Origin of the sequence: Microbacterium sp. HD4P20 (genome assembly GCF_019449275.2) — a bacterium.
Classification (GTDB): domain Bacteria; phylum Actinomycetota; class Actinomycetes; order Actinomycetales; family Microbacteriaceae; genus Microbacterium.
Map to the genome: position 1 here is coordinate 1 of NZ_JAHZQZ020000016.1, position 85,308 is coordinate 85,308.

Consider the following 85,308-nt stretch of genomic DNA (forward strand, 5'->3'; position numbering starts at 1 on the left):
TTGTGCAATATTCCCCACTGCTGCCTCCCGTAGGAGTCTGGGCCGTGTCTCAGTCCCAGTGTGGCCGGTCACCCTCTCAGGCCGGCTACCCGTCGACGCCTTGGTGAGCCATTACCTCACCAACAAGCTGATAGGCCGCGAGCCCATCCCCAACCAAAAAATCTTTCCAACCCCCCACATGCGTGGAAGGCTCATATCCAGTATTAGACGCCGTTTCCAGCGCTTATCCCAGAGTCAGGGGCAGGTTGCTCACGTGTTACTCACCCGTTCGCCACTAATCCACCCAGCAAGCTAGGCTTCATCGTTCGACTTGCATGTGTTAAGCACGCCGCCAGCGTTCATCCTGAGCCAGGATCAAACTCTCCATAAAGAAAAAATGCATACACAACCAGAAAAATGATCATGCAGCGAGTTCGAAACTGACCAAAAACAAATGTCACTGACATCCATTAAATTGATCCAAAGGAATCCCAACCAGACAAAAGCCTGGACGAGGATATTTGGCATTTGACAAGTGCACGCTGTTGAGTTCTCAAGGATCAGACACACCAACCAAACCAACCACCACAACGATGACCAGCCCAGAAGGGCAACTTCACTATCTTACCCCAGTCGGTCCGTCTGTCAAACCGTGAGCAGACGACCTAAATCATCTGCGCGGCGGCGACCGCGGTTCCCGGAGGGGACTCCCCATCATAGACCCGGAGGCCGTCTCGCTCAATGCGAGACACTGATGGGGATCGGTTCTCCTCTTGAGGGGGCGGGGCCTCTTGGCCTCTCCGCTCTACCCTTTGGGGCGAACGAGTAAAACTCTACGTGAGGCGCGCTGATCGGTCGAATCGGCGCCGCACCCCGGGCGTGTCGCACGTCATGGAGCGGTCGATCGACACGATCCAGCTCCACATCGAGCCACGGACGGCATGCCTCGACGTGACCGGCATCCGGTCGGCGGTGGATCCGCCGCTTACTCGCTCCTCGAACCGGAGGTGCGTGACGGCATTGGTGACGCAGACCTCGTCGCAGCGTTATCGTCCGGCTCCCGTGGGCCGCACGGTCGCTGACGCCGGCCTGCCTAGTGCTCCGTGCTCGAGGGCGCGACCCTGCGCCCCCGCAGCACGACCTGGACCGAGACGCAGAGGCCCAGGGTGAGCACGCCCCACACGGCGCACGCCGACGGCAGCACCCGATATGCCAGATGCGCCACCGTGAATTCCGCGTCGAGCGGCCCCATCACCGTCAGGCCCCACGACCACGCGACGACCAGCAGGAGCGGCAGCGACAGCCACCAGGCCCAGCGCACCGCCGAGGGCACCGAACGGGTGATGGATGCCGCGGGCCGGCGACCGAGCAGCCACAGCAGGAAGAACAGCCCGATGGCCGCGAGCCCGAGCGCCGTCGACCCGTGCTGCAGCCACTTGTAGCCCGCGAGTGGACCCCACCGCTCCTCGAGGACGGGGAGGGCGCTCACGCCCCATCGACCCTCGTGCGTGAAGAGGTCCCACACGATGTGGCTCACCACGCCGATCACGAGCGAGAGCAGGAGGATCAGCATCCCCCGCCACGACGTCCGCCATCGGGAGCCGTCCCCCGCACCGGCGCGCGAGATCGCGAGCGTCTCACGGAGTGCGGCCGCGGCGCCGCCGTTCCATGCCTCGGGCAGTCGCCTGGCCAGCCACGCCGGCGCCAGCTCGCCGGCCGCTGGGCGCAGGACGCACCGCCACACGAGCAGCAGCACCAGCGCCACGAGCACGGTGACGGGTATCCACTCGAACGCGTGAGAGCGCCCGTAGTGCAGCGGAAGACCGCGCACGAACAGCGGCAGGTCGGGTGTCATCGCGCCCACCGCGATCGCCGCCGGGACGAGCGGCGTCCGCACGAACGGCAGCGCGACGACGGCGTGGCTGGGTGTGAACGGCATGCGCGCCTCTCGGCAGGCTGGGATCAGCCCTCGACGAAGACTCCGGCGAGGGTCTTCTTGCCTCGCCGCAGCACCGATACCCCGCCGGGGAGGCTGCCGGTCACCTCGACCGACTCGTCCGAGACGCGGTCGCCGTCCAGCGAGACACCGCCCTGAGCGATCGCGCGACGCGCCTCGGAGAGACTGGACACCAGCCCGGTGTCGACGAGCGCGCGCGCAACGGGGGTTCCCGTCGGCACGGATGCGTTCGGGAGCTCCTCCAGCGCCTCACGCAGCGTCGCCTCGTCGAGCGTGGCGAGGTCGCCCTGACCGAAAAGCGCGTCGGATGCCGCGATGACGGCGGACGCCGCATCCGTTCCGTGCACGAACGTGGTCACCTCCCGCGCGAGCCGCCGCTGCGCCTCGCGCCGGAACGGCTCTGCGGCGACGAGACGCTCGTACTCCTCGATCTCGTCGCGAGTGAGGAACGTGAAGATCTTCATCCGCGTGATCACGTCGGCGTCGTCAGTGTTGAGCCAGAACTGGTACATCCGGTACGGGCTGCACATCGCCGGGTCGAGCCAGATCGCGTTGCCCTCGCTCTTGCCGAACTTGGTGCCGTCGCTGTTCGTGATCAGCGGTGTGCCGATCGCGTGTACCGATTCGTGCTCGACGTAGTGGATGAGATCGACGCCGCTCGTGAGATTTCCCCACTGGTCGCTGCCGCCGGTCTGCAGGACGCAGCCGTACTGGCGGTAGAGCTCGAGGTAGTCCAGTCCCTGCAGGATCTGGTAGCTGAACTCGGTGTAGCTGATGCCGGCCTCGGAGTTGAGGCGCGCGGCGACCGCGTCCTTCTTGAGCATCGTGCCGACCCGGTAGTGCTTGCCGATCTCACGGAGGAAGTCGATCGCACTCAGTGGCGCGGTCCAGTCGAGGTTGTTGACGATGCGCGCAGCGTTGTCGCCTTCGAAGCTCAGGAAGCGCTCGACCTGGGAACGCAGGTAGCCCACCCACTCCGACACGGTCTCCTTGGTGTTGAGCGTGCGCTCCGCCGAAGGTCGTGGGTCGCCGATGAGTCCGGTCGAGCCGCCGACGAGCCCGAGGGGCTTGTGCCCCGCGAGCTGCAGACGGCGCATCGTGAGCAACTGCACGAGGTTGCCCAGATGCAGGCTCGGTGCAGTCGGGTCGAACCCGCAGTAGTACGTGATCGGGTCCCCGCCGAGCAGCGCACGCAGCGCTTCCTGATCGGTGGACACATGCACGAGCCCGCGCCACACCAGTTCGTCCCAGACGTTCTCGAACGTCGGGTCGTTGGCGGGCGCCAGCGCGCGCAGTGATGGATCCTGCGCGCTCACGACGGTTTCAGACACGCGGTTCAGGCTATCAGCGACGGATGCCGCAGCCCGGCGCCGACGGCGGGGCTGCGGCATCCGCTCGTCACGCCGGCTCGTCCAGACGCGCCAGCTGCTCTGCCGTCAGGCTGAGCCGGACGGCGTCCATCGCGGCATCGAGCTGGGGCAGCTTGCTGCCACCCAGCATCGGCCGCACGCCGTGGGCGACATGCCATGCGAGCACCGTCTGACCGCGGGTGGCGCCCAGCTCGCCGGCCACGGCATTCAGCTCCGCGAGACGACGAGATGTGCCGGGGTGGTCGTAGATCTCCGCGATCTGCTTTTCGGGGTTGTCGTACGCGCCCGAGAGCAGGGGCGTGTAGGCCCAGACTTCCAGGCCGTGGGTCTGCGCGTAGTCGCGCTGCTCGGCGCTCAGCACTCCGAACGGATGGTTGGTCGGGTTGGTACCCGGTCGCGGGGTGAGGTAAGTGGCATTCAGCTGGAGGGCGTCGATCGGGATGGCACCGAGGTGTCGCGCATGGGTCCGAGCGCGCTCCACGCGCCATGCGGGATGGTTGGATGCCCCGACTCGGGTCGCCCGCCCGGCGCCGGTGAGCTCGGCCAGCGCCTCGACGGTCTCTTCGATCGGCGTCGTGCGATCCTCCTGGTGCACCCAGAGCAGATCGACGGATTCGAGTCCGAGCCGCTCGAGGCTTCCTGCGAACGCTTCGAGGACTGCGCGCCGCGACAGCCCGGCTCGGTAGGCGGGCCATGAGCCGGCCCATAGGGGTTCCGCACCGAGCTTCGTGGCGATGCGCACACGGTCGCGCACACCGGGACGGGCAGCCAGCCAGCGTCCGATCACCCGTTCGCTGTCGCCGCCCTGGCCTGTCTCGCTCGCCCAGAAGCTGTAGCAGTCGGCGGTGTCGATCCACACGCCGCCCCGCTCCACGAATCGATCGAGCAGGGCATACGAGGTGTCTTCGTCGATCGTGGTGCCGAACATCATGGCGCCGAGGACGAGCGGGGATGTGGGGAGTGTCGAAGTGGTCATGAACTCACTGTGCAACCTGGAGTTCGCTCCAGGTCAAGCTCTATGGTTGAAGACATGGCGACATACACCCCGGCCGAGGCGGCGGCGATCTCCGGCTTTTCTCTCGACACCCTCCGGTACTACGAGCGGGAGGGCATCCTTCCGCCGGTGGCACGCACAGCTGGAGGCCATCGAGCGTTCTCCGATGCCGATCTCGGAACGCTGGGTTTTCTGAAATGCCTGCGTGAGACCGGGATGCCGATCGAGCGGCTGCGTCGATACGGCGAGCTCTGCAGGGACGATCGCACGATCCCGGATCGCATCGCGCTGCTCGAGGAGCATGCGGCGGCTGTGCGCCGCGAGCTCAACGACCTGCTCGCCCAGCAGGCGAAGCTCGACGGGAAGCTCGAGTGGTATCGGGGCGAGCTGGAGCGCCGTGGCAGCGAGGCGGGGGGCCCTCAGACGTTGCCGGCGTGATGATGCTTGGCAACTAAACATGCGCTCTCTTTAGCCCCAAAACCTATCTTAAGTGAAGCGTGTAAGCTTAACCAGGAAGCGCTTTAACTTTCAGACTAAAGGAAACGCTGATGTACGTGATCACCGCGGACCAACGCGACAGTCGCGCCAATGCCGATCTCGTGCCCGACGCCCTTGCGAGCGTCAGCCGTCATGGCGATGCGCGACTCGTCCTCGCACCCGAGCGGACCGCCGGCGATGAACTGCAGGTCGCCGTCGCCGATGCGACCACCGTGCTGGCCATCGTGCTCGATCTGACCCGCTCGCAAGCGTGGAGCGTCGGCGTCGGCGTCGGCGCGGTCGAAACGCCACTCCCCCCGACCGTACGGGCCGCCCGTGGCGAAGCCTTTCTGAACGCGCGCGACGCCGTTGACCGCGCCAAGAAGGCAACGACGCGTATGGCGATCACCGGGCCGCAGAACGGCGCCGACGCCGAGGCTCTGGTGCGCCTCCTGGTCGAACTGCGCGATCGTCGCACCCCCGAAGGCTGGGAGGTCCACGACCTGCTGGCAGAGGGCCTCACCCAGAAGGAATCCGCGTCGCGGCTGGGCATCTCGGAGGGCGCAGTGAGCCTGCGCGCCAAGGCTGCCGCCCTGCGCGCGGAGGAGGCGGCGGTGCCGGCCCTCGAACGCGTGCTCGAGCGCTTGGACCGGCAGGTCACCGAGCCAGCCTGAGGCGGACGCCTGAGATCCCCCGCGGCCAGGCGACGGACGCTCGATCCGGGGGCGGACGATGGGTTGACAGGAACCGGATGCCGCAGCCGGGCGACGTCGACGGCCCGTGTCAGACTGAGCGCCATGGTCTCCCCCGACGTCGTGCTGACCGCCGCGCTCTCGATCTTCCTGTCCCTCGCGCTGTGCGGTGCACTCGTGCTCGTGCTCGTGAGCCTGCGCAAGCCCACCGACGTCCCGCTCATCATCGCCGGAGTGCTCGTGGTGCTGTGCGTGCTCGTCGTGGCGGTGTCTCCACTGAACGTGCCGCTGTTCGTCGCGCTCGGCATCGCGTTGCTCGGCACCGCCCTGGCCGTGCTCGGCGGCAATCCGGTCACGCGACGCGTGCTCGAGATCGCGACACACGGCCGGGTTCCCGAGGGCGACAACGGGGGCATCCTGCTGCGAGCTCCCTCGATCGCCGGCGGGGCCGAGGGCGCAGTGCGAGAAGTGCTGCGCGGCGGCACGACCATCGGCTACCTCGAGCGAATCGCTGTCGCGCTGGGATTGATCGCAGGATTTCCCGAGTCGATTGCCGTGGTCGTGGCGCTCAAGGGCATCGGGCGGTTCTCAGAGCTCGCGGCCGCGGAGGCCAGGGAGAGGTTCATCATCGGCACGCTTGCGAGCCTCGTCTGGGCATGCGCCGTGGCCGCGCTGGTGCGCCTGGCCATCTGGTGAGCCGCGCCGCGGAGGAACGCCCGCCCACGAACCGCGGCTGACAAGCGCGCTCTCCCGGGAGCCGCCCAGGCGGGCCGCCGGTCCCGTGGCCGTACGACTCAGATTCCCAGAGCGTGCGCGGCCGACTGGACGCGCCCGACGAGCTCGACGCGCTGCTCGCCGACCCGCACCGGCGCTGTGCCGCCGATTCCGTCACGGCTGGCCACCGAGCCCGCGGCGCTCAGCACTGTACGGACGTCGGGCGTCAGATCCGCCGAGACTCCCGCCAGCTGCTCATCGGTGACCTCGTGCAGCTCGATGCCGTTGTCTTCGCATACCCGCACCAGACGGCCCGAGATCTCGTGGGCATCGCGGAAGGGCACGCCTCGCTTGACGAGCCACTCGGCGACGTCCGTCGCGAGTGAGAAGCCCTGTGGCGCGAGCGCCGCCATGCGACCGGTGTCGAATCGCAGCGTCGCGATCATCCCGGCGAACGCCGGCAGGACCGTCTCGAGCGTGCGCACCGAATCGAACACCGGCTCCTTGTCTTCCTGCAGGTCGCGGTTGTACGCCAGCGGCAGGGCCTTCAGCGTCGCAAGCAGGCCGGTGAGGTTGCCGATGAGGCGCCCGGCCTTGCCGCGGGCGAGCTCTGCGATATCGGGATTCTTCTTCTGCGGCATGATGCTCGAGCCTGTCGAGTACCCGTCGTCGAGCGTGACGAAGCCGAACTCGCGCGTGTTCCAGAGGATGATCTCTTCGGCGAACCGCGATACGTCGATGCCGATCATCGCAGTGATGAACGCGAACTCCGCCACCACATCACGTGCGGAGGTGCCGTCGAGCGAGTTCTCGGCGGGACGGTCAAGGCCCAGTTCGCGGGCGACGAGCTGCGGATCGAGTCCGAGCGTGGAACCGGCGAGCGCACCGCCCCCGTAGGGCGATACCGCCGCGCGCGCGGACCAGTCCCGAAGTCGCTCAAGGTCGCGAACGAGAGGCCATGCGTGGGCTTGGAGGTGGTGCGCCAGCAGAACCGGCTGCGCGTGCTGCAGGTGCGTGCGCCCCGGCATGATCGCTTCCGGGTGGGCCTCGGCCTGCGCAACCAGGGCGTCCACGACGCGCAGAATGTCGCGCGCGATCGTGCGCGAGTGGTCGAGAAGGTACATCCGCACGAGCGTGGCGATCTGGTCATTGCGGCTGCGACCGGCGCGCAGCTTGCCCCCGAGCTCAGCGCCGACGACCTCGATGAGCGCCTGCTCCAACGCGCCGTGAACGTCTTCGTCCGACTCCCGCGGCCGCAGCGTGCCGTCGCCGATCCCGTGCGAGAGGGTGTCGAGACCCTCGTGCATCGCCCGCTCCTCGTCGGCGGTGAGATACCCCGCCGCGGCGAGCGCCTTCGCGTGCGCGTGCGACCCGGCGATGTCGTAGAGCGCGAGATCCCAGTCGAAATGCGTCGAGCGGCTGAGCTCGGCGAGTTCGGGTGAGGGCCCCGTGGCGAAACGGGCTCCCCACAGTGCGCCCTCGTTGGTGCCGTCGGCCTTGGATTCGCTCACCGGTCCAGCCTAGCGACGGGTGGCGCCAGCTCGCGCCGGGGCGCCCCGCACTGTCCACCGCGCAACGCGGTCGACGGCCGCTTCGAGCGGCCCGCGGCCCACCAGCAGCGCCCACGCGGTGCAGAACACGATCGTCCCCATGGTCAGCGGCCAGAACGGCTCGAGGTCGCGGAACCCCTGCAGGTCGCCGGTGTCGCCCAGCACCGCGGATGCGACGATCGCCCACACGACCAGCTGCAGTGTGTATGCGGTCAGCGGCATGGCGCCGACCGCGCGGAGCGGGAGCACCGCCCACCGGATGACGCTGCGGCACACCAGCAGGCTCGCGCCGAGAACGGCCAGTGCGAAGCCGCCTGAGCCGATCACCTCGAGCAGTCCGCTCGAATGCGGCCGGGCGGTCCACACCGCACCGAGGTAGGACAGGAGCTCGGCCTGTTCGTCCACGCCGGCGGCGGCATCCGCTCCATACCCCACGGCCGCGAGTGCACTCCCGGCGCCCAGCAGCCACCATTGCACGCGACGCCGCGTGACGCCGGCGCGCGCGGCACCCAGGCCGGCCGCGACGAACGCGATCCACGTCGTGAACGGGTAGTGCCACCCGATCGCGAGCGACAGGTCGTAGCCGCCCTCCATGCCCCAGACAGGAAGCGCGTCCAGCACGACCTGCACGAAGGGCATGACCAGGGCGAGGGCCGCAGCAAGGATCATCAACGGGCGTGCGGTCAGTCCGGTCAGCGGCACCGAGAGGAGGAAGAGAAAGGCATAGGCGGGGAGGATCACGTAGACCGGCACGCCGGTGAGGATGAGCACGATGCCGAGCAGCCAGAGCACGAGCGCGCGCACCACCAGCCGCAGTCGTGCCGTCGTCGCGTCCTGGCCTGACAAAGGCGTGCGGCCCCCGGTCACGAGCCCGACCGACACGCCGGCGAGCACGGCGAAGAGGATCGACGAGCGTCCCTGCACGATCGCCAGCCACGACGCCGGCTCGGCCAGGTCGACCGGCGTCCGGATCCACAGCAGATGCGCGGCGAACATCCCGAGCACCGCCAGCCCGCGCGCCAGGTCGACGCCGAGAATGCGCGGCGGCGCGTTCAGCCGGTCCCAGCGTGTGGCGAGGTACCCGCGGGACATGCGTCAGTCCTGGCGCAGCAGCCAGACCAGCAGTGCCTTCTGGGCATGCAGCCGGTTCTCGGCCTCGTCCCACACGACGCTCTGCGGGCCGTCGATGACCTCGGCTTCCACTTCGTATCCGCGGTCTGCGGGAAGGCAGTGGATGAAGATCGCGTCGTCCTTGGCAAGCCTCATCAGATCCCGCGTCACCTTGTACCCGCCGAGATCGCGCAGCCGCTCGAGCTTCTCCTCCTCTTTGCCCATCGACACCCAGGTGTCGGTGACGACCACGTCCGCACCGGCCGCAGCCTCGTTCGGATCGGTGTAGAGGGTGACGGAGCCGCCGGTCTGCTCGGCGCGGCGATCCGCGTCGGAGATGACGTCGTCGCGCGGCGCGTACGTCTCGGGCGACGCGACACGCACGTGCATGCCCGCCGTGACACACGCGAGGACGTACGAATGCGCCATGTTCGACTTTCCGTCGCCGAAGAACGCCAGCGTGAGACCGGCCAGGTCTCCCTTGTGCTCCTTGATCGTGAGGAGGTCGGCCAGCAGCTGGCACGGGTGGAAGTCGTCGCTGAGGGCATTGATCACCGGGACCCGCGTCCCCTCGGCCATCTGCTCCAGTCCTGCCTGGGCGTACGTGCGCCACACGATCGCGGCAACCTGGCGCTCGAGAACGCGGGCGGTGTCCGCGGGCGTCTCCTTGCCGCCGAGCTGGCTGTTGGCGGTCGAGATGATCAGCGGCGTGCCGCCCAGGTCGGCGATGCCCACGGCGAACGACACGCGCGTGCGGGTGGACGACTTGTCGAAGATGACCGCGACGGTCTGCGGCCCCTCGAGGGGCTTCAGCTTCCAGCGATCCTTCTTCAGGGCGACCGCGAGGTCGAGGATCTCGTCCTGTTCGGACTGGCTCAGGTCGTCGTCGCGCAGCAGATGGCGGGTCATGCGCGCACCTCCGTCGGGGCTTCCAGGAGCAGGGCGTCCTCGACGGTGCGCACGGCCGCGGTGAACAGCGCGATGAACTCGTCGATCTCGATATCGCCGATGGTCAGGGGCGGCACCAACCGGATCGTCTCGTCGTTGGGCGCGTTGATCACCAGACCGTGCTCCTGTGCGGCCGAGACGACGGCCTTGGCGACCGGGTGCCGCAGCGCCACACCCACCAGCAGGCCCCGGCCGCGGCATCCGCCGATGAGTTCCGAGTCGATGCCGAGGATCGCCGCGCGCAGCTGCTCGCCTCGCTCAGCGGCATTCCGGACCAGATCGGCCCGCTCGATCTCGCCGAGAACAGCCTCCGCGACGGCCGTGCCGAGGGCATTTCCGCCGAACGTCGACCCGTGGGTTCCGGGATAGAACAGCTCGCTCGCCTCGCCGAAGGTGATGAGCGCGCCGATGGGGAAGCCGCCGCCGATCCCCTTGGCGACGGTGATCGCGTCGGGGGTGATGCCGGCGTGCTGGAACGCGAACCATTCGCCGGTGCGGCCCGCGCCGGTCTGGATCTCGTCGATGACCAGCAGCGCGCCGTGGCGTTCGGTGATCTCGCGCGCCGCCTCGAGGTAACCCTCGGGCAGATCGACCACCCCGGCCTCGCCCTTCACGGGTTCGACGAACAGTGCCGCGACGCGATCGTCGATCGCAGCCTCCAGCGCCTCGACGGTGGAATCGATGAACTCGACGCCCGGTGTCATGGGGAGGAAGGGTTCCTGCATCCACGGCTTGCCGGTGAGGGCGAGCGTGCCCATGGTGCGACCATGGAACGCGTCTTTGAGAGCGAGGATGCGGGGCCGATCCGCGCCGGCTTCACGACTCTTGGCGCCATGCAGGCGGGCGAGCTTGAAGGCGGCTTCGTTGGCCTCGGCGCCGGAGTTGCCGAAATACACCCGACCGGACTCGCCCGTACCGGCGAGTCGCTTGAGAGTCGCGGCAAGCGCCAGCTGCGGCGGCGTGGCGAAGTAGTTGGACACGTGCGCGAGTGTCGCCGCCTGCGTCGAGATCGCCTCGACGAACGCCGGGTGGGCGTGGCCGAGCGAGTCGACCGCGATCCCCGCGAGGAAGTCGAGGTATCGCCTGCCGTCGGCGTCCCACAGGTACGAGCCCTCACCTCGCACGAACAGCGCCATCCGTTCACCGAAGCTGCGTACGAGGTCTCGCCCCGCGTCATCCTGCCACGTCATCCGAGCACCACCTCTGTTCCGATTCCCTTGCTGGTGAAGATCTCCACGAGCACCGAATGAGGCACCCGCCCGTCGATGATCGCCGCGGTCTCGACGCCGCCCTCGACGGCTTCAAGGCACGCCGACATCTTCGGGATCATGCCCGACTCCAGCCGCGGCAGCATCGCGCGCAGCTCCGTCGAGGTCAGGTGCGACACGAGCGAGTCGCGGTTCGGCCAGTCGGCATACAGGCCCGCGACATCGGTGAGCACGACGAGCTTGGCCGCGCCCAGCGCCACTGCGAGGGCGGATGCTGCGGCGTCCGCATTCACGTTCAACGAGTGCCCGGGGTGGTCGAGGTCGGGCGCGATGCTCGACACGACCGGAATCCGGCCGGCCGCGATCTGGTCCAGCACCGGCTGCGGGTCGACCTCGACGACATCGCCCACGCGTCCGAGGTCGTGCTCGACGCCCTCGATGACGACGCCGCGGCGGCGACCGCCGAACAGGCCCGCGTCCTCACCGCTGAGTCCCGTGGCCACCGGGCCGTGAGCGTTGATCTTCGACACGAGCTGCGGGTTGATCTGGCCGGTCAGCACCATGCGGACCACAGAGATCGCCTCGGTCGAGGTCACGCGGTAGCCGCCCTTGAACTCGCTCGGGATCTCGAGCCGATCGAGCATCGACGAGATCTGCGGGCCACCGCCGTGCACGACGACGGGCTTGACCCCGACGTAGCGGAGGTAGGCGATGTCGGCGGCGAAAGCATCCTGAAGCTCTTCAGAGACCATCGCGTTGCCGCCGTACTTCACGACCACGATCTGCTCGCGAAAGCGCTTGAGCCACGGCAGCGACTCGATGAGCGTGACCGCGCGGGCGCTGGCCTCGCCGGGATCGGTGTCTTGCAGGTCTGTCATGAGGAGTACGCGCTGTTCTCGTGGACGTAGTCGTGCGTGAGGTCGTTGGTGAGGATCCGGGCGGACGCGGAGCCGACCTTGAGATCGATCATCACCGCGGTCGCACGAGGAGTCAGGTCGACCTCTTCCCGCGGCCGATCGGGGCCACCGGCCGCGCACACGCGCACGCCGTTCATCCACACGTCGACGTCGTACGGGTCGAAGGCGGCCTGCGTCGTTCCGATCGCAGCGAGCACGCGGCCCCAGTTGGGGTCGTTGCCGAAGATCGCGGCCTTGAAGAGGTTGTTGCGCGCGACGGAGCGACCCACCTCGAGGGCGTCGTCTTCGGACGCGGCGTTCTGCACGAAGATCGTGATGTCGTGGCTCGCGCCCTCTGCGTCGCCCTGGAGCTGCTCCGCGAGGATGGTGCAGATCTCGGCGAGCGCCTCACGGAAGCTGTCGGGGTCGGGCGTGATGCCGGAGGCGCCGCTGGCCATGAGCGTGACCTGGTCGTTCGTCGACATGCAGCCGTCCGAGTCGAGCCGGTCGAAGCTCAGCCGGGTGGCGTGACGCAGGTGGGCGTCGGCCTCCTCGGCGGTGAGCACGGCGTCGGTCGTGATCACCACGAGCATGGTCGCAAGCCCTGGCGCCAGCATCCCGGCGCCTTTCGCCATGCCACCGATCGTCCAGCCGTCTTGGGTATGCACCGCGCGCTTGGGTCGCGAGTCCGTCGTCATGATGGCGAGGGATGCCGCTTCCCCACCGTCCGCGGACAGCTCGGCGATGCCCTGCTCGGTGCCGGCGAGCACCTTGGCCCGGAACTCTTCGTCGCCCGTGCCGATGAGGCCGGTGGAGCAGACCAGCACGTCGCCGGCGCTGACCCCGAGCAGCTCAGCCGCTCGCTCGGCGGTCTGGTGCGTGGTCTGGAAGCCGAACGACCCGGTGAAGCAGTTCGCACCGCCGGAGTTGAGCACGATCGCCTCGACGACGCCATCCTGTATGGCCTGCTCCGACCAGATGATGGGGTTCGCCTTCGCGCGGTTGCTCGTGAAGACGGCGGCCCCGACTTTCAGCGGGCCGCGGTTGACGACGACGGCGACGTCGGACTTGCCGGTCGACTTGAGGCCTGCCGCCACACCGGCGGCTTCGAAACCCTGGGGCGCGGTGACGCTCACGGGGCAACTCCGTTCACAGACAGCGCGGTGCCTTCAGCAAGGCCCAGCGCGATGTTCATGGACTGCACGGCGGCGCCGGCGGTGCCCTTGGTGAGGTTGTCGACCGCGGTCACCACGACGATGCGATTGGCCGCACGGTCGATCGCCAGCCCCATGAGAGCTGTATTGGCGCCCAGCACGTCGGCGGTGCGCGGGAACTGGCCCGCCGGCAGCAGCTGCACGAACGTCTCGTCGCCGTACGCCGCCTCCCATGCGTCCCGGATCTGGTCGTCAGAGACGCCCGGCGCGATCGGCGCCGAGGAGGTCGCGAGGATGCCGCGGCTCATCGGCACCAAGACGGGAGTGAACGAGATCCGGATGCCGCGATCCGGGGCATCCGTCGACACCGTCGCTGCCTCCCCCGAAGTGCGGGCCGCGACGAGCGCCTGCCGGATCTCGGGGATGTGCCGATGGGTGCCGCCGACGGCATAGGGATTGGCGCTGCCGAGGATCTCACTGGCAAGCAGGTTCGTCTTGAGGCTCTTGCCGGCACCCGAGGGGCCGACCGCCAGCACCGTGACGATGTCGCCAGGATCGATCACGCCCGCGGCGACGCCGGGCGCGAGGCTGAGGCTCACCGTCGAGGCGTTGCAGCCGGGCGCCGCAATGCGTTTCGCGCCGACCAGCCGCTCGCGCTGCTTCGCACCCGCGACCGGGAGCTCGGGAACCCCGTACACCCATGGCTCGTGGAAGGCGCCGCCGTAGAACCGGTCCCAGTCGGCCACCGATTCGAGTCGGTGGTCGGCGCCGGCGTCGATGACGAGCGGCGTGTCGCCGAGCGCATCGGTGTACTGCCCCGACTGCCCGTGAGGCAGAGCAAGGAAGACGATGTCGTGGCCCGCGAGGACCTCGGGCGTCGTGTCTTGCAGGGTGAGGTGCGCCAGCGACCGCAGGTGCGGCTGGTGCTGGATGAGCGGCTGTCCCGCGTTGGAGTGTGCGGTGACGGTGCGGATCTCGACGTCGGGATGCGCGGCGAGGATCCGCAGGATCTCGCCGCCCGCATAGCCGGATGCGCCGGATACGGCGACCGAATATGTCATGGATTCCACCTTAGAGTCTGGGTGCGGGGGCCGGAGACGGCGACGCCCGCTCGCAGACGTCCAAGATGGACGGCGTGCAGGGTCGCCTAGATTCGGCGCTCGCCCAGGTGCTGGGGAAGGCGGCGTCGGCGCGCAGGTGCGGCGCTCGGAACGAGCGCTGCGAGGACCTGGGCAGCCGAAGGCATGGGCCGACGATAGCGCCTGTCGTGGAGCGTTGCCAAATCGCCCGTGCCGACGCGACGCCCGATGCCGTCGAGACCGTGCGTCGTCGCCGAGACAGCACCCTGTCGGCGTCGACCACATGCGTCTTCGGCGAGACCGTGCGTTGTCGACGTCGTGGGCACCGCCCTGTCGTCGTGGGCACCGCCCTGTCGACGTCGCGGGCCGCGTTCGGTCGCCGCCTCAGGCTCGCAGGTCTGCGAGGAGGGCGAGCTCGTCCGGACGCGACAGTCCGGCCTGTCGGTCTCGGTCGAGTCCGCGCACCCGTTCGTCCTCGAGCGTGCGCCGCAGCGTCTCGGCGAGGGGACGAAGCCGTCCGCCGAGAAGCCGGTACACGGCGTTGGAGCGGGTCCAGAAACCGCGCATGTCACGTGGCAGCCACAGCGGAAGCGACCGCGGGCCGGACCAGTGGGCCACCGCGTGATCTCCGAGCCACTCGTCCGGGGCGGCGACGGTCGCACCCGCATGAACGGCGACTCTCTGCGCCTCGCCGAGCAGTGCGTCGAGCGGCACTGGATCGCCGACGGCGTTGGCCACGCCGGTCCACCGCTCCCTGCCGAGGGCTTGCGCGAAGTCCGCGAGGTCGTCGACGTCGATCACCTGCGCGCCCCGGTCGGCGGCATCCGGTACGAGCACGTCGCCGTCCGCGGCGAGCGCGAAGCGTCCGACCCAGTACCCGAAGCGGTCGGTCGGGTCCCCCGGCCCGACGATGAGTCCCGGACGCACGATCGCCGCGCGCCGCCCGAGAGCGGAGTGGACGGATGCCTCGGCCTTCGCCTTCGCGCGGCCGTAGTCCTCGTCTTCGCCAGGGCCGGCAGGTGTCAGCACCGTGGCCGATTCGTCGGCGCCGGGCTGGTCGTTCGCGGCGTACACCGACACGGTCGAGATGTACGTCCAGTGCTTTGCGCGGCCCTCGAGCGCCTCGATCGCCTCGGCCACGTGAACGGGGTTCGAGGAGATGTCGACGACCTCGTCCCACTCGCGCCCCGTGACACCGTCGTACGCGCCGGCCTCGTCGCGGTCGCCGACCACGAGCGTGGTCCCGTACGGAGCGGGTCGTCCGCCGCGGGCGAGGCACGTGACGGATGCCCCTGCATCTGCCCACCGCTCGGCGATGCGCCCGCTCACCCAGCCGGTGCCACCCAGCACCAAGACATCAGTCATGCCTTCAGCCAATCAGACGCGAGAGCGGCTGCCATCCGGATCCGCCCTCGGCGGAAGTCGCCAACCCGCGAGCTACTCGCGGAGCGTGGCCCCGAAGCGCTCGGTCGCGACGGCCACGCCCCCGAGCTTCGCCTCGGTCGCCTCCGCCGCGGTGAGTGTGCGGTCGGACGCGCGGAAGCGCAGCGCGAACGTCAGGCTCTTCGCGCCTTCGGGCACGCCCTGACCGCGGTAGTCGTCGACGAGTCGCAACGACTCGAGCAGCTCGCCAGCGCCGTCCGCGAGCGCCGACCGCACGTCCGAGGCCGGCACGTCGGCCGGCACCACGAGCGAGACGTCCTGCGTGGCGGCCGGGAAGCCCGACAGCGACGCCGCGACGACCTTCTCACTCGCCAGCGAGAGCACGAGGTCGAGGTCGACTTCGGCGACGACCACGCGACCGGGAAGATCGGAGGCCTCGGCGACAGCCGGCAGCAGCTCTCCGATGTAGCCGACCTCGGTACCGCCGACCGACAGCACGCCGGTTCTGCCCGGGTGCAGCGCGGCGCGCTGCCCCTGTGCCACCTCGATCATGACGCCTGCTGCGCCCGCGATCGTGCGCACCGCGTCGAGGGCGTCCGAGAGCTCGGCGGCGACGGGCGCGATCCCCGGCTGTTTGGTCACCAGGTTGCCTGCCAGCAGCACCGCGACGTGGCGATGCTGCGGCGGGATGGAGGCGTCGAGCTCGGCCAGGGTCGCGGCATCCGGCCTCACCGCCAGCGGCGGCACGTGCGGCGTGCCGTACGCCACACCGGGCTTCGGCAGGAACACCGTGCCCGTCTCGAAGAGGGCGAGGTCGGTGAAACCGCGCGACACGTTGCGGTGGGCCACCTGCAGCAGCCCGGGGATCAGCGAGCGGCGCAGGAAAGGCGCCTGGCCGTCGAGCGGGTTGGCCAGCTTGATGCTCGGCAGGTGGGCACCCGAGGGCGAACCGTGGAGGTCGTTCTGCTCCTCGGTGGTGAACCCGAACGAGGGTGTCTCGACGTAGCCGGCGGCAGCCAGTGCGTTCGCGACACGGCGACGCCCCTGCTGGGCGGCCGTCAGCCCACGGCCCGACGGCGGAAGCGGCAGCACCGACGGGATGCGGTCGTAGCCCTCGATGCGGGCGACCTCCTCGGCGAGCGTCCACTTGTCGGTCAGGTCCGGGCGCCACGACGGCGGGATGACGTGCCAGCCGGCGGCGTCGTCTTCGGCTTCGACGACCTCGCAGCCGATGAGGCGCAGCGCGCTCTCGATCTCGCCGGCGGTGTAGTCGACCCCGATCAGGTGCGGCACGAACAGCGGCGGCAGCTCGATCCCCGCGACGAAGACCTCGGCGAAGACCGCGCCGCCGAACTCGTCGTCGCTGGTCCCGCCGGCGTACTCGACCATGAGGTCGGCGACGCGGCGAGCGGCGACGAACGGCACGAGCGGGTCGACCCCGCGCTCGAAGCGGCGGGATGCCTCGGACGGCAGCTTGTGCCGGCGCGCGGTGCGCGCGATCGATACGGTGTCGAAAGTCGCCGCCTCGATCAGCACGTTGCGGGTGGTTCCGCTCATCTCGGTGGTGCCGCCGCCCATGACGCCGGCCAAGCCGATCGGGCCGGAGTCGTCGGTGATGAGCAGGTCCTCGGGGTCGAGCCGACGTTCCTTGCCGTCGAGCGTCTCGAGCTTCTCGCCCGGTTGCGCGCGGCGGACGATGATGCCCCCCTGCAGCTTGTCGAGGTCGTACCCGTGGATCGGCTGGCCGAGCTCGAGCATCACGTAGTTGGTGATGTCGATCAGGATGCCGAGCGGGCGGATGCCCGCCAGCGTCAGGCGCGCGATCATCCATGCCGGGGTCGGCTTGGTCGGGTCGACGCCGCGAACGACGCGGGCGACGAATTCCGAGGCACCCGCCCGCCCGCGGATCGGAGCCTGGTCGTCGATCGAGATGGGGAATCCCGATCCGGGCGCGACCTCGTCCCACGGTCGGTCGGCGGGATCACGAAATGCCGCGCCCGTCGAGTGGGAATACTCGCGCGCCACGCCGCGAATCGACAGCGCGTATCCGCGGTCGGGCGTGACGTTGATCTCGACCGCCGCATCGTCCAGGCCGAGCAGCGCGATCGCGTCTGCGCCGACCGGTGCGTCGATGCCGAGCTCGACCATGCGGAGGATGCCGTCGTGCTCCTCGCCGAGGCCGACTTCGCGGGCCGACGCGATCATGCCGTCGGAGACATGCCCGTAGGTCTTGCGAGCAGCGATCGGGAAGGGGCCCGGAAGCACGGCCCCGGGAAGGGTCACCGGCACCTTGTCGCCGACGAAGAAGTTGCGTGCGCCGCATACGATGCCGCGCACTCCCCCGTGCGCCTCACCGACGTCGACCTGGCACCAGCGGATCGTCTTGCCGTTGGACTGCGGCTCCTCGACGAACTCGATCACTTCGCCGACGACGATCGGACCCTGCAGTTCGAACCGGTGCACGTCCTCTTCTTCGAAGCCCACGCGCACGAGCGCCGCGAGGACATCCTCGGGCGTCGCTTCGGCGGGAACGTCGACGTACTCACGCAACCATGAGAGCGGGACGCGCATCAGACCACCATTCCGAACTGCTCGCTGAAGCGGACATCACCCTCGGCCATGTCGCGCATGTCCTTCACATCGCTGCGGAACATGAGCGTGCGCTCGATGCCCATGCCGAATGCGAAACCCGAGTACTCCTCCGGATCGATTCCCGCCGCGCGCAGCACGTTCGGGTTGATCATGCCGCAGCCGCCCCACTCGATCCAGCGCGCGCCGCCCTTGAAGGTCGGGTGCCACAGATCGAGCTCGGCGGACGGTTCGGTGAAGGGGAAGAAGTTGGCGCGGAACCGCGTCTTGGCCTCGGCGCCGAACAGCACCTTGGCGGCATGGTCGAGCGTGCCCTTGAGATGGGCCATCGTGATGCCCTTGTCGACGACGATGCCTTCGAACTGCGTGAAGACCGGCAGATGCGTCGCATCGAACTCGTCGGTGCGGTAGACCCTGCCCGGGCACAGCACGTACAGCGGCAGATCGCGCTCGAGCATCGAGCGCACCTGCACGGGGCTGGTGTGCGTGCGCATCACGAGGTGGCGCTCGACGGGGTCCACGAAGAACGTGTCCTGCATCTGTCGCGCGGGGTGGTCGACGTCGAAGTTCAGGGCGTCGAAGTTGAACCACTCATGCTCGAGCTCGGGTCCCTCGGCGATCTCCCACCCCATGCCGACGAAGATGTCGCCGATCTGCTCTTGAAGGAGGGAGATCGGATGCCGCGCCCCCACGCGGGCGCGGGTGGCCAACGCTGTGACGTCGACGCGCTCCGCCTCGAGTCGGGCGGCTGTCTCGGCCGCGGTCAGGTCGTCCTCCCGAGCGGCGAACGCCTGGTTCACGCGGGCACGGGCCTGGCCGACGAGCTTGCCGAACTCGGCCTTCTTCTCGTTCGGGACCTCGCGCAGGCGGGAGTTGAGCTTCGCCAGCGGCGACCCCTCCCCGGCGTGAGCGGAGCGTGCGGCCTTGAGTGCCGCGGTGTCGTCGGCAGCGGCAATGGCGGCGAGGGCCTCATCGACGGCGGCGGTCACCGCCTCGGGCGTGATCTCGGCCGAAGTCGATGGGCGCGGTTCAGGAGCGTCGGACACGAGAGACGAGTCTACCGACGGCGCGCGGCCGCTCCGGCCGCGAGCATACGCCGACGATCTGCTTAGCGAGGCGCTTGCGACTCCGACCGACGTGCCGCAGCATTCGCTTCCGCGACGAGCAGCGCCTGGTCGGGATCGAACTGGTCGCCCTTCCTCCGACGCTCCGCCTTTCCGCCGCTCGCCGTCCGTCGCGCGAGCCAGCGCGCGAACCACGACAGCGTCAGGTTGATCGCGAGATAGACCAAGAGGGTGACGAGGAAGAGCGAGAACAGGTATCGATTGCCGTAGAACGACCCGAGGTTGTTGATCATCGTCCGGACGATCTCGTTGTACGCGACGATGAAACCGAGCGACGTGTCCTTGAGCAGCACGACGAGCTGGGCGACGATGATCGGCAGCATCTGGCGGAACGCCTGCGGAAACTCCACGAGCATCTTCGACTGGAACTCGCGCATTCCGACCGACAGCGCCGCCTCATGCTGGCCGCGAGGGAGTGAGGCGAGTCCGGCGCGGAGGATCTCGCCGATGAGGGCGCCGTTGTAGAGCACCAGCGCGATCACCACAGCCCAGAACGCGCCGGTCGACGCGACGAGCAGGATGAACAGCATCATCAGCAGCACGGGCATGCCGCGGAGGAACTCCAGCACCCACGCCGTGGGCACGCGAATCCACGCGATGAGCGAGCTCCGAAGCAGGGACAACACGATCCCGAGTGCGATGGCGCCGACTGCGGCGACGGCGGCCGCCTGGAGCGTGGCCACGACGCCGCGACCGAGCGCACCCCAGACCTCGGGATCGGCGAAGATGTTCCACCGGCTCGGATCGAACATGCCGGGCAGGGTGATCCCACCCGAATCGCGCGGAGCTGCGAGGGTCAGGATCACCCAGGTTAGGCCGGCGAGGATCAGCACACCCGAGACGATCGAGACGGTCAGCGATAGCCTTCGCGCCCGCGGGCCGGGGGCGTCGAACAGCACGCTCGCGCCGGTCATCGCTTCACCACGAACTTCCTCTCGAGCGCCCCGGCTATCAGCCCGAGCGGAATGGTGATGACGAGATAGAGGGCGGCAGCGGTCAGAAGGATCGGCATCACCATGTTCCCGTTGTCGTTGGCGAGCTGGCGGGTGACGCCGAACAGCTCGAGGACGAAGAATCCGCCGGCGACCGAGGTGTTCTTGGTCAGCGCGATGAACACGTTGATGAGCGGCGGAATGGTCATCCGGAAAGCCTGCGGCAGCACGACCAGCGAGACCGTCTGTCCGAAAGCGAGCCCGATCGACCGCGCCGCTTCGGCTTGTCCGACGGGCACGCCGTTGATGCCGGATCTCAGCGCCTCGGCGACGAAGGGCGCGGTGTAGTACGACAGCGCAATGAACGCGAGAAGGATGAAGGGCATGCGGACGCCGAGCATCGGCATCACGAACGTCGTGAAGATGAAGACCAGCGTCAGTGGCGTGTTGCGCGCGATCTCGGTCCAGAACGCCGCGAACGTGCGGAGGGCGCCGACCGGCGAGATCCGCATGGCTGCGATGAGCGTCCCGAGCAAGAGAGCCAGCACGCCCGACACGGCGAGCAGCAGCAGCGTCACCCGGAATCCCTCCAGGAACGTCGGCCAGAGCGATAGATACTGCTCCACCGGGCCTCCTCCCATTCTCACGAGATGCCCCGGATCCGGCTGTCACCGGACCCGGGGCGATCAGTCACTTCAGTAGCGGTCGGGTGCCGGGGGCTCGACGTAGGGCAGCACCGTGCCGGCCGTCGAATTCCACGCTTCTTCGTAGCGGCCGTCCTCGTAGGACTCTTCCAGCACGTCGTTGATCCACATGCGGAAGTCGGTGTCGTCCAGTGCCAGCCCGATGCCGTACGGCTCGTCCGTGAACGGCTCGCCCACGACCTTGAACTCGCCCTCGGTCTGCGCGGCGAGACCCGCGAGGATGACGTTGTCGGTCGAGACGGCGACGACGGCGCCGCTGCGCAGCGGCTCGAGGCAGTTCGAGTAGGTGTCGGTGAGAACCGGCTCGGCACCGATCTCGGCGAGCTTGGCCGCGGGGGTGGAGCCGGTCACCGAGCAGACGGGCTGCCCGACGAGGTCTTCCTCGCTCTGGATGTCCTCGTTGTCGGCGAGCACGAGGATCGACTGGCCCGCCATGTAGTACGGACCGGCGAAGGAGACGACCTCCTTGCGCTTGTCGTTGATCGTGTAGGTGGCGATGACGAGGTCGACCTCGCCGTTCTCGATGAACGGCTCGCGGTTGGCCGAGACCGCCTCTTTCCACTCGATGTCTTCTTCGGCGATGCCGAGTTCGGACGCGATGATCTTGCCGATCTCGACGTCGAAACCCTCCGGCACGCCCGACGGACCCATCAGGCCGAACAGCGGCTGGTCGAACTTCGTGCCGATCGTGATGGATCCCGCTTCGTTGAGCTCGGCCATGGTGGTGCCCTCTTCGAAGGTCACCTCTTCGGGCTCGGGGCCCGTCGTCTCCTCGCCGCCCGGCGTGCCGCCGGTGGCGCACGCCGACAGCGCGAGCGCGCCGGCTGCGGCCAGCGCGATCAACGGAAGTCGCATTCGCTTCATTGTCTTCGTCCTTTGCTGTGGCGGACCGTTCGTGACGGTCCTCTCGGTTTCCGGCCACTGGGAGGCGGCCGAAACGGTTCAGTGCTCGAGGATCTTGGACAGGAAGTCCTGAGCCCTCTCGCTCTGCGGGTTCGTGAAGAACTGCTCGGGCGTGGCCTCTTCGACGATCGCGCCGTCGGCCATGAACAGCACGCGGTCGGCGGCTTTGCGCGCGAAGCCCATCTCGTGCGTGACCACGATCATCGTCATGCCATCGGCGGCGAGGCCGATCATGACGTCGAGCACCTCGTTGATCATCTCGGGGTCGAGCGCGCTCGTCGGCTCGTCCATCAGGATCAGCTTGGGATCCATCGCCAGCGAGCGCGCGATCGCGACGCGCTGCTGCTGACCGCCCGAGAGCTGGTTCGGCATCTTCTTTGCCTGATTGGCGACGCCGACGCGGTCGAGCAGCTGCATCGCCTTCTCATCGGCATCCTTCTTCTTCATGCCGCGCACCTTGATCGGTCCGAGGGTGACGTTCTCGAGCACCGTCTTGTGGGCGAAGAGGTTGAAGGACTGGAACACCATGCCGACATCGGCGCGCAGGTGCGCGAGCGCCTTTCCTTCTTCGGGGAGCTTCGCACCATCGATCGAGATGGTGCCCGAGTCGATGGTCTCCAGCCGGTTGATAGCGCGGCACAGCGTCGACTTACCGGAGCCGGAAGGACCGATGACGACGACCACCTCGCCGCGATTGACCACGGTGTTGATGTCTTTCAACACGTGGAGGTCGCCGAAGTGCTTGTCGACGTGGTCGATGACGACCAGTGGTTCGCCGCGCCGCACCGAGATGTTCGAGGTCCGCGGCGCCGGCGCCGGGGCTTCAGGTGTCACCATGCCTTCACCCTAGGGGCGCGGTCTCACCCGGGGCCACCGGGCGCGCGACCCTTTACCGATCTGTAACAGCACCGGAATGCAGCGCGTCACCCGGCCGCGCGCTGCGCGAAGGCCGTCTCGTACAGGCAGACGCTCGCCGCGGTCGCGAGATTGAGCGACTCGGCGGCGCCGAAGATGGGCAGCCGCAGCGACAGGTCGGCCATCGCGAGCGCCTCGTCGTCGAGTCCCCGGGCCTCGTTCCCGAAAACCCACGCCGTCGGCTCGGCGAGGATGGAGCGCGACGCGAGGAAGTCGCCTCCCCCGACGTCGGCCGCGATCACGCGCACACCGGCGGCATGTGCCCGCTCGACGGCCGTCGCAAGCTCCACACCGACCGCGATCGGCAGGTGGAACAGCGACCCGGTCGTGGCGCGCACGACCTTGGGGTTGTAGGGGTCGACGGTGCGCCCGGTGAGCACGACGGCGTCGGCGCCCGCGGCATCCGCCGCCCTGATGATGGTGCCGAGGTTGCCCGGATCTCGCACTTCCTCGCAGATCGCGACGAGCCGGGGCGAGGCCGCGAAGACGTCGCGCACCGACGTGGGCGACTGCCGCGCGACGGCGACGATGCCCTGCGGAGTGACGGTGTCGGCCATCGAATCGAGCACCGCCTCGGTCGTGAAGACGACTTCGATGCCGGCATCCTTCGCCGCTTCCCTCACATCGGTGTGCTTCTCGAGAGCGCTGGGCGTCGCGAACAACTCGACGAGGGTGTCGGGACGGTAGGCCAGCGCCTCACGTGCGGCCTGCGGACCTTCGAGAAGGAACAGCCCCGTCTCCTGACGGGCGCTGCGCTTGGTCAGCTTCGCGACGGCGCGAACGCGCGGAGAGCGAGGGTTCTCGAGCACGGCACTCAGTCTAGGGCGGCCGCATCCGCGTTTCGTCTCGCTTCGCTCGCTCAATGACCGACACACGAAAGGGCGCCCTCCGTGTGGAGGGCGCCCTTTCGATGACGGATGCCTGTATCAGGCGCTCTTGGGAGCGTTGACGTTCTCGGGCAGTGCCTTCTTCGCCGTCTGCACCAGCGACGTGAACGTGGCGGGCTCGTTCACCGCGAGCTCGGCCAGCATGCGACGGTCGACCTGCACACCGGCGAGGCCGAGACCCTGGATGAAGCGGTTGTACGTGATGCCGTTCTGGCGGGCAGCGGCGTTGATGCGCTGGATCCACAGACGACGGAAGTCGCCCTTGCGCTTGCGGCGGTCGCGGTACGCGTAGACGAGCGAGTGGGTGACCTGCTCCTTCGCCTTGCGGTACAGACGCGAACGCTGACCCCGGTAACCGGAGGCGCGCTCGAGGATGACGCGACGCTTCTTGTGGGCGTTGACGGCCCGCTTGACTCTAGCCATTTCGTGTGATTCCTATCGTGCGTCGGGCGCTCAGCGACCGAGGAGCTTCTTGGCGACCTTGGCGTCGCCCGGGGCGAGGACCTGCTCCTGGGAGAGGCGGCGGGTGCGGCGCGACGACTTGCCCTCGAAGTTGTGGCGAAGGTTCGCCTGCTGCTTCATGAGCTTTCCGCTGCCCGTGACCTTGAAGCGCTTCTTGGCGCCCGAGTGGGTCTTCTGCTTCGGCATCTGTTCATTCCTTCGTTTCACTTCCCGCGCGGGCGGGAGTCGGATCCCGCAGTGCGGGAGTCTGTGGGGGCGCTACTCGGCCGGGGCCGATTCGGCCTCGTCGGCCGATGCGCCGGTGCGCGCCGAGCGAGCTGCCTCCTTGTTGGCGGCACGCTGCGCGTTCTGCTCGGTCTTCACCTCGGACTTGTTCTTGTGCGGTGCGACGACCATCACCATGTTGCGGCCGTCAATCGTCGGATTCGATTCGACGGTGCCGAACTCTGCGACGTCCTCGGCGAACTTGCGGAGAAGGCGCACGCCCTGCTCGGGACGCGACTGCTCGCGACCGCGGAACAGGATCATCGCCTTGACCTTGTCGCCCGACTGCAGGAAGCCTTCGGCGCGCTTGAGCTTGGTGATGTAATCGTGGGCTTCGATCTTCAGACGGAACCGGACCTCCTTGAGGACGGTGTTCGCCTGATTGCGACGCGCTTCCTTGGCCTTCTGCGCAGCCTCGTACTTGAACTTGCCGTAGTCCATGATCTTGACCACGGGGGGCTTCGAGTTCGGGGCCACCTCGACGAGATCGAGGTCGGCTTCCTGAGCCAGGCGCAGCGCCACCTCGATGCGGACGACGCCGACCTGCTCTCCGTTGGGGCCGACGAGGCGTACCTCGGGCACCCGGATGCGGTCGTTGGTGCGGGGATCGCTGATGCGGAACTCCTTCGTGCGGGTGATGACACCGCGACACGGATTGCGTCGCGGGCGGAGGAAGATCCACTCCACCCGTCAGGACGCTTCGAGACCCGACTTCTGGCACCCTGGTTCCCGCCCGATCCTCAGGCGACTACCCCGGCCGCAGGCGGTCGGGGCGGAGTGCATGACCCGGTAGCCTGGAACGGCGAGCGCGGGTGGGATGTGATCCACTTTCCGATCCGGCGCATGACGCACCGGAGACCAGAGAAGTTTAGCAGAGAGTACGGCGTGGACACGATTCGAGACCAGGACGGCCAGGCGAGCGGAGAGGCGGAGCAGGCGGATGCCGAGCGCCAGGCTCGCTGGGAAGAGCGCGACCGGGCCGCGGCATCCGCGTCGCGCGACATCGCGGACGTCCCCGCCGTCGAGGTGATCACCACCACCGCGGTGCACCTGCTCAGCGCGGCGGCCGTGAAGGTCGGGCTCGCAGACGATCCCGCGACGCAGACCGATCTCGACGAGGCGCGCAAGCTCATCAACGCGCTGGCCGGCCTCATCACCGCGGGGGCCCCCGAGATCAGCGACATGCACGCCCGTTCACTGCGCGACGGCCTCCGGTCGGTGCAGCTGGCATTCCGCGAGGCATCCGTCATCCCCGACCCGATCGGCAAGGGTCCCGGCGAGAAGTGGACCGGCCCGGTCAACTGATCCCGACGGCGGCGGCGCCCCGGGCCACCGCGTCGACCGTGCGTCGCACGGCATCGCCGTCGGTGCGGAAATTGCTCACGGCGAAGCGGACGACGGTGCGACCGCGCCACGTCGACGAGGACGCCCACACCGTCCCCTCCTGACGCAGCCACTCCCCCAGCGCGGCCGTCGCGCGGTCATCGCCGGAGGCGAGACAGACTTGCGTGAACACCACGTCGTTGAGAACCTCCAGACCGGGAATCTCGCGGAAGCCGGCGGCGAGTGCGGATGCCGCTTGCGCGAGCCCCTCGATCAGCCCGGCCACTCCGTCGCGTCCCAGCGATCGCAGCGCCGCCCACACCGGGACTCCCCGCGCACGGCGCGAGAGTTCGGGGACGCGGTCGTAGGGATCCGCGATGCTCGCCATCTCTGGCAGGTACGCGGCGTGCGCGCCGAGGGATGCGGTCATGGCGGCCTCGTCGCGCACGATCGCGATGCCGCAGTCGTATGGCACATTGAGGGTCTTGTGCGCGTCGGTCGCCCACGAATCGGCGAACTCCACCCCGGTGACCAGGTGACGAAGATTCGGACTGGCGGCGGCCCACAGGCCGAACGCGCCGTCCACATGCACCCACGCGTCCGCCGCACGGGCCACCTCGATGGCGGTTGCGAACTCGTCGAACGCGCCGGAGTGGACGTCACCGGCCTGCAGGGCGACCACGGTCGGGGCCTCGTCGTCGGCGAGAGCTCGCGCCAGCCCTGCCACGTCGATGCGCCCCTGGCCGTCCGCCCCGACGGTGCGCGGTGCGCCGAGACCGGCGATCCGGCCGGCGAGCACGACAGAGGTGTGCACCGCGCCACCGGCGAGGAAGCGGATGCCGCCCGAACGCGTCAGCCCGTCGGCGGGATCGTGACCGCGCCGACGGAGCACCGCGTCGCGCGCGACCACCAGGCACGAAAGGTTCGCGCTCGTCGCTCCCGTCGCGAAGCCCACGCCGCTGTCTTGCGGAAGACCCAGCAGGTCCAGCAGCCACCGGGCGGCGACCTCTTCGACGGCCGCGGTGGCCGGTGTGGTCTGGCGCGATCCGGTGTTCTGGTCCCAGGCCGAGACGAGCCAGTCCGCGCCGAGGGCTGCGGGATACGCGCCGCCGATGACGAACCCGTAGAAGCGCGGCGACCCCATGGCCATGAGCCCCGGTTCGCACGCGTCGGCGAGCTCCCGAAGGACGCTTTCGGCATCCGTCCCCTCGTCGCCGAGCGGGTGATCCAGCCGATCGAGGACGCCGTCGACGTCGATCTCGGGCCGGATGGGTCGCTCGTCGAGGGATTCCAGCCAGCCCAGCGCGCGGTCATGGGCGACCTCGAGAGTCCGCCGGTACTGCTCTTGCCTATCGTCGTGCGTGCCATCGCCCATCGAGCCACCTCCGCCGTGCCGATCATCCGCCTACGAAGCCACCGGCCACAAGAGGCGGGCGCTGTTCGTGCTGTCAGCTCGCCCGGACGAGCTTGACCTGAAGCGAATCGACCAGCACCGCAATGCGATCGTCCGACGCCCAGCGCCTGGCCAATCGCGTCAGCACGGCGTCGAGCTCTTCCTGCTCGAGGCCGTGGATCAGCTGCAGCCGGACGACCAGCTCCGGTCCGCGCAGACGCGCATCCGGATCACCGGGCTCCACCGAGAGATCTATCACCGCCAGCTCTCCCCCGACGCTCTCGTTCAGACCCGCGACCACGTCCGGGGACGAGAAGCTCGGCTCCCAGTCATGCCCCTGTCCGATCGCCCAGACCGCGGGGCGCCGCAAGACGAACTCGGTGGGAGAACCCGGGTCGATCACGATGAGATCGGTCTCGTCGGCGGCCGCCGCCAGGGCCGTGCGGACCCCGTCGGCCGGGACCGGCCGCGCTGCGGCATCCCACCGTCCCATCGCCTCGACCGAAGTGAACACCGGAAGCACACGACGACCGTCGGGTGCCGCGACGGTCACGATGGACAACTCCTGAGTCTTGTCGACGGGCAGCCCGTGCGCGCCGACGCCCTCATCGCCCTTCGCCGCCATGAGCGGGATGAGCAGGCGCGCGGTCCGGTAGGCGTCGACGACTTGCTGCTGACTGCCCGCGCCGTCCCGGAAGGCCGTCAGCGCCGCGAGCAGCGCGGGATCGGCCGAGCCGTCGTCCGCGGTATGCGGATTGGCGTGGAAGCTGCGCCCCGCCCAGGGCACTCCTGCCGAATCGGCGGAATAGTCGGCGTGCGGGTCAGTATCCGGCGACATCCAGGGCCTCGGCGAGCGTGAACGCGCCGGCGTAGAGGGCCTTGCCCACGATCGCCCCCTCCACGCCCAGCGGCACGAGGTCGCGCAGCGCGATGATGTCGTCCAGGTTCGACACGCCGCCCGACGCCACGATCGGCTTCGGCGTGCGCGTGGTCAGCTCGCGCAGCAGGTCGAGGTTCGGACCTTTGAGCGTGCCGTCCTTCGTGACGTCGGTGACCACGTACCGGCTGCATCCCGCCGCCTCGAGCCGGGCCAGCACCGTCCACAGATCACCGCCCTCGCGAGTCCAGCCGCGAGCGGCCAGCGTGGTGCCGCGCACATCGAGCCCGACCGCGATGACGTCGCCGTAGCGCCCGATGACATCCGCCGCCCACTCGGGGTTCTCGAGGGCCGCGGTTCCGAGATTGATGCGGGCCGCGCCGCTCTCGAGGGCGGCCTCGAGCGTGCGGTCGTCGCGGATGCCGCCGGACAGCTCGACCTGAACGCCGCGCACCTGCTTGATCACCTTGCGCAGCACGCTCGTGTTGCTGCCTCGTCCGAACGCCGCGTCGAGATCGACGAGGTGGATCCATTCGGCACCCTGACGCGCGAAGTCGAGCGCAGCGTCGACGGGATCGCCGTAGTTGGTCTCGGTGCCCGCCTCCCCCTGGGTGAGGCGCACCGCCTTGCCGTCGGCGACGTCGACGGCAGGCAGGAGGACGAGCTTGGGGGTGGACGCGAAATCGTTCATGGCTCCTCGTGCGGGACAGTCACGAGAGCATGCGCTCCCGCGGACGGCACGATCTCAGAGAGTAGCCCCGCCGAGCCCTTCGAGCCAATTGGAGAGCAGCCGGATGCCGGCTGCCCCTGATTTCTCGGGGTGGAACTGCGTCGCCGACAGCGGTCCGTTCTCGACGGCGGCGAGGAAAGGAACGCCGTACGTGCACCAGGTGAGCGCCGGCTGCGGGAAGGGCGGCTGAACGTCCAGCAGCCAGTTCTGCACCGCGAAGGAATGAACGAAGTAGAACCGCTCCTGCTCGAGACCGCGGAACAGCCGTGAGCCCGCGCCCGCCTCGACGGTGTTCCAGCCCATGTGCGGCAGGACCGGCGCATCGAGTTCGGTGACGACACCCGGCCACTGTCCGAGTCCTTCGGTGTCGACGCCCCGTTCGACGCCGCGCTCGAAGAACACCTGCATGCCGACGCAGATGCCGAGGACGGGGCGATCGCCCGCCAGACGTCGCTCGATGAGCTCGTCCCCGCGGCTCGCGCGCAGCGCCTCGGCGACGGCGCGGAACGCACCGACCCCGGGCACGACGAGGCCGTCGGCCTCCTGGACGAGAGCCCGGTCGCTGGTGAGGCGAGCGTCGGCGCCGGCGGCCACGAGGGCCTTGACAGCGGAGTGGACGTTGCCGGAGCCGTAGTCGAGGACGGCCACGAGCGGCCGAACGCCCTCCGTCACAGTGCACCCTTCGTGCTCGGGATGCCGTCCACGAGCGGGTCGAGCGCCTTGGCCTGCCGGAACGCGCGAGCGAACGCCTTGTACTGCGCCTCAGCGATGTGGTGCGGATCGCGGCCCGACAGCACGCGAACGTGAACCGTGAGTGCCGCGTTGAAGGCCACCGCCTCGAACGTGTGCCGCACCAACGATCCGGTGAAGTGCCCTCCGATGAGGTGGTGCTCGAACCCGGCCGGCTCGCCCTCGTGCACCAAGTAGGGGCGCCCGCTGATGTCCACGACGGCCTGCGCGAGTGCCTCGTCCAGCGGCACCAGGGCATCGCCGTACCGAGAGATGCCCGCTTTGTCGCCGAGCGCCTCGCGGATGGCCTGCCCGAGCACGATGGAGATGTCTTCGACCGTGTGGTGGGCGTCGATGTCGGTATCGCCCGACGCGCGCACCGTCAGGTCGGTGAGCGAGTGCTTCGCGAACGCGGTCAGCATGTGGTCGAAGAACGGTACGGTCGTGTCGATGCGACTGCGACCGGTGCCGTCGAGGTCGAGCTCGAGCTCGACGGTGGACTCGCTCGTGGCGCGCCGCAACGACGCCGTCCGTTGTGCTGCGCTCATGGGGCCGATCCTACCGACGCGAGGGCGTCGAGGAACGCCGTCGTCTCGTCCTCGGTACCCGCTGTGACCCGCAGGTGGTGGGCGATGCCGACGTCCCGGATGAGGACACCCGCGTCGTAGAGGGAGTTCCACGTCTGCGTCGGATCCGCAACCCCGCCGAACAGGACGAAGTTCGACCACGATTCGTGCGCCGTGTAGCCGAGGGCCTCCACCGTTGCCGAGATGCGGTCCCGCTGGGCCACGATCTCGTCGACCATCCCCAGCATCGTCGGCGCGTGGCGGAGAGCCGCCGTCGCAGCCGCCTGGGTGAGCGCGCTCAGGTGGTAGGGCAACCGCACCAGGCGCAGCGCGTCGATCAACGCGGGATCGGCCGCGAGGTATCCGACACGGGCGCCGGCGAAGGCGAAGGCCTTGCTCATGGTGCGCGAGACCACCAGACGTTCCCGTCCGCCCAGCAGCGTCAACGCGGAACGCTCGTCTCGCGGCGCGAACTCGTGGTAGGCCTCGTCCACGATCACGATGCCGTCAGTGGCCTCGTACACCGCTTCGACGACGTCCAGCCCCAGCGGTGTGCCCGTGGGGTTGTTGGGCGAGCACAGGAAGACGACATCCGGTGCCGCCTCGCTCACCTGCGACGCGGCATCGTCGGGTGCGAGCGTGAAGTCGGCGGCGCGCGTGCCCGCGGTCCAGGTGGCGCCCGTGCCGCGGGTCAGCAGCGGGTACATCGAGTACGTGGGGCCGAATCCGAAGGCGGTCCTGCCCGGGCCCGCGAACGCCTGCAGCAGATGCTGCAACACCTCGTTCGATCCGTTGGCGGCCCAGAGCTGCTCACGCGTGAGCCCATGCCCGAGATAGTCGGCGAAGCCCTCGCGCAAAGCGGTGAACTCCCGGTCGGGGTAGCGGTTGACGTCACGGAGTGCGAGCGCGATCGAGTCGAGGATGTCGTCTGCGACCTCCTGCGGCACGGGATGCGTGTTCTCGTTGACGTTCAGCGCCACCGGTAGCGGCGCTTGTGGAGCGCCATAGGGCGTCTGCCCGACCAGGTCGGGGCGCAGAGGAAGGTCTTCGAGGCGTGCAGTCACCTCTCCCATGCTACGGGCGGCGCCTCGACAGTCGCGCCGCATGACGGCAGGGCGATCTCACCGCGACGGCGCGTACTCCGCGGGGATCGACAGGCTCTGACCCACGCGGACCGTCACATCGTCCAGCGCGTTCAGACGCACGATCCCGTCGACGACGTCGCGCGGGTCGTGACCGGGCGCGACCTCCTCGGCGATCGACCAGAGGGACTCGCCGGTCCCGACACTCACGGTCGTGAAAGAGCCCGCAGGGGCGCCCGAGTCGCGCGTGGCCAGAGCCGTTCCGCCGCCGATGACAGCAACGCTCAGCGCCACAACGGCGGGAAGCGCCGCCAGCGCGGCCATGACGCGGCGACCGCGCACGGTCAGCCGCATGCGTGTGGCACGACGAACGGCGTGGTCCGCCGCGCGCGCCGGCGACGGGAGAGTGGGCGACGAGATGCCGATCGCGGTCATTTCTACTCCTCCTGTGGCGAGAGATTCGCATCCACCACTCGGCCGGGAGCGGCGGATGCGAACCTCTCTTCCGAAGCTATCTTCGAGCTTGTAGGATGTCAAGTGACGAAATCGTGCGTGGTCTATCGAACGCGACACGCGGCAGAGGTGCTGCGGAAGCGGACGAATTGCGGATACGGTTTCGATACGAGAACCCCACCACGGGCCTCCGACATTCGAAGAAACTGCGCTCGGCGGCCGAGTGCGAGACGGGAGCCGGAACATGAGCGACGCGATCGGACGGGACAAACCCCAGACGCGGCGACGGAAGAGCCTCAGCGACAAGCAGATGGCGATCCTCGAGGTCATCCAGCGCTCGATCGCGCGGCATGGCTATCCGCCGAGCATGCGCGAGATCGGCGACGCGGTCGGACTCAAGTCGCTCTCCAGCGTCACTCATCAGCTGAATCAGCTCGAGCTGAGCGGCTATCTGCGACGCGACGCCGGCAAGACCCGCGCCATGGAGGTCCTCATCGATCTGCCGGGAACGGCGACCGAGAGCCCGGCCGACAGTGGCCCCGCCGTCGGTGACGCGGCGTTGGTCCCCCTGGTGGGACGGATCGCGGCGGGCGTGCCGATCACCGCCGATCAGCAGGTCGAAGAGATCTTTCCGCTCCCCCGCCAGCTCGTCGGCAAGGGCGAGCTGTTCATGCTCCGGGTATCGGGCGAGTCCATGATCGACGCCGCGATCTGCGACGGCGACTGGGTGGTCGCCCGCGCACAAGCCACGGCCGAGAACGGCGACATCGTCGCCGCCATGCTCGACGGCGAGGCGACGGTCAAGACCTTCCGCCAGCGGGACGGCCACACCTGGCTGCTCCCCCGGAACTCGGCGTTCGAGCCGATCCTCGGCGACGAGGCCACCGTGCTGGGCAAGATCGTCGCGGTGCTGCGCGCCGTCTGACACATCGCGCGCGGATTGCCGCTCCCCCTCGGTGATGTCGCGAGGGCCGCGTTTCCGACAGAATGACGCCATGACCGACAGCGGCATCGCCACGTCAGACACGCAGATCCTCACCGAACGGATCCGAGAGCTCGAGTCCGAGAACGCCCGGCTGACCGCGGTGTCCGCCACTCGCGATCGTCCGGCGGGTGGACGGTGGCGTGCCGTGGTGTCGGCGATCTGCATCGTCGTCGCAGCGATCCTCGTGCCGGTGTCCATCGTGGGGGCGTGGGCACGCGTGCAGCTCGTCGAGGAAGAGGCCTTCGTCGCCACCCTCGCGCCGCTCGTCGACGATCCTGCCGTTCAGGCCATGATCATCGACGAGTCGATGGAGGCGATCACCGCTCAGGTCGACTTCGACGAGGTCACGGCCCGCGTCTTCGACGGCATCGCAGAGCTCGGCCTGCCGCCCCGTGCCGCCGACGCCCTCCAGCTGCTGCAGGCTCCCGCGGCGAACGGACTTGAGAGCCTCGTCGCCACGACGGTCACGCGGGTCGTCGAATCGGAGGCCTTCGCTGACGTGTGGGGCACAACCACACGCGCCGCCCACCGTGCGCTGACCCTCGCGGCCACCTCCGACGGCGGCGGGCTGGTCGTCCGCACGGATGACGGCGTGGGGATCCAGCTCGGCGCGATCGTCGAGCGCGTCAAGCAGAACCTCCTGGACCGGGGCTTCGGCGCGGCACAGCTGATCCCCGAGGTCGACCGCGTGGTCATCCTCGGCGAGGGGAACAACCTCGCCATGATCCGCGCCGGATACGCGGTAGCGGCGACTCTCGGCTGGTGGCTGCCGTTTGTGACGCTGGGTCTGTTCGGGCTCGGCATTCTGGTAGCCCGCCGCCGCAGCACCGCGATCCTCGGCACTGGCCTGGGCTTCGCGATCGGGGGCGGTGCGCTGGCTGCGAGCCTCGGGATCGGCTCCACAGCGGTCGGGATCGCCGCCGGTGACCTCGGCCTGTCACCATCAGCGCTCGATGTGATCTACGGACGCCTGGTCGACGGGATGACGCAGACGGCACTCGTGCTGGCGCTGCTGGGGGTCTTCATCGCGGTGCTGGGATGGGTGATGGGCGGCTGGGGCGCCGCTCGCGGCCTACGGGCGGCCGTCAGCGGTCTCAACTCGGCGGCGCGGCGGCAGCTCGCCGCGCGCGGGGTGGACACCGGCGGCTTCGGCGGCTGGCTCGCTCGCCAGAAGGTCCTCGTGCGTACGATCATCGCCGTTCTCGCGGTGGTGTGGCTGTTCGCCCTCCGGCCCTTGTCGGTCGGCGACATCGTCCTGGTGTTCGTCGTGGCCTTCGTGGTGGCCTGGATCCTCGAGCTGCTCCAGCGCCGCGACGGAGAGAGAGTCGCCGCCGAGACGGCGGACGTGCCGGTGGAGGATGCCGCAGCCGATGTGGCCCCGGCATCCTCCACGCCTTCATCTGCCTCCGAGAAGGCTTAGACCCGCGCGGCGGCGGCGGCGCGTACTGCCTGGGTCGCCTGGACGAGGTGGCGTAGGGATGCGACGGTCTCGGTGTATCCGCGCGTCTTGAGGCCGCAGTCGGGGTTGACCCACACCCGCCGCAACGGCAGTTCGGCGACGGCGCGCTCGAGCAGCTCGGTCACCTCGCCGACGGACGGCACACGCGGCGAATGGATGTCCCAGACACCGGGCCCTACGGCGAGCGAGAAGCCGGAGGACGCGATGTCGCCGATCACCTCGCCGCGGCTGCGCGCCGCCTCGATCGACGTGACGTCCGCATCGAGCGCCGCGATCGCATCGATCACGACGTCGAACTCGGAGTAGCACAGGTGCGTGTGCACCTGCGTCGCGGGCGCAGCGCCGGCCGTCGCGAGACGGAACGAGCGCACCGACCATTCCAGGTACTCCCGCTGGTCGGCGCGCTTGAGGGGCAGCAGCTCTCGCAGTGCGGGCTCATCGACCTGGATCACGCGGATTCCCGCCCGTTCCAGGTCCGCCACCTCATCGCGCAGAGCCAACGCGACCTGGTCGGCCGTCTCCCGCAGGGGCTGATCGTCGCGCACGTACGACCACGCCAGGATGGTCACGGGCCCGGTGAGCATGCCCTTCATCGGCTTGTCGGTGAGCGACTGGGCGAACGTCGACCACCCGACGGTGATCGGCGCCGGGCGCGACACGTCGCCCCACAGGATCGACGGACGCGTCGCGCGTGAACCGTAGGACTGCACCCAGCCGTTGCGGGTGACGGCGAAGCCCTCCAGATTCTCCGCGAAGTACTGCACCATGTCGTTGCGCTCCGGCTCGCCGTGCACGAGCACGTCCAGGCCGATGTCCTCCTGCAGCGCCACAACCCGCGCGATCTCGTCCCGAAGGAAGTGCTCGTAATCCTCCGTCGAGGACTGACCTGCGACGTGACGCGCCCTCGCACGGCGGATGCCGTCGGTCTGCGGGAACGATCCGATCGTGGTCGTCGGCAGGACAGGAAGCCCGAGCGCCTCCTCCTGCGCGGCGACACGTGCCTCGTAGTCGCCGCGCTCCGCGTCGGCGGGTGTCAGGCACTCGACCCGTCCGCGGACGAGCCCGTCGCGCACACCCGGCGCGCTGCGGCGGTCGGCAAGGGCGGCGGATGCCTCCGCCAGCGGCCGCTCGATGGCCCCGCGCCCCTCGGTCAAGCCTTTCGCCAGCGTCACCACTTGCGCCGTCTTCTGGTCGGCGAAGGCGAGCCACGACGCCAACCGCGGATCCAAGTCGGGTTCGTCCTCGACATCGTGCGGCACGTGCTGCAGCGATGCCGACGTGCCCGCGGCGACCGCGGCGGCGCCGAGGGTCTGCAACGACGCGAGCGTGTGCCACGCGGACGCCACATCTCCGCGCCACACGTTGCGTCCGTCGATCACGCCACCGACGAGCGTCTTGGACTGCAGGCCTGCCGTGGCCGCTGGGACGGCGCCGCGCACGAGGTCGAGGGCAAGGGCTTCGACCGGTGCGGCGGCGAGCGCTGTCCATGCCTGCGCCGACAGCTGCGCGTACGGAGCGGCCACGAGGATGGCTGGGCGGTCCGTCGCGCCGCCGAGCACGGCGTACGCGCGCTCGGCGGCGGCCGCCAGGTCGCTCGGGGTCGCGGGCAGGCTCTCGCTGACCAGTGCGGGCTCGTCGAGTTGCACCCATGCCGCTCCTGCGGCACGCAGCGACGCGAGCAGCTCGACGTACACCGGCAGCAGGTCGTCGAGGCGGCTGAGCGGGTCGAAGCCTTCGCCCGCGGCATCCGTCGGCTTCGCCAGCGCCAGCAGGGTGACGGGTCCGACCACGACGGGCCGGACGGTGTAGTCGTCGGCATGTGCTTCAGCGACCTGACGCACGACGCGGTCGCTCGACAGCGCGAAGGTCGTCTCGGGGCCGATCTCGGGGACGAGGTAATGGTAGTTCGTGTCGAACCACTTGGTCATCTCGAGCGGGGCGTGCGGGCCGGCCCCGCGCGCCGCCGCGAAGTACGCGTCGAGCCCGATCGCGCCGTCGCCGGCGCGCAGTCCGGCGAACCGCTCCGGCAGAACACCCACCGTGACCGCGGCGTCCAGCACCGGATCGTAGAGCGAGAACGTGTCGGGGATCGACGAGTCGTGCCGCCCCAGCCCCAGTTCCGCCAGACGCTCGCGGGTGGCGCGGCGCAGGCCGGCCACGGTGTGCTCGAGCGAGGGTGCATCGAGCGCACCCGACCAGTACGCCTCGAGAGCACGCTTGAGCTCGCGCCGTCGGCCGATCCGCGGGTACCCGAGGATCGTCCCGTGCGGGAACGAGGGTCGGGGGTCGGAGTGTGTGCGGGCGTCGGTCATCGTGCGGCCTCCTTCTGGCGGGGGTGGTCGAGGATCCCAGCGTCGCGGAGGACCGCGAGCACCGTGTCGTGGCTGTTGAACGCGTACAGATGCACTCCGGGCGCGCCTCCGGCGACGACGTCGCGGGCCAGTTGCGCGGCATACGCGATGCCGACCTCGCGCTGTCCCTCCGGCGTCGGCTCGACCTCGAGCCCGATGGCCAGTTCGGCGGGGAACGGCTCGCCGGTCAGCTCGAGCACCCGTCGCAGACGTGCCGGTGCGGTGACGGGCATGATGCCCGGCAGGATCGGGATGGTCACACCCGCCTCACGGGCCCGTTGCACGAACGAGAGGTAGTCGTCGGCGTGGAAGAACAGCTGCGAGATGGCCAGGGTCGCCCCCGCCGCCTGCTTCGCCAGGAGCGCGTCCAGGTCCTCGGACGCGTAGCGCGATCGGGGATGGCCGTTGGGGAACGCGGCGACGGCGATATCGACTCGACGACGCGGTTCCACGCGGACCGCACCGGGAACGCCGGGGATCGGCGCCTCGGTGTACGGCGCGCGCTCGGCCTGCATCCGGTCGATCAGCTGCACCAGCTGCGCCGCGCCCTCGAGGTCTCCGAGGAACGCATCCTCCTCCGACAGCCCGGCAGGCGGGTCACCCCGAAGCGCGAGGAAGCTGGTGATGCCGGCATCCAGGAACTCCCTGATCAGGGCGCCGGCGCCGGCGTAGGTGTTCCCGACGCAAGTCAGGTGGGCCAAAGGCTCGACGTGCGTCTGCCGGAGGATGTGGGTGAGCAGGGCGAGCGATCGTCCACCGGTCGAACCGCCGGCGCCGTACGTGACCGAGATGAAGCGCGGATCGACGGAAGCCAGATGGCGAATGGTCTCGTGCAGCGCGGCGAAGCCGGACTCGGAGCGAGGCGGGTACACCTCGAAGGAGACGGGCACGGGCGGAGTGCGCAGATCGATCGGCATGTCGTGCTTCTCGGGATCGGGGGCGGACGGCGGCCGGGCGGCCGTGGCACCGGGCATCCGTCGGATCGGCGGATCGGTGTCACACGGGCGGGTGCCGGGCTCGGCTGTCGCTCCTGCCCGGTTCCCGATGAACGGGGCGTCCTTGCGGACTGCCGGGCGACGATTGGTCCACGGTAGCGGCGCTGCACGGCCCACTTCGTTCCTGTGTCGTACTGTTTCGCGCGTCCGCCGCGCCGAGACCGCCGGGAGCGATACCCCGATGCCCTTCCGCCGTACCGTGGAGGAATGACCGCGCACTCCCGCCCCGCACTCCCCTACGGCTCCTGGCCCTCTCCGATCGAGGCCGTCGACGTGGCGGCCGCCTCGCCTCGGCTGGAAGGTGCGCGTTTCGTGGGCGACCAGGTGTGGTGGGGCGAGACGGTGCCTGCAGAAGCCGGGCGCACCGCGGTGCGCCGGATGACGGCATCCGGAATCGTCGAGGACGTCGTCGAGGCACCCTGGAACGCGCGCTCCCGTGTACACGAGTACGGCGGCGGCTCGTGGACAGCGACGCCCGACGGTGTGCTCTTCTTCATCGAGAAGACCGACCAGCGCGTGTGGCGGCTGGATCCGGCGGAGCAGCCGAAGCCGCTGACGCCGACGGCCGGTGATGTCCGATTCGGCGGGCTCACCTGGCAGAGCGGGCGGCTGCTGGCCGTTCGCGAGGCGCACGCGCCCGCCGCGGCCCCGCGACGCGACATCGTCGAGATCCCGATGGACGGACGAGGAGCGCAGGATGCCGCCGCCGTGCGCTCCGTCGTGGCCGGCAGCGACTTCGTCGCCCACCCCGCGGTCTCACCCGACGGCACGCGCCTCGCGTGGATCGCGTGGAACCACCCCGACATGGCGTGGGACCGCGCCGAACTGCGGGTCGGGCGCCTCGAGGACGGCATCGTCAAGGAGTGGTCGACGGTGGCGGGCGGATCGAGTTCGCCCCTGCAGCCGGCGTGGCTCGACGACGAAGAGCTGCTCTACAGCGACGACCCGACCGGCCGTTGGAACCTGTGGCGCCGGCCGTCGAGCGGTCGAGCCGAGCAGCCGGTCGCCCGAGCTGACGCCGACACCGGTGGGCCGCTGTGGGTGCTCGGCACGCGATGGTTCGGCGTCCTGGACGACGGGCGCGTCGTCGCCGTCCGCACCGAGGGCTCCGACGAGCTCGTCGTGATCGCCCCGGACGGCGCCGAGCGCGTGGTCGCGGTCGAACCGGTGACACGGATGTCGATCGAGGATGTGCGTGGTTCGCGGATCCTGCTCTCGGGAGCCGGTGGCACCGGTGCCGGCCTGTGGGAGGTCGACGTCGACCTGCCGGAGGCCGCCCGCCAGGTCGTGGGCGGATCCTCCCCGTGGGGTGCCGAATGGATGCCGCGCGCCCGACCGATCACCGTGGCAGGGCCGCGCGGCCCCGTGCATTCCTTCGACTATCCGCCGACGAATCCCCACATGACCGCACCGGAGGGCGAGCGCCCCCCCTACGTGGTGTTCGTGCACGGCGGGCCCACCGACCACGTCGGTGGCGCGGCATCCGGTCGCATCGCCTACTTCACCAGCCGCGGGATCGGCGTGCTCGATGTGAACTACGGCGGCTCCAGCGGCTACGGCCGCGCATACCGCGAACGCTTGCGCGGTCAGTGGGGCGTCGTGGACGTCGACGACGTGATCGCCGCGGCCGAGGGACTGGCCGAAGCCGGGCTGGCCGATCCATCCCGCCTCGCGATCGCGGGGGGCTCGGCCGGCGGCTGGACCGTCCTGTGCGCGGTCAGCCGCCCGGGAGCGTTCGGTGCTGGTATCAGCCGCTACGGCGTCGCCGACCTGCGGCGCCTCGCCGCCGACACCCACGACTTCGAGGCGAACTACCTCGACGCGCTGGTGGGCCCCCTGCCCGAGGCCGAGGCGGTGTACATCGAGCGTTCGCCGCTGTCACACCTGGATCGGCTTCGCACGCCGCTGCTCATCGAGCAGGGGCTCGACGACCTCGTCGTCCCGCCGTCGCAGTCCGAAGCCGTGCGCGACGCCCTCGCCGCCAATGGCGTGCCGCACGCCTACCTCGCCTTCGAAGGTGAGGGACACGGGTTCCGGCGAGCCGAGACCGTGATCCGCACGCTGGAGGCGGAACTGGCATTCCTCGGGCAGATCTTCGGGTTCGAAACCCCGGGCGTCCCGGCGCTCGAACTCGATCAGCCCTGAAGCGTCAGCGGGCGAACGGCGCGAGTCGCGACGCGAGGTGCTCGCCGACGCGCGCGTGCACCGCGGTCCCGCCTTCTTCGTGTTGCTGAGCCAGGATGATGCCCTGCTCGTGGATCGCCGAGACGAGGTCGCCGCGGTCGTACGGCACGAGCGCATGAATCTCGACGGCGGGGAGTGGGAGCGCCGCCTCGATGGCCGCGCGCAGCTCGTCGATGCCCTCACCGGTACGTGAAGACGCGAAGACGGCTTTCGGCTCGAGACCGCGCAGCACGAGCCGCGTGTCGTCGTCCACGAGGTCGGCCTTGTTGAAGACCACGAGCTCGGGGAGATCACGTGCGCCGACGTCGCCGATCACGTCGCGCACCGTCGCCAGCTGGGCAGCAGGATCAGGATGCGACGCGTCCACGACGTGCAGGATCACGTCCGAGTCGGCGACCTCCTCGAGTGTCGAGCGGAACGCTTCGACCAGCTGGTGAGGGAGGTTGCGCACGAACCCGACGGTGTCGGTCAGCGTGTAGACGCGGCCGTCGGTCGTCTCAGAGCGGCGCACCGTGGCATCCAGCGTCGCGAACAGCGCGTTCTCGACGAGCACGCCGGCACTGGTGAGCCGGTTGAGCAGACTGGACTTTCCGGCGTTGGTGTAGCCGGCGATCGCGACCGACGGGATCGTGTTGCGCTTGCGCTCGGCTCGCTTGGCCTCTCGCGCCGGCGCGAAGTCGCGGATCTGACGCCGCAGCTGTGCCATCTTGGTACGGATTCGGCGACGATCCAGCTCGATCTTGGTCTCACCGGGACCACGCGAACCCATGCCGGCGCCGCCGGCGCCCACCTGGCCACCGGCCTGACGGCTCATCGAATCACCCCAGCCGCGCAGTCGCGGCAGGAGGTATTCGAGCTGTGCCAGCTCGACCTGCGCCTTGCCCTCGCGGCTCTTGGCGTGCTGGCTGAAGATGTCGAGGATGACGGTGGTGCGGTCGATGACCTTCACCTTGACGACGTCCTCGAGCGCGCGGCGCTGGCTGGGCGCGAGCTCGGTGTCGGCGATGACGGTGTCGGCGCCGACGGCCGCCACGATGTCGCGCAGCTCATCCGCCTTGCCACGCCCGACGTACGTTGCCGGATCCGGATGCGGACGACGCTGAAGCACGCCGTCGAGGACCACGGCGCCGGCCGTCTCGGCGAGTGCGGCCAGTTCGCGCAACGAGTTCTCGGCGTCCTCGGTCTCACCCTGCGCGTGCACGCCGACGAGCACCACGTTCTCGAGCCGAAGCTGCCGGTACTCGACCTCGGTGACGTCCTCGAGCTCGGTCGACAGACCGGGTACCCGCCGCAGCGCGGCCCGCTCCTCGCGGTCCCACTGGTCGCCGTCGGTGTCGGTGCGTCCGATCGTCGCCACGTCTTGCAGAGCCTGCGCGCCGCCGAAGACATGCACCCCCGAGCGCGCATCGGCGCGCGCCAGCACGCGATCCACCGGGTCCTCCAGTGTCTCGTCCGCGCTTCGGGGTGTGGTCGTATCCGTCATGTGTTCCTTTCAGGATGCCGCACCCGGGCCGATCGGCCGGGTGAGGCGTCCGTGAATTCTAGTCCTGCTTAGTGGAGTCGGTCTCGGAGCGGGTGGGAGACGCTCCCCCTTGGGAACGTCCTCCGCTAGGCTCGTCAGCCATGGGGAGCGACCACTACTTCAGTGCTTCCCCCGCCAGTCCCGAGAATCTGCGACGCATCCGGGTGACGCTCGCGGGCCGAGAACTCGAACTGACGACTGCGGGCGGGGTATTCAGTCCCGACCATCTCGACACGGGCACCCAGGTCCTCCTGTCGAACACTCCTCCGCCGCCGCCCGGAGGCGACCTGCTCGACCTCGGCTGCGGCTGGGGACCGATCGCTCTGAGCCTGGCCATGGATGCGCCGCACGCGACGGTCTGGGCGGTCGATGTCAACGAGCGGGCCCTCGACCTCGTTCGTCGCAACGCCGAGTCTCTCGGGCTCGACAATGTCAACGCCTTGTTGCCCGACGATGTTCCCGACGACGTGCGGTTCCGCAGCATCCGTTCGAATCCCCCGATCCGCGTCGGCAAGCACGAGCTTCACGGTCTGCTCGAGCGCTGGATCCCCCGCCTCGACGAGCGCTCCGACGCGTGGCTCGTCGTCCAGCGCAACCTCGGTTCGGACTCGCTCCAGCGCTGGCTGGCCGCGGCGTTCGACCGAGGGTACAGCGTGCACCGGGCGGCGACCGGTCGCGGCTTCCGGGTGCTGCGGGTGCGGCGCCACGGGTCACCGCCGAGCGAGCCGATCGCCCTGCCCGAGGTCTGACCGAACGCGCCCGTCGATCATCGTGGCGCCACTCAGGCGAGCGTGACCTCGCCCGAGTAGACCAGGGTCGCCGGCCCCGACAGCAGCACGTGGCGCTCGCCGTCCACCTCCGGCATCCGCACGCCCAGCGTCCCGCCCGGCACGTCGACGGTCCACTGATCCGGTGCGGCGGGCCCCGCCCAGTGCCGCACGGCCAGGGCGGCGGCGGCCACGCCGGTGCCACAGCTGAGCGTCTCACCGACGCCCCGTTCGAAGACCCGCATACGGATCGCGCCGACGCCGTCCCGCACGAGCGGGTCGGCGGGCACGACGAACTCCACGTTCGCACCGTTCGCCGGCTCGGGGTGCAGCTGCGGCTGCGACGCCAGGTCGAGACCGTCGAGCTCTCGCGTGTCGGGCAGCGCGACGACGACGTGCGGATTGCCGACGTCGATCCCCAGGCCCGGCCGCGGCGCGCCGATCCCCCGAGCCCGTACGAGCACATCGGCGTCCTCCACGCGCCACGGGCCGAGGTCGACCTCGAGACCCAGCTCGCTCCGGGTGACGGTCTTGACACCCGCGCGGGTGCCGATACGCAGTGGGCCGTCATCGAGTGGGGCCCAGCCGACCTCGGCGAGATAGCGCGCGAAGACGCGGATCCCGTTCCCGCACATCTCGGCCGCCGACCCGTCGGCGTTGCGGTAGTCCATGAACCATTCCACGGGGCCGGATGAAGACGCGGACGCCGCCAGCTCGACGCCTTCGTCGATCGCGTTCGTGCGCACCACGCGCAGGATGCCGTCGGCCCCGATGCCGAATCGGCGATCGCACAGCACGGCGACCTGATCGTCGGAGAGCTCGAGGGAGCCGTCGGGGTCGGGCACGATCACGAAGTCGTTGCCTGTGCCGTGACCTTTCGTGAACGAGACGGTCTGCGGCATGCATCCAGTCTAAAGGCGGGCCGCGAAGCCCGTCCGCGATGCGTCGTCTGTCACATCCGTCCCGGGGGCGGTGTCGTATGTGTGAACCCACGAGGAGACTGTCATGCGCAGCATCGCAAACCCCGTCAGGCCGAAGGCTGACGACGAACGTTCCCGCTCGGTCACCGATCGCCTTGCCGAACGGATCGGCAACACGAGGCTCTTCGGGCACCGCGTCGTCGACGCCTGGGACCGACTGCGGCAGCGGCGGGTACCGAGTCACTGGACCAACCTGTTCGGCGTCGTCACCGTCGCCTGCGTCGCGGTGATCGTGATCACCGGGATATGGCTCATGGTGTTCTACGTGCCGTCGAGCCAGCCAACGACCTACACCGGATCGTATGAGCCGCTCCACGGCGCGACGGTCTCGAAGGCATACGCCTCGACGATGCTCATCACCTTGGACGTCCCCGGCGGCCGACTCATCCGTCAGGCGCACCACTGGGCGGCGTTGCTCCTGCCCGCCGCGATCGTCCTGCAGTTGGTGACGACGTTCTTCACGGGAGCATTCCGCCGCCCGCGACGCGGGATGTGGCTGCTCCTGGTCCTGGTGTTCTTCGCGGCCCTCGGCGGTGGGTGGAGCGGCTACGCGCTCCCCGACGACATGCTCTCGGGGACGGGGCTGCGCATCGTCGAAGGCATCGTGCTCGGCATTCCCGTCGTCGGCACGTGGATGGCCTCGCTGCTCTTCGGAGGCTCTTTCCCCGGACGGATCATTGAGAACCTGTATCCCCTGCACATCGTCGTCTTCACGGGCGCCTTGATCGTCCTTGTCGTCTATCGGGCCGTCCTGGCGTGGCGCCACGGGCCGCCGCAGTTTCCGGGTCGCGGACGCACCGAACAGAACATCGTGGGGATCCCGCTCCTGCCCACCGCAGCGGTCCGCGGCGGCGGGCTGTTCCTCCTCGTCACCGCGCTGCTCGTGCTCATCTCGGCGACCGTCGTGGTGAGTCCGGTGTGGCTGTACGGGCCCGGCGACCCCGGTAACGCCGGGGCGGGCAGTCAGCCGGACTGGTACACCGGCTTCCTCGACGGCGCGCTGCGCCTCGTGCCACCTGGATGGGAGATCGTGTGGCTCGGTCGCACGTGGACGCTCGCGATCCTCGCGCCGCTGGCCGTGATCGGCCTCTTCTTCGCCGTCGTCGCCGCCTACCCGTTTCTCGAGGAATGGGTGACCGGCGACCGGCGCGAACACCACCTGCTCGACCGGCCGCGGGCGGCGGCGACACGCACCGGCATCGGCGTGGCCGGTCTGATCTTCGCCGGCATGCTGTGGGCCGCGGGCGGGGCCGACGTCATCGCCACCGCGTTCTCGCTCAGCATCGAGGGCGTCATCGGAACGCTGCAGGCGGCACTCGTCATCGGCCCGTTGATCGGGTACACGGTCGCCCAGCGTGTGTGCCTGGGGCTACAGCGCAAAGACCGCGACCTGCTCGATCACGGCTTCGAGACCGGCCGCATCGTCCGGTCGCCCGGCGGCGAGTACGTCGAGGTGCACCAGCCGCTCGACGAGACGCAGCGGGCTCGCCTGGCCCTGCCCGAACCGACTCGCCGCCGCGCCCGCGGGATCGCGACGACGCGTCCGGCGGTGGCCGGCGATACCCCTCGCGCAGTCGCGGGGCCGCCGGGACGCGGGCCTCAGAGTGAGAGGGGTTCGTAGCAGTCGTAGCTGATGTGCTCGACGATGAGGACGTCGCGCGCCCTGCGTGTCCTCCTTCAGGGGCTGGGCCTGTTGGAGAAGGTCGAGGCGCGCGAAGTCCGCGACCCCCAGGGAGACCTCGGCTGACATTGCCGCACTGCGCGGGCGGATGCCTGTCAGTCGGCGATGAGGCGCTTGCCGGTTGCCCAGGTCTGGAACGTCTCGTAACCCAGGGCGTCGTAGAAGCCCTGGGCCAGATTGTTCTCCGGCCGCACCATCAGCTGCACCTTCGGGCATCCCATCGCCAGCAGCCGCTCCTCCGCCGCATCGACCAGTCGGCGCCCGATCCCCTGCCCCCGGCGAGCCGGGTCGCTCGCGAGGTAGTACAGCCACCCACGATGGCCGTCGTACCCCGCCATCACCGACCCGACGACGGTCTCGTCGGCGGTGGCGACCAGGAACAGCTCAGGCTGCACGGTGAGCTTGCGGTTGATGTCCTGGTAGGGGTTGTTCCACGGACGGGTCAGTCCGGTCTCCTGCCAGAGCGAGACGACGGCGTCCGTGTCGGCCACGGTGAAGGTGCGGATCTCGACGGTCATGCCCACGAGTCTGCCAGGGTCGCCGCGTCCTGCCCCGCTTCGGTCCAATGAACGCCGTCGTACCGCTTGAACCACGACACCTGACGCCGGGCGTAGCGGCGGGTGAGCGCCTGCGTCTCGGCGATCGCCTCGGCCTCGGTCATCTCGTCACGCAATTGCGCCAGCGCCTGCGCGTAGCCGATCGCTCGACGCGCCGTGACGCCGCGTTCGAGACCACGTTCGCGCAGGTGGCGAACCTCGTCGATGAGCCCTTCGCGCCACATGTCCTCGACGCGTCGGTCCAGCCGAGGGACCAGCTGATCGCGCGGCAGTCCGACACCGACGATCGTCGTCGCCTCCTGCCAGCGGAGCGGCTGCGGGGGAAGAGCCGCACCGTGGGTGCGTTCCCCGAGTTCCAGCACCTCGAGAGCGCGCACGATCCGCCGCCCGTTGCGCGGGTCGATCTTCTCCGCAGTCGCGGCGTCGAGCTCACGCAGTCGTGCGAACAGGGCGCCGGGACCTTCCGCGTCCAGTTGCGCCTCCAGTCGTGAGCGCACCTGCGCGTCGCGCGGCGGAAAACGGAAGTCGAACAGCACGCTCGAGACATACAGCCCCGAGCCGCCCACCAGGATCGCGTCCGCGCCCCGCGCATGTATCTGCGCGACCGCGGTGCGCGCGGCATCCTGATACCACGCGACGGCCGCGTCTTCGGTGACCTCGAGCACGTCGAAGAGATGATGACGGATGCCGCGGCGCTCGGTCTCGGGCAGCTTGGCGGTTCCGATATCCATGCCGCGGTACAGCTGCATCGCATCGGCGTTGACGATCTCGGCGGAGCGCCCACGTCGGGCAAGCGCTTCGGCGAGGTCGAGCGACAACCCGGTCTTGCCGGTGCCAGTGGCACCGACGATCGCCCAGAGCCGCCGGCGCGGGCCGGATTCACCCGGGCTGGTGCCCGGGTGAGGCGAGGCGAAGCGCTTCTCGCGCGGCTCGACGAGTGACTCGAGGCGTCTCGTCTCGTCGCTGCGCTCCTCGCTCAACGACCGATTGCCTTCACACGCCGACGCGCAGGCTGGGCAGGCCGAGTGACACCGCGCGCGCTGTACCAGCGCCGGATGACGCCGGAACCGCGCACGACTCCGCCTGCGAGCGGTCCCAGGCATCGCCCGACCGCGTGCGGCGAATGCGCAGTGACGCACCCTCGGGCGCGTCGGCGAGGAGGTGGAACGGTGCGGCGTGCGTCACCACGACCGACACGACATCGCCCGGACGCGGGACGGGCGAAGCGTCCGGCACTTCGAAGTGGACGAGCCGGTTGTCTTCGGCGCGTCCGGTGAGGCGGTGGGTCGCGGCATCCTTCTTACCCTCGCCCGTCGAGACGAGAACCTGCAGCTCGCGGCCCACTTGCTTCTGGTTCTCCTCCAGCGAGATGCGCTCCTGCAGCGCGAGCAGACGTTCATAACGCTGCTGGACGACCTCTTTGGGCACCTGGTCGGGCATGGTCGCCGCCGGAGTGCCTTCGCGGATCGAGTACTGGAACGTGAACGCCGTCGCGAAGCGAGCCTGCTCGACGACGCGCATCGTGTCTTCGAAGTCCTCGTCGGTCTCGCCCGGGAAGCCGACGATGATGTCGGTCGAGATCGCGGCGTGCGGCATCTTGGCTCGGACACGATCGAGTATTCCGAGGAACTTCTCGCTGCGGTACGAACGCCGCATCGCCTTGAGGACGCGGTCGCTGCCCGACTGCAGGGGCATGTGCAGCTGCGGCATGACCGCCGGAGTCTCGGCCATCGCGTCGATCACGTCATCGGTGAAGGCCGCCGGATGGGGACTGGTGAAACGGATGCGCTCCAGCCCGGGAATCTCGCCGGCTGCGCGCAGCAACTTGCCGAAGGCCTGACGATCGCCGAACTCGACGCCGTACGAGTTCACATTCTGGCCGAGCAGCGTGACCTCCATCGCGCCGTCCTCGACGAGCAGACGAATCTCATTCAGGATGTCGCCGGGACGGCGGTCCTTCTCTTTGCCGCGCAGGCTCGGCACGATGCAGAACGTGCAGGTGTTGTTGCAGCCGACAGAGATCGACACCCATCCGCTGTGGACGCTCTCGCGCTTGGTGGGCAGGGTCGAGGGGAAGATCTCGAGCGACTCGAGGATCTCGAGCTCGGCTTCGCCGTTGTGCCGGGCCCGCTCGAGCAGGCTCGGGAGCGAGCCCATGTTGTGCGTGCCGAAGACGACATCGACCCACGGCGCCTTGTCGAGGACGGCTTCCTTGTCCATCTGCGCGAGGCACCCGCCGACCGCGATCTGCATGCCCTCGTGCTTGTCTTTGCGTGACTTCAGGTGGCCCAGAGTGCCGTAGAGCTTGCCTGCGGCGTTGTCGCGCACCGCGCACGTGTTGATCACGACGATGTCGGCCTCTTCGCCCGCCTCGGCGCGGAGGTAGCCGGCGCTCTCGAGGGAACCCGAGAGTCGCTCGGAGTCGTGGACGTTCATCTGGCAGCCGAACGTGCGCACCTCGTAGGTGCGCACATGACCGTCGACGCCGCGCGCGGCCGCGGACGGTGCGATGAGAGTCGGGGTGGCGGAGGGTGAAGTCATGATGTCAGCCATTGTACGAGCCGCCTGCGCGGCTATGGCGCGGTGCCGAGGGTCAACTGCTCACCGGAATCGCACCCCGGAGTGGCCAGGACTCTGCTCGTCGAGCGCTTGGCGTGCAGCGGTCATCGCCACCGATCCCGGGTAGCCACGTCTCGACAGCTGTCCCATGAGCCGGCGCAGCGCAGTGTCACGGTCGACATCACGCAGCGAGCGGATCTTCGCGCGCGCGAACTCGAGCGCCCGGTCGAGATCGTCGTCGGGCAGCGCCGCGAGCGCCGCATCGGCGACCTCTCGAGGAACGCCGCGCTTGGCGAGCGTCTGCGCGATGACCTGCCGCCCTTGGCCCTTGCGGTCGACACCCGCGTGGATGAGCTGCTCGGCGAGGGCGGCGTCGTCGAGATAGCCGCGGCGGAGGAACCCATCCAGCACCCCATCGATGGCGTCGCCGTCGAGCTCGCGCTCAGCAAGGACGGCACGGGCTTCGCGCACCGACAGCGATCTGGTGCGGAGCTTCTTCAGCAGGGATTTCTCTGCGATGTTGCGCTCGATCGCTGCGGCGTCGTCGGTCTCGCGCTCATGCTCGGCGGCACGCTGCTGATCCTCAAGATCGGTCCAGCTCGAGTGCCAGACCGCTGAGGCCTCCGCCTCACGCAGCCCGCGCTCATCCCCGGGAAGTTCGACGCGGTTGGCGACGTCGTCGCCGGTGCGGTCGTCTGCCGCTTCACCGGTCGCTGTACGAGCGCCGAAGAGGGGGATGACGGGGGCGAGTCGGTCGTCAGACCCACCCCCGTTCACGCTGTCCACGATGTCCGGGCTGGCCGCGTCGTCACGCCGGACGGCGCGCTGCGAGCTCGTCGTCCACGGGAGCGGCGGCCTCGCCCTTCGGCACGCCGATGCCCAGCTTCACCTTGATCTTCGACTCGATGTCGGCCGCGACATCCGCGTTCTTGATCAGGAAGTTGCGCGCGTTCTCTTTGCCCTGACCCAGCTGCTCGCCGTCGTACGTGTACCACGCTCCCGACTTCTTCACGATGCCGTGTTCCACGCCGAAGTCGATGAGGCTGCCTTCGCGGGAGATGCCGACGCCGTAGAGAATGTCGAACTCGGCCTGCTTGAACGGCGGGGCCATCTTGTTCTTGACGACCTTGACGCGCGTCCGGTTGCCGACCGCGTCGGTGCCGTCCTTGAGCGTCTCGATACGACGGATGTCGAGACGGACCGACGCGTAGAACTTGAGCGCCTTGCCACCCGCGGTGGTTTCGGGCGATCCGAAGAACACGCCGATCTTCTCGCGCAACTGGTTGATGAAGATCATGGTGGTGTTGGTCTGGTTGAGACCACCCGTGAGCTTGCGCAGCGCCTGCGACATGAGGCGCGCCTGCAGACCCACGTGCGAGTCGCCCATCTCGCCCTCGATCTCGGCCTTCGGCACGAGGGCGGCGACGGAGTCGATGACCACGAGGTCGATCGCCCCGGACCGCACGAGCATGTCCGCGATTTCGAGCGCCTGCTCACCGGTGTCGGGCTGCGACACCAGCAGGGCATCGATGTCGACGCCCAGCTTCTGCGCGTAGTCGGGATCGAGCGCGTGCTCGGCGTCGATGAACGCTGCGATGCCGCCCGCGCGCTGCGCGTTGGCGATCGCGTGGAGGGTCAGCGTCGTCTTACCCGACGACTCCGGTCCGTAGATCTCGATGATGCGTCCGCGCGGCAGTCCACCGATGCCGAGGGCGACGTCGAGGGCGATGGAACCGGTGGGGACGACCTCGACGGGGGCGCGGTCATCGCTGCCCAGCCGCATGACCGAGCCCTTTCCGAACTGCCGGTCGATCTGGGCGAGGGCCGACTCGAGGGCCTTCTCGCGGTCAACTGCTGAGGGCATGGCGTGCTCTTTCTACTCGTGTTCCGTCGCCTGTAGGCTGTCGCGCTCCACCCCGGACGGGACGGATGCTGCGACAAGGCGTGAGGTGTCGTTCGACGTTGCTCACGTTAGGGAAGGGCTCCGACATCCGGTGGTGCTCCTCCCCGACCCGTGGACAGACACGTCCTCGACTCCCGTTGTGGAGGAGCCTATGCGGGTCTCGAACACTCGTTCGAGCGACACGCCGCGAAGCGGCAGCGCCCCGAGCACATCCTTCAGCGAGCGCGGGGTTCGAGGCGTCCCACGCCGTAACGCCGTTCCGCCGGCACATCGAGCTCTTCGCAGATGGCAGACCACACATCACGAGGAGGAACGCCGACTTCGATCGCCTCGGCGGCCGTACGGCCGCCGACCTGCGACAGGACGAGGTCGGTCACCACCGCGCTGGCGCGACCGTGGAACTCATCTGCGACGGCTCGATCGAACTCACTGCGACGCAACGCGGTACCCGTCTCCTGACGCCTGCCGGACCTACTGGGGCGCGCTCAGCGGAGCGACAGCTCGGCGTCGACCGAGGCGACCAGGTCGTCGGGAACAACGTCGGGGAAGGGCTGCAGGCCCTCCATGACCGAGATGCGGTCTCCGACCTCACGCATGATGGTCGAGATGGGAACATCCAGCGCCTCTGCCACCGAGGCGAGGATCTCGCTCGAGGCTTCCTTCTGTCCGCGCTCCACCTCGCTCAGGTAACCCAGCGCGACACTCGCACGGCTCGCCACCTGGCGGAGGGTACGACCCTTCTGCTGGCGGAAATCACGAAGAACTTCGCCGATCTCTTGACGTACCAGGATCATCGGGGTCCCCTCCTCACTTCTGATTCCGCCGCTGTCCGGGTGGACAACAGTACCGCACCGGATAAAGCCAATCTAACCCTGCCGGCTGTGCGATGGGTGGGAATCGCCGAATGTAACCGACACGCAACACGGCGTATTCCGCCCGACCGAAAGTGTCGGTCACAATTGCCGGATCGTCTCGGCGAGGACCGCATCGACGGTCTGGCGACGGATCGCCGGGCGGTCCCCCTCGAACGCGTGACGGATCGTCGACTCGCCGGACGGCGTCACGACCGCGATCCAGACGGTGCCCACGGGCTGCCCGTCCTGCGGCTCGGGTCCTGCGACACCGGTGGTGGCGATCCCGACGTCGGCGCGCATAATCCTGCGCACGCCTTCGGCCATCTGCCTCGCCACCGCCGCGTCGACGGCGCCCGCCGTCGACAGGCGGTCCGCCTCGACGCCGAGAACGTCACGCTTGACCTCCGCCGAGTACGCGACGACTCCCCCGCGCACCGATGCCGAAGCCCCAGGCACATCGACGAGCGCGGAGGTCACGAGGCCGCCGGTGAGCGATTCGGCCACAGCGACGGTCCAACCTCGGCGAGCCAGCGCACCGAGCACTTCTTCGGCAGGGCGACGGAAGGGCGGCGCATGCTGCGCCGTCACGTCGGAGGTCAACCTGCGGCCCTCCGCCGGGCGCCGCGCACCTCGCTGACGATGTAGTCGATCCCGCTGGCGATCGTCAGGATCACCGCGATCGCCATGGCGACCCCGTTGACCCACCAGATCCAGTCGCCAACGATCGTCCACAACGGCAGCAGCGCGAGCGCGAGCGCGACGGCCTGCGCGACCGTCTTGAGCTTGCCCATCCACGCCGCGGCCAGCACGTGGTCGCTCACCACGGCGAAGCGGTAGACGGTGATGCCGATCTCGCGCACGAGCACGACGATCGTGATCCACCACGGCAGCTCTGCGAGGATCGACAGCCCGACGAAAGCGAGCCCCGTCAGCACCTTGTCGGCGATCGGGTCCAGAAGCTTGCCGAGATCGGTGACGATGTCATGCCGGCGGGCCAGATAGCCGTCGAGTCCGTCCGTGGCGATCGCTACGATGAACAGCGCCGCCGCCCACCAGCGCAGCGCCCCATCCGCGCCGTCATCGGCCAGCAGCATCCACAGGAAGACCGGTGCGCACAGAATGCGCACGATCGTGATCGCGTTCGGGAGCTGCCGCGGAATCGCCATGCGTCGACCCTATCGGCGCTGCATCGACCTCATCGGCGCGGCGACGTCAATCCCGTCCGGTCAGGCCCCAGGCATCCTCCGAGCCGTCCTCGCCCTCCACGGTCGGATGGCCATCGAACTGCGAGGCGACGGCGTCCGTTCCGTATCGGTCATCGGCCGCACCACCCACCGGCGCGGGCGGGGCTGCCGCACTGGGCGGATCCTCACCGCGCAGCCGTGCCAGCACCTCGGAAAGCTGATCGGGCCGCACCAGGACGTCTCGTGCCTTCGAGCCCTCGGACGGGCCCACGATCTCACGCGACTCGAGCAGATCCATGAGTCGGCCGGCCTTGGCGAAGCCGACGCGGAGCTTGCGCTGCAGCATCGACGTCGAGCCGAACTGCGTCGAGACGATCTGCTCCGCCGCGGCCAGAAGCAGCTCGAGGTCGTCTCCGATATCGGCGTCGACTTCTTTCTTCTCCACGGCCGCCTGCACGTCGGAGCGGTACTCCGGCCGCGCCTGCGCGGTGACGTGCTTGACCACGGTCTCGATCTCTTGCTCGCTCACCCACGCGCCCTGCACGCGGATCGCCTTGGACGCGCCCATGGGAAGGAAGAGACCATCACCCTGTCCGATGAGGCGGTCGGCGCCCGGCTGGTCGAGGATGACGCGTGAATCGGTGACGCTCGTCACGGCGAAGGCGAGCCGCGAGGGCACGTTGGCCTTGATGAGACCCGTGACGACATCGACCGACGGACGCTGCGTGGCGAGCACGAGATGGATGCCACTGGCCCGGGCGAGCTGAGTGATGCGCACGATCGAGTCCTCGACGTCACGCGGGGCCACCATCATGAGATCCGCGAGCTCGTCGACGACGACGAGGAGGTACGGGTACGGCTTGAGGACGCGCTCACTGCCGGGCGGCAGGGTGATCTGGCCGGCGACGACGGCCTTGTTGAAGTCGTCGATGTGACGGAAGCCGAAGGACGCGAGGTCGTCGTACCTCATGTCCATCTCCTTCACGACCCACTGCAGCGCCTCGGCGGCCTTTTTCGGGTTCGTGATGATGGGGGTGATGAGGTGCGGCACGCCGGCGTACGACGTGAGCTCGACTCGCTTGGGGTCGATGAGCACCATGCGCACGTCCGCCGGCTTGGCCTTCATGAGCAGACTCGTGATCATCGAGTTGACGAAGCTCGACTTTCCGGAGCCCGTCGAGCCGGCGACGAGAAGGTGCGGCATCTTCGCAAGATTGGCCACGACGTAGCCGCCGCCGACGTCCTTGCCGACGCCGATCGTCATCGGATGCGTCGAGTTGGTCGCATTGGCCGAGCGGAGCACATCCCCCAGCGTCACGATCTCACGGTCGGCGTTGGGAATCTCGACGCCGATCGCGCTCTTGCCGGGGATCGGCGCGAGGATGCGAACCTCGTTCGAGGCGACGGCATAGGCGATGTTGTTCGTGAGCGCCGTGATGCGCTCGACCTTAACGCCCGGTCCGAGCGATATCTCGTACTGCGTGACCGTCGGGCCGCGTGAGAAGCCCGTCACGCGGGCGTCGACCGAGAACTGGTCGAGCACGCTGGTGATCGCGCGCACGGTGTCGTCGTTGGCCTGGGAGCGCGCGACGTGCGGCGTTCCCGCGGCCAGCGCATTCACCGAGGGAAGGCGGTAGGGCGCCGACGGCGAATCGTAGGACTCCTGCGAGCCGATGCCGTCAAGCCCCGGCAGGACGCCGTCGTCGACCGGTCCCGTGTCGGAGTCGTCGCGCAGCGACGTCCGCGACGAGGAGGTCGCCGCCTTGGCGGCGGACAGGACGGACGGGTCGATGACCTCGGTGAGGGCGTCGGCCGGCGGCGGCGGGACGAGTGGCGCGATGGCTTGGTCGAAGCCGCCCTGCGGCGGCCCAGGAGGAAGGAGCGTCGTGAGGTCCTGCGAGTCGATGCCGTCCTCGGGGTCCCTCTCGCGACCGGTCTTGTTGCGACGCCACCACGGGAGCGAAGGGTCTGCGTCCTCGTCGTCATCGGTGGCCGACGAATCAGCCGCGGTCTTCTCGGATGCCGTCTTCTCGGGCCGGGGCTCCGCGTCGAACATCCACGCGTACAGATCTCCGAGGCGACTGCCGATGCGGTTCGGAGGCGTCTTGGTGATGATCAGGATGCCGAGCACGGCCAGCAGCGACAGCACGATGTAGGCGCCCACATCGGTCAGCAGCATCGCCAGGGGCTCGCCCAGCATCCATCCGAAGAGTCCGCCCGCCTCGCTCAGCGCCGGCAGCCCCTCGTTCGGCTGGGGCCGCCCGCCGGCGACATGGCAGAAGCCCGCGATCGTGACGATCAGCAGTCCGAAGCCGATGCCGACGCGTCCGTTGTCGTGCACCGACGAGGGATGACGGAACATCCAGCCCGCGAGCATGAGAAGCAGCACGGGGAGCACGAACGCCTCGCGGCCGAGCAGCATGCCGACCGAATACGCACTGATCGTCTTGGCGACCTCGTTGCCGATGAAGAACCACTCGTTGACGGCCCCCGCGATCGCCAGCAGCACCAGGAGGAAGGGGAAGCCGTCGCGACGCTGCTCCTTCTCGAGCGTCTCGGGCCCGAATGCGCGGAAGAGCCCGCCCGTCGCGTGCGCGAGGCCGAGCCAGGCACGCGCGGCGAGGGGCGGCTTGTCTGTCTCGCCGACGTACCGCTTGGGCGCCGGTGCCGGCTTGCGCGCGCGCGAAGACGAAGCGCTCGACGCGCTGGACGCGCCCGAAGACGCGCGCGATCCCTTGGTCGGGCTGGTGCTCCTGGCCATTCCTCCACGTTAAGCCGCCGAGCCGACATTCGCCCGCAAGCGCGCGGCGCTTCGGCGGCCTCCGCTACGCCTCGATACTCCGCCCGTGGTGATCTCGGCTACGCCTCGATACTCCGCCCATGGTGATCTCGGCTACGCCTCGATACTCCGCCCGTGGTGATCTCGGCTACGCCTCGATACTCCGCCCGTGGTGATCTCGGCTACGCCTCGATCACGAGCGGGATGATCATCGGACGGCGGCGGAGCGACTGGTTCACCCAGCGCCCGATCGTCCGGCGCACCACCTGCGACAGCGCGTGCGAGTCGCGGACGCCGGACTGGGCCGCCTCAGCGAGCGCGGCGGCGATCTTCGGCTTGACCGCTTCGAACACGGCGTCGTCCTCGGCGAAACCGCGCGCGTGGATCTCGGGGCCCGAGATGATCTTGCCGGTCGAGGCGTCGACGACGACGATCACCGAGATGAAGCCCTCCTCGCCAAGGATGCGGCGATCCTTGAGGTCGGCGTCCGTGATCTCGCCGACGGTCGAGCCGTCCACGTACACGAAGCCCAGATCAAGCTGGCCCACCACCGTGGCATCGCCGGCCCGGAGGTCGACGACAGTGCCGTTCTCGGCGAGGATCGTGCGCTCCGGGTCGATCCCGGTGTCCTGTGCCAGACGGGCATTCGCCATGAGATGGCGGTATTCGCCGTGCACGGGCAGCACGTTGCGGGGCTTGACGATGTTGTAGCAGTACAGCAGCTCGCCCGCCGCCGCGTGGCCTGACACGTGCACCTTCGCGTTGCCCTTGTGCACGACGTTCGCGCCGAGCTTGGTCAGCCCGTCGATGACCCGGTAGACGGCATTCTCATTACCCGGGATGAGGCTCGAGGCGAGGATCACGGTGTCGCCGGGACCGGGCTCGATGGCGTGGTCGAGGTTGGCCATCCGGCTGAGCACGGCCATCGGCTCGCCCTGCGAGCCGGTCGACATGTAGACGATCTCGTTCTCGGGAAGGTCGCGCGCCTTCTTGTAGTCGATCAGCACGCCTTCGGGCACATGCAGATAGCCCAGGTCTTCGGCGATGGTCATGTTGCGCAGCATGCTTCGACCGAGCAGCGCGACACGGCGGCCATGCGCCGCCGCGGCATCCAGCACCTGCTGAACACGATGGACGTGGCTGGAGAAGCTGGCGACGATCACGCGGCGGGGCGCCTTGCCGATGACCTGATCCAGCACGGGACCGATCGAACGCTCGAGGGGCGTGAAACCGGGCACGTCTGCGTTCGTGGAGTCGACGAGGAACAGGTCGACCCCTTCCTCACCGAGGCGAGCGAACGCGCGCAGATCCGTCAGCCGCCCGTCCAGCGGCAGCTGATCCATCTTGAAGTCGCCCGTCGTCACAACCAGGCCCGCGGGCGTGCGGATCGCGATGGCGAGCGCGTCGGGGATGGAGTGGTTGACCGCGACGAACTCGAGTTCGAACGGACCGAGGTTCTCGCGCTGACCCTCCGTGACGGTGAGGCTGTACGGCTTGATGCGGTGTTCTTTGAGCTTCGCCTCGATGAGGGCGAGCGTCAGGCCGGAGCCGATGATCGGGATGTCGCTCTTGAGCTTGAGCAGGTAGGGAACGGCACCGATATGGTCTTCGTGCCCGTGGGTCAGCACCACCCCGACGATGTCGTCGAGGCGACCCTTGATCGGCTCGAAGTCCGGCAGGATGAGGTCGACACCGGGCTGGTGCTCCTCGGGGAACAGCACGCCGCAGTCGACGATCAGCAACTTGCCGCCGTACTCGAACAACGTCATGTTGCGGCCCACCTCGCCGAGCCCGCCGAGCGGGACGACCCGGAGGGTCCCCGCTTCGAGCTCGGGAGGGTCGTAGGGGGTCGTGGGCATTGTCAGCCTCCCTCGGATGCCGGGCATCCGTTCATTCACCCACGCTGTCGTCCCGATCCGGGCGCGACGGCGTGGTCATCTGGTCGTGCCCGAGACCTTCGGCAGCGCGCCACCCGCGGCGGCGTTGCGGTCGGGGCGGAAGTTGGAGAAGTCGGCGCCGGGCACGTCGCTGACGAGAGCGAGCTCGTCCTCGATCTTGGCGGCCTCCCACTCCTCGGGGCCGACCAGCGGCAGGCGCACCCGCGGGCTGGAGATCCGCCCGAGGCCGTGCAGGATGTACTTCGCCGACACCGTGCCCGGAACGTGCGTCATGACCGCACGCACCAGCGGCTCGAGCTGCTTGTGCGCGGCCGTCGCCGCCTTCAAGTCGCCGCGGTTGACCGCATCGACGATCACCCGGTACGGCTGCGCAGCGATGTTCGCGGTGACGCCGATCAGGCCGGTGGCGCCGATGGCCAGGTGCGGCAGGATGTTGGCGTCGTCGCCGGAGAAATACATCAGATCGGTCTGGTTGAGCACGCGGCTCACCTCGCTGAAGTCGCCCTTGGCGTCCTTGATGGCGAGGATGTTCGGATGCTTGGCCAGTCGCAGGATCGTCTCGTACTGGATGGGCACGCCGGTGCGGCCCGGGATGTCGTACAGGATCACCGGCAGATCGGTGGCATCCGCCACCAGGCGGAAGTGGGTGAGGATCCCGGCCTGCGTGGGCTTGTTGTAGTACGGCGTGACGATCATGATGCCGTCGGCGCCGACCTTCTCACTGGCTTTGTAGAGCTCGATCGCGTGGGCGGTCTCGTTCGAGCCGCCACCCGTGATGATCTTGGCGCGGCCGGCTGCGACGTCCTTGCCGACCTCGACCAGCCGGATCTTCTCGGCATCGGTCAATGTCGACGTTTCGCCGGTGGTGCCGGTGACGACGACGCCGTCCGCTCCTGCGGTCACGACATCGTCGATGTGCTTCTCGACGGCGGGCCAGTCCACCTCGCCGTCGGCCGCCATCGGGGTGATGAGGGCGACGAGCACCTGTCCGAAGGGATTGCCCGTATGCGTCATGCCTTCAGGGTATCGGGCTGCCGCCGCCCTCGCCGCCCGCTGCTCACCTGCCGCGCTCACCGAGCCGGGCGGCGACCGACGGGGGCGCGAACCTCGCGAGGGCGACCAGGGCCTTGTAACGCAGGGTGGGGATCGATACGGATGCTCCTCGCGCGGCGTCGCGCAGGGAGGCCGCGACGACGTCCCGGGCGTCCAGCCACAGCGCGTCGGGGATGCCCTCCTGACCAGGCGGCAGTCCCATGCGCTCGTGGAAATGTGTGTGCGTATAGCCGGGGCAGACGGCGGTCACGGTCACGCCTCGCGGCGCGTAGCGGCCGTTCGCCCAGCGACTGAAGCTGACCAGCCATCCCTTCGATGCACCGTATGTCGAGCGGGGAATGAAGGCCGCCACCGAGGCGAGATTCAGGATGCGACCGTGCCCACGGGCGAGCATGGCGCCCAGCGCCGCGTGCGCGAGCCGCATCGGCACCTCGACGTGCAGGCGCAGGTGAGCGACCTCGTCGTCGATGTCATTGGTCTCGAAGGACAGCGGCAATCCGAATCCGGCGTTGTTGACGAGCACCTCGATCGGCCGTGCGGAATCGGCGACGCGCTCCTCGATCTTCGCCCGCTGCCGTGCATTGAGCAGATCGGCCGCGAGAACCTCGACCTCGACGCCGTACGTCGCCCGCAGGCCTTTGGCCAGTTCGTCGAGCGCGGCGCGGTCGCGTGCCACGAGCACGAGGTGCGCGCCCTTCGCCGCCAGCTGCCGCGCGTATTCGGCACCGAGTCCCGAACTCGCGCCGGTGATGAGTGCCGTCTTCGCCATGGGCGCCAGCCTAGGCCGGACGTTCCAGGGTGAGGAAGCGATACCGGATGCCAGAGCTCGAGGTGTGCCAGCCCCGCGCCGGATCGCTGCGCACAGCCTGCCAGCCGTCTCGCGATGGCGCGTGCGTGTCACCGTCGACCTCGAGGTCCAGCTCGGTCACCTCCAGGCGGTCGGCCACGCTGATCGCCTCGCGATAGAGCTGGCCCCCGCCGATGATCCAGATGCGCTCGGGACCATCGGCGTCCGCCGTGGCGAGCGCCGCCTGGAGGGAGCCGGCGCGCTCGGCGCCGGCATCCGTCCAGTCCTCCTGACGCGTCACGACGATGTTGCGTCGACCGGGCAGCGGCCGAAAGCGATCGGGGAACGACTCCCAGGTCCGCCGGCCCATCAGCACGGGAGCCCCCATCGTGACGGCCTTGAAATGGGCCATGTCTTCGGGAACGTGCCACGGCATGCCGCCGTGGGCGCCGATGACGCCGCCGGATGCCTCGGCCCAGATCATCCCTACCGGCGCGGTCATACGGCGACGGCGCCGCGGATCGCCGGATGGTGCTGGTAGTCCTCGACGACGAAGTCCTCGTACGTGTAGTCGAAGATCGAGTCCGGCTTGCCGGCGATGCTCAGCGTGGGATACGGGTACGGCTCGCGTGTCAGCTGCTCACGCACCTGTTTGAGGTGGTTGTCGTAGATGTGGCAGTCGCCGCCCGTCCACACGAAGTCGCCCGGCTCGAGACCGGCCTGCTGCGCGATCATGAGCGTCAGCAGCGCGTACGAGGCGATGTTGAAGGGAACCCCGAGGAAGAGGTCGGCGCTGCGCTGGTACAGCTGGCACGACAGCCTGCCGTCCGCGACGTAGAACTGGAACAGGGCGTGGCACGGTGCCAGCGCCATGTCGGGGATGTCGGCGGGGTTCCAGGCCGACACGATCAGGCGACGCGAGTCCGGGTTGGAGCGGATCTGGTCGAGCACCTGCGAGATCTGGTCGATCTGCTCGCCCGACGGGGTCGGCCACGACCGCCACTGCACGCCGTACACCGGGCCCAGTTCGCCCTCGGCGTCGGCCCATTCGTCCCAGATCGTGACGCCGTTCTCTTGCAGCCACCGCACGTTCGACTCGCCGCGGAGGAACCACAGCAGCTCATAGGCGATGGACTTGAAGTGCACGCGCTTGGTCGTGATCAGCGGGAAGCCCTGCGAAAGATCGAAGCGGATCTGACGCCCGAACGCGCTCGTCGTTCCGGTGCCGGTGCGGTCCGACTTATGGGTGCCGTGCTCGAGCACGTCGCGCAGCAGGTCCTCGTACGGGGTCGGGATCGGCGTCGTCACGGCTGCCACGATACCCGCGCCGGGGGCGCGCGGGGTCAGCCGCCACGGGATGTCATCTTGCGCCAACGGCCCATTTCACTCAGCAAAGGGGTTAGCCTGATCTGCTGTGACCCTGGTCGGTGCTCTGATCGCCCTCGCCGTTCTCCTCGCGGCGACGGTGGCCCTCGGCGTCTTCCTGAACTGGAGCCAGTCCCGGCCTCGCCGCGACATCGCGCACGAAGTCGTGGAACCGCACCGGCTGGGTGCCGACGCGCTCGGCGAGACGGCGACGCTCCTGCAGTTCAGCACCGAGATGTGCGCACGCTGCCCCGGCGTGCATCGCACGCTCTCGACGATCGCCGACGACCACACCGGCGTACGCCACCTCGACGTGGACCTGACGCACCGCCCGGACATCGCCAAGCACTTCCATGTGCTCCAGACGCCGACCACCCTCGTGCTCGATCGCCACGGCGTCGTCCAGACCCGACTCGGGGGCGTCCCGAGCCGCGAGGTGCTCGAGCTGGAGCTGAAGCGCCTCACCGCCGAGAACGTGAATGTCTGACCCCGTTGCATCCGCTCGCCGGGGCATCGATCCGCGGGGGCCCCGGTTCGCCGCCGCCATCACGTCACTGCTGCTCCTGGTCGTGGTCTTCCTCGGTCTCACGGGGCTCTCGACCGCACGAGTGCCGGACTTCGGGTGGTACACGACCTCGCCGAGCATGGTGGGATACCCGACAGACGGCAGCCCTTGGGCGATCACGTACTCATCGCTCGCGCAGCGGATCCTCGACCCCGCGTTCCTGCTCCTGCTCGTGGCCGCCCTGCTCTTCCTGTGGGGCCTCCTCTCCCCGCGCACGGCGCCGTGGGGCGCGCTGTACCGCAAGGTCGTCGCACCGCGCCTCGCTCCTCCGACCGAGCTCGAGGATCCGCGTCCGCCGCGCTTCGCCCAAGGCGTCGGACTCTTCGTGGCGGCGATCGGACTCGTCCTGCATATGGCCGGAGTCCCCTGGGCGCTCACGATCGCGGCCGCTGCCGCGTTCGTGGCGGCGTTTCTCAACGCCGTCTTCGGATTGTGCCTGGGCTGCCAGCTCTACCTCCTGCTGCAGCGGGCCGGCCTCGTCGGTCGTGCGCGACCTCGCTCGGCGTGACGCGCACTCGGAACGCCGTCAACCCGTCGCGCCGGGGCATCCGTCGCGATTAGGCTGACCGCGAAGCGCCCGGCAGTCGGGCGCCGCCACGATCGAGGAGGCCCCCATGACCGTCACGAGCGAAGCCACCACCGCCTGGAAGGGCGCACTTGCCGACGGATCCGGCGAGGTGACGTTCGTGTCGTCGGGCCTGGGCACGTTCGATGTCAACTGGAAGGCACGAAGCGAGGGCTCCACATCGGTGACCACGCCGGAAGAGCTCATCGCCGCTGCCCACGCGTCGTGCTTCTGCATGGCGCTGTCGGGTGCTCTCGCGCAGAACGGCACACCCCCCGAGTCCATCGACACCACGGCGTCGGTGACGTTCAAGCCGGGCACCGGCATCACCGGCAGCCACCTCAACGTCAACGCCGTCGTCCCGGGTCTGGAGCCCGAGGACTTCGAGCGCATCGCGCAGGGCGCGAAGACCGGATGCCCCGTCTCGCAGGCGCTCGCGGGCATCGAGATCACCCTCGAGGCGACGCTTGCCTGAACCCGCATCGGCTGCCGCCCGCCGCATCGTCGTGGCGGGGGCATCCGGTCTGATCGGCAGCGCGCTCGTCGACAGCCTGCGATCCGACGGCCTCCGGGTGACCACGCTGGTGCGTCGGCCGGCCACGGCGCCGGACGAGGTCGAATGGCTCGCCGACGACCGTCCGCTCGATCCGGCGGTGCTGGACGGCGCCTCCGCAGTGGTAGGGCTCAATGGCGCCAGCATCGGTCGCTTCCCATGGACCCCGGCGTACAAGAACACCCTGCTGTGGTCACGCATCACGCCGACGCAAGCCCTCGCTCGCGCCATCCGGCACCTCGGGACGGATGCCCCTGCCTTCGTCTCGGCCTCGGCGGTCGGCTACTACGGCACGGCGCCGGGCGCGCGGCTTACCGAGCGCGCACGCCGCGGCGAGACCTTCCTCGCCGACCTGTGCGGAGAATGGGAGGGCGCTGCCCTCGCGGCCGGCGATCACGCACCGATTGCGCTGCTGCGCACCGCGCCGGTGGTCCATCGCCACGGAGTGCTGGCCCCGCTCCTGCTGCTGACGAAGGCGGGACTGAGCGGTCCGATCGGCCGCGGCACGCAGGCTTGGCCGTGGATCTCGCTCCAGGACGAGGTTCGTGCGATCCGCCATGTGATCGATGCCCGGCTGGACGGACCGGTGAATCTCAGCGGACCGACGCGCGCCACGGCGAACGATCTGGGGTTCGCTCTCGCGGTGCGGATGAACCGGCCGTTCCTGCTGAGGGCGCCCGAGTGGGGCATGAAACTGGTTCTCGGCCGCGACGCGACCGAGGCGCTCCTGACCCCTGATATGAACGTCGTGCCCGAGGTCCTGCGGACCACTGGCTTCGCGTTCACGCACCCCACGATCGAGGCAGCCGTCGACGCGGCCGTGCCCGCGGCCTCCTGACCCGGATCTCGCGTCGGACGAGCCTACGAACCCGCGTCAGCGCGTGCGGTCGGCGGCCTCCAGGCGGATCGCGCTGCGTACGGCCTCACGGGCGCGCCGCCGATCGCCGGCCGCGTCGTACGCGAGCCCGAGGCGATACCAGGCGCGCCAGTCGCCCGGATTGGCCTCGACGTCCGCGCGATACGCCGGGAACAGGGCATCCCCGTCGGCGCGTGCGACACGACCGCTCGGACGCAGGGTCACCTCGTCTTGCGGCAGCGCACCCTCGGCCTCGAGCCTGCGGCCGACCTGCTGCGCCCGGACGCCGAACCACAGCTCGCGCGCCAGCGCCCATGCCGCAACGAGGGGCAGCACCACCAGCGCGACCCCCAGAGCGATCCCGACGGGATCGCCGCTGATCAGCAGCAGCCACGCCCGCTGTCCGACGAGCACGATGTACAGCGTCAGCAGCACCGCCATGACGGCGACGCCGATGCGTGCGCTCATGCGCCCGTCGTCCGGGCGACCTGACCCGGCACGCCTCCCTCGTCGACGGGCGACTGAGGCGCCGGTGTCGCCGCGGCCCGGCCGATACCGATGTCGATCAGGCTGTCGAGGCCGACGACGACGCCCTGCGCGTCGCGGGCGGCGCGCAGGGCGAGACGGATGCCGGGGGCATAGGCGAGCGCGGGATCCACGGTGTCGTGCGCGATCGTCAGTGACTCGCCGGCGCCGGACAGAATTGTCTCTTGCCGAGCCACGACGCCCGGCCGCCGCAGCGAGTGAATGGGCACGCTCGCCACCTGCTGACCGCGGGCGCGCTGATCGACGTGCGGGGACTCGACCGGCCCGACGGCTTCGCGCGCCGCCGCGATGAGCTCGGCGGTTCGGACGGCGGTGCCACTCGGCGAGTCGATCTTCGTCTCGCGGTGTGCCTCGACGATCTCGATCGAGGGGAAGAACGGCGCCGCCGCCGCGGCCAGCGCCGATCCGAGCACGGAGCCCAGGGAGAAATTGGGGATGAAGACCGCGCCGACGCCGGCGGCGTCGGCGAGCGGGCGGATGAGGGCGATGCGCTCGGCCGACCAGCCCGACGTGCCCACCAGCACGCTGGTCCCCTGTTCGATGGCCGCGCGCACCACGTCGATCGACACCGCCGGAGTCGACGCGTCGACCACCAGATCCGCACCGGCCAGCTCCGACAACGGGGAGCTCGAAGACAGCACGGCCGACACCTCGAATCCCGATTCTGCCGCCACCACGTCGCGGATGATTCCGCCGAGCTTGCCGGTTCCGCCCACGATGGCCACGCGCGTCGTCATGGCCACCATCCTAGGCGGGCACGCGCGACGAGCCTGGCGGGTGACCGCGTCTACGCTGGAGGTGTGGTGACCCTGCGCCCCTCCCCCGTCGACGCCGCCGACGCCCACGAGCTCCTTGCGGAGTACTTCCGCGATCGCACCGAAGGCTTCGCCGAACTCGACGTGTCATATCGGACGACATTCCCCGATCCGGCCGCATTCGAACCCCCCGCGGGTGTGTTCATCGTGCTCGACGACGACGAGGGCGCGCCGGCGGGCTGCGGCGGCATCCGTCTGCTCTCGCCGGGAGCCCACGGCACCCGCTACGAGGTGAAGCACCTCTATCTGCGGCCGCGGACGCGCGGACGCGGCTGGAGCCGCCTGCTGATGCGTGAGCTCGAATCCCGCGCACGTGGGCTGGGCGCACGGGAACTCGTGCTCGACACCCACCACTCGCTCGAAGCCGCAGCCGCCCTCTACGCACGGACCGGCTTCGCGGCCATCCCGCGCTACAACGACAATCCCAACGCGTCGCGGTGGTACGGCAAGGTCCTCGGCGAGGGCCGCACGGACCAGGCCCTGCCCTAGCCGATCTCAGACGGGATAGACCTCAGGAAGCCCGGTGCGCAGTTCGACCGGGAGGTGGGACATGTCGTTGTGGGAAAGGATGGTCCAGGGTCGGCTCTGCTTCTGCGCGATGACGGTCAGCCCGCAGTGCGCCTGATTCAGGGTCATCCATCGCCACTCGGGCGCCTGCAGCACCTCGCGCACGAACCACGCGATGACGAAGTTGTGGGTGATCACGAGTTCGTGCACCTCGCCGCGTTTTCGCACCAGGAACTCGCTCACCGCGTCGGACATCTGCGCTCGGCCCGCCTCGACCTCGGCCTCGGTCACGGAGCCGAAGAACGGCTCGAAGACCGAGGGCGTCTCTTCCGTCATGCCGGTCGGCACGCAGTCGAACAGCAGCGCGGAAGGCTCCGGGGCGAGCGACGGCATCCGCTCCGAGACCGCGCGCGCCGTCTCGCTGGCACGCTCGAGCGGCGAATGCCACACGGCATCGAACGGCACGCCCGAAAGGCGGTCCGCCAGGAGCGATGCTTGACGCCGGCCTCGCGGTGAAAGGGGGCCGTCGACCAGTCCGTGCTCGGCGTTCTGATGCTCGCCATGCCGCACGAGGTAGATGTAGTGCGTCACGCAGCTCACTTCGTCGGGGGTTGCGTGCCCCGACGGGGCACCGATTTCCACCCTACGTCACCGACGGATGGCTCTCCGGGGCATGTGGAGACTTCGGCGCGCCGCGCCCTATTCCGACGCGCGCGCGATGTCGGACAGCTGTGCCCGGCTGAGCCGTATTCCCACGCCCTGCACGAGCTCCTCGACGTGCTCCGGCGCGTAGGCGTTGACGATCGGGGCCGTCACGAGCTTCTGCGACAGCAGCCAGGCCACGGCGACCGCTGCATCCGGCACGCCGAGCTCGGTTCCGACGGTGTCCAGCGCGCGGAGCGTTCGGCTGCCGCGGCGGTTGAGGTTCGCAGCCAGCTGGGCGCCGCGCACCGACAGCGAGCCACGCGGGCGCGTGCGCTGGCGCCCGGCGAGGAAGCCGTGCTCGAGCGCATGGGACGGCGTCACGGCCATGCCCTGTGCGCCCGCGACCAGCCGCAGGTCGGCATCGAACTCGTGGCGGCGCAGCACGTTGAACGGAACGTCGAGGACGGTGATGCGAGGGTAGCCCGCAGAGGCCAGGATGCGGGCCTCGACCAGCTGCGCGGCCGTGTAGCCCATCGCGCCGATCGCCCCGACTTTGCCCGATTCGACCAGCCACTCCGCCGTGGCCAGCGTGTCTTCCAGTGCGGTCGCGGAGTCGGTGGAGGCGTCGAGCGAGAGCACGTCGATGCGCTCGGTCCGCAGGCGCGTGAGCGATGCCTCGACCGAGCGGATCAGATTCACCGGGCCCAGCCCGGGGTTGTCGGCGTGCCCGCCCACCCGCACCACCAGGACGACGTCGTCCCGCAGACCGCGCGAGTGCAGCCACTGCCCGATGATGTGCTCGCTGCGACCGCCCGAGAAACTGTCGGACGTATGGACGGTGTTCCCGCCCAGCTCGGCGTACGCGTCGAGGATCGCGTGGCTCGACTCCAGGTCGACGTTCCAGCCGAACTCGGCTCCGCCGAGGATCAGCGGGAAGACTGCCGCGCCGCTCTCTCCGAGCGGCACGCGGACGTTGCTGCCCACCGATGGGCCCTGAACGGGAATCGGGGCGGACGGGTGCACTCCCGGCGCGGGAGGGGCTGCGGCATCCGGGCTCGTCGGGGGTAGCGTCGAGTCAACACCGAAGTAAGCCATGTGCCACCCCCTCACGAAAACCCCGGTGGAGTCGCCGTGATCGCTGTTTCCGCACCCCCCGGCGCGTACTTCGAGGGTAAGGCAGTCCAGACAGCCGACCGCCCAAGCAGGCGAACTGTCGATAAACATTACATAACGCTTTCATCACGACCCGGGCGTCGCAGGTGCGTTCGTCCCCGCTGGGGCGGACGAGTGGCGACGAACGCGAACGACGGATGCCCGCCCCTCCGCGAGGGAGGGACGGGCATCCGGACAGCCAGGCCTGGTCGGCCCCGTGGGATTGTCAGACCTCTGCGGGAGCCTCCGGAGCGGGGGTTGCCGCATCGCGGCCCTCCTGGTCGGCAGACTCCTCGAGCACCGGCTCGAGCGACAGCTTGCCGCGGTCGTCGATCTTGGTGATCTTGACCAGCAGCTTCTGCCCGACCGACAGCACATCGTCGACGTTCTCGACGCGCTTGCCGCCGGCCAGCTTGCGGACCTCGGTCACGTGCAGGAGCCCGTCCTTGCCCGGCAGCAGCGAGACGAACGCGCCGAACGTCGCGATCTTCACCACGGTGCCGAGGAACTGCTCGCCGACCTCCGGGTTGGTGGGGTTGGCGATCGCGTTCACCTGTGCGCGGGCAGCCTCGGCCGACGGACCATCGACCGCGCCGATGTAGACGGTGCCGTCCTCCTCGATGGAGATCTGCGCGCCGGTCTCGTCCTGGATCGCGTTGATCGTCTTGCCCTTGGGGCCGATCAGCTCGCCGATCTTGTCGACCGGGATCTGCACGCTGATCACGCGCGGAGCGGTCGGCGCCATCTCGTCAGGACCGTCGATCGCAGCGTTCAGCACGCCGAGGATCGTGAGACGCGCCTCGTGAGCCTGCTGCAGCGCGGCGGTGAGCACCGACGACGGGATGCCGTCGAGCTTGGTGTCGAGCTGGATGGCGGTGACGAACTCACTCGTGCCGGCGACCTTGAAGTCCATGTCGCCCAGGGCGTCCTCGGCCCCGAGGATGTCGGTCAGCGCGGCGTAGCGGGTCTGACCGTCGACCTCGTCCGTCACCAGGCCCATCGCGATGCCCGCGACCGGCGCGCGCAGCGGCACACCGGCGTTCAGCAGCGACAGAGTGGACGCGCACACCGAACCCATCGACGTCGAGCCGTTGGAGCCGAGAGCCTCGGACACCTGACGGATCGCGTAGGGGAACTCCTCGCGGCTGGGCAGCACCGGTACGAGGGCGCGCTCGGCCAGGAAGCCGTGCCCGATCTCGCGACGCTTGGGGCTGCCCACACGGCCGGTCTCACCGGTCGAGTAGGGCGGGAAGTTGTAGTGGTGCATGTAGCGCTTGTGCGTGACGGGCGACAGCGAGTCGATCTGCTGCTCCATCTTGAGCATGTTGAGCGTCGTGACACCCAGGATCTGGGTCTCGCCACGTTGGAAGATCGCCGAACCATGGACGCGCGGGATGACCTGCACCTCGGCATCCAGCGGTCGGATGTCGGCGAGGCCGCGCCCGTCCATGCGGACGCCCTCGGCGAGGATGCGGCTGCGCACGATCGTCTTCGTGACCGACTTGTACGCCGCTGAGAACTCCAGCGTCGCGACGGCCTGCAGCTCACCCGACTCGACGGCTGCGAGCAGCTCGGCCCTGACGGCATCCTTCAGCTCGTCGTCGGCGTTCTGACGCTCCTGCTTGTCGGCGATCTGGTAGATCGGGACGAGCTTGTCGTACGCGCGGTGCGCCACGAAGTCGTACGTCTCCTGGCTGTAGGGCAGGAAGACCGGGAACTCCTTGATCTCCTTCGCCGAGGTGTTCGCCACCTCGCTCTGCGCCTTCACGAGCTGCTTGATGAACGGCTTCGACGCCTCGAGACCCTCGGCCACGACCTGCTCGTTGGGCTTGGTGGCGCCGCCCTTGATGAGGTTCCACGAGCCTTCGGTGGCCTCCGCCTCGACCATCATGATCGCGACATCCTCGTTGCCGTCGGCGTCGGTGATGACGCGGCCAGCCACGATGAGGTCGAAGACGGCCTCCTCGAGCTGGGTGACCGTCGGGAACGCGATCCACTGGTCGGCGTTGTCGCCGTGGCCGGGGATGAGCGCCAGGCGGACGCCGGCGATCGGGCCGGAGAACGGCAGGCCCGAGATCTGGGTCGACAGCGACGCCGCGTTGATGGCGAGAGCGTCGTAGAACTCGCCGGGCGCGATCGAGAGGACCGTCACGACGATCTGCACCTCGTTGCGGAGGCCCTCGACGAACGACGGACGCAGCGGGCGGTCGATGAGACGGCAGACGAGGATCGCCTCGGTCGAGGGACGACCCTCACGACGGAAGAACGAGCCGGGGATCTTGCCCGCGGCGTACGAGCGCTCTTCGACGTCGACGGTCAGCGGGAAGAAGTCGAAGCCTTCGCGCGGGTGCTTTCCGGCGCTGGTGGCCGAGAGGAGCATCGTCTCCTCGTCGAGGTACGCGGCGACGGCACCCTGTGCCTGCTGCGCGAGTCGCCCGGTCTCGAACCGAACGGTGCGGGTGCCGAAGCGTCCGTTGTCGAGGACGGCTTCGGCGGCGGTGATTTCAGGACCTTCCAAGAGGTCTCTCCTTCTTTGTTTAGGCTCGCACGCGCGTTTCGCGCACGAGCTTGTGCGAAGGAGCAGGAACAGGCAGATGTCGGCGCGCGGCATATCCGCGGGGTTCGCCAGCGCTGGTCACCAGTAGAAGACCACCCGCCGCGTCGGCATCGAGGAATCCACCACAGGGGACCAGCTAGCTGCCGGCCTGCTCCACAGTGCCCATATAAAGCACAGTGCTCATATGGAATTGAGCGGTTGCCCACAGGGCAACCCGACCCAGCTTATCAGCGGGCGCGCGAATCCCGGCATCCCTGGCGACAGTCGGATGCCCCGCCTAGGGTTGAAGCATGAGCACCGACGACAAGCCGGCGAGCGCGGCATCCGACGAGATGAAGCGCAAATTCAAAGAAGCCCTCGACAAGAAGAACGCGCATCACCGAGAAGGCGAGGCGCACCTGGACGCCGACTCGGGGATCCACGGGACCCACGGCGCTGTCACGAAGCGCGAGTTCCGGCGCAAGAGCGGGTAGGAAGGCGGGCGGGGCCATGAGCGATTTCAGGGAGCGAATCCCGGACGACGAGCGCGAAGTGCCTCTCGACGACGAGGTCGAACTGGAGACACCGCCCCCGACGCTGGATCCGATGGAATCCGTCGAGGACGAGACCGACGAGCTGACCGAGCACGAGCGTGAGGCAGCCATCGAAGCAGGCGAGATCGACCCGGGGAGCTGACGACCACCACCGGATCCGAGACGATCGCGAGGCCCCGTCCGCTCCAGCGGACGGGGCCTCGCGGCGTCTCAGCGGCTGAGCAGGCTCTCGCGCTCGCGCGCGCGCAGCTCCTTGGCCTGGGCCTCGGCGATCGCGGCATCCTCGAGACCCTGCACGCCGACCGCGTCCGGCGCGTTCGACATGCCGTCGTGGTCGTCGCCGGCGAGAGTCGTCTCATCGAAGGGCAGAGCCCCTGCCAGCACCCGCCGAGCACGCGGGGCGTCGAGCTCCCTCGTCCACGAGCCGATCAGCACGGTGGCCACGGCGTTGCCCGTGAAGTTCGTGATGGCCCGGCCTTCCGACATGAACCGGTCGATGCCCACGATGACCCCGACGCCGTCCACGAGGTCGGGGCGGTACGCCTGCAGGCCCCCGGCGAGCGTGGCCAGTCCCGCCCCCGTCACACCGGCCGCCCCCTTCGACGCCACGATCATGAACACCAGGAGCCCGATCTGCTCGCCGATCGACATCGGTGCGCCCATGCCGCTCGCGATGAACAGCGAGGCCATCGTGAGGTAGATCGCCGTTCCGTCGAGGTTGAACGAGTAGCCGGTGGGGACGGTGATGCCGACGACAGGCTTCGACACACCGAGATGCTCCATCTTGGCGATGAGGCGGGGCAGCGCCGACTCGGACGACGACGTGCCGACGATCAGCAGATACTCGCGTGCCAGGTACTTCACGAGGCTGAAGAGGTTGATGCGCGTCACTGCCCACAGCAGGGTGCCGAGCACGCCGACGATGAAGATCAGGCACGTTACGTAGAACGCGATCATCAGGGTGCCCAGCGCCCAGATCGCGGCGATCCCGGTGTTGCCCACGACGGCCGCGATGGCGCCGAACGCGCCGAGGGGAGCCAGCCACAGGATCATTCCGAGGATGCGGAAGACCAGCGCCTGGAGCTGCTTGACGGCGTTCATGACAGGTACGCCGCGGTCGCCCATCTGCTGGAGCGCGAACCCGACCAGAAGCGCGATGAAGAGCACCTGCAGCACGCTCTCGCCGGTGAAGGCGGAGAAGAAGGTCGTCGGGATGATTCCGAGGATGAACTCCTGGGTGGTCTGCGCCTCCGCCGCCGACTCGTAGGTCGAACCGGCCATGTCCAGTCCTTCGCCGGGGTGGAGCAGGTTGCCGACGAACAGGCCGATGGCCAAAGCGAAGGTCGACATGACCATGAAGTACAGCAGGGCCAGTCCGCCGATCTTGCCGACGGTGGCTGCCTTGGCGATCGACCCGACGCCGACCACGATCGTGCAGAAGATGATCGGGGCGATCATCATCTTGATCAATGCGACGAACCCCTCGCCCAGCGGCTTGAGGGCGACGCCGAGGTCCGGCCAGATCAGGCCGACGGCCGCGCCGAGCACGACAGCGGCGATCACCGACAGGTACAGCCACGTGTGCTTGTCCCATGCGCGCTTGCCGCGCCGGAAGTTGAAGCCGGGAAGTGTGAACGAAGTCGTCCGGGTCGAAAGAGCCATCTTCGCCTCCTAAGGGGTGAACAGTCGTTGTTCGGATCGCACCGGCGGGTGCGACGTGATGACAGCGTCCGCCGAAGCGCCGCGATGGCCGACTTGTGGTCGTATTGGTCGCACGCGGGAGGGTTCGCGCGCGGCCGTGAGGGTCGAGGATGGACTCAACGGCCATCAGCGAGGAGAGCCATGTCGATGCGGACGAGCCCGGCCAGCGCGGCGTCGCGCGTGTTCGTCGTGGTCGCCGCATCGGTCCTGCTGCTGGTGGCGGTGCTCTCGACCGTGCTCGTCCTCGACGCCCAGCGTTCGGAGCGCTCCGAGGCCGAAGAGGTGACGCGTGCCGTCGCCACGTCGCTGGCGGCACTGCCGGGGGTGGCCATGGCGCTCGGGGACCCGGATGCGTCGCGGCAGCTGCAGCCGGTCGCGGCAGAAGTGATGGCGGTCACCGCGCTGGACTTCGTGACGATCATGACCCCCGAGGGCGTGCGCGTCACCCACCGCTCGCCGTCCGAGATCGGCAGGCAGTACCTCGGCACGATCCCCGCGACGCCGGCCGTGCTCACCGAGGAGTTCACCGGCACCCTCGGCCCCTCGGTCCGCACCATCGCGCCCGTGCGCGACGACGGCCGCGTCGTCGGCTGGGTGTCGGTGGGGGTGACCCTCGGCAGCATCTCGTCGCAGCTGCTCCTGCGGCTGCCCTTCATCGTCTCGCTCGCCCTGACCCTGCTCGGAGCGGGCGTCGTCGGGGCGCTGCTCGCCCGGCGGACCACGCGCCGGGTGGCCGGCGATCTGCCGGCCGGCTCCATCCGCGATGCTGTCGCCTCCTACGAGTCGGTGCGCACGCTGGGCGAGGCACTGCGCGCTCAGACCCACGAGCACGGCAACCGTGTGCACACGGCCGTCTCTCTTCTCGAGCTCGGCCGCACGGCCGAGGCGATCGAGATCCTCACCGAGACGTCTCGGCAGAGCCAGGCGCTGGTCGATCAGGTCGCGGCCCGCCGTGACGGCGACCCCACCGTCGGTGCGCTGCTGCTCGGCAAAGCCGCCCAGGCGCGCGAGCGCGGGATCGAGTGGTCGGCCGAGATCGATCCGGCCGCACCACGTAGCTCGCTCCCGCCGATGGACGCCGTCTCGGTCGTCGGCAACCTCATCGACAACGCCATGGATGCCGCAGCCGCCGGCGAGCCGCCGCGCTGGGTGCGCGTCGTGTTCGCGGCCGTGCCGGACTCTTCCGCGTTGCGTGTCGAGGTGGCCGACAGCGGCGAGGGGGTGGCCGATGACATCCGCGACCGGATCTGGGAGCGCGGCTTCTCGACCAAGCCGACCGGCGCAGAGGGGCGCGGCGTGGGACTGGCGCTGGTGCGGTCGATCGTGACGGATACAGGCGGAGCGATCGACCTGCGCGAGGATCCCACGACGTTCGTCCTGACACTGCCGTCGAGGCATCCGTGATCCGGGTCCTGTTGGTCGACGACGATCCGCTCACGCTCGAGCTGCACCACAGCTATCTCGAGCGGCTCGAGGGATTCGAGGTGGCAGGTGAGTGCACGGGGGCTCGCGCCGCGATCCAGGCGGTGCTCGCCGGCGCCGACCGCATCGACCTCGTTCTGCTCGACGTCACGATGCCCGACGGCACCGGCGTGGACGTGCTGCGGCATGTGCGCGCGCGGGGAGCGACCGTCGACGTGATGGCCATCACCGGCGTGCGCGATGCCGACGTGGTGCGCGGCATGGTGGCTCTCGGCGTCGCCCAGTACCTCGTGAAGCCCTTCACCTTCGCGGTCTTCCGCGAGCGACTGGAGCAGTACCGCGAGTTCAGCCGCCGCGCACACGAGTCCGCGGGAGCGCCGACGCAGGCGGAGATCGACGCGATGCTGGGAGCTCTGCGGCCAGCCGGCGCCGTCCGGCTGCCGAAGGGCCTCTCGTCCGAGACGCTCGTGCTGGTCTCCGATGATGTTCGCCGCCACGGCCCCGTGTCAGCCGGCGAGGCGGCACAGCGACTCGGGATGTCCCGGGTCGCCGTCCGTCGCTACCTCGAGCATCTCACCACGGCGCGCCGCGTCATCCGCTCCCCCCGCTACGGGACGGGTGGGCGCCCGGAATCGGAGTATCGCTGGAAGCCGGACTGAACCCTGCCCTCCGAGCGGACCGCGCCATCGGCCTCACGTGACCGACGAGCGTTCGCGGACGTCGCCGCGGCCACCGATCTCGGAGTAGTCGTCGTGTTTGGGCAGCACCCCGTCCCCGGCCGTGCGTCCGCGCAGCCGCCGCCAGACCCACGGCAGCGCGTCACGTCTCAGCCACGAGCCCGCCGCTGCCGGGTCGTCGTCGGCGTGCAGCGCGGCGTCCAGTCCGGCCAGCGCCTCGGCGTCGGGTACTCCGAGGGCCTCGGCCGCCCGGTACGCCAGGAACCGGTGGCCCCCGGAGCGCAGATGCACCTTGTCGTCGGCCCAGAGGTCGAGGTCGCCGATCGCCGGCAGGGCGTCGAGGTCCAGCAGGATCGCACCTGTCGTGGCGGCGATCCGTCGCAGTTCGGACGCATAGACGGCGAACCGGCGCGCGAAGATGCGTGCCGCGCGGCGGCGCGGGAGGAACGGCGTCACGAGCAGGACGTCGATACCGGCGGCGCGGAGCAAGCGGATCCCCTGCTCGAGAGAGGCCGCGAGACGTACCGGATCCGCCCGCCGGCCGACGAGGTCGTTGGCACCGATCAGCACCGACACGAGATCCGGCCGCAGCGCCAGCGCGCGGGGCAGCTGCTCGTGCAGCACATGCTCGACGCGGCGACTGCGCACCGCGAGGTTCGCGTACCGGAACGGCTCGCGGTCGTCGCGGGCATGTGCCAGCAGCTGTGCCAGGCGATCGGCCCAGCCGCGGTACTGACCCGACGGCATGCGCGACGCATCGCACAGGCCCTCGGTCAGCGAGTCGCCGAGCGCGACGTACCGCCCCCACCGGCGCAGCTGGCCGGTGGCGATCGCCGGCATCGCCGGCCGGGTCGCGCCCCGCTGCACCAGCGCGTCGTCGATGGGCCGCAGCATCCGGGCCTCCTCGTAGTGCTCCACCAGGCGACGGCACACCGCGTCCCACGTGCGGTCGCGAACGGAGTCGCGTGCCGCGGCGCCGAATGCGCGGCGCTTGCCGTCGTCGCCGGCGAGATCAGCCACCCGCGCGCGCAAGTCGTGCAGGTCGCCCGGGCGATAGAGCCAGCCGTCGACGCTCGACCGCACCAGGTCGAGCGGTCCGCCCACACCGGTCGCGACCACCGGCACGCCGCTGGCGAGCGCTTCCTGGATCGTCTGGCCGAAGGTCTCGCTCTCGCCCGGATGCACGAAGACATCGAAGCTCGCCAGCGCCTCGGCCAGGGCGGCGCCGGACAGGTGACCGGTGAAGACGGCGTCGGGCAGTGCCGCCTCGAGGCCGGGCCTGGCCGGACCGTCGCCGACGACCACGAGACGCGTGCCCGCGATCCCCGCCAGCGCGGCGAGGTCTGCGACCTGCTTCTCGGGGGCGAGGCGCCCCATGTAGCCGATGACGGTCCGGCCCGGTGCGACGCGGGCGCGCCAGGTCTCACTGCGCCGCTCCGGTCCGAATCGCTCGGTGTCGACGCCGCGTCCCCATCGGCGCAGCCGGTCGACGCCGAGTCCTTCCAGCTGCCGCAGCGATGCCGTGGAGGGCGCCAGTGTGAGGGTGGCGCGGCGGTGCAGGCGCGCCACATGCCTTCCGACGAGGGCAGATGCCTGCGGCATCCCGTATTTCTCCGCGTACGCGATGACGTCGGTCTGGTACACGGCCACCGCGGGAATCCGCAGCGCGTCGGCTGCGGCCAGGCCCTGCCAGCCGAGCACGAAGGGAGAGGCGAGGTGGACGACGTCGGGCCGGAACTCGCGGAGGATCGCCGTGAGCCGGGCTGCCCGGGCGAACACGACACGCACGTCGGGATACGAGGGCAGCGGCACGGAACGCAGCAGCTCGGTGCGCGCGCCGTGCAGGTCGGCAGTGAACTCGCCCGCGCGGGGAGCGATCACCAGCGTCTCGTGGCCCTGGGCGGCCAGGTGGCGCAGGACATGGAGCACCGATCCTGTCACCCCGTTCATGTGGGGCAGGAACGATTCGGCGAGCAGTGCGACTCTCACGCGACCAGCGTGACCCGCCGCGAGGAGTGCGGATGCCACGAAACGACGCCTGCGACGAGAGTTCACCGGATGCACCCCTCCCGGTCACCGCCGAGGCTCCGTTCCGTCCCCGTTCACCCGGGGGCAGTAGGAAGGAGTCGTGATCGAGGAGCTGCTGACCCAGACGGCGCAGAGCCCTTGGGCACTCCCCCTGCTGTTCGTGCTCGTGCTCGGAGACGCGTTCCTCGTCATCGTGCCGGGCGAGGCCGCCGTCACCGCGTTCGGGGCGCTCGCCGTGTCGGGCGGCGAACCGGCACTGGCCTGGGTGATCGCCGTCGCCACTGTGGCCGCCGTCCTCGGCGACGCCGCCTGCTATCTGGTGGGCCGCACAGTCGGCCTGCAGCGGTGGCGATGGATGCGGGCGGCGCGCGTGCAGTCGGCCTTCGCGTGGGCGCAGGCGCGGCTCGAGCGCCGCGCAGCTCTGGTGCTGTTCACCGCGCGGTTCATCCCGTTCGCACGACTCGCGGTCAACCTGACGGCGGGCGCGACACGGATCCGTGCGCCGCGGTACCTCGCGGTGGCCGCCCTCGCGGCGTTCGCGTGGGCCCTCTACCAGGCCTTCATCGGGGCCGCCGTGGCGGCGATCGTCCCCGGTGGTCCGGTGGTGGCCGTAATCGTGTCGGTCGCCCTCGCGGTGGGGATCGGACTCACCGTGGACGCCGTGCTGGCGCGCCGCCTGCGCATGCGGCGGGGTGAGAAGTGACGACGAGTATGGACGGGTGGCGCACATGACTTCGGCCGGATACGACGACGGCTTCCTCGGCATCCCGATCCCCCTTCCCGGACCCGCCGAGGAGCGCCCGTTGCGCGAACTGCCGTACTCGCGGTTCACGGTGCTGCTCGACCCGTCACGGCGGCTTGCCGCGGTCACTGCCGTGAACATCGACGGGGCCGCGCTGCGGGACGTGTCACGCAGCGGCGAGTGGCGCCTCGACCCGCGGGTGCCCGCAGACGAGCAGGCCGGGCCCGAGCTCTACGCCGGGAACGACCTCGATCGCGGCCATCTGGTGCGCCGCCGCGACCCCGGCTGGGGCGAGGCCGCCGAGGCCCGGGAGGCCACCGAGGCGACGTTCTTCTACACGAACGCGGCGCCGCAGGCGGCTGCCTTCAACCAGTCGAAGGACCTGTGGCTGGGCCTCGAGGACCACGTGCTGCAGTACGCCGGCGCGACCGCGCAACGAGTAAGCGTCTTCACGGCGCCGGTGCTCGCGAGCGGCGATCCGATCTATCGCGGCGTGGCGATCCCTCGTCGCTTCTTCAAGGTCGCCGCGTGGGCGGCCGCGACGGAGTACGGGATGCCGCGCCTCGAAGCCGCGGGATTCGTCCTGGATCAGTCCGAGCTCCTCGACGTGCGGCAAGGGGCGTTCGTCGTGCCGAGGCTGGGCTCCTTCCGCACGTTCCAGGCGCCCATCGCCGAGCTCGCCGACCTCGCGGGTGTGGAGCTCGGTCCGCTCGTGGACGCCGATGTGCTCGCCGCGCCGGCCGTGCGCGGCGAGGGCGGCTGGCGGCACCTCCTCACGCCGGAGGACGTGCGGTTGCGCTGATCCGCCTGGCCAGGGCTACTCCCCCGCGAGGCCGCCGAGCAGATGTCCGAACGACCGGCCATCGCCGAGGTAGTTCGCGGGGTCGTAGGGGTCGACGTCCTCGACGGGCTGCCGCCGGGTGATCGCTTCGGCGAGCTCACGGGCTCCGCGCTCGATCCGTTCGCCCAGCGGAGCGACCTGGTCGGCCGCGGCGCCCCAGTCGCTGGACGCCGCGAAGACGCCCGTGGCGACGGGTTCGGCGTGCAGGTAGGCGAACAGCGGACGGATCGCGTAGTCGATCGCGAGCGAATGCCGGGCCGTGCCCGCATTCGCCCCGATCAGGACGGGCTTGCCGGTGAGGGCATCCGGGTCGAGCACGTCGATGAAGGACTTGAACAGCCCCGAGTAGCTCGTCGAGAAGATGGGCGTCACCGCGATCACGGCATCCGCCGACACGACCGCATTGATCATCGACTCGAGTGCGGGCGGCGCGAAGCCGGTGAGCAGGTTGTTCGTGACGTCATGCGCGTAATCGCGCAGCTCGAACACGTCGACCTCCACCGGGACGTCGCGCCCGGAGAGGTCCTTCGCTGTCGCGGCTGCGAGGCGATCGGCCAGCATTCGGGTCGATGACGGATTGGACAGGCCCGCCGAGATCACGGCGATGCGGCGTGGTGCGGAAGTCATGGCTTCGTCTCCCTTGACCGGATCAACGACCGGATGATCCGAGGCCGAACGCGGCACCGGCCTTGGCGGGGGCGTCTTGGTACGGGCTCTCTCCGACGAGATTGTCGCCTCGGTTGGCACCGGGAACGGCCTGGCGCGGCGCCTGGTCGCCGTACGCCGCTTTCACGAGACCGGCGTGGGTCGGGGCATCCGGCACCTCAGCCGGGCGGTTCTTCTGAAGCTCCCTGCGCAGCACCGGAACCACCTCGCCGCCCAGGATGTCGAGCTGCTCGAGCACGGTCTTCAGCGGCAGTCCCGCGTGATCGATCAGGAAGAGCTGGCGCTGGTAGTCGCCGTACGTCTCGCGCATCGCCGCGTACCGGTCGATCACCTGCTGGGGCGAACCGACGGTCAGGGGTGTCATCTCGCTGAAGTCCTCGAGCGATGGCCCATGGCCGTAGACCGGCGCGTTGTCGAAGTAGGGGCGGAACTCGCGCACCGCGTCCTGCGAGTTCGCGCTCATGAAGACCTGGCCGCCGAGACCGACGATCGCCTGCTCGGGCGTGCCGTGGCCGTAGTGGGCGAAGCGCTGACGGTACAGGGTGACCAGTCGCTGGTAGTGCTCCCTGGGCCAGAAGATGTTGTTCGCGAAGAAGCCGTCGCCGTAGTACGCGGCCTGCTCGGCGATCTCGGGCGTGCGGATGGAACCGTGCCACACGAAGGGCGCGACGCCGTCGAGCGGCCGTGGCGTGGAGGTGAAGCCCTGCAGCGGCGTGCGGAACTTTCCCTCCCAGTCCACGACATCCTCGCGCCACAGTCGGTGCAGCAGGTTGTAGCTCTCGATCGCGAGAGGCAGTCCCTGACGGATGTCCTTGCCGAACCACGGATAGACGGGCCCGGTGTTGCCGCGGCCGAGCATCAGGTCGGCGCGGCCGCCCGACAGGTGCTGCAGCATCGCGTAGTCCTCGGCGATCTTCACCGGGTCGTTCGTGGTGATGAGCGTGGTCGCCGTCGACACGATCAGGCGCTCGGTCTGCGCGGCGATGTAGGCGAGGGTCGTGGTGGGCGAGGACGACCAGAACGGCGGATTGTGGTGCTCGCCGAGGGCGAAGACGTCGAGCCCGACCTCCTCGGCGTGCTTGGCCACGGTCACAGCGGCGCGGATCTTGTCCGCCTCGCTCGGTGTGGTGCCGGTGGTGGGGTCCTCAGTGATGTCGCTCACCGAGAAGATGCCGAACTGCATCTGAGGTGTGATGTCGTTCACGATCGCTCCTCGCGTTTCCATGCATGTGAATGTAACTTATGCAACGCGGCTGTCGTCAGGATATTCCGATCACGTGCGGAAAGGCCGAATCGCGTCCCTGGAACTCGAGGATCGCCGGGTTCAGCACGCGACCGTCGGATATCTCCGTCGCGCGGCGGATCGTCTCATTGCCGGCCCACGCGGCCGGCCCGCCCATCACGATGGGGATGAACGACTGCAGGGCCTCGCTGATCTCCCAGCTGGCCGAGTTCCACAGGAACGACGGGCTGTGGTCCACCCCGTAGTAGTTGATGGTCTCGCCCACGGTGAACATCGGGGCCGCGAAGGATGTCGGCCGGGCCCACTCGAACCCCATCCCCTCGTCGCACGAGACGTCGACGATCAGGCTCCCGGTGCGGAACGCCCCCAGATCGCTCTCGCGAAGATAGAGGAGCGGGCGGTTGGGGTCTTGCAGCGTGCAGTTGACGACGATGTCGCTCTCGGCGAGGAACGGTGCGAGCGGCACGCGGCCCTCATCCGTGATGACTTCGCTGAGGTAGGGCTCGTCGTCATGGTCGAACTGGATGATGTGCGCGGCGTGGATGGGCGAGGCCACCGACGCCGCCCGCCGATTGGTCAGTACGCGGACGTCGTGGACGCCGTGCGCACGGAGCGCGGTGACGGCCCCGCGAGCGGTCGCGCCGAACCCGATGACGACCGCCGAGACGCGTCGGCCGTAGTCGCCCGTCGAACCACACAGCTGCAGCGCGTGCAGCACCGAGCAATAGCCTGCGAGCTCATTGTTCATATGGAACACATGCAGCCCGAAGGTGCCGTCGCCGCCCCAATGGTTCATAGCCTCGAAGGCGATGACCGTGAGCCGCTTGTCGATCGCCAGCTGCGTCATCCGCTCGTCCTGCACGAGGTGGGGCCAGCCCCACAGCACCTGGCCGTCCTGCAGGTCCTGCAGATCCTCCGCTTGCGGCTTGGGCAGGAGCACGATGTCGGATGCCGCGATCACCTCCTGACGGGAGGCGAGGCGGCCCACGAACGGGCGGATCTCGTCGTCCGGGACGCCGAATCGCTCGCCGTATGTCTCTTCGACGATGATCCGCTCACCTAGGTCATGCGGGAGGCGCTCGAAGTGGCCGGGGTGGATCGGAACCCGTCTTTCATCGGGTTTGCGCGACGTTCCGATGACGCCGAGGATCGGTGCAGCAGCGGTCATGGTGGCCTCGTTCCGTGCGCAGGGCAGGAGAGTCCCCGGGCTCCTGACGCTACACCCGGCATGGGCGCCTTCCTCCGCTGGTCGGCGTCACTCGGTCAGGCGCCGCCCGAGGCCGCGCGCAGCACGACGGCCTCCCACGGCCGCAGCGACAGGGTGCCGCCCTCGATGACCGGAGGATCGGCGTAGTTGCCCAGCACGAGCTCTGCCCGCCCTGGGTTCAGTCCGGTGATGCCGACCCGCTGCACGTCGGCCGAGAAATTGCCCGCCACGAAGAGCGACGGCCCCTCGCCCGAGCGCGTGAAGGCGTACACGTGCGGGTGCTCGTGCTCGACGAGGGCGAAGTCGCCCAACCGCACCACGGGGTCCTCGTGGCGCAGGCGGATGAGCCGGCGGTAGTGGTGGAAGACGGATGCCGGGTCTGCGCGCTCCGCATCGGCATTGGCGGTCACGTGGTTGGGGTTCACCCCGATCCATGGTTCCCCTGACGTGAAACCAGCGGAGGGCCCGGCATCCCACTGCACGGGCGTGCGCGCGTTGTCGCGGCTTCCCGAGGCGAGAGCCTCGACCAGCTGCGCGTCGGTCATCCGTCCGTGTGCGTGGGCCTCGGCGGCGTAGCGGATCGACTCGATGTCGCGGTAGTCGGCGAGCTCGTCGAAGTGCGCGTCGGTCATGCCGAGTTCTTCGCCCTGGTAGATGTACGGTGTGCCGCGGTGAAGGTGCAGCACGGTGGCGAGCATCGTGGCGGACTCCCGGCGGTAGGCGCCGTCGTCGCCGAACCGCGACACGATGCGCGGCTGATCGTGATTGCACCAGTAGAGCGCGTTCCAGCCCACGCCGAAGAGCCCGGCCTGCCACCGCGTCATCGTCGCCTTGAGCACTCGCAGGTCGAGCGGTCGCAGATCGAACCGGCCGCCGGGGCCGTGGTCGAGGTGCATGTGCTCGAACGTGAACACCATGTCGAGCTCTTGGCGGGCAGGGTCGGTGAACAGCTGGGCGTCCTCGACCGTCGCACCCGGCGTCTCGCCGACCAGCAGCAGGGCGTCGCGGCGACCGGCGAAGACCTCGTGGTGCATCTCGTGGAGGAACTCGTGCAGGCGCGGCCCGTTGACGGTGTGCGCACGGTTGTCGCCGTAGAGCCCGTCGCCGACGCCGTCCGCGAGCGAGCCGTCGTCGCCGACCGTCTTGGAGATGAGGTTGATCACATCCATGCGGAAGCCGTCGATGCCCCGGTCGAGCCACCAGCGCATCATGTCGTAGATCGCCGCGCGCACCGCCGGGTTCTCCCAGTTGAGGTCCGGTTGCTTCCGGCTGAAGAGATGGAGGTAGTACTCACCCGTCGCCTCGTCGAACTCCCACGCGGGGCCGGAGAAGTACGAGCCCCAGTTCGTCGACTCCGCGCCGGGGGTGCCGGGTTCCATCCCCTCCCGCGGGGGTCGCCACCAGTACCAGTCGCGCTTGGGGCTGTCCTTGGACGAGCGGGACTCGATGAACCAGGGATGCTCGTCGCTGGTGTGATTCACGACGAGGTCCATCACCACCTTGATGTCGCGCTCGTGCAGCGCGGCGACGACGTGATCGAGATCGGCGAGAGTCCCGAAGATCGGATCGACGTCGCGGTAGTCGCTGATGTCGTAGCCGTTGTCATCCTGCGGGCTGCGGTAGATGGGCGAGAACCACACCACGTCCACGCCCAATTCGACGAGGTGGTCGATGCGCTGCAGCACGCCCGGCAGGTCTCCGACGCCGTCACCGTCGGAGTCCTGAAACGAGCGCGGATAGATCTGGTAGACGACCGCACCGGTCCACCATGCGGGCGGGTCGTTCGGACTCATGGCCGATCGCATCCCGACACCCTACTCCGCCGCCGCCTCGTCCGCCCGGGGCCGGCGCGCCTCGGCGAACAGCCGCAGCATGTCCCGCGCGAGCTGATGCGGAGCCGTCTCGCACGGCGCATGACCGGTCGGGTACGTCGCGACCCTCGCCCCGATGCGCGCGGCGTAGGCGTCGTGCTGCGCCTGGGGCCACAGATCCTGCTCCCCGACGGCGATGAGCTTCGGGATGTCGATGGCGGCGACGTCTTCGGCGACGTCGGGCATCGCCATCATCAGGCCGACGACGTCGTCGATGCACGCGCGCTGGGTCACCGGCAGCCGCTCGCGGACGAACGCGATACGCCCGGGCGGAGTGCGGTTGAGGTTGTAGCGGATGCCCCACAGGATCAGCCCCGCAGCGCGATGTGGCGACATATCGGAGATGGGACCGATGTGCTTGACGCCACGGAACACCTGCCCCGTTGCCGGCGGTGCCGACATCAGGGTCAGGCTGCGGAAGAGCTCGGGACGCTCGATGAGCGCGAGCTCGGTGACGAGCCCCGCGAAGCTGTATCCCAGTACGTGCGCCGGCATGCCGTCCTCGAGGATCGCAACGAGATCATCGACGAAGAGGCGATAGTCGTACCTCTCCCGCGGTGGGTGCAGATGCGCGGGTCCCGCGTCCACCGACTCCCAGTGCCCCGCGAGATCGAACGACTCGACGCGATATCCGGCCGCCGCGAGCACCGGCATCAGCAGGACGAAGTCCTCCTTCGAGCCCGCAACGCCGGGCATCAGCACGACCCGCGGCGCATCCGGATCGCCCAGACGCACGCGGGCCAGGCCACCGCTCGGCGCAGCGAAGACGTCCCGCTCGGTGCCCGCGGGAAAGACGCGCCAGTCGAGGTCGGGTATGGCCTGGTCGCGCTCGAGCGCGTCGTCGATCGTCGTCATTGCGCCGAAGAGACTACCGTCCGCCATCCGCCCGCCGTGGCAGCGGTCTCGGAGCCGTCGGATTCCTGAGAGGGGTTAGTCTGGTCTGCGCCGAGCGAGGGGGTGACGATGGCCGGGAGCGCTCCACCGCCGGCGGCTCGCACAGGCCCGATCCCGCGAGCACGACGACGGACGCCGTTCTGGGACAACGCGCGGTTCGCCTGCATCGTCCTGGTCGTCCTCGGCCATGCCGTGCAGCGCCTCACATACGACTCCGACATCGCGCTGGGCCTGTATTTGCTGGTCTACGCCTTCCACATGCCGGCGTTCGCCATCATCTCGGGCTACTTCTCCAAGTCGGAGTCGCCGACGAAGACGCAGATGGCCCGCGTGATCACCGACATCCTGGTGCCGTACGTGATCTTCGAGGGCTTATGGTCCCTGACGAAGTGGCTGGTCGAGGGGCGGGCGACTGCAAACCTCACCGAGCCGTCATGGACGCTGTGGTTCCTGCTGGCGCTGGGCATCTTCCGACTCGTCCTGCCCTACCTGGCGCTGCTGCGCTGGCCCCTGGCCTGGACGCTGGTCGTCTCGATCGGCGCCGGCTACGTCCCGAACATCGACTCGACCTTCTCGCTGTCGCGGACGCTCGGCCTGCTCCCCTTCTTCGCACTGGGGTGGTGGCTGCGCGAGCACCGCGTCGTCGACCGTCTGCGGCTGCTGGACCGCCGGCCCTGGTGGGTGGTCTCGGGCGGCTTCGGACTGTTTCTCGTCGCCGGGTGGGCCGCGTGGTTCTTCGTCGACGGCTGGCGCGACATGAACCTGCGCGAATGGCTCTTCTACGACGACAACTACGCAGCCATCGGCGGCACGCAATGGTGGGCGGGAGGTGTGCGCCTGGCACTGATGGCGATCGCCCTCGTGCTCTCGGCGGCGTTCTTCGCGCTGATGCCGAGGGGCGGCCACTGGTGGACCCACTTCGGCAGATACACGATGTACGTCTACCTGCTGCACTCGTTCGTGCTGTATCCGTTCCGCGAGAGCGGCGTGCTGCGGCATGCCGAGCCGACCTGGATCTGGCTCCCGCTGGTGATCATCCTGTCGGTGCTCATCGCGTTGGGCCTGGCCACCCGCCCGGTGCGACGCGTCTTCCGGCCGCTCATCGAACCGCGCCCGACGTGGCTCTTCGTCGATCGCACGTTGGCCTCGCGCGAAGGTCACCGGAGCGATCCCACCGGCTCGCGGCGCCCGCGGGAGGGATCCCGGATGCCGCGGCCCGATCCGCGTCAGAACGGCTGAGGCTCACTTCCCGGCCGCGCGCGTGTACACATCGGCGAGGTGCCGGAGATGCGGAACGAGCTCGGCCGGCTCCTCGACGGTGAAGTCCATGCCGAGCATGCCGATGTATGCCGCGATCGTCTCGAGGCTGTCAGCGCCGGTCACGAGCACCGACGTGCCCTCGTCGACGGCTTCGACAACGCCCACCGTGGGGTTGATCCGCGCCACCACACGATCGGCGGGCGCGTCGATGCGCAGGCGCGCGTGCACCTTCCACCCGCTGGCGGCGATCGAGCGCAGCGCGAAGGCCGTGTAGTCCCCTCCCGGTATCGGAACCGGAGAGAAGGGCCGCCGCGTCGGCATGCGCGGTTCCACCCAGTCCAGCCTGAAGGTCTCCCATCCCCCGTCATCGGGATCGCGGGCGACGAGATACCAGCGGCGCTGCCAGCTCAGGACGCGGTACGGTTCCACCCGGCGGGGGTGCCCGCGATAATCCAACCGCAGCCACTCGACGTCGCTGATGGCCTGTGCGACGGCACTCAGCGTGCGGGAGTCGACCTCCGGATCCGGTGCGTCGGTGTCGACGTTCTCCGGCGCACGATCGACGGTCCCCGCGACGGCATCGACCGTGGCCCGAAGTCTCGGCGGGAGCACCTGGAGCAGCTTGGCGAGCGCCCGGGCGCCGGCATCCGCGATTCCCGCCACCCCCGGCGCGACGCGCAGTCCGATCGCGACCGCCACGGCCTCGTCGTCTTCGAGGAGAAGCGGCGGCATCTTCCCCCCGGCGCCCAGCCGGTACGAGCCCGTGCGGCCCCGCGTCGCATCGACGGGGTAGCCGAGCGAACGGAGCCGATCGACGTCGTTGCGGATCGTCCGCGGCGAGACGCCGAGCCGCCGGGCGAGCTCCGGGCCGGTCCAGTCCGCCCGACTCTGGAGCAGTCCCAGGAGCGCCAACATCCGCGCCGAGGTGTCAGCCATGGTATTTCTCGACATTCTCTATATCAGGAAGGAAACGTGCCTATATCGACCGTAACGTCAGTGTCATGAACAGCGCAACCGCCTCCACGGCCATCCGTCCCTTCCGCGTCGAGATCGCTCAGGCCGATCTCGACGACCTCCAGGCCCGGCTCGCTCGCACCCGCCTGCCCCAGGCAGCGCCGGTCGACGACTGGACCTCCGGCACGCCGACGTCGTACCTGCGCGAGGCCATCGCGCAGTGGCGCGACGGATTCGACTGGCGCGCCGCCGAAGCCCGCATGAACGAGCACCCGCAGTTCACCACCGAGATCGAGGGACAGACCATCCACTTCGTCCACGTCCGGTCGCCGCACGAGGACGCGACCCCCCTGCTGCTGGCTCACACCTACCCCGGTTCCTTCGCCGACTACCTCGACGTGATCGGGCCGCTCGTCGATCCGGTCGCCCACGGCGGCCGCGCCGAGGACGCGTTCGACGTCGTCATCCCGGACGCCCCGGGCTTCGGATTCAGCCAGCCGGTCGTCGAATCGGGGTGGACCACCGCGCGCGTGGCCGCGGCTTACGACACCCTGATGCGTCGTCTGGGCTACGACTCGTACGGCATCCACGGCAGCGACAACGGCGCGATGGTCGCGCGCGAGCTGGGGCTGCTCGCACCCGAGGGCTTCCTCGGCCTGCACGTGCTGCAGCTGTTCTCCTTCCCGTCCGGCGACCCCGCCGAGTTCGAGAAGCTCGAGCCGCAGGACTACGCGGGCCTGGAGCACATGCAGTGGTTCCAGTCGGTCGGCGGATACAACACCATGAACGCGTCACGTCCCCAGACCATCGCCGCCGGTCTCTCGGACTCACCCGTCGGCCTGCTCGCCTACTCCGAGCTGTTCAACTCGTTCGGCAACGGCACCAGCCTGGTGCCGCTGGACGCCATCCTCACCGAGGTGAGCATCGCATGGTTCGCTAACGCCTCGGCCGGGATGTCGCGCGCGTACCGCGAGAACGCCCTGGCCGAGGCTGAGCCCCGCGTCAGCGGAGCACGCACCGGCGTCGCCGTCTTCGCCGACGACTTCCAGACGATCAGGGTCTTCGCCGAGCGTGACAACTCGAACATCGTGCACTGGAGCCGCTTCGAACGCGGCGGCCACTACGCGGCCCTCGAGGTTCCCGAGGTGCTGGCCGGCGACATCCGGGCCTTCTTCGCGACAGCGTGACGGGCGGGCGGCGG

General features: G+C 69.3%; 82 protein-coding genes and 1 rRNA gene. 22 read left to right on the forward strand and 61 right to left on the reverse strand.

Going from position 1 to position 85,308, the window contains the following annotated elements; genetic code table 11:
* The 4 genes from K0817_RS11725 to K0817_RS11740 all read right to left on the reverse strand — a co-directional run.
* A 16S ribosomal RNA gene (locus K0817_RS11725) occupies window positions 1–370 on the reverse strand; the annotation flags it as partial.
* A gap of 702 nt (window positions 371–1,072) precedes the next feature.
* Complete coding sequence (locus K0817_RS11730; protein WP_219981705.1) at window positions 1,073–1,918, reverse strand: DUF4184 family protein; 846 nt, start codon at window positions 1,916–1,918, stop codon at window positions 1,073–1,075.
* Between the two features lie 23 nt (window positions 1,919–1,941).
* Window positions 1,942–3,267 carry a tyrosine--tRNA ligase gene (gene tyrS, locus K0817_RS11735; RefSeq protein ID WP_219981706.1) on the reverse strand — a complete coding sequence of 442 codons (1,326 nt, stop codon included), beginning with the start codon at window positions 3,265–3,267 and terminating at the stop codon, window positions 1,942–1,944.
* A 67-nt stretch (window positions 3,268–3,334) separates the two neighbouring features.
* A complete protein-coding gene (locus K0817_RS11740) occupies window positions 3,335–4,282 on the reverse strand; it encodes an aldo/keto reductase (protein WP_219981707.1) in 948 nt (315 codons plus the stop codon).
* Between the two features lie 54 nt (window positions 4,283–4,336).
* Between K0817_RS11740 and K0817_RS11745 the strand changes: the two genes are divergently transcribed.
* From K0817_RS11745 to K0817_RS11755, 3 genes are all read left to right on the forward strand, one after another.
* The gene (locus K0817_RS11745) at window positions 4,337–4,738 is read left to right on the forward strand and encodes a MerR family transcriptional regulator (protein WP_219981708.1); all 402 of its coding nucleotides are present in this window, start codon (window positions 4,337–4,339) and stop codon (window positions 4,736–4,738) included.
* A 110-nt stretch (window positions 4,739–4,848) separates the two neighbouring features.
* Window positions 4,849–5,451 carry a DNA-binding protein gene (locus K0817_RS11750; RefSeq protein ID WP_219981709.1) on the forward strand — a complete coding sequence of 201 codons (603 nt, stop codon included), beginning with the start codon at window positions 4,849–4,851 and terminating at the stop codon, window positions 5,449–5,451.
* Between the two features lie 123 nt (window positions 5,452–5,574).
* Window positions 5,575–6,165, forward strand: a complete 591-nt coding sequence (locus K0817_RS11755) for a hypothetical protein (RefSeq protein ID WP_219981710.1) — start codon at window positions 5,575–5,577, stop codon at window positions 6,163–6,165.
* Window positions 6,166–6,263: 98 nt separating this feature from the next.
* On the opposite strand, the gene argH is transcribed toward K0817_RS11755, so the two are convergent.
* The 18 genes from argH to infC form a co-directional block, all read right to left on the reverse strand.
* A complete protein-coding gene (argH, locus tag K0817_RS11760; RefSeq protein WP_219981711.1) occupies window positions 6,264–7,694 on the reverse strand; it encodes an argininosuccinate lyase in 1,431 nt (476 codons plus the stop codon).
* Window positions 7,695–7,703: 9 nt separating this feature from the next.
* Window positions 7,704–8,825 (reverse strand): heparan-alpha-glucosaminide N-acetyltransferase domain-containing protein, encoded by a 1,122-nt coding sequence (locus K0817_RS11765; protein WP_219981712.1) that lies wholly within the window; start codon window positions 8,823–8,825, stop codon window positions 7,704–7,706.
* A 3-nt stretch (window positions 8,826–8,828) separates the two neighbouring features.
* The gene (gene argF, locus K0817_RS11770) at window positions 8,829–9,752 is read right to left on the reverse strand and encodes an ornithine carbamoyltransferase (RefSeq protein WP_219981713.1); all 924 of its coding nucleotides are present in this window, start codon (window positions 9,750–9,752) and stop codon (window positions 8,829–8,831) included.
* The gene (locus K0817_RS11775; RefSeq protein ID WP_219981714.1) at window positions 9,749–10,981 is read right to left on the reverse strand and encodes an acetylornithine transaminase; all 1,233 of its coding nucleotides are present in this window, start codon (window positions 10,979–10,981) and stop codon (window positions 9,749–9,751) included. The genes argF and K0817_RS11775 overlap by 4 nt, the downstream gene beginning before the upstream one ends.
* Window positions 10,978–11,877, reverse strand: a complete 900-nt coding sequence (gene argB / locus K0817_RS11780; protein WP_219981715.1) for an acetylglutamate kinase — start codon at window positions 11,875–11,877, stop codon at window positions 10,978–10,980. The genes K0817_RS11775 and argB overlap by 4 nt, the downstream gene beginning before the upstream one ends.
* Window positions 11,874–13,031, reverse strand: coding sequence for a bifunctional glutamate N-acetyltransferase/amino-acid acetyltransferase ArgJ (gene argJ / locus K0817_RS11785; protein ID WP_219981716.1), 1,158 nt, complete (start codon window positions 13,029–13,031; stop codon window positions 11,874–11,876). Before argJ ends, argB begins: the two co-directional genes overlap by 4 nt.
* On the reverse strand, window positions 13,028–14,110 hold the full coding sequence (gene argC, locus K0817_RS11790) for an N-acetyl-gamma-glutamyl-phosphate reductase (RefSeq protein ID WP_219981717.1): 1,083 nt from the start codon (window positions 14,108–14,110) through the stop codon (window positions 13,028–13,030). Before argC ends, argJ begins: the two co-directional genes overlap by 4 nt.
* Window positions 14,111–14,512: 402 nt before the next feature.
* On the reverse strand, window positions 14,513–15,493 hold the full coding sequence (locus K0817_RS11795; RefSeq protein ID WP_219981718.1) for an NAD-dependent epimerase/dehydratase family protein: 981 nt from the start codon (window positions 15,491–15,493) through the stop codon (window positions 14,513–14,515).
* A gap of 72 nt (window positions 15,494–15,565) precedes the next feature.
* Window positions 15,566–18,082, reverse strand: coding sequence for a phenylalanine--tRNA ligase subunit beta (gene pheT, locus K0817_RS11800; protein ID WP_219981719.1), 2,517 nt, complete (start codon window positions 18,080–18,082; stop codon window positions 15,566–15,568).
* Entirely contained in the window at window positions 18,082–19,146 is a 1,065-nt protein-coding gene (pheS, locus tag K0817_RS11805) for a phenylalanine--tRNA ligase subunit alpha (protein ID WP_219981720.1), read from the reverse strand. The genes pheT and pheS overlap by 1 nt, the downstream gene beginning before the upstream one ends.
* A 62-nt stretch (window positions 19,147–19,208) precedes the next feature.
* Window positions 19,209–20,138 (reverse strand): amino acid ABC transporter permease, encoded by a 930-nt coding sequence (locus tag K0817_RS11810; protein WP_219981721.1) that lies wholly within the window; start codon window positions 20,136–20,138, stop codon window positions 19,209–19,211.
* Entirely contained in the window at window positions 20,135–20,782 is a 648-nt protein-coding gene (locus K0817_RS11815) for an amino acid ABC transporter permease (protein WP_253735348.1), read from the reverse strand. The genes K0817_RS11810 and K0817_RS11815 overlap by 4 nt, the downstream gene beginning before the upstream one ends.
* 69 nt (window positions 20,783–20,851) lie before the next feature.
* Window positions 20,852–21,724 carry a glutamate ABC transporter substrate-binding protein gene (locus tag K0817_RS11820; RefSeq protein ID WP_219981722.1) on the reverse strand — a complete coding sequence of 291 codons (873 nt, stop codon included), beginning with the start codon at window positions 21,722–21,724 and terminating at the stop codon, window positions 20,852–20,854.
* A 78-nt stretch (window positions 21,725–21,802) separates the two neighbouring features.
* Entirely contained in the window at window positions 21,803–22,600 is a 798-nt protein-coding gene (locus K0817_RS11825; RefSeq protein ID WP_374209546.1) for an amino acid ABC transporter ATP-binding protein, read from the reverse strand.
* An 86-nt stretch (window positions 22,601–22,686) separates the two neighbouring features.
* Window positions 22,687–23,487, reverse strand: coding sequence for an RNA methyltransferase (locus K0817_RS11830; protein WP_219981723.1), 801 nt, complete (start codon window positions 23,485–23,487; stop codon window positions 22,687–22,689).
* A gap of 117 nt (window positions 23,488–23,604) precedes the next feature.
* Window positions 23,605–23,988, reverse strand: coding sequence for a 50S ribosomal protein L20 (gene rplT, locus K0817_RS11835; protein WP_219981724.1), 384 nt, complete (start codon window positions 23,986–23,988; stop codon window positions 23,605–23,607).
* A 30-nt stretch (window positions 23,989–24,018) separates the two neighbouring features.
* Complete coding sequence (rpmI, locus tag K0817_RS11840; RefSeq protein WP_018172232.1) at window positions 24,019–24,213, reverse strand: 50S ribosomal protein L35; 195 nt, start codon at window positions 24,211–24,213, stop codon at window positions 24,019–24,021.
* Between the two features lie 72 nt (window positions 24,214–24,285).
* The gene (gene infC, locus K0817_RS11845) at window positions 24,286–24,978 is read right to left on the reverse strand and encodes a translation initiation factor IF-3 (protein ID WP_374209547.1); all 693 of its coding nucleotides are present in this window, start codon (window positions 24,976–24,978) and stop codon (window positions 24,286–24,288) included.
* Window positions 24,979–25,176: 198 nt separating this feature from the next.
* On the opposite strand from infC, the gene K0817_RS11850 reads away from it, so the two are divergent.
* A complete protein-coding gene (locus tag K0817_RS11850) occupies window positions 25,177–25,596 on the forward strand; it encodes a DUF1844 domain-containing protein (protein WP_219981725.1) in 420 nt (139 codons plus the stop codon).
* Here the strand turns inward: K0817_RS11850 and K0817_RS11855 are convergent.
* From K0817_RS11855 to K0817_RS11885, 7 genes are all read right to left on the reverse strand, one after another.
* A complete protein-coding gene (locus K0817_RS11855; RefSeq protein WP_219981726.1) occupies window positions 25,589–26,989 on the reverse strand; it encodes a pyridoxal-dependent decarboxylase in 1,401 nt (466 codons plus the stop codon). The genes K0817_RS11850 and K0817_RS11855 overlap by 8 nt on opposite strands.
* Before the next feature lie 73 nt (window positions 26,990–27,062).
* Window positions 27,063–27,845, reverse strand: coding sequence for an SseB family protein (locus K0817_RS11860; RefSeq protein WP_219981727.1), 783 nt, complete (start codon window positions 27,843–27,845; stop codon window positions 27,063–27,065).
* Window positions 27,829–28,575, reverse strand: coding sequence for a bifunctional 1-(5-phosphoribosyl)-5-((5-phosphoribosylamino)methylideneamino)imidazole-4-carboxamide isomerase/phosphoribosylanthranilate isomerase PriA (gene priA / locus K0817_RS11865; protein ID WP_219981728.1), 747 nt, complete (start codon window positions 28,573–28,575; stop codon window positions 27,829–27,831). Before priA ends, K0817_RS11860 begins: the two co-directional genes overlap by 17 nt.
* A 54-nt stretch (window positions 28,576–28,629) precedes the next feature.
* Window positions 28,630–29,286 (reverse strand): imidazole glycerol phosphate synthase subunit HisH, encoded by a 657-nt coding sequence (gene hisH, locus K0817_RS11870; RefSeq protein WP_219981729.1) that lies wholly within the window; start codon window positions 29,284–29,286, stop codon window positions 28,630–28,632.
* Window positions 29,283–29,891, reverse strand: a complete 609-nt coding sequence (hisB, locus tag K0817_RS11875; RefSeq protein WP_219981730.1) for an imidazoleglycerol-phosphate dehydratase HisB — start codon at window positions 29,889–29,891, stop codon at window positions 29,283–29,285. Before hisB ends, hisH begins: the two co-directional genes overlap by 4 nt.
* Window positions 29,888–30,982, reverse strand: coding sequence for a histidinol-phosphate transaminase (locus tag K0817_RS11880; RefSeq protein ID WP_219981731.1), 1,095 nt, complete (start codon window positions 30,980–30,982; stop codon window positions 29,888–29,890). Before K0817_RS11880 ends, hisB begins: the two co-directional genes overlap by 4 nt.
* Before the next feature lie 48 nt (window positions 30,983–31,030).
* Window positions 31,031–31,426, reverse strand: coding sequence for a LysM peptidoglycan-binding domain-containing protein (locus K0817_RS11885; RefSeq protein WP_219981732.1), 396 nt, complete (start codon window positions 31,424–31,426; stop codon window positions 31,031–31,033).
* Window positions 31,427–31,688: 262 nt separating this feature from the next.
* On the opposite strand from K0817_RS11885, the gene lexA reads away from it, so the two are divergent.
* Entirely contained in the window at window positions 31,689–32,369 is a 681-nt protein-coding gene (gene lexA / locus K0817_RS11890; protein ID WP_219981733.1) for a transcriptional repressor LexA, read from the forward strand.
* 70 nt (window positions 32,370–32,439) lie between these two features.
* Entirely contained in the window at window positions 32,440–33,849 is a 1,410-nt protein-coding gene (locus K0817_RS11895; protein WP_219981734.1) for a hypothetical protein, read from the forward strand.
* Here the strand turns inward: K0817_RS11895 and metE are convergent.
* Together metE and K0817_RS11905 are read right to left on the reverse strand one after the other, a co-directional pair.
* Complete coding sequence (gene metE, locus K0817_RS11900) at window positions 33,846–36,200, reverse strand: 5-methyltetrahydropteroyltriglutamate--homocysteine S-methyltransferase (protein WP_219981735.1); 2,355 nt, start codon at window positions 36,198–36,200, stop codon at window positions 33,846–33,848. The genes K0817_RS11895 and metE overlap by 4 nt on opposite strands.
* Window positions 36,197–37,156, reverse strand: a complete 960-nt coding sequence (locus tag K0817_RS11905; RefSeq protein WP_219981977.1) for a methylenetetrahydrofolate reductase — start codon at window positions 37,154–37,156, stop codon at window positions 36,197–36,199. Before K0817_RS11905 ends, metE begins: the two co-directional genes overlap by 4 nt.
* Before the next feature lie 285 nt (window positions 37,157–37,441).
* Between K0817_RS11905 and K0817_RS11910 the strand changes: the two genes are divergently transcribed.
* Complete coding sequence (locus K0817_RS11910; protein WP_219981736.1) at window positions 37,442–39,379, forward strand: prolyl oligopeptidase family serine peptidase; 1,938 nt, start codon at window positions 37,442–37,444, stop codon at window positions 39,377–39,379.
* Window positions 39,380–39,383: 4 nt separating this feature from the next.
* Here the strand turns inward: K0817_RS11910 and hflX are convergent, their stop codons facing one another.
* Complete coding sequence (hflX, locus tag K0817_RS11915; protein ID WP_219981737.1) at window positions 39,384–40,901, reverse strand: GTPase HflX; 1,518 nt, start codon at window positions 40,899–40,901, stop codon at window positions 39,384–39,386.
* 140 nt (window positions 40,902–41,041) lie between these two features.
* Between hflX and K0817_RS11920 the strand changes: the two genes are divergently transcribed.
* Window positions 41,042–41,689 (forward strand): class I SAM-dependent methyltransferase, encoded by a 648-nt coding sequence (locus K0817_RS11920; protein WP_219981738.1) that lies wholly within the window; start codon window positions 41,042–41,044, stop codon window positions 41,687–41,689.
* A 32-nt stretch (window positions 41,690–41,721) separates the two neighbouring features.
* Here the strand turns inward: K0817_RS11920 and dapF are convergent, their stop codons facing one another.
* Window positions 41,722–42,609 carry a diaminopimelate epimerase gene (dapF, locus tag K0817_RS11925; RefSeq protein ID WP_219981739.1) on the reverse strand — a complete coding sequence of 296 codons (888 nt, stop codon included), beginning with the start codon at window positions 42,607–42,609 and terminating at the stop codon, window positions 41,722–41,724.
* Between the two features lie 103 nt (window positions 42,610–42,712).
* Here dapF and K0817_RS11930 point away from each other — a divergent pair, with 103 nt between their 5' ends.
* Complete coding sequence (locus tag K0817_RS11930; protein WP_219981740.1) at window positions 42,713–44,308, forward strand: cytochrome b N-terminal domain-containing protein; 1,596 nt, start codon at window positions 42,713–42,715, stop codon at window positions 44,306–44,308.
* 155 nt (window positions 44,309–44,463) lie between these two features.
* Here K0817_RS11930 and K0817_RS11935 read toward each other — a convergent pair whose 3' ends face one another.
* From K0817_RS11935 to K0817_RS12005, 15 genes are all read right to left on the reverse strand, one after another.
* Window positions 44,464–44,886 carry a GNAT family acetyltransferase gene (locus tag K0817_RS11935; RefSeq protein WP_219981741.1) on the reverse strand — a complete coding sequence of 141 codons (423 nt, stop codon included), beginning with the start codon at window positions 44,884–44,886 and terminating at the stop codon, window positions 44,464–44,466.
* Window positions 44,883–45,776 (reverse strand): tRNA (adenosine(37)-N6)-dimethylallyltransferase MiaA, encoded by an 894-nt coding sequence (gene miaA, locus K0817_RS11940; protein ID WP_219981978.1) that lies wholly within the window; start codon window positions 45,774–45,776, stop codon window positions 44,883–44,885. The genes K0817_RS11935 and miaA overlap by 4 nt, the downstream gene beginning before the upstream one ends.
* 142 nt (window positions 45,777–45,918) lie before the next feature.
* Window positions 45,919–47,466, reverse strand: a complete 1,548-nt coding sequence (gene miaB / locus K0817_RS11945; RefSeq protein ID WP_219981742.1) for a tRNA (N6-isopentenyl adenosine(37)-C2)-methylthiotransferase MiaB — start codon at window positions 47,464–47,466, stop codon at window positions 45,919–45,921.
* 60 nt (window positions 47,467–47,526) lie between these two features.
* Window positions 47,527–48,270, reverse strand: coding sequence for a regulatory protein RecX (locus K0817_RS18720; protein WP_253735349.1), 744 nt, complete (start codon window positions 48,268–48,270; stop codon window positions 47,527–47,529).
* Between the two features lie 22 nt (window positions 48,271–48,292).
* Complete coding sequence (gene recA, locus K0817_RS11955) at window positions 48,293–49,348, reverse strand: recombinase RecA (RefSeq protein WP_219981744.1); 1,056 nt, start codon at window positions 49,346–49,348, stop codon at window positions 48,293–48,295.
* 254 nt (window positions 49,349–49,602) lie between these two features.
* Window positions 49,603–49,827: a DUF3046 domain-containing protein gene (locus K0817_RS11960; protein ID WP_219981745.1), complete on the reverse strand. Its 225-nt coding sequence runs from the start codon at window positions 49,825–49,827 to the stop codon at window positions 49,603–49,605.
* A gap of 45 nt (window positions 49,828–49,872) precedes the next feature.
* Complete coding sequence (locus tag K0817_RS11965; protein ID WP_168912172.1) at window positions 49,873–50,181, reverse strand: helix-turn-helix domain-containing protein; 309 nt, start codon at window positions 50,179–50,181, stop codon at window positions 49,873–49,875.
* 159 nt (window positions 50,182–50,340) lie between these two features.
* Window positions 50,341–50,841 (reverse strand): CinA family protein, encoded by a 501-nt coding sequence (locus K0817_RS11970; RefSeq protein WP_253735350.1) that lies wholly within the window; start codon window positions 50,839–50,841, stop codon window positions 50,341–50,343.
* The gene (gene pgsA, locus K0817_RS11975; RefSeq protein ID WP_219981747.1) at window positions 50,838–51,407 is read right to left on the reverse strand and encodes a CDP-diacylglycerol--glycerol-3-phosphate 3-phosphatidyltransferase; all 570 of its coding nucleotides are present in this window, start codon (window positions 51,405–51,407) and stop codon (window positions 50,838–50,840) included. The genes K0817_RS11970 and pgsA overlap by 4 nt, the downstream gene beginning before the upstream one ends.
* A 46-nt stretch (window positions 51,408–51,453) precedes the next feature.
* A complete protein-coding gene (locus K0817_RS11980) occupies window positions 51,454–54,186 on the reverse strand; it encodes a DNA translocase FtsK (RefSeq protein ID WP_219981748.1) in 2,733 nt (910 codons plus the stop codon).
* A 200-nt stretch (window positions 54,187–54,386) separates the two neighbouring features.
* The gene (locus K0817_RS11985) at window positions 54,387–56,063 is read right to left on the reverse strand and encodes a ribonuclease J (RefSeq protein ID WP_219981749.1); all 1,677 of its coding nucleotides are present in this window, start codon (window positions 56,061–56,063) and stop codon (window positions 54,387–54,389) included.
* Window positions 56,064–56,138: 75 nt separating this feature from the next.
* The gene (gene dapA, locus K0817_RS11990; RefSeq protein ID WP_219981750.1) at window positions 56,139–57,116 is read right to left on the reverse strand and encodes a 4-hydroxy-tetrahydrodipicolinate synthase; all 978 of its coding nucleotides are present in this window, start codon (window positions 57,114–57,116) and stop codon (window positions 56,139–56,141) included.
* A 43-nt stretch (window positions 57,117–57,159) separates the two neighbouring features.
* Window positions 57,160–57,924, reverse strand: a complete 765-nt coding sequence (locus tag K0817_RS11995) for an SDR family oxidoreductase (RefSeq protein WP_219981751.1) — start codon at window positions 57,922–57,924, stop codon at window positions 57,160–57,162.
* Between the two features lie 10 nt (window positions 57,925–57,934).
* The gene (locus tag K0817_RS12000) at window positions 57,935–58,444 is read right to left on the reverse strand and encodes a dihydrofolate reductase (RefSeq protein WP_219981752.1); all 510 of its coding nucleotides are present in this window, start codon (window positions 58,442–58,444) and stop codon (window positions 57,935–57,937) included.
* The gene (locus K0817_RS12005) at window positions 58,441–59,250 is read right to left on the reverse strand and encodes a thymidylate synthase (protein ID WP_219981753.1); all 810 of its coding nucleotides are present in this window, start codon (window positions 59,248–59,250) and stop codon (window positions 58,441–58,443) included. The genes K0817_RS12000 and K0817_RS12005 overlap by 4 nt, the downstream gene beginning before the upstream one ends.
* Window positions 59,251–59,356: 106 nt before the next feature.
* On the opposite strand from K0817_RS12005, the gene K0817_RS12010 reads away from it, so the two are divergent.
* From K0817_RS12010 to K0817_RS12025, 4 genes are all read left to right on the forward strand, one after another.
* Window positions 59,357–59,794, forward strand: a complete 438-nt coding sequence (locus K0817_RS12010; protein ID WP_219981754.1) for a thioredoxin family protein — start codon at window positions 59,357–59,359, stop codon at window positions 59,792–59,794.
* Window positions 59,787–60,380, forward strand: coding sequence for a DUF4395 domain-containing protein (locus K0817_RS12015; RefSeq protein ID WP_219981755.1), 594 nt, complete (start codon window positions 59,787–59,789; stop codon window positions 60,378–60,380). Before K0817_RS12010 ends, K0817_RS12015 begins: the two co-directional genes overlap by 8 nt.
* Before the next feature lie 106 nt (window positions 60,381–60,486).
* Window positions 60,487–60,912, forward strand: coding sequence for an OsmC family peroxiredoxin (locus K0817_RS12020; RefSeq protein ID WP_219981756.1), 426 nt, complete (start codon window positions 60,487–60,489; stop codon window positions 60,910–60,912).
* Complete coding sequence (locus K0817_RS12025; RefSeq protein WP_219981757.1) at window positions 60,905–61,828, forward strand: TIGR01777 family oxidoreductase; 924 nt, start codon at window positions 60,905–60,907, stop codon at window positions 61,826–61,828. The genes K0817_RS12020 and K0817_RS12025 overlap by 8 nt, the downstream gene beginning before the upstream one ends.
* A 36-nt stretch (window positions 61,829–61,864) precedes the next feature.
* On the opposite strand, the gene K0817_RS12030 is transcribed toward K0817_RS12025, so the two are convergent.
* A complete protein-coding gene (locus K0817_RS12030) occupies window positions 61,865–62,314 on the reverse strand; it encodes a hypothetical protein (RefSeq protein ID WP_219981758.1) in 450 nt (149 codons plus the stop codon).
* Window positions 62,311–63,129: a 4-hydroxy-tetrahydrodipicolinate reductase gene (dapB, locus tag K0817_RS12035; RefSeq protein ID WP_219981759.1), complete on the reverse strand. Its 819-nt coding sequence runs from the start codon at window positions 63,127–63,129 to the stop codon at window positions 62,311–62,313. The genes K0817_RS12030 and dapB overlap by 4 nt, the downstream gene beginning before the upstream one ends.
* A 63-nt stretch (window positions 63,130–63,192) precedes the next feature.
* Here dapB and K0817_RS12040 point away from each other — a divergent pair, with 63 nt between their 5' ends.
* Window positions 63,193–63,696: a GNAT family N-acetyltransferase gene (locus K0817_RS12040; RefSeq protein WP_219981760.1), complete on the forward strand. Its 504-nt coding sequence runs from the start codon at window positions 63,193–63,195 to the stop codon at window positions 63,694–63,696.
* A gap of 6 nt (window positions 63,697–63,702) precedes the next feature.
* Here K0817_RS12040 and K0817_RS12045 read toward each other — a convergent pair whose 3' ends face one another.
* The 3 genes from K0817_RS12045 to K0817_RS12055 form a co-directional block, all read right to left on the reverse strand.
* Window positions 63,703–64,305, reverse strand: coding sequence for a histidine phosphatase family protein (locus K0817_RS12045; RefSeq protein WP_219981761.1), 603 nt, complete (start codon window positions 64,303–64,305; stop codon window positions 63,703–63,705).
* 108 nt (window positions 64,306–64,413) lie between these two features.
* Complete coding sequence (locus K0817_RS12050; protein ID WP_219981762.1) at window positions 64,414–65,454, reverse strand: aldo/keto reductase; 1,041 nt, start codon at window positions 65,452–65,454, stop codon at window positions 64,414–64,416.
* Window positions 65,455–65,737: 283 nt separating this feature from the next.
* Window positions 65,738–68,029, reverse strand: coding sequence for a polyribonucleotide nucleotidyltransferase (locus K0817_RS12055; RefSeq protein WP_219981763.1), 2,292 nt, complete (start codon window positions 68,027–68,029; stop codon window positions 65,738–65,740).
* A 329-nt stretch (window positions 68,030–68,358) separates the two neighbouring features.
* On the opposite strand from K0817_RS12055, the gene K0817_RS12060 reads away from it, so the two are divergent.
* Both K0817_RS12060 and K0817_RS12065 read left to right on the forward strand, forming a co-directional pair.
* Window positions 68,359–68,541 carry a DUF5302 domain-containing protein gene (locus K0817_RS12060; protein WP_219981764.1) on the forward strand — a complete coding sequence of 61 codons (183 nt, stop codon included), beginning with the start codon at window positions 68,359–68,361 and terminating at the stop codon, window positions 68,539–68,541.
* Between the two features lie 16 nt (window positions 68,542–68,557).
* Window positions 68,558–68,743, forward strand: coding sequence for a hypothetical protein (locus K0817_RS12065; RefSeq protein ID WP_219981765.1), 186 nt, complete (start codon window positions 68,558–68,560; stop codon window positions 68,741–68,743).
* A 68-nt stretch (window positions 68,744–68,811) separates the two neighbouring features.
* Here the strand turns inward: K0817_RS12065 and K0817_RS12070 are convergent, their stop codons facing one another.
* Window positions 68,812–70,263 (reverse strand): cation:dicarboxylate symporter family transporter, encoded by a 1,452-nt coding sequence (locus K0817_RS12070; protein ID WP_219981766.1) that lies wholly within the window; start codon window positions 70,261–70,263, stop codon window positions 68,812–68,814.
* A gap of 180 nt (window positions 70,264–70,443) precedes the next feature.
* Between K0817_RS12070 and K0817_RS12075 the strand changes: the two genes are divergently transcribed.
* Both K0817_RS12075 and K0817_RS12080 read left to right on the forward strand, forming a co-directional pair.
* Window positions 70,444–71,706 carry an ATP-binding protein gene (locus K0817_RS12075; protein WP_219981767.1) on the forward strand — a complete coding sequence of 421 codons (1,263 nt, stop codon included), beginning with the start codon at window positions 70,444–70,446 and terminating at the stop codon, window positions 71,704–71,706.
* On the forward strand, window positions 71,703–72,383 hold the full coding sequence (locus K0817_RS12080; protein ID WP_219981768.1) for a response regulator: 681 nt from the start codon (window positions 71,703–71,705) through the stop codon (window positions 72,381–72,383). Before K0817_RS12075 ends, K0817_RS12080 begins: the two co-directional genes overlap by 4 nt.
* A gap of 33 nt (window positions 72,384–72,416) precedes the next feature.
* Here the strand turns inward: K0817_RS12080 and K0817_RS12085 are convergent, their stop codons facing one another.
* Window positions 72,417–74,429 carry a glycosyltransferase gene (locus tag K0817_RS12085; RefSeq protein ID WP_253735351.1) on the reverse strand — a complete coding sequence of 671 codons (2,013 nt, stop codon included), beginning with the start codon at window positions 74,427–74,429 and terminating at the stop codon, window positions 72,417–72,419.
* Between the two features lie 100 nt (window positions 74,430–74,529).
* Between K0817_RS12085 and K0817_RS12090 the strand changes: the two genes are divergently transcribed.
* On the forward strand, window positions 74,530–75,132 hold the full coding sequence (locus tag K0817_RS12090; RefSeq protein WP_219981770.1) for a VTT domain-containing protein: 603 nt from the start codon (window positions 74,530–74,532) through the stop codon (window positions 75,130–75,132).
* 25 nt (window positions 75,133–75,157) lie between these two features.
* Window positions 75,158–75,973, forward strand: coding sequence for a DNA/RNA non-specific endonuclease (locus tag K0817_RS12095; protein ID WP_219981979.1), 816 nt, complete (start codon window positions 75,158–75,160; stop codon window positions 75,971–75,973).
* 15 nt (window positions 75,974–75,988) lie between these two features.
* Here the strand turns inward: K0817_RS12095 and K0817_RS12100 are convergent, their stop codons facing one another.
* From K0817_RS12100 to K0817_RS12120, 5 genes are all read right to left on the reverse strand, one after another.
* Window positions 75,989–76,639 carry an FMN reductase gene (locus K0817_RS12100; RefSeq protein ID WP_219981771.1) on the reverse strand — a complete coding sequence of 217 codons (651 nt, stop codon included), beginning with the start codon at window positions 76,637–76,639 and terminating at the stop codon, window positions 75,989–75,991.
* 22 nt (window positions 76,640–76,661) lie between these two features.
* The gene (locus K0817_RS12105) at window positions 76,662–77,861 is read right to left on the reverse strand and encodes an LLM class flavin-dependent oxidoreductase (RefSeq protein WP_219981980.1); all 1,200 of its coding nucleotides are present in this window, start codon (window positions 77,859–77,861) and stop codon (window positions 76,662–76,664) included.
* 76 nt (window positions 77,862–77,937) lie between these two features.
* Window positions 77,938–79,089, reverse strand: coding sequence for a N(5)-(carboxyethyl)ornithine synthase (locus tag K0817_RS12110; protein ID WP_219981772.1), 1,152 nt, complete (start codon window positions 79,087–79,089; stop codon window positions 77,938–77,940).
* Window positions 79,090–79,184: 95 nt separating this feature from the next.
* Complete coding sequence (locus tag K0817_RS12115; protein WP_219981773.1) at window positions 79,185–80,921, reverse strand: alpha-glucosidase; 1,737 nt, start codon at window positions 80,919–80,921, stop codon at window positions 79,185–79,187.
* A gap of 21 nt (window positions 80,922–80,942) precedes the next feature.
* Entirely contained in the window at window positions 80,943–81,854 is a 912-nt protein-coding gene (locus K0817_RS12120; RefSeq protein ID WP_219981774.1) for an alpha/beta fold hydrolase, read from the reverse strand.
* A gap of 108 nt (window positions 81,855–81,962) precedes the next feature.
* On the opposite strand from K0817_RS12120, the gene K0817_RS12125 reads away from it, so the two are divergent.
* Window positions 81,963–83,132: an acyltransferase family protein gene (locus K0817_RS12125; RefSeq protein WP_219981775.1), complete on the forward strand. Its 1,170-nt coding sequence runs from the start codon at window positions 81,963–81,965 to the stop codon at window positions 83,130–83,132.
* Window positions 83,133–83,135: 3 nt separating this feature from the next.
* Here the strand turns inward: K0817_RS12125 and K0817_RS12130 are convergent, their stop codons facing one another.
* On the reverse strand, window positions 83,136–84,089 hold the full coding sequence (locus tag K0817_RS12130) for a YafY family protein (protein WP_219981776.1): 954 nt from the start codon (window positions 84,087–84,089) through the stop codon (window positions 83,136–83,138).
* 65 nt (window positions 84,090–84,154) lie between these two features.
* On the opposite strand from K0817_RS12130, the gene K0817_RS12135 reads away from it, so the two are divergent.
* Entirely contained in the window at window positions 84,155–85,294 is a 1,140-nt protein-coding gene (locus tag K0817_RS12135) for an epoxide hydrolase family protein (protein WP_219981777.1), read from the forward strand.
* Window positions 85,295–85,308 lie beyond the last annotated feature (14 nt).

Bases quoted from the DNA above. Each gene is read 5' to 3' on its own strand.
- K0817_RS11935 (WP_219981741.1), bottom strand. From the start codon at position 44,886: ATGACCGTCGAGATCCGCACCTTCACCGTGGCCGACACGGACGCCGTC.
- K0817_RS11810 (WP_219981721.1), bottom strand. From the start codon at position 20,138: ATGACCGGCGCGAGCGTGCTGTTCGACGCCCCCGGCCCGCGGGCGCGA.
- priA (WP_219981728.1), bottom strand. From the start codon at position 28,575: ATGAACGATTTCGCGTCCACCCCCAAGCTCGTCCTCCTGCCTGCCGTC.
- K0817_RS11965 (WP_168912172.1), bottom strand. From the start codon at position 50,181: ATGATCCTGGTACGTCAAGAGATCGGCGAAGTTCTTCGTGATTTCCGC.
- K0817_RS11895 (WP_219981734.1), top strand. From the start codon at position 32,440: ATGACCGACAGCGGCATCGCCACGTCAGACACGCAGATCCTCACCGAA.
- K0817_RS12100 (WP_219981771.1), bottom strand. From the start codon at position 76,639: ATGACTTCCGCACCACGCCGCATCGCCGTGATCTCGGCGGGCCTGTCC.
- K0817_RS11930 (WP_219981740.1), top strand. From the start codon at position 42,713: ATGCGCAGCATCGCAAACCCCGTCAGGCCGAAGGCTGACGACGAACGT.
- K0817_RS11880 (WP_219981731.1), bottom strand. From the start codon at position 30,982: ATGGGAGAGGTGACTGCACGCCTCGAAGACCTTCCTCTGCGCCCCGAC.
- K0817_RS11750 (WP_219981709.1), top strand. From the start codon at position 4,849: ATGTACGTGATCACCGCGGACCAACGCGACAGTCGCGCCAATGCCGAT.
- K0817_RS12130 (WP_219981776.1), bottom strand. From the start codon at position 84,089: ATGGCTGACACCTCGGCGCGGATGTTGGCGCTCCTGGGACTGCTCCAG.
- K0817_RS12105 (WP_219981980.1), bottom strand. From the start codon at position 77,861: ATGCAGTTCGGCATCTTCTCGGTGAGCGACATCACTGAGGACCCCACC.
- K0817_RS12070 (WP_219981766.1), bottom strand. From the start codon at position 70,263: ATGGCTCTTTCGACCCGGACGACTTCGTTCACACTTCCCGGCTTCAAC.
- rplT (WP_219981724.1), bottom strand. From the start codon at position 23,988: ATGGCTAGAGTCAAGCGGGCCGTCAACGCCCACAAGAAGCGTCGCGTC.
- K0817_RS11905 (WP_219981977.1), bottom strand. From the start codon at position 37,156: ATGCCGATCGATCTGCGCACTCCGCCCGTGCCCGTCTCCTTCGAGGTG.
- K0817_RS11995 (WP_219981751.1), bottom strand. From the start codon at position 57,924: ATGGCGAAGACGGCACTCATCACCGGCGCGAGTTCGGGACTCGGTGCC.
- pgsA (WP_219981747.1), bottom strand. From the start codon at position 51,407: ATGGCGATTCCGCGGCAGCTCCCGAACGCGATCACGATCGTGCGCATT.
- metE (WP_219981735.1), bottom strand. From the start codon at position 36,200: ATGACCGACGCCCGCACACACTCCGACCCCCGACCCTCGTTCCCGCAC.
- K0817_RS12110 (WP_219981772.1), bottom strand. From the start codon at position 79,089: ATGACCGCTGCTGCACCGATCCTCGGCGTCATCGGAACGTCGCGCAAA.
- K0817_RS11920 (WP_219981738.1), top strand. From the start codon at position 41,042: ATGGGGAGCGACCACTACTTCAGTGCTTCCCCCGCCAGTCCCGAGAAT.
- K0817_RS11980 (WP_219981748.1), bottom strand. From the start codon at position 54,186: ATGGCCAGGAGCACCAGCCCGACCAAGGGATCGCGCGCGTCTTCGGGC.
- hisB (WP_219981730.1), bottom strand. From the start codon at position 29,891: ATGAGCGCAGCACAACGGACGGCGTCGTTGCGGCGCGCCACGAGCGAG.
- K0817_RS11745 (WP_219981708.1), top strand. From the start codon at position 4,337: ATGGCGACATACACCCCGGCCGAGGCGGCGGCGATCTCCGGCTTTTCT.
- K0817_RS12020 (WP_219981756.1), top strand. From the start codon at position 60,487: ATGACCGTCACGAGCGAAGCCACCACCGCCTGGAAGGGCGCACTTGCC.
- K0817_RS11795 (WP_219981718.1), bottom strand. From the start codon at position 15,493: ATGACTGATGTCTTGGTGCTGGGTGGCACCGGCTGGGTGAGCGGGCGC.
- dapA (WP_219981750.1), bottom strand. From the start codon at position 57,116: ATGACGCATACGGGCAATCCCTTCGGACAGGTGCTCGTCGCCCTCATC.
- K0817_RS11730 (WP_219981705.1), bottom strand. From the start codon at position 1,918: ATGCCGTTCACACCCAGCCACGCCGTCGTCGCGCTGCCGTTCGTGCGG.
- miaB (WP_219981742.1), bottom strand. From the start codon at position 47,466: ATGACTTCACCCTCCGCCACCCCGACTCTCATCGCACCGTCCGCGGCC.
- K0817_RS11910 (WP_219981736.1), top strand. From the start codon at position 37,442: ATGACCGCGCACTCCCGCCCCGCACTCCCCTACGGCTCCTGGCCCTCT.
- argF (WP_219981713.1), bottom strand. From the start codon at position 9,752: ATGACCCGCCATCTGCTGCGCGACGACGACCTGAGCCAGTCCGAACAG.
- K0817_RS12050 (WP_219981762.1), bottom strand. From the start codon at position 65,454: ATGGCTTACTTCGGTGTTGACTCGACGCTACCCCCGACGAGCCCGGAT.
- K0817_RS11755 (WP_219981710.1), top strand. From the start codon at position 5,575: ATGGTCTCCCCCGACGTCGTGCTGACCGCCGCGCTCTCGATCTTCCTG.
- recA (WP_219981744.1), bottom strand. From the start codon at position 49,348: ATGCCCTCAGCAGTTGACCGCGAGAAGGCCCTCGAGTCGGCCCTCGCC.
- K0817_RS12000 (WP_219981752.1), bottom strand. From the start codon at position 58,444: ATGACCGCGCCGGTAGGGATGATCTGGGCCGAGGCATCCGGCGGCGTC.
- rpmI (WP_018172232.1), bottom strand. From the start codon at position 24,213: ATGCCGAAGCAGAAGACCCACTCGGGCGCCAAGAAGCGCTTCAAGGTC.
- hflX (WP_219981737.1), bottom strand. From the start codon at position 40,901: ATGACGGATACGACCACACCCCGAAGCGCGGACGAGACACTGGAGGAC.
- lexA (WP_219981733.1), top strand. From the start codon at position 31,689: ATGAGCGACGCGATCGGACGGGACAAACCCCAGACGCGGCGACGGAAG.
- K0817_RS12065 (WP_219981765.1), top strand. From the start codon at position 68,558: ATGAGCGATTTCAGGGAGCGAATCCCGGACGACGAGCGCGAAGTGCCT.
- K0817_RS11740 (WP_219981707.1), bottom strand. From the start codon at position 4,282: ATGACCACTTCGACACTCCCCACATCCCCGCTCGTCCTCGGCGCCATG.
- K0817_RS12060 (WP_219981764.1), top strand. From the start codon at position 68,359: ATGAGCACCGACGACAAGCCGGCGAGCGCGGCATCCGACGAGATGAAG.
- K0817_RS11885 (WP_219981732.1), bottom strand. From the start codon at position 31,426: ATGACCGCGATCGGCATCTCGTCGCCCACTCTCCCGTCGCCGGCGCGC.
- K0817_RS12125 (WP_219981775.1), top strand. From the start codon at position 81,963: ATGGCCGGGAGCGCTCCACCGCCGGCGGCTCGCACAGGCCCGATCCCG.
- K0817_RS12075 (WP_219981767.1), top strand. From the start codon at position 70,444: ATGTCGATGCGGACGAGCCCGGCCAGCGCGGCGTCGCGCGTGTTCGTC.
- pheT (WP_219981719.1), bottom strand. From the start codon at position 18,082: ATGCGCGTCCCGCTCTCATGGTTGCGTGAGTACGTCGACGTTCCCGCC.
- K0817_RS12015 (WP_219981755.1), top strand. From the start codon at position 59,787: ATGTCTGACCCCGTTGCATCCGCTCGCCGGGGCATCGATCCGCGGGGG.
- K0817_RS12030 (WP_219981758.1), bottom strand. From the start codon at position 62,314: ATGAGCGCACGCATCGGCGTCGCCGTCATGGCGGTGCTGCTGACGCTG.
- K0817_RS12115 (WP_219981773.1), bottom strand. From the start codon at position 80,921: ATGAGTCCGAACGACCCGCCCGCATGGTGGACCGGTGCGGTCGTCTAC.
- K0817_RS11860 (WP_219981727.1), bottom strand. From the start codon at position 27,845: ATGTCGCCGGATACTGACCCGCACGCCGACTATTCCGCCGATTCGGCA.
- K0817_RS12095 (WP_219981979.1), top strand. From the start codon at position 75,158: ATGACTTCGGCCGGATACGACGACGGCTTCCTCGGCATCCCGATCCCC.
- K0817_RS11985 (WP_219981749.1), bottom strand. From the start codon at position 56,063: ATGCCCACGACCCCCTACGACCCTCCCGAGCTCGAAGCGGGGACCCTC.
- K0817_RS12135 (WP_219981777.1), top strand. From the start codon at position 84,155: ATGAACAGCGCAACCGCCTCCACGGCCATCCGTCCCTTCCGCGTCGAG.
- K0817_RS11775 (WP_219981714.1), bottom strand. From the start codon at position 10,981: ATGACGTGGCAGGATGACGCGGGGCGAGACCTCGTACGCAGCTTCGGT.
- K0817_RS11765 (WP_219981712.1), bottom strand. From the start codon at position 8,825: ATGTCCCGCGGGTACCTCGCCACACGCTGGGACCGGCTGAACGCGCCG.
- dapB (WP_219981759.1), bottom strand. From the start codon at position 63,129: ATGACGACGCGCGTGGCCATCGTGGGCGGAACCGGCAAGCTCGGCGGA.
- K0817_RS11825 (WP_374209546.1), bottom strand. From the start codon at position 22,600: ATGGTGACACCTGAAGCCCCGGCGCCGGCGCCGCGGACCTCGAACATC.
- dapF (WP_219981739.1), bottom strand. From the start codon at position 42,609: ATGCCGCAGACCGTCTCGTTCACGAAAGGTCACGGCACAGGCAACGAC.
- argB (WP_219981715.1), bottom strand. From the start codon at position 11,877: ATGACAGACCTGCAAGACACCGATCCCGGCGAGGCCAGCGCCCGCGCG.
- K0817_RS12120 (WP_219981774.1), bottom strand. From the start codon at position 81,854: ATGACGACGATCGACGACGCGCTCGAGCGCGACCAGGCCATACCCGAC.
- argC (WP_219981717.1), bottom strand. From the start codon at position 14,110: ATGACATATTCGGTCGCCGTATCCGGCGCATCCGGCTATGCGGGCGGC.
- K0817_RS11855 (WP_219981726.1), bottom strand. From the start codon at position 26,989: ATGGGCGATGGCACGCACGACGATAGGCAAGAGCAGTACCGGCGGACT.
- K0817_RS11820 (WP_219981722.1), bottom strand. From the start codon at position 21,724: ATGAAGCGAATGCGACTTCCGTTGATCGCGCTGGCCGCAGCCGGCGCG.